This is a genomic window from Mycobacterium liflandii, from assembly GCF_022354805.1.
In the GTDB taxonomy this organism is placed as follows: domain Bacteria; phylum Actinomycetota; class Actinomycetes; order Mycobacteriales; family Mycobacteriaceae; genus Mycobacterium; species Mycobacterium marinum.
In genome coordinates this window covers 1,383,049-1,498,391 of the sequence record NZ_CP023138.1, presented here as the reverse complement: position 1 = coordinate 1,498,391, position 115,343 = coordinate 1,383,049, and the positions used below count along the sequence as shown (strand labels likewise).

The 115,343-nt window shown below is 66.0% G+C and carries 91 protein-coding genes and 19 pseudogenes (2 of these 110 only partly in view); 52 read left to right on the top strand and 58 right to left on the bottom strand.

The window, feature by feature from the left end; translation table 11 throughout:
• On the bottom strand, nt 1-413 hold the 5' portion of the coding sequence (locus CKW46_RS06780; RefSeq protein WP_231395752.1) for an S-methyl-5'-thioadenosine phosphorylase. It extends 364 nt beyond the left edge of the window; the window shows 413 of its 777 coding nt (coding positions 1-413); the start codon lies at nt 411-413; its stop codon lies off the left edge, out of view.
• Nucleotides 414-474: 61 nt separating this feature from the next.
• Between CKW46_RS06780 and CKW46_RS06775 the strand changes: the two genes are divergently transcribed.
• Together CKW46_RS06775 and CKW46_RS06770 are read left to right on the top strand one after the other, a co-directional pair.
• Nucleotides 475-1,347, top strand: coding sequence for a 1,4-dihydroxy-2-naphthoate polyprenyltransferase (locus CKW46_RS06775; RefSeq protein WP_020788675.1), 873 nt, complete (start codon nt 475-477; stop codon nt 1,345-1,347).
• Nucleotides 1,348-1,445: 98 nt separating this feature from the next.
• Nucleotides 1,446-2,453, top strand: coding sequence for a beta-ketoacyl-ACP synthase III (locus CKW46_RS06770; RefSeq protein ID WP_015354503.1), 1,008 nt, complete (start codon nt 1,446-1,448; stop codon nt 2,451-2,453).
• A gap of 7 nt (nt 2,454-2,460) precedes the next feature.
• Here the strand turns inward: CKW46_RS06770 and CKW46_RS06765 are convergent, their stop codons facing one another.
• Nucleotides 2,461-2,829 carry a DUF4229 domain-containing protein gene (locus CKW46_RS06765; protein ID WP_161964861.1) on the bottom strand — a complete coding sequence of 123 codons (369 nt, stop codon included), beginning with the start codon at nt 2,827-2,829 and terminating at the stop codon, nt 2,461-2,463.
• A gap of 46 nt (nt 2,830-2,875) precedes the next feature.
• Between CKW46_RS06765 and CKW46_RS06760 the strand changes: the two genes are divergently transcribed.
• Nucleotides 2,876-3,028 carry a hypothetical protein gene (locus tag CKW46_RS06760; RefSeq protein ID WP_011738920.1) on the top strand — a complete coding sequence of 51 codons (153 nt, stop codon included), beginning with the start codon at nt 2,876-2,878 and terminating at the stop codon, nt 3,026-3,028.
• Between the two features lie 5 nt (nt 3,029-3,033).
• Here the strand turns inward: CKW46_RS06760 and CKW46_RS06755 are convergent, their stop codons facing one another.
• The 9 genes from CKW46_RS06755 to CKW46_RS06715 form a co-directional block, all read right to left on the bottom strand.
• Nucleotides 3,034-4,350, bottom strand: coding sequence for a MinD/ParA family ATP-binding protein (locus CKW46_RS06755; protein WP_482052986.1), 1,317 nt, complete (start codon nt 4,348-4,350; stop codon nt 3,034-3,036).
• Nucleotides 4,351-4,391: 41 nt separating this feature from the next.
• Nucleotides 4,392-5,378, bottom strand: coding sequence for a c-type cytochrome biogenesis protein CcsB (ccsB, locus tag CKW46_RS06750; protein ID WP_117436559.1), 987 nt, complete (start codon nt 5,376-5,378; stop codon nt 4,392-4,394).
• Nucleotides 5,375-6,949: a cytochrome c biogenesis protein ResB gene (locus CKW46_RS06745; RefSeq protein WP_482053375.1), complete on the bottom strand. Its 1,575-nt coding sequence runs from the start codon at nt 6,947-6,949 to the stop codon at nt 5,375-5,377. Before CKW46_RS06745 ends, ccsB begins: the two co-directional genes overlap by 4 nt.
• A gap of 101 nt (nt 6,950-7,050) precedes the next feature.
• Nucleotides 7,051-7,842: a cytochrome c biogenesis CcdA family protein gene (locus tag CKW46_RS06740; RefSeq protein ID WP_015354499.1), complete on the bottom strand. Its 792-nt coding sequence runs from the start codon at nt 7,840-7,842 to the stop codon at nt 7,051-7,053.
• Nucleotides 7,839-8,450: a TlpA disulfide reductase family protein gene (locus tag CKW46_RS06735; RefSeq protein WP_015354498.1), complete on the bottom strand. Its 612-nt coding sequence runs from the start codon at nt 8,448-8,450 to the stop codon at nt 7,839-7,841. The genes CKW46_RS06740 and CKW46_RS06735 overlap by 4 nt, the downstream gene beginning before the upstream one ends.
• Nucleotides 8,451-8,452: 2 nt before the next feature.
• Nucleotides 8,453-9,061, bottom strand: a complete 609-nt coding sequence (locus tag CKW46_RS06730; protein ID WP_011738915.1) for a histidine phosphatase family protein — start codon at nt 9,059-9,061, stop codon at nt 8,453-8,455.
• The gene (gene hemL / locus CKW46_RS06725; RefSeq protein ID WP_482052985.1) at nt 9,061-10,392 is read right to left on the bottom strand and encodes a glutamate-1-semialdehyde 2,1-aminomutase; all 1,332 of its coding nucleotides are present in this window, start codon (nt 10,390-10,392) and stop codon (nt 9,061-9,063) included. Before hemL ends, CKW46_RS06730 begins: the two co-directional genes overlap by 1 nt.
• Before the next feature lie 73 nt (nt 10,393-10,465).
• A complete protein-coding gene (locus CKW46_RS06720) occupies nt 10,466-11,335 on the bottom strand; it encodes an APC family permease (protein WP_232047489.1) in 870 nt (289 codons plus the stop codon).
• Complete coding sequence (locus tag CKW46_RS06715; protein WP_238559517.1) at nt 11,332-11,802, bottom strand: APC family permease; 471 nt, start codon at nt 11,800-11,802, stop codon at nt 11,332-11,334. Before CKW46_RS06715 ends, CKW46_RS06720 begins: the two co-directional genes overlap by 4 nt.
• A 171-nt stretch (nt 11,803-11,973) precedes the next feature.
• Here CKW46_RS06715 and CKW46_RS06710 point away from each other — a divergent pair.
• From CKW46_RS06710 to CKW46_RS06700, 3 genes and pseudogenes are all read left to right on the top strand, one after another.
• Nucleotides 11,974-13,316, top strand: a pseudogene (locus tag CKW46_RS06710) (HNH endonuclease signature motif containing protein).
• Nucleotides 13,317-13,418: 102 nt separating this feature from the next.
• Nucleotides 13,419-13,556, top strand: a pseudogene (locus CKW46_RS06705) (glutaredoxin domain-containing protein); the annotation flags it as partial.
• A gap of 27 nt (nt 13,557-13,583) precedes the next feature.
• Nucleotides 13,584-13,718: a hypothetical protein gene (locus CKW46_RS06700; protein ID WP_499019366.1), complete on the top strand. Its 135-nt coding sequence runs from the start codon at nt 13,584-13,586 to the stop codon at nt 13,716-13,718.
• On the opposite strand, the gene CKW46_RS06695 is transcribed toward CKW46_RS06700, so the two are convergent.
• Nucleotides 13,715-14,062: a DUF427 domain-containing protein gene (locus CKW46_RS06695; protein WP_015354495.1), complete on the bottom strand. Its 348-nt coding sequence runs from the start codon at nt 14,060-14,062 to the stop codon at nt 13,715-13,717. The two genes, CKW46_RS06700 and CKW46_RS06695, sit on opposite strands and share 4 nt — an antisense overlap.
• A 212-nt stretch (nt 14,063-14,274) precedes the next feature.
• On the opposite strand from CKW46_RS06695, the gene CKW46_RS06690 reads away from it, so the two are divergent.
• Together CKW46_RS06690 and CKW46_RS06685 are read left to right on the top strand one after the other, a co-directional pair.
• The gene (locus tag CKW46_RS06690; RefSeq protein WP_015354494.1) at nt 14,275-15,432 is read left to right on the top strand and encodes an enolase C-terminal domain-like protein; all 1,158 of its coding nucleotides are present in this window, start codon (nt 14,275-14,277) and stop codon (nt 15,430-15,432) included.
• Nucleotides 15,433-15,447: 15 nt separating this feature from the next.
• Nucleotides 15,448-16,359, top strand: coding sequence for a ketopantoate reductase family protein (locus CKW46_RS06685; RefSeq protein ID WP_041298788.1), 912 nt, complete (start codon nt 15,448-15,450; stop codon nt 16,357-16,359).
• 6 nt (nt 16,360-16,365) lie between these two features.
• Here CKW46_RS06685 and CKW46_RS06680 read toward each other — a convergent pair.
• The 4 genes and pseudogenes from CKW46_RS06680 to CKW46_RS06665 form a co-directional block, all read right to left on the bottom strand.
• Nucleotides 16,366-17,690, bottom strand: a pseudogene (locus CKW46_RS06680) (amino acid permease).
• Nucleotides 17,691-17,860: 170 nt separating this feature from the next.
• Entirely contained in the window at nt 17,861-19,549 is a 1,689-nt protein-coding gene (locus CKW46_RS06675; RefSeq protein WP_117436566.1) for a glycine/sarcosine N-methyltransferase, read from the bottom strand.
• A gap of 271 nt (nt 19,550-19,820) precedes the next feature.
• A complete protein-coding gene (locus CKW46_RS06670; protein ID WP_482052983.1) occupies nt 19,821-22,538 on the bottom strand; it encodes a cation-transporting P-type ATPase in 2,718 nt (905 codons plus the stop codon).
• A 122-nt stretch (nt 22,539-22,660) separates the two neighbouring features.
• A complete protein-coding gene (locus CKW46_RS06665) occupies nt 22,661-23,524 on the bottom strand; it encodes a universal stress protein (RefSeq protein ID WP_482052982.1) in 864 nt (287 codons plus the stop codon).
• Nucleotides 23,525-23,748: 224 nt separating this feature from the next.
• Here CKW46_RS06665 and CKW46_RS06660 point away from each other — a divergent pair, with 224 nt between their 5' ends.
• Nucleotides 23,749-24,621, top strand: coding sequence for an alpha/beta hydrolase (locus CKW46_RS06660; protein ID WP_020727513.1), 873 nt, complete (start codon nt 23,749-23,751; stop codon nt 24,619-24,621).
• A 51-nt stretch (nt 24,622-24,672) separates the two neighbouring features.
• Nucleotides 24,673-26,835, top strand: coding sequence for an acyltransferase family protein (locus CKW46_RS06655; protein WP_482052981.1), 2,163 nt, complete (start codon nt 24,673-24,675; stop codon nt 26,833-26,835).
• A 298-nt stretch (nt 26,836-27,133) separates the two neighbouring features.
• On the opposite strand, the gene CKW46_RS06650 is transcribed toward CKW46_RS06655, so the two are convergent.
• Both CKW46_RS06650 and CKW46_RS06645 read right to left on the bottom strand, forming a co-directional pair.
• On the bottom strand, nt 27,134-27,838 hold the full coding sequence (locus CKW46_RS06650) for an Rv0518 family GDSL lipase (protein ID WP_369797338.1): 705 nt from the start codon (nt 27,836-27,838) through the stop codon (nt 27,134-27,136).
• Between the two features lie 132 nt (nt 27,839-27,970).
• Entirely contained in the window at nt 27,971-29,191 is a 1,221-nt protein-coding gene (locus tag CKW46_RS06645; protein WP_482052980.1) for an acyltransferase family protein, read from the bottom strand.
• A 321-nt stretch (nt 29,192-29,512) separates the two neighbouring features.
• On the opposite strand from CKW46_RS06645, the gene CKW46_RS06640 reads away from it, so the two are divergent.
• The 10 genes and pseudogenes from CKW46_RS06640 to CKW46_RS06595 all read left to right on the top strand — a co-directional run bounded on the left by CKW46_RS06640 (nt 29,513) and on the right by CKW46_RS06595 (nt 39,121).
• Nucleotides 29,513-29,962, top strand: coding sequence for an STAS domain-containing protein (locus CKW46_RS06640; protein ID WP_117436573.1), 450 nt, complete (start codon nt 29,513-29,515; stop codon nt 29,960-29,962).
• A gap of 896 nt (nt 29,963-30,858) precedes the next feature.
• A complete protein-coding gene (locus CKW46_RS06635) occupies nt 30,859-31,479 on the top strand; it encodes a cytochrome P450 (RefSeq protein ID WP_252872470.1) in 621 nt (206 codons plus the stop codon).
• A 340-nt stretch (nt 31,480-31,819) separates the two neighbouring features.
• Nucleotides 31,820-32,806 (top strand): annotated as a pseudogene (locus CKW46_RS06630) (MMPL family transporter); the annotation flags it as partial.
• Between the two features lie 5 nt (nt 32,807-32,811).
• Nucleotides 32,812-33,081 (top strand): glutaredoxin family protein, encoded by a 270-nt coding sequence (locus CKW46_RS06625; protein WP_036426931.1) that lies wholly within the window; start codon nt 32,812-32,814, stop codon nt 33,079-33,081.
• Between the two features lie 110 nt (nt 33,082-33,191).
• The gene (locus CKW46_RS06620) at nt 33,192-34,613 is read left to right on the top strand and encodes a glutamyl-tRNA reductase (RefSeq protein ID WP_015354482.1); all 1,422 of its coding nucleotides are present in this window, start codon (nt 33,192-33,194) and stop codon (nt 34,611-34,613) included.
• Nucleotides 34,614-34,626: 13 nt separating this feature from the next.
• Nucleotides 34,627-35,571, top strand: a complete 945-nt coding sequence (gene hemC, locus CKW46_RS06615; protein ID WP_117436576.1) for a hydroxymethylbilane synthase — start codon at nt 34,627-34,629, stop codon at nt 35,569-35,571.
• Between the two features lie 24 nt (nt 35,572-35,595).
• Nucleotides 35,596-37,269 carry a bifunctional uroporphyrinogen-III C-methyltransferase/uroporphyrinogen-III synthase gene (locus tag CKW46_RS06610; protein WP_085979865.1) on the top strand — a complete coding sequence of 558 codons (1,674 nt, stop codon included), beginning with the start codon at nt 35,596-35,598 and terminating at the stop codon, nt 37,267-37,269.
• A gap of 39 nt (nt 37,270-37,308) precedes the next feature.
• On the top strand, nt 37,309-38,292 hold the full coding sequence (hemB, locus tag CKW46_RS06605) for a porphobilinogen synthase (protein WP_015354481.1): 984 nt from the start codon (nt 37,309-37,311) through the stop codon (nt 38,290-38,292).
• An 11-nt stretch (nt 38,293-38,303) separates the two neighbouring features.
• The gene (mce1N, locus tag CKW46_RS06600) at nt 38,304-38,840 is read left to right on the top strand and encodes a transport-regulating membrane protein Mce1N (protein WP_482052979.1); all 537 of its coding nucleotides are present in this window, start codon (nt 38,304-38,306) and stop codon (nt 38,838-38,840) included.
• Nucleotides 38,837-39,121 (top strand): hypothetical protein, encoded by a 285-nt coding sequence (locus tag CKW46_RS06595; protein WP_011742149.1) that lies wholly within the window; start codon nt 38,837-38,839, stop codon nt 39,119-39,121. Before mce1N ends, CKW46_RS06595 begins: the two co-directional genes overlap by 4 nt.
• Before the next feature lie 155 nt (nt 39,122-39,276).
• Here CKW46_RS06595 and CKW46_RS06590 read toward each other — a convergent pair.
• From CKW46_RS06590 to CKW46_RS06580, 3 pseudogenes are all read right to left on the bottom strand, one after another.
• Nucleotides 39,277-39,550, bottom strand: a pseudogene (locus tag CKW46_RS06590) (IS1634 family transposase); the annotation flags it as partial.
• A gap of 3 nt (nt 39,551-39,553) precedes the next feature.
• Nucleotides 39,554-44,418, bottom strand: a pseudogene (locus CKW46_RS06585) (amino acid adenylation domain-containing protein); the annotation flags it as partial.
• 21 nt (nt 44,419-44,439) lie between these two features.
• Nucleotides 44,440-45,643, bottom strand: a pseudogene (locus tag CKW46_RS06580) (ISAs1-like element IS2404/ISMul1 family transposase).
• 380 nt (nt 45,644-46,023) lie between these two features.
• Between CKW46_RS06580 and CKW46_RS06575 the strand changes: the two are divergent.
• Complete coding sequence (locus CKW46_RS06575; RefSeq protein WP_482052978.1) at nt 46,024-46,770, top strand: hypothetical protein; 747 nt, start codon at nt 46,024-46,026, stop codon at nt 46,768-46,770.
• Here CKW46_RS06575 and CKW46_RS06570 read toward each other — a convergent pair.
• A pseudogene (locus tag CKW46_RS06570) lies at nt 46,767-47,969 on the bottom strand (ISAs1-like element IS2404/ISMul1 family transposase). The gene CKW46_RS06575 and the pseudogene CKW46_RS06570 sit on opposite strands and share 4 nt — an antisense overlap.
• 395 nt (nt 47,970-48,364) lie before the next feature.
• Entirely contained in the window at nt 48,365-48,634 is a 270-nt protein-coding gene (locus tag CKW46_RS06565) for a hypothetical protein (protein ID WP_131807385.1), read from the bottom strand.
• On the opposite strand from CKW46_RS06565, the gene CKW46_RS06560 reads away from it, so the two are divergent.
• A complete protein-coding gene (locus CKW46_RS06560; protein WP_482052977.1) occupies nt 48,633-50,321 on the top strand; it encodes a PE family protein in 1,689 nt (562 codons plus the stop codon). The genes CKW46_RS06565 and CKW46_RS06560 overlap by 2 nt on opposite strands.
• Nucleotides 50,322-50,360: 39 nt before the next feature.
• Here CKW46_RS06560 and CKW46_RS06555 read toward each other — a convergent pair whose 3' ends face one another.
• The 3 genes from CKW46_RS06555 to CKW46_RS06545 are packed head-to-tail and all read right to left on the bottom strand — an operon-like array spanning nt 50,361 to nt 54,121.
• Entirely contained in the window at nt 50,361-52,538 is a 2,178-nt protein-coding gene (locus tag CKW46_RS06555) for a xanthine dehydrogenase family protein molybdopterin-binding subunit (RefSeq protein ID WP_015354477.1), read from the bottom strand.
• Nucleotides 52,535-53,512: an FAD binding domain-containing protein gene (locus tag CKW46_RS06550; protein WP_482052976.1), complete on the bottom strand. Its 978-nt coding sequence runs from the start codon at nt 53,510-53,512 to the stop codon at nt 52,535-52,537. Before CKW46_RS06550 ends, CKW46_RS06555 begins: the two co-directional genes overlap by 4 nt.
• Before the next feature lie 3 nt (nt 53,513-53,515).
• A complete protein-coding gene (locus tag CKW46_RS06545; RefSeq protein WP_275540304.1) occupies nt 53,516-54,121 on the bottom strand; it encodes a (2Fe-2S)-binding protein in 606 nt (201 codons plus the stop codon).
• A gap of 188 nt (nt 54,122-54,309) precedes the next feature.
• Between CKW46_RS06545 and CKW46_RS06540 the strand changes: the two genes are divergently transcribed.
• From CKW46_RS06540 to CKW46_RS06530, 3 genes are read left to right on the top strand one after another with little or no spacing between them, the layout of a single operon-like run.
• A complete protein-coding gene (locus CKW46_RS06540) occupies nt 54,310-55,221 on the top strand; it encodes an HAD family hydrolase (RefSeq protein WP_012392770.1) in 912 nt (303 codons plus the stop codon).
• 44 nt (nt 55,222-55,265) lie between these two features.
• Entirely contained in the window at nt 55,266-55,766 is a 501-nt protein-coding gene (locus CKW46_RS06535; protein ID WP_015354474.1) for an FAS1-like dehydratase domain-containing protein, read from the top strand.
• A gap of 22 nt (nt 55,767-55,788) precedes the next feature.
• Nucleotides 55,789-56,700 carry a cyclopropane mycolic acid synthase family methyltransferase gene (locus tag CKW46_RS06530; protein WP_117437796.1) on the top strand — a complete coding sequence of 304 codons (912 nt, stop codon included), beginning with the start codon at nt 55,789-55,791 and terminating at the stop codon, nt 56,698-56,700.
• A 53-nt stretch (nt 56,701-56,753) separates the two neighbouring features.
• On the opposite strand, the gene CKW46_RS06525 is transcribed toward CKW46_RS06530, so the two are convergent.
• The 9 genes and pseudogenes from CKW46_RS06525 to CKW46_RS06485 all read right to left on the bottom strand — a co-directional run bounded on the left by CKW46_RS06525 (nt 56,754) and on the right by CKW46_RS06485 (nt 64,387).
• Complete coding sequence (locus tag CKW46_RS06525; protein ID WP_085981826.1) at nt 56,754-57,845, bottom strand: lysophospholipid acyltransferase family protein; 1,092 nt, start codon at nt 57,843-57,845, stop codon at nt 56,754-56,756.
• Complete coding sequence (locus tag CKW46_RS06520; RefSeq protein WP_012392766.1) at nt 57,827-58,960, bottom strand: SDR family oxidoreductase; 1,134 nt, start codon at nt 58,958-58,960, stop codon at nt 57,827-57,829. The genes CKW46_RS06525 and CKW46_RS06520 overlap by 19 nt, the downstream gene beginning before the upstream one ends.
• Before the next feature lie 78 nt (nt 58,961-59,038).
• Entirely contained in the window at nt 59,039-59,140 is a 102-nt protein-coding gene (locus CKW46_RS06515) for a 30S ribosomal protein bS22 (protein ID WP_003402602.1), read from the bottom strand.
• Between the two features lie 138 nt (nt 59,141-59,278).
• Entirely contained in the window at nt 59,279-59,536 is a 258-nt protein-coding gene (locus CKW46_RS06510; RefSeq protein ID WP_011742123.1) for a helix-turn-helix domain-containing protein, read from the bottom strand.
• A 141-nt stretch (nt 59,537-59,677) separates the two neighbouring features.
• Entirely contained in the window at nt 59,678-60,550 is an 873-nt protein-coding gene (gene proC, locus CKW46_RS06505) for a pyrroline-5-carboxylate reductase (RefSeq protein WP_482052975.1), read from the bottom strand.
• A 36-nt stretch (nt 60,551-60,586) separates the two neighbouring features.
• Nucleotides 60,587-61,432, bottom strand: coding sequence for a thioesterase family protein (locus CKW46_RS06500; protein WP_482052974.1), 846 nt, complete (start codon nt 61,430-61,432; stop codon nt 60,587-60,589).
• A 1-nt stretch (nt 61,433) separates the two neighbouring features.
• Nucleotides 61,434-62,275, bottom strand: a pseudogene (locus CKW46_RS06495) (sugar phosphate isomerase/epimerase family protein).
• A gap of 16 nt (nt 62,276-62,291) precedes the next feature.
• A complete protein-coding gene (locus CKW46_RS06490; RefSeq protein ID WP_012392762.1) occupies nt 62,292-63,356 on the bottom strand; it encodes an Rv0497 family membrane protein in 1,065 nt (354 codons plus the stop codon).
• Nucleotides 63,353-64,387, bottom strand: coding sequence for a Ppx/GppA family phosphatase (locus CKW46_RS06485; protein WP_012392761.1), 1,035 nt, complete (start codon nt 64,385-64,387; stop codon nt 63,353-63,355). Before CKW46_RS06485 ends, CKW46_RS06490 begins: the two co-directional genes overlap by 4 nt.
• Nucleotides 64,388-64,526: 139 nt before the next feature.
• On the opposite strand from CKW46_RS06485, the gene CKW46_RS06480 reads away from it, so the two are divergent.
• Complete coding sequence (locus CKW46_RS06480; protein ID WP_015354468.1) at nt 64,527-65,321, top strand: DUF3109 family protein; 795 nt, start codon at nt 64,527-64,529, stop codon at nt 65,319-65,321.
• 12 nt (nt 65,322-65,333) lie between these two features.
• Here CKW46_RS06480 and CKW46_RS06475 read toward each other — a convergent pair whose 3' ends face one another.
• The gene (locus CKW46_RS06475) at nt 65,334-66,071 is read right to left on the bottom strand and encodes a FadR/GntR family transcriptional regulator (protein WP_482052973.1); all 738 of its coding nucleotides are present in this window, start codon (nt 66,069-66,071) and stop codon (nt 65,334-65,336) included.
• An 87-nt stretch (nt 66,072-66,158) separates the two neighbouring features.
• On the opposite strand from CKW46_RS06475, the gene CKW46_RS06470 reads away from it, so the two are divergent.
• The 3 genes and pseudogenes from CKW46_RS06470 (at nt 66,159) to CKW46_RS06460 (ending at nt 69,413) form a co-directional block, all read left to right on the top strand.
• Entirely contained in the window at nt 66,159-67,130 is a 972-nt protein-coding gene (locus CKW46_RS06470) for a tocopherol cyclase family protein (RefSeq protein ID WP_482052972.1), read from the top strand.
• 32 nt (nt 67,131-67,162) lie between these two features.
• Entirely contained in the window at nt 67,163-67,504 is a 342-nt protein-coding gene (locus CKW46_RS06465) for a hypothetical protein (RefSeq protein WP_482052971.1), read from the top strand.
• Nucleotides 67,501-69,413 (top strand): annotated as a pseudogene (locus CKW46_RS06460) (GMC family oxidoreductase N-terminal domain-containing protein). Before CKW46_RS06465 ends, CKW46_RS06460 begins: the two are co-directional and overlap by 4 nt.
• On the opposite strand, the gene regX reads toward CKW46_RS06460, so the two are convergent.
• The 6 genes from regX to CKW46_RS06430 form a co-directional block, all read right to left on the bottom strand.
• Nucleotides 69,376-70,059 carry a two-component sensory transduction protein RegX gene (gene regX, locus CKW46_RS06455; protein WP_011742113.1) on the bottom strand — a complete coding sequence of 228 codons (684 nt, stop codon included), beginning with the start codon at nt 70,057-70,059 and terminating at the stop codon, nt 69,376-69,378. The pseudogene CKW46_RS06460 and the gene regX sit on opposite strands and share 38 nt — an antisense overlap.
• Before the next feature lie 102 nt (nt 70,060-70,161).
• A complete protein-coding gene (locus tag CKW46_RS06450) occupies nt 70,162-71,388 on the bottom strand; it encodes a sensor histidine kinase (RefSeq protein ID WP_012392756.1) in 1,227 nt (408 codons plus the stop codon).
• Between the two features lie 135 nt (nt 71,389-71,523).
• A complete protein-coding gene (locus tag CKW46_RS06445) occupies nt 71,524-72,279 on the bottom strand; it encodes a phosphoglyceromutase (RefSeq protein WP_117437786.1) in 756 nt (251 codons plus the stop codon).
• Between the two features lie 13 nt (nt 72,280-72,292).
• Nucleotides 72,293-72,844 (bottom strand): type III secretion system chaperone family protein, encoded by a 552-nt coding sequence (locus CKW46_RS06440; protein ID WP_482052969.1) that lies wholly within the window; start codon nt 72,842-72,844, stop codon nt 72,293-72,295.
• Nucleotides 72,841-74,232, bottom strand: a complete 1,392-nt coding sequence (gene mshA, locus CKW46_RS06435) for a D-inositol-3-phosphate glycosyltransferase (RefSeq protein WP_262491525.1) — start codon at nt 74,230-74,232, stop codon at nt 72,841-72,843. The genes CKW46_RS06440 and mshA overlap by 4 nt, the downstream gene beginning before the upstream one ends.
• A 20-nt stretch (nt 74,233-74,252) precedes the next feature.
• Nucleotides 74,253-75,554, bottom strand: coding sequence for an ROK family transcriptional regulator (locus CKW46_RS06430; protein ID WP_015354462.1), 1,302 nt, complete (start codon nt 75,552-75,554; stop codon nt 74,253-74,255).
• A 176-nt stretch (nt 75,555-75,730) separates the two neighbouring features.
• Here CKW46_RS06430 and CKW46_RS06425 point away from each other — a divergent pair, with 176 nt between their 5' ends.
• Nucleotides 75,731-76,483, top strand: coding sequence for an SDR family NAD(P)-dependent oxidoreductase (locus CKW46_RS06425; protein WP_012392751.1), 753 nt, complete (start codon nt 75,731-75,733; stop codon nt 76,481-76,483).
• Here CKW46_RS06425 and CKW46_RS06420 read toward each other — a convergent pair.
• Together CKW46_RS06420 and CKW46_RS06415 are read right to left on the bottom strand one after the other, a co-directional pair.
• Nucleotides 76,467-77,738 carry a L,D-transpeptidase gene (locus CKW46_RS06420; protein ID WP_252872681.1) on the bottom strand — a complete coding sequence of 424 codons (1,272 nt, stop codon included), beginning with the start codon at nt 77,736-77,738 and terminating at the stop codon, nt 76,467-76,469. The genes CKW46_RS06425 and CKW46_RS06420 overlap by 17 nt on opposite strands.
• Before the next feature lie 152 nt (nt 77,739-77,890).
• On the bottom strand, nt 77,891-78,991 hold the full coding sequence (locus CKW46_RS06415; protein WP_482052968.1) for a UDP-N-acetylmuramate dehydrogenase: 1,101 nt from the start codon (nt 78,989-78,991) through the stop codon (nt 77,891-77,893).
• Between the two features lie 26 nt (nt 78,992-79,017).
• Between CKW46_RS06415 and CKW46_RS06410 the strand changes: the two genes are divergently transcribed.
• The 5 genes and pseudogenes from CKW46_RS06410 (at nt 79,018) to CKW46_RS06390 (ending at nt 87,181) form a co-directional block, all read left to right on the top strand.
• Entirely contained in the window at nt 79,018-79,542 is a 525-nt protein-coding gene (locus tag CKW46_RS06410; RefSeq protein ID WP_015354459.1) for a DUF2505 domain-containing protein, read from the top strand.
• Between the two features lie 416 nt (nt 79,543-79,958).
• Nucleotides 79,959-83,044 (top strand): annotated as a pseudogene (locus tag CKW46_RS06405) (PE family protein); the annotation flags it as partial.
• Nucleotides 83,045-84,516: 1,472 nt separating this feature from the next.
• Nucleotides 84,517-85,266 (top strand): hypothetical protein, encoded by a 750-nt coding sequence (locus CKW46_RS06400; RefSeq protein WP_499018941.1) that lies wholly within the window; start codon nt 84,517-84,519, stop codon nt 85,264-85,266.
• 29 nt (nt 85,267-85,295) lie between these two features.
• On the top strand, nt 85,296-86,138 hold the full coding sequence (locus CKW46_RS06395) for a carbon-nitrogen hydrolase family protein (RefSeq protein ID WP_015354455.1): 843 nt from the start codon (nt 85,296-85,298) through the stop codon (nt 86,136-86,138).
• Nucleotides 86,135-87,181 (top strand): LmeA family phospholipid-binding protein, encoded by a 1,047-nt coding sequence (locus tag CKW46_RS06390; protein WP_012392746.1) that lies wholly within the window; start codon nt 86,135-86,137, stop codon nt 87,179-87,181. Before CKW46_RS06395 ends, CKW46_RS06390 begins: the two co-directional genes overlap by 4 nt.
• Before the next feature lie 18 nt (nt 87,182-87,199).
• Here the strand turns inward: CKW46_RS06390 and deoC are convergent, their stop codons facing one another.
• From deoC to CKW46_RS06360, 6 genes are all read right to left on the bottom strand, one after another.
• A complete protein-coding gene (gene deoC, locus CKW46_RS06385; protein ID WP_011742101.1) occupies nt 87,200-87,880 on the bottom strand; it encodes a deoxyribose-phosphate aldolase in 681 nt (226 codons plus the stop codon).
• Nucleotides 87,880-88,362 (bottom strand): DUF2599 domain-containing protein, encoded by a 483-nt coding sequence (locus CKW46_RS06380; RefSeq protein ID WP_012392745.1) that lies wholly within the window; start codon nt 88,360-88,362, stop codon nt 87,880-87,882. Before CKW46_RS06380 ends, deoC begins: the two co-directional genes overlap by 1 nt.
• 4 nt (nt 88,363-88,366) lie before the next feature.
• Nucleotides 88,367-88,654, bottom strand: coding sequence for a DUF2516 family protein (locus CKW46_RS06375; RefSeq protein WP_015354451.1), 288 nt, complete (start codon nt 88,652-88,654; stop codon nt 88,367-88,369).
• Between the two features lie 152 nt (nt 88,655-88,806).
• Nucleotides 88,807-89,412 (bottom strand): heparin-binding hemagglutinin HbhA, encoded by a 606-nt coding sequence (gene hbhA / locus CKW46_RS06370; protein ID WP_012392743.1) that lies wholly within the window; start codon nt 89,410-89,412, stop codon nt 88,807-88,809.
• 354 nt (nt 89,413-89,766) lie between these two features.
• On the bottom strand, nt 89,767-90,183 hold the full coding sequence (gene hbhR, locus CKW46_RS06365; RefSeq protein WP_012392742.1) for a transcriptional regulator HbhR: 417 nt from the start codon (nt 90,181-90,183) through the stop codon (nt 89,767-89,769).
• An 85-nt stretch (nt 90,184-90,268) separates the two neighbouring features.
• Nucleotides 90,269-91,606 (bottom strand): DUF445 domain-containing protein, encoded by a 1,338-nt coding sequence (locus CKW46_RS06360; RefSeq protein ID WP_482052966.1) that lies wholly within the window; start codon nt 91,604-91,606, stop codon nt 90,269-90,271.
• 137 nt (nt 91,607-91,743) lie between these two features.
• Here CKW46_RS06360 and CKW46_RS06355 point away from each other — a divergent pair, with 137 nt between their 5' ends.
• Nucleotides 91,744-92,448 (top strand): TetR/AcrR family transcriptional regulator, encoded by a 705-nt coding sequence (locus tag CKW46_RS06355; protein ID WP_012392740.1) that lies wholly within the window; start codon nt 91,744-91,746, stop codon nt 92,446-92,448.
• A 157-nt stretch (nt 92,449-92,605) separates the two neighbouring features.
• Nucleotides 92,606-93,469: a cyclopropane mycolic acid synthase PcaA gene (pcaA, locus tag CKW46_RS06350; protein WP_011742094.1), complete on the top strand. Its 864-nt coding sequence runs from the start codon at nt 92,606-92,608 to the stop codon at nt 93,467-93,469.
• Between the two features lie 231 nt (nt 93,470-93,700).
• Here the strand turns inward: pcaA and CKW46_RS06345 are convergent, their stop codons facing one another.
• The 4 genes from CKW46_RS06345 to CKW46_RS06330 form a co-directional block, all read right to left on the bottom strand.
• On the bottom strand, nt 93,701-94,561 hold the full coding sequence (locus CKW46_RS06345) for a cyclopropane mycolic acid synthase family methyltransferase (RefSeq protein ID WP_012392738.1): 861 nt from the start codon (nt 94,559-94,561) through the stop codon (nt 93,701-93,703).
• A 135-nt stretch (nt 94,562-94,696) separates the two neighbouring features.
• The gene (locus CKW46_RS06340) at nt 94,697-95,563 is read right to left on the bottom strand and encodes a 3-hydroxybutyryl-CoA dehydrogenase (RefSeq protein ID WP_012392737.1); all 867 of its coding nucleotides are present in this window, start codon (nt 95,561-95,563) and stop codon (nt 94,697-94,699) included.
• A 163-nt stretch (nt 95,564-95,726) separates the two neighbouring features.
• A complete protein-coding gene (gene aceA / locus CKW46_RS06335; RefSeq protein WP_015354446.1) occupies nt 95,727-97,013 on the bottom strand; it encodes an isocitrate lyase in 1,287 nt (428 codons plus the stop codon).
• A gap of 328 nt (nt 97,014-97,341) precedes the next feature.
• Nucleotides 97,342-98,136, bottom strand: a complete 795-nt coding sequence (locus CKW46_RS06330; protein WP_015354445.1) for an acyl-[acyl-carrier-protein] thioesterase — start codon at nt 98,134-98,136, stop codon at nt 97,342-97,344.
• A 174-nt stretch (nt 98,137-98,310) separates the two neighbouring features.
• Between CKW46_RS06330 and ramB the strand changes: the two genes are divergently transcribed.
• The 8 genes and pseudogenes from ramB to CKW46_RS06290 all read left to right on the top strand — a co-directional run bounded on the left by ramB (nt 98,311) and on the right by CKW46_RS06290 (nt 105,292).
• A complete protein-coding gene (ramB, locus tag CKW46_RS06325; protein ID WP_482052965.1) occupies nt 98,311-99,735 on the top strand; it encodes an acetate metabolism transcriptional regulator RamB in 1,425 nt (474 codons plus the stop codon).
• Nucleotides 99,732-100,298: a carboxymuconolactone decarboxylase family protein gene (locus tag CKW46_RS06320; RefSeq protein ID WP_012392733.1), complete on the top strand. Its 567-nt coding sequence runs from the start codon at nt 99,732-99,734 to the stop codon at nt 100,296-100,298. The genes ramB and CKW46_RS06320 overlap by 4 nt, the downstream gene beginning before the upstream one ends.
• 230 nt (nt 100,299-100,528) lie before the next feature.
• A pseudogene (locus tag CKW46_RS06315) lies at nt 100,529-101,074 on the top strand (PPE family protein); the annotation flags it as partial.
• A 143-nt stretch (nt 101,075-101,217) separates the two neighbouring features.
• A pseudogene (locus CKW46_RS06310) lies at nt 101,218-102,420 on the top strand (ISAs1 family transposase).
• A gap of 17 nt (nt 102,421-102,437) precedes the next feature.
• Nucleotides 102,438-103,892: pseudogene (locus CKW46_RS06305) on the top strand (aldehyde dehydrogenase family protein); the annotation flags it as partial.
• Nucleotides 103,892-104,392 (top strand): DUF779 domain-containing protein, encoded by a 501-nt coding sequence (locus tag CKW46_RS06300; RefSeq protein WP_012392726.1) that lies wholly within the window; start codon nt 103,892-103,894, stop codon nt 104,390-104,392. The pseudogene CKW46_RS06305 and the gene CKW46_RS06300, both read left to right, overlap by 1 nt.
• 20 nt (nt 104,393-104,412) lie before the next feature.
• A complete protein-coding gene (locus CKW46_RS06295) occupies nt 104,413-104,691 on the top strand; it encodes a putative holin (RefSeq protein WP_193376252.1) in 279 nt (92 codons plus the stop codon).
• Complete coding sequence (locus CKW46_RS06290) at nt 104,684-105,292, top strand: hypothetical protein (protein WP_012392728.1); 609 nt, start codon at nt 104,684-104,686, stop codon at nt 105,290-105,292. Before CKW46_RS06295 ends, CKW46_RS06290 begins: the two co-directional genes overlap by 8 nt.
• A gap of 57 nt (nt 105,293-105,349) precedes the next feature.
• Here the strand turns inward: CKW46_RS06290 and CKW46_RS06285 are convergent, their stop codons facing one another.
• Entirely contained in the window at nt 105,350-106,492 is a 1,143-nt protein-coding gene (locus CKW46_RS06285) for an aminotransferase class I/II-fold pyridoxal phosphate-dependent enzyme (RefSeq protein ID WP_482052964.1), read from the bottom strand.
• A gap of 488 nt (nt 106,493-106,980) precedes the next feature.
• Here CKW46_RS06285 and lpdA point away from each other — a divergent pair, with 488 nt between their 5' ends.
• Both lpdA and CKW46_RS06275 read left to right on the top strand, forming a co-directional pair.
• Nucleotides 106,981-108,375, top strand: coding sequence for a dihydrolipoyl dehydrogenase (gene lpdA, locus CKW46_RS06280; protein ID WP_117437884.1), 1,395 nt, complete (start codon nt 106,981-106,983; stop codon nt 108,373-108,375).
• Nucleotides 108,376-108,377: 2 nt separating this feature from the next.
• The gene (locus CKW46_RS06275; protein ID WP_482052963.1) at nt 108,378-108,653 is read left to right on the top strand and encodes a hypothetical protein; all 276 of its coding nucleotides are present in this window, start codon (nt 108,378-108,380) and stop codon (nt 108,651-108,653) included.
• A gap of 272 nt (nt 108,654-108,925) precedes the next feature.
• Here CKW46_RS06275 and CKW46_RS06270 read toward each other — a convergent pair whose 3' ends face one another.
• The 3 genes and pseudogenes from CKW46_RS06270 to CKW46_RS06260 form a co-directional block, all read right to left on the bottom strand.
• Nucleotides 108,926-109,174: a PPW family C-terminal domain-containing PPE protein gene (locus CKW46_RS06270; RefSeq protein ID WP_499018937.1), complete on the bottom strand. Its 249-nt coding sequence runs from the start codon at nt 109,172-109,174 to the stop codon at nt 108,926-108,928.
• 26 nt (nt 109,175-109,200) lie between these two features.
• Nucleotides 109,201-110,403: pseudogene (locus CKW46_RS06265) on the bottom strand (ISAs1-like element IS2404/ISMul1 family transposase).
• Nucleotides 110,404-110,547: 144 nt separating this feature from the next.
• Nucleotides 110,548-110,628, bottom strand: a pseudogene (locus CKW46_RS06260) (hypothetical protein); the annotation flags it as partial.
• A gap of 65 nt (nt 110,629-110,693) precedes the next feature.
• Here CKW46_RS06260 and CKW46_RS06255 point away from each other — a divergent pair.
• The 5 genes and pseudogenes from CKW46_RS06255 to CKW46_RS06235 all read left to right on the top strand — a co-directional run.
• The gene (locus CKW46_RS06255; RefSeq protein ID WP_482052961.1) at nt 110,694-112,790 is read left to right on the top strand and encodes a prolyl oligopeptidase family serine peptidase; all 2,097 of its coding nucleotides are present in this window, start codon (nt 110,694-110,696) and stop codon (nt 112,788-112,790) included.
• Between the two features lie 91 nt (nt 112,791-112,881).
• Nucleotides 112,882-113,079 (top strand): annotated as a pseudogene (locus CKW46_RS06250) (enoyl-CoA hydratase-related protein); the annotation flags it as partial.
• 148 nt (nt 113,080-113,227) lie between these two features.
• Nucleotides 113,228-114,430 (top strand): annotated as a pseudogene (locus CKW46_RS06245) (ISAs1-like element IS2404/ISMul1 family transposase).
• Nucleotides 114,431-114,451: 21 nt separating this feature from the next.
• A pseudogene (locus CKW46_RS06240) lies at nt 114,452-115,171 on the top strand (crotonase/enoyl-CoA hydratase family protein); the annotation flags it as partial.
• Nucleotides 115,172-115,237: 66 nt separating this feature from the next.
• On the top strand, nt 115,238-115,343 hold the 5' end (the start) of the coding sequence (locus CKW46_RS06235; RefSeq protein ID WP_012392723.1) for a DUF5078 domain-containing protein. It continues 344 nt past the right edge of the window; 106 of the gene's 450 nt are visible here — the first part of the coding sequence; its start codon is at nt 115,238-115,240; the stop codon falls past the right edge of the window.

Below are 115,343 nucleotides of genomic sequence, written 5' to 3'. Positions count from 1 at the left end.
AGGTCGGTGACCGCGCTGCGCAGCGTCGGGCAGTAGGGATCGGCGAAGGCGGCATGCACACCGCCGGAGTCGAAGTACGTGTCGGCCCGCCCGCGGGTTCGATCGACCAGCTGGTCAGGCACGACGACCGTGCCCGGCCCGAGCCGAGGGTTCAGGCTGCCGACGGCGCATGGGGCGAACACTCGCCGCGCACCGAGCGCTCGCAGCGCCCACATGTTGGCCCGGTACGGCACGGTGTGCGCCGAGTACTGGTGGCTTGCTCCGTGGCGGGGCAGAAACGCGACTTCGTGCTCCCCCACCGCGCCGATCGTGATCGGGGCGCTGGGCCGGCCGTACGGGGTGTCTGGATTGACGGTTCGTACATCGGACTCAAAGAAGCTATAGAAGCCGCTACCGCCGATCACTGCGAGCATCGGCTCATTGTTGTGCATGCCCCCATGCGATCGTCAGCGCGGGCCGCGGCAGGATGCCATGGTGGCCAATATTGCGCAGTGGATCTCCGGTGCGCGTCCCCGTACCCTGCCCAACGCCGTGGCCCCGGTGGTCGCCGGCACCGGCGCCGCAGCCTGGCTGCACGCCGCCGTGTGGTGGAAAGCCCTGTTGGCACTGGTTGTCGCGGTCGCATTGACCGTTGGCGTCAACTACGCCAACGACTACTCCGACGGCATTCGCGGCACCGACGACGACCGGACCGGGCCGATGCGGTTGGTCGGCTCGCGACTGGCGACCCCGCGGTCGGTGCTGATCGCGGCCATTGTGAGCCTGATGATCGGCGCGGCCGCCGGTCTGGCCCTGGCGTTGGCCAGCGCACCGTGGCTGATTGCGGTCGGCGCCGGCTGTATCGCCGGAGCCTGGCTCTACACCGGCGGTTCCAGGCCCTACGGATATTCGGGCCTCGGCGAGGTCGCGGTGTTCGTGTTTTTCGGCCTGGTAGCCGTGCTGGGCACCCAATACACGCAAGCGCTGCGGGTTGATTGGGTGGGGCTGGCGCTGGCGGTGGCCACGGGCGCGCTGTCGTCAGCGGTACTGGTCGCCAACAACCTGCGCGACATTCCCACCGATGCGCAGTCACACAAGATCACCCTGGCTATGCGGCTGGGCGACGCGCGTACCCGCGTGCTGTACCAGGCGCTGCTGGTCACCGCCGCGGTGCTGACCCTGGCGCTGACGTTGGCGACGCCGTGGTGCGCCGTGGGCCTGCTGGCGACACCGGTGGCCCTGCGTGCCGCGGCCCCGGTGCGAGCGGGCCGCGGCGGTGCCGCGCTGATCCCGGTGCTTCGCGATACCGGGCTGGCGATGATGGTGTGGGCAATCGCAATGTCGGCGGCGCTAGCGTTGGCCGCGTGACCGTGCTGCAGCGGCTTCGACTGCGCGCCGACGGCGGGCGTTTTGGGCGAGTCGCCGCCATGGGAGCACACTGTGCATAAGACCAACCGAGGACGGGTATGGCGGAGATCGCCACCACCAGTGGGATTAGCAGCGTCGGATTGCTCAGTGTGGGGGCCTACCGGCCCACGCGTGTGGTCACCAACGACGAAATTTGCGAGAACATCGACTCTTCCGATGAATGGATCTACTCCCGTACCGGAATCAAAACGCGCCGGTTCGCCGCTCCCGAGGAGTCGGCGGCTTCGATGGCCATTGAGGCGAGCCGGGAGGCGATTGCCAAAGCCGCGCTCACCGGGTCTGACATCGACGGTGTGATCGTCGCTACCAGCACGCACTTTCTGCAGACACCCGCCTGCGCCCCGATCGTCGCGGCAGCGTTGGGCTGCCAGAACGTTCCCGCATTCGACATCTCGGCGGGCTGTTCGGGCTTCGGGCATGCGCTCGGCATTGCGGCCGACATGATCCGGGGCGGCAGCGCCGCCACGATACTGGTGATCGGCACCGAGAAACTGTCCCCCACGGTGGACATGACCGACCGGAGCAACTGCTTCATCTTCGCCGACGGCGCCGCCTCGGTGCTGGTGGGTCACAGCCCGATTCAAGGGATTGGCCCCACGGTGTGGGGTAGTGACGGCGAACAGGCCGCCGCCATCCGGCAGGACATCGACTGGATCAGCCACGCCGAGAACCCGGCCGGTCCGCGCCCGTTCCTGCGCATGGAGGGCACCGCGGTTTTTCGCTGGGCAGCGTTCGAGATGGGCAAGGTCGGACAACAGGCGATGGACGCGGCCGGGGTCAAACCCGACGAGATCGACGTGTTCATCCCGCACCAGGCCAACAGCCGCATCAACGAGCTGCTGACCAAGAACCTGCAGCTGCGCCCGGATGCGGTTATCGCCAATGACATCGAGCACACCGGAAATACCTCGGCGGCTTCCATACCGTTGGCAATGGCCGAGCTACTGGCCACCGGTGCGGCCAAGCCGGGCGATCTGGCGCTGCTGATCGGCTACGGCGCCGGGTTGAGCTATGCGGCGCAAGTGGTGCGCATGCCCAACAGCTAGGGGCGAATTAGCCTGCGCCGGTTTCGGAGCCCGCGCCCTCGTCCGGCGCCGCGTCACCACGCAGTCGGGCGCGTAACTTCTCTCGCTCGGCGCGCCGGCGGGCACCGGCCGTCGCGAGCGCGGCGGTGGCGCGCCGGCGCAGCGGAGCGAACACCCAGATGCCCAACGGCATCGCGATGATCAGACCGAATAATGCCGCCACCACGAGCGGAAATTGGGCCAACCCGGCCAGTCGAGCCACCCCATAGATGGCCGCGCTGACCACCACCGCCAGCAGCAACCGCGCGACGGCGTAGACGGCTACGTCGACGACACCGCGGGTGGTCAAGGTCTGCGGACGGCCAGTGCTATTGCCGCCATCGGGTGCTTCTGACACAGCCCGAGCCTACGGCGCGGGTATATTCGCTCAAAGGAGGTGTCGAGTGCTTTACCTGCTCGTCGTCCTGGTATTGGGGACGTTGATCTACATCGGCTGGCGTGCGGCACGGTCGCAGGCGAGCCGACCGAAGACGCGCGTCATCGGGCCCGACGACGATCCGGAGTTCCTGCGAAAGTTGGGGCAAGGGGGGCAGTAGCCTGGTCAGCCGAAGCTCGGGCTGGATCGTCGCTGGTCCGGACCGAATCCCTCGGCAACCACCGCCGCCAGTTCGGCGAGGGCCTCACGGGTCTCCCGCTTCATCCGGTCCAGGACGATTTCGGCGCCCTCCTCGAGATGTGGGTCGAACGGCACCAGCCGCACGGCACGGCAACGCCGCGCGAAATGATCGATCACCTTTTGCATGTCGACCTTGCTCGAGCGGGGCCGAACGGCGTTGATCACCGCGATCGAGTTGCGCACCAACTCCTCGTAGCCGTGCGCCTCGAGCCAGTCCAACGTCGCCGAGGCGCTCCGGGCCCCATCGATGGAACCCGAGCTCACCACGATCAAGATGTCGGACTTGGCCAATATCGCCGACATCGCCGAGTGCAGCAGTCCCGTGCCGCAGTCGGTGAGCACCAAGCCGTAGAACCGTTCCAAAATGTCCAGGGTGCGGGTGTAGTCGTCGGCGCTGAACGCTTCGGATGCGGCCGGATCGGTGTCCGACGCGAGGACCTCGAACCCGTTCTTGGCCTGCGATGTGTAGCAACGCACGTCGCTATAGCGCTCGATGCCTTCGGCGTCCCGGATCAGATGGCGCACCGTGGCCGGGGTCTCCAGCGGTACCTTCTGACTCAACGTGCCGCGGTCGGGGTTGGCGTCCACCGCCACCACACGGTCACCGCGAACCGAGGCGAAGGTGGAACCCAACGTCGCGGTGATGGTGGTCTTGCCGACACCACCCTTGAGCGAAACCAGCGCAATTCGGTAGCAGCCGCGCATGGGCCGGTTGATCTGGGCAACCAGGTTGTTGTAGCGGGTGGCCCGCGGGCTCTCCCCCAGGTTGACCAACTGACCAGAGTGCACATAGACCAGCCGGCGCCAGCCTTCGGTCGGCGGAGACTTGACCGGCCGCAGCAGCATGCTGGTGGACAACTCCGGATACGGGGTTTGCGGCACCGATTCGGGACGGTATTGGGGCTCGGCGGGGGGCTCGGGCGGACCGTTGTAGTAGGCGCCGTACGCGGTCGGGTCCACCCGCGGGAGACCGGCGACCGGTCCGGTATCCGGTCCGGATTCCCACTGCGCGACGTCGGGGGCCTCTGCGCCCTCCGCGCGTGCGGCCGACCGGCGCTCGGTGCGAAATCCGGCGAAGGCCCGGGTCGGGGCGTCGCTGCCGCCCGCTACCGGCGGTTCACCCAGCTGAGGCGGCTGGTGTGGCACCGGTGGCAGCTGAATGGTCGGATGATCCTTGCCGCCTTCGCCCTGGTAGGCATTGGACGCCCCCACGCCCGCGCTCGGATGGTCTGACACGTCCACTCCCCCTTGCTTGCCGTCACGGGTCGGTTGGGCTCGAACGTCTAGCCCACGCCCGCGTAGGAATGCAGGCCGACCGTCACCAGGTTAACGAAGAACAGGTTGAAGACCATCGCTACAAATCCGGCGACATTGATCCAGGCCGCTTTGCGATCCCGCCAGCCTGCCGTCGACCTGGCGTGCAGGTAGGCCGCGTACACCACCCAGGCGACGAACGACACCGTCTCCTTGGGGTCCCAGCCCCAGTACCGGCCCCAGGCCTGTTCGGCCCAGATGGCACCGAAGATCACCCCGAACCCGAACACTGGGAAAGCGAAGATCGTGGTTCGGTAGGCGATCCGGTCCAGGGTCTGGGCGTCGGGGAGTCGTTGCACCAGGCGGCCCAGCGTGCTCTCGGCGGGTTGACTGTCCGGTGCGCCGAGTCTCGAGGTGCGCAGCAAAAACAGGATGTTGGAGATCCCGGCGACCAGGAAAACCCCGGAGCCTAGGCTGACCACCGACACGTGGATCGGCAGCCAGTAGGACTGCAGCGCGGGCATCACCGGGGCGGCATTCGTATAGAGCCAGCGCCCGGACACCGTGAGCAGGATGAGCACCGGCAGCAGCAGGAAGACCCACAGTGATCGGTATTGCGGACGGCGCAACACGACCGCGCCGGCGATCAGGCCGGACATGCAGGTCAAGTTGATGAACTCGTACATGTTGCCCCAGGGCACCCGCATGGTGGCCAGGCCGCGCAACACGATGCAGGCCAGCAACAGCCCGATGCCCAGGTAGACCACGGCCAGTCCGGCCCGCCCGACGCGCTCGTCCAACGGCCGCCGTGGGCCGTCCAGCACGATTCCGGGCGTCGTGGCGTCGCTGGCAACCGATCCGGCCAGCACCAGTTCTCGTTCGTCGACTTTGCGGCCGCGGACGTAGGCCAGTTCGAAGGCGAGCAGCAGCAGCGCGACCACCAGCGCGACCACCGCTGAGGTGAATGCCCAGTCCGAATACCTGGCCAGGTCGATGTTGATGTTCGCGGTGTTCATGTGACGTCCACCTGGGAGCTCCTTATGGCGGCCGCTGCGGCCGAATCGGGCGTGCCGGGCTCGCCGAGCCCGGCCAACAATCTCTCGGTCAGCCGCTCGAACTCGTCACCCCATCCGGAGTTATCGGTGCGCGCCAGGCCGCCCAGCTCGACGTTCACCGTACCTGGCGCGTCGTTTTCCGGCGTAAGTCGAGCCCACACCCGGCGGCGGCGAACCAGCAGCGACACCACCAGGCCGGCCATCATCGTGATGGCGAAGACCAGCACCCAGGTTTGACCGGGGTCATGGGATACCTGCAGGTTGACGAACGGCACCGCGCCGTCGAAGCGGACGATGGTGCCCGCGGCCGGACCCGCATCGATGCGGACCTGCTGGCCGACGCGCAGGTTGACTCGCTTTTCCTTCACCAGCCTGCCCTGCTCGATGAGCCGGGGATCGAGACTGAACAGCGACTGTGGCCGTCCGGTGTCCAGCCCGGTGTCGCCGCGGTAGACGTCGATGGCCACCGCGGGGGCATTCAGCACCGGGAATCGTGACGACAGCAACGTCCCATCGAGCTGTTCGGTCGGGGCAAGCAGACCCTGGATGGCGATTTCGTGCTGCCGACGCTCGGCGGCGGTGGGATAGCTGCCCGCCGGTGGATCGATGCGCGCCACCCCCGAGGAGAGCAGCGTCTGCGGGTTGTCGGGCCGCCATTGCACGGTCGACGTGCGGGTCTGTCCGTCCGGGAACGTCACCGTGAAGGTGGGGGCGTAGCCGTGGCCCTGCAGGTACACCCGGTCACCGCCGGCCCGCAGCGGGTGGTTGACCGCCAGTCGGTAGGGCCGCCAGGTGTTTGCGCTCAGGTCATTGCCGGTTTGATAGGCGATATCCGCGGCGAACGAGGTGGCTTGCCCGGAAGCCAGGTAGTGGGCCGCGAAATCGTTGACCCTGATGCAGATCGGGTGCAGCGACGTGCCGTCGACGGTATTGCCGGCGCGGAACGAGTCGAAGGCGGCCGGGGATGCCGAGCAGAAACCCGGTCCGCCGTCGGCGATCACGATCACGTTGCCCTCGTAGCCGAACAGCTTGCCGACGGCGACGGCGACCAGCAGACCCAGCAGGGAGAAGTGGAAGACCAGGTTGCCGAATTCGCGCAGGTAACCCTTTTCGGCGGACACCTCGACGGTGGTGCCGGAGCGGCGGATGGCGGTGCGCCAGCCCCGTAACCGGCCGACGATGGTGGCGGCCAGCAGCTCGGGCTCCCCCGCGACCCGGGAGCCGGCGTGTTTGGGCAGCCGCGCCAGGTTGCGCGGTGCGGCCACCGGGGTGGCTCGCAGGCTACGCGCGTGCTCAATCATCCGCGGGGTCAGACAGCCGACCAGGGAGACGAACAGCAACACGTAGATGGCGGTGAACCAGAAGCTGGAGAACACGTCGAAGGCCTGCAGCTTGTTCAACCACGGGCCGATCAGCGGATGGGCTTTGAGGTAGTCGTCGACCTTGCCGGCGTTGAGGCTGCGCTGCGGCACCAGCGCCCCGGGTATTGCGCCCAATGCGAGCAGGAACAACAGCACCAGCGCGGTGCCCATCGAGGTCAGGGACCGCCAGGTGTTGCGTGCCTTCTGGCCGAGCAGACGCAGAATCGCACCAAAACGTGCCGTTTTGGGTGATTCTGCGTCTGGTCGCGCGCTCAAATCGGCAACCTCACGTCGGACACGAAGGCGTCGCGCAGCCAGGAGACCACGTCGTTCCACACCCCGGTGACCAGCGCCAGGCCGACGACGATCAACAGCACGCCGCCGAAGATCTGGATGGCCCTGGTGTGGCGGCGCAGCCAGCCCAGGCCCGCGACCGCCCCCGCCGAACCGAACGCCAGCAGCACAAACGGAATGCCCAACCCCAGGCAGTAGGCGATCACCAGCACGATTCCGCGGGCCACGCTGGCGCCATCGGTCGCGGAAGCAACCGTGATCACCCCGGTCAGCGTCGGCCCCAGACAAGGCGTCCACCCCAGCGCGAACACCGCGCCGAGCAGCGGCGCTCCCGCCACCGTCGTCACCTGACGCGGACTGAACCGCGCCTGGCGCTGCAGCGCGGGGATCAGTCCCACGAACACCAGTCCCATGATGATGGTCAGCACGCCACCGGCGCGCTGCAGCACCAGCTGGTTGCTGATCAGGGTGGTGGTCATGCCCAACACCGCAACGGTGCCCAGCACGAAAACGGTGGTAAACCCGGCCACGAACAGCAAGGCCGAGCCGGCCACCCGCCACCGGACCCCGGCGGGCGCCTTGACCCCGACCCCGGCTGCCCGACCATCGCCGGACCCATCCACACCGACCACCGCGGCCAGATACGACAGGTAACCCGGCACCAGCGGCACCACGCACGGGGAAGCGAACGAAACCAGTCCGGCCAGCACACACAATCCGAGGGCCACCAGCAGCGGGCCCGCGGCGGCAACCTCAGCGAACCCGGTCATTGCGGTCCGGGCGGCGTCGAACCCGCCGCCGGTTCTTGGGCCAACCGTTGCACCACCGGCTGCAGATCCTCGGCCAGCAGTTCACGCAGGAAGACCGCCGCGACCCGGTGCTGGCGGTCCAGCACCAAGGTGGACGGGATGACGGTGGTAGGGTACTTGCCGCCGAAGGCGATAAGCGTGCGCATGGCCGGATCGTAGATCGACGGGAACGTCACATGACGGTCGCGGACGAAGTCCTGGGCCGCGGCCCGGCTGTTGTCGCGCACGTCGATGCCCAGGAAGGACACCCCGGCGGCCCGGGTCTCGTCATAGACCTGCTGCAGCTGGGTGATCTCGGCCCGGCACGGCCCACACCATTGGCCCCACACGTTGACCACCACGACCCGACCGGCGAAATCGTCGAGGGAGAGCGTGCGATCCGGGTCGATCAGGTCCGGCCCCGACAGCGGCCCGGGGTGGCCTCGACTGGCCGGCGGGTCGTAGAAGATGTCGGTCTTGCCGCCGGGGGAAACGAATTCGAATGTGCCGCCCTGCACCACCGCGTCCCGGCCGGAACAACCGGTCAGCAGTGCCGCCAGCACCGCCGCGGCAATCACCAGCCGGCGCATCGTCAAGCGCCTGCCGGCTCGGAGTACACCACGTCGACCAGCCGGTCACCGTCATAAACCAGGGAGGTCACCGATGCCAGCGAACAGTCTCGGCGCCTCGGGTCATGCCACAGCCGCCTACCGGTCAGATGCAACCGCAGCGTCCAGACCGGCAGCTGGTGGCTGACGCAGACCGCCTCGTGCCCGGCGGCGCGAGCGCGCACCTTGTCCACCGCGGTCGCCATCCGCTGCGCGATCTCGAGGTAGGGCTCGCCCCAGGACGGGGTGAACGGGTTGCGCAGCTGCCACCACACCCGCGGGTCACGCCAGGCGCCGTCCCCGGGGCCGACACGGCGGCCCTCGAAAAAGTTCGCCGATTCGATCAGGTCGGGATCGGTGTCGATCGCCAGTTCGTGCGCGGCGGCTATCGGCGCGGCGGTCTCCTGCGCACGCTGCAGTGGAGATGCGACAACGGCGACAACATCGCGGTCAGCCAGGTATTCGGCCACCGCGGCCGCCTGTGCCGCGCCGGTCTCGGACAGGCGGTATCCAGGCAGCCGACCGTAGAGAACCCCGGTGGGGTTGTGCACCTCGCCATGGCGCACGACGTGGACTCGAGTCTGTTCAGCCATCAGGGTCTGCTCTCCGGGGTGGCGTTGGCGGCCGCCCGCGCTGCGGTGGGCAACGCGTCAGCGATCCGCTCGAACGCGGTGTCATCAAGGGCGGCCGAGACGAACCACGCCTCGAATGCACTGCACGGCGGGTAGACGCCCGCATCCAGCAGGGCATGAAAGAACGGAGCGAAACGCCACGTCTGACTATTGCGCGCGGCGGCGAAATCGGTGACCGGCGTCTCGCTGAAGAACACGCTGAGCATGTTGCCCGCGCGCGGAATCTGATGCGCCACACCGGCATCCGTCAACGCCCCGGCCAGCAGCCGGGCCAGCCGATCGGCGTTGGCATCCAGTGCGGCATAGACACCGTCATCGGCCGCGCGCAGGGTCGCCAGTCCGGCCGCCATCGCCACCGGATTGCCCGACAAGGTGCCGGCTTGGTAAACGGGCCCCAATGGCGCCAAGCGCTCCATGACCTCGGCCCGTCCGCCGAATGCGGCCGCGGGCAGCCCGCCGCTCATCACCTTGCCGAAGGTGAACAGGTCGGCGTCGACCGGATCGATTCCATACCAACCGCTGCGGCTGACCCGGAATCCGGTCATCACCTCGTCGACGATCAGCAGCGCACCGTGTTCGGCGGTGACCGCACGCAACGCCGCGTTATAGCCGCGCCCGGGTGGGACCACCCCCATGTTGCCCGGGCTGGCCTCGGTGATCACCGCGGCGATCTGTTCCCCGTGCTGTGCGAACGTCTGCCGCACGGCCTCGAGGTCGTTGTAGGGCAACACGATGGTGTCGGCCGCCGCGGCGCCGGTGACCCCCGGCGACGACGGCAGGCCCAGGGTGGCCACGCCCGAACCCGCGTCGGCCAGCAGCGCGTCCACATGCCCGTGGTAGCAGCCGGAGAACTTGATGATCTTGGACCTGCCGGTGAACCCACGCGCCAGCCGCACGGCGCTCATGGTGGCCTCGGTACCGGAGTTGACCAGGCGCAGCCGCTCGACCGGTGCCACCCGCCCGATCATTTCGGCGGCCAGCTCGGTCTCAGTGGGCGTCGGCGCCCCGAACGACAATCCGTTGACGGCGGCCCGGGAAACCGCCTCGACCACGGCGGGGTGCGCATGACCGAGAATCATCGGGCCCCACGAGCACACCAGGTCTGCGTAGCGATTCCCATCCGCGTCGGTAAGCCAACAGCCGTGCGCTTCGGTGATGAACCGCGGGGTGCCGCCGACGGCGGTAAACGCCCGCACCGGGGAGTTCACCCCACCCGGGATAACCGCGCACGCGTCGGTAAACAGCTGCGCCGACCTGCGCACGCTGGTGACCGCCTGGTCAGTGCTGCCCATGGCAACCAGTGTCCCAGCCTCGCCGACCGGTTCAACTACAGGGTGTAAGACTTGCCGCTGCCTCGTGAGCTCGCTACCCGCGCTCGGCCGCGCCCGCCAGGTCCGGTGGCTGCCTGGTCAAGCCGCGGGTGAGCCACAGCAGATAGAGAAAGCCGATGGCGGCCCAGGACAATCCGACGATCAACGCGTCGGATGCCAGGTGGGCAAGCAGGTAGATATCGACGGCGGCGCCGATCACCGGGAGCACCAGATAGCGCCATCGGGGCAACCCGGCCCCGCGCTCCCGCACGAAGTACACCACCACCGACACGTTGACCAGCGTGAAGGCCGTGAACGCACCGAAGTTGATGAATGACGTCGACGTTGCGACGCTGAGCAGGATCGCGGCCATGCCCACCGCGCCAGTCAGCATGATGTTGAACATCGGGGTGTGAAACTTCGCGGAGACCACGCCGAACACCCGCCTGGGCAGGACGCCGTCGCGACCCATCGCATAGAGCAGGCGCGAGACCGCCGCCTGCGCGGCAAGCCCGGAGGTGAATTGGCCGATGATCAAGGCGGCCAGGAAGACCGCCGCGAACAGATTGCCGCCGATGGTCCTGGCGACACCCTCGGAAAGCGAATCGGCATCGGGAAACGAACTGCCCGGGGCCACCAGGCTGACAACGTAGGCGACGGTGACGAAGATGGCCCCGCCGATCAGCGCGATCAGCACAATGGCCCGCGGGATGGTGCGCTCGGCATCGTGGGTCTCCTCGGTCAGCGTGCTGACAGCGTCGAAACCCAGAAATGAGTAGGCGGCCACCGCCGCTCCCGCGGTGATCGCCGTAAACCCTCCGTTGCCGGTGAACGGGGTCAGTGAAAGCAGTGACCGCGAGTCACCGACCAGATACCCAATCGTCAGCGCCACGAAGAAGGCCAGGATCAGCAGTTGAAACGTCACAGGATGAAGTTCGCCCGGTCGGCGACTTTGAGCCCGATGAGGTTGAGCACGGTGGTCAGGGCGGCAAAGCCCACGATCCATGTCCAAAACGGCACGGCGGGAAACCGGTCTTGCAAATAGGAGCCGCCGATCAACCAGATCACCAACGGCAAAAATAGGTAGTCCAACAGGACCGCCCAGCCGACCATGAAGCCCACCCGGGCGTCCAGCGCCTTGCGCACGTAGGTGTAGGCCGAGCCGGCGACCGGAAAGTGCCGTGCCATCACCCCGTAGCTCTGCGCGGTGAACAGCATCGCGACGGTGGCCAGCAGGTAGGACCCGGCGCTGGCGCCCTTCGATCGTTCGGCGATCACCCCGAAGATGCCCAGCACGATGATCGGCGTCATATACGCGAGACCGAACAGCACGGCCGACCGCTGCCCCAGCGCCTTCTGCAGCTCGGAGCGAGCCCCGGTGGTCACCGCCATCCCCACGCCGCCGTGTGCGCCTCGTCGATCCGACTCACACGGCCCACCTGCACCAAGCCAGGCTAATCGCGATCTGATCCGGGCGACCGAATCTATCCACACCCGGACGTTCATCCACAACCGGCCGCTATGGCGTGGTGGCTACCAGTGCGGACGATCTAGCATTCGAATATGCGTTCGATTGCCGGTCTTCTGGACGCCCTCGATGCCGCTGTGGCGGCGATCGGCGAAGCCCACCTCGAGGGTCTGCAGCCTGTCGAGCGGCTGCGTATGCTGGCGCGGCTGGAAACCGCTCGACGCCTGCAGGCGGTGATCAGCCACGACGTGATCGCCGGCCTGTACACCGAGGATCCCGCCGCCATCGGTGGGCCGGTGACCAAGGTCGTCGCCGACTGGCTACGCATCACCCCCACGAACGCCCGTCGCCGGCTGCGTGATGCTCAACAACTGTCTGCCCGGACCACCCTGACCGGGCAGGTGCTGCCCCGGAACTGCCCGCCACCGCGCGGGCCTGGCGCGACGGTCAGCTCGATGGCCAGCACCTGCGCGTCATTGCGACCTTCGTGCGCGATCTACCGCAGGACACCGCGCCGCAAATCGTTGCGGACGCCGAGAAGCTGCTGGCCCACCAGGCCCTGCAACTGCGTCCCGACCAACTGGAAAAGGCCCCACACCGCTGCGCCCTGCTGATCAACCCGGACGGCAGGTTCTCCGATGCCGACCGGGCACGTCAGCGTGGGTTCACCTGGTGCGCCCAACGCCGCGACGGCATGAGCATCGGGAAACTGATCGCCACCCCGGAACTGCGCGCCAACCTCGACGCCTGGCTGGCGCGCTTCGCCGCTCCCGGCATGTGCAACCCCGACAACCAAACCCCCTGTGTCACTGACGAACCCACCGAAGACGCCGCCGCTACCGACGCCCGCCGCCCCGCCCAACGCCAACACGACGCCCTCAACGCGCTGGTGCGCGGCCAACTCGGTGACCCAGCCCTGGGCACTCACAACGGGCTGCCGGTGACCGTCATCGTCTCCACCACCCTGCAAGAACTCACCGCGGCCACCGGCCGCGCCGTCACCGGCGGAGGGACCCTGCTCCCCATGCGCGATGTCATCCGCATGGCCCGGCACGCCTACCACTATCTGGCCGTTTTCGACGAGCACTCCAACCGGCCCCTATATCTGGGGCGCACCCGGCGCATCGCCTCGCCCGACCAGCGCGTGGTCCTCTACGCCGCCGAGCGCGGCTGCACCCACCCCGGCTGCGACGCCCCGGGCTACTGGTGCGAAGTCCACCACCTCGCCGACTGGGCCGCCGGGGGCCCGACCGACGTCGACAACCTCACCTTCGCCTGCACACCGCACCACAGGCTTGCCGGAAAGAGCTGGCAGACAATAAAACTCCCCAACAGCCGCACCGCATGGCTCCCGCCACCCCAACTTCGTCGCGGCGCCCGCACCAACGACTACCACCATCCCGAACGCCTCTTGGACGACCGGGCGGCACCGGATTGACGGCCGCGATCACTTCTGGGATTGGCCGGCGCGGCCGTTGCCTGCGTGCAGTATGGGTATCACGCTGGCCATCAGTGGTCCATTGGATGAGGACGTGAGGTTATGAGCGAGCACGAAGTGGTGGTTTATTGGCGGCCTGGCTGTCCGTTCTGTTGGCGCCTGCGCCGCGGGCTCCGCCGGCGCGGGCTACCGACCCGAGAGATCAACATCTGGACGGATCCAGATGCGGCCGCGGCGGTTCGCTCAGTCGCAGACGGCAACGAGACGGTGCCGACCGTGGTGGTCGGCGACGTGGCGATGGTCAACCCGACGGCCGGCCAAGTCATCGACGCGGTGCGCACCCAGGCACCGGAACTCCTGGAACAACGCAACACCAGCAGGGGCTGGTTTTCCCGACGCTAACGCTTGCCGCCAAGCCAGCCGGCCACCCGAGACACCAGGCCGGTCGCCTCGCCCTCGGGTTCACCTTCGACATCCACGCCGTTCCAGAACGCGACATGATTCTTGATGCGACGGGCCAGCGGGCTAGGACGCGGATAGAACCAGGCGGCGTCGGGATTCGTACGGCCGTCGACCACGACGGTGTAGTAGTGGGCCACGCCCTTCCAGGGGCACAGCGAAGTGGTCGTGCTTTCCCGCAAGTACACGCGATGCACCGATTCGGGCGGGAAATAGTGATTGCCCTCCACCCTTGCCGTCCGGGGCGTTTCTGCCAGCACGGTTCCGTTCCACACGGCGCGGATCATTGGCCCACCTCCTCGACACTTCTGTCTGATCGATAGTCCACCCGTTCGCGTGCTGAGTGGGCGAATTGCCGCGAGTAATGCCCATGACCTTGAGATCAGCCCTGCGCAACGAGTTGGATGGTGACATGCAATTCCCCGAACGCCTCGCGCGATTCGCCCCAGGGCAAATGACAGCGCCGTGCTACTGACCCGGACTCCTTGAGCCCCTGGTGATGCGGATCGTCGCGATCCTGGAGCGGCCGGTCCGGCTACTCGGTGGACCCGCCAACGCGGTCGTCAACTTCAGCCAGCACACGGTCTCGCTCGTCGCCGTGGTCAGCGACGTGATCCGGCACGGAAAACCGTTTACGGGGGTGGCTTTCAACTCGATTGGGCGATTCGCCCAAAGCGGGATCCTGCGCGACCGAATGATCCCCCGCGTGCTCGCGGCGCCCGAAGATGCACTGCTGGACCAGCGCGGACACCTCGACCCGGCCGCTGTGCTGCGGCATGCGCTTTGCGACGAGAAGCCCGGCGGACATGGGGACCGGGCCGGCGCGGCCGCCGCCGTGGAACTGGCGTGCTGGGATCTGGCCGCCAAGCTCAATGACGAGCCCGCATACGCGACCATCGCGCGCCGCTTCGGACGGGATCCGGCCCCGCTGGTCTCGGTGTATGCCGCCGGCGGCTACTACTACCCGGGCGGCGGCCTGGACGCCCTGCGCGATGAGATGCGCCGCTATCTGGATCTGGGCTATGACGCGGTCAAGATGAAGATTGGCGGCGTGGCGCAGCGCGACGACCTGGCGCGCATCGAGGCGGTCATCGACGTCGTGGGCGCAGATCGGGTGGCGGTGGACGCGAACGGCAGGTTCGACCGGGCCGCCGCGACGCGCTGGGCCGCGAGGTTGGCCCCCTACGGACTGCGCTGGTACGAAGAACCCGGTGACCCATTGGATTTCGAGCTGAACCGTGCGGTGACCGGCTGCTACGCAGGCACCGTTGCCACCGGCGAAAACCTGTTCTCGGTACCCGACGTAACCAATCTGGTCCGCTATGGCGGCATGCGCGCGGGCCGTGACATCTTTCAGATGGACGCCGGCCTGAGCTACGGGTTGGGCGAGTACGTGCGGATGCTCGAGTTGATCGAGGCGCACGGGTTCGACCGCCGTTGCGCATACCCGCACGGCGGACACATGATCAACCTGCACATCGCCGCGGGCCTCGGATTGGGCGGATGCGAGTCCTATCCGGGGGTGTTCCAGCCCTTCGGCGGCTATTGCGATGGCTGCGTGTTGCGCGACGGGCAGATCGTGCCCACGGATGCGCCGGGGTTCGGGCTCGAACGCAAACCCGGCCTTGGCGAGCTGATCAGCGAACTGACGAGGTAGCCTCGGGAGAGTGCGTTGAAGATTGCGATAATCGGCTGCGGTGCAATGGGTTCCATCTACGCCGCCAGACTCGCCGGAGCGGACAACGACGTCGCGGTGATCGACCGTCACCAACCCAACGTCGACCAGATCACCCGAACCGGTCTGCGGGTCAGCGGCCCCGGCACTGACCAGCTGGTGTCGCTGCGAGCAGCCACCACTGCGCCCACCGAGGTGATGGACCTGGTGGTGCTTGCCGTCAAGGCCGCGGACGTGGCGGCGGGCGCACGGCAAGCGCTGTGCATGCTTGGCGCCGACACACCAGTGCTGACCATTCAAAACGGTCTCGGTTCGGCCGAGACGGTCGCCGACATCGTCGGTGAGCAGCGGGTCGCGGTTGGGATCGCAAGCGGATTCGGCGCGGCCCGGCTCGCGCCCGGGCACGTGCACCACAACGCGATGAAAGCGATGCGCTTCGGCGCCTATTCGTCGCTGCCGCACGAGACCGTCGAGCGCATTGCCCACGCCTGGACCGAGGCGGGCTTCGACGCTGCGGCCGTCACCGATATCGCTGCGATGCAGTGGGAAAAGCTGATCTGCAATGTCGCCTACAGCGCGCCATGCGCATTGACCGGGATGACCGTGGGCCAGGTGCTCGATGACGCGGAGATGGGCCCGGTCAGCCGTGCGGCGGCAACGGAAGCGTGGGCAGTGGCGCGGGCATCAGGGATCGCGGTTGCCGTCACCGACCCCGTCGCACACGCGCGCGCCTTCGGCGCCGCAATGCCCAACGCAAAACCGTCGGCGCTGCTCGACCACGAGGCGCGCCGGGCCAGCGAGATAGACGTGATCAACGGCGCGGTCGGGGTGCCGACACCGGTGAACACGACACTGACCGCGTTGGTCAAGTCGGTCGAACGGCAATGGAGTGCAGTGAATTCGGATTAGGGGTTGTCACACGTCGCTGGTTTGGCCCCGGGGCCGCATCCGGCTGTTGCGGTTGATCAGCCTGGTTATCCCGTAGATCCCGAGCACGGCAACCCAGGACAACATGCTGAGCCAGAACTGGCTGTGCGCGGCGTCGTCGAAAGCCATGCGGACCAGCACAACGAAGATGCCGACCACCGTGAGAATCGGCAGCCAGGGAAAAACCACATCCGCACCCGCAGCTTCTCCGGTGGGGTTCGGCCGCGCAAGACGATCTGGGAGAAAGCGATCAGCAGGTAGACGAAAAGCAGAACCGCACCAGAGGAATTGAGCAGGAAGATGAATACCGTGGTGGGCGCGATCCAGGCCATGATCACGCACAAAAAGCCCACCGCCGACGAGGCCAGGATGGCCACGTAGGGCACCCCCCGGCGGCTGACTTTCACCAGCGAGGCCGGCGCCTCCCGTCGCCCGGCAAGCACGAACATCATTCGCGACGCGGTGTAGAGGCCCGAGTTCAGACAGGACAGCACCGCGGTGACCACCACCGCGTTCATGATCTGGTCCGCGCCGGGAATCCCCATGCGTTGGAAGGCCGCAACATAGGGCGAGGTGCCGGGGTCGATCGTGTCCCACGGCAGAATCACGACGAGCAAAAAAACCGACCCGACGAAAAACACCGCAATGCGGGCCATCACCGTGCTCATCGCTCGCTGCACCGCATATTCCGGGTCAGGCGTTTCGGCGGCAGCGATGGTGATGATTTCGGTTCCGGTCATGGAGAAGATCGCGATCACAACGGTGGCGAAGACCGGCTCCACGCCCTTGGGAAAAAGTCCGCCGTGTGAGGTGAGGTTGCCGAAATCCATATGGTGACCCGGTAGCAAACCAAAGGCGAACGCGGCGCCGAGGGCCAGGAACACCACGATGCCGGCCACCTTGATGCCCGCAAACCAGAACTCGAACTCACCGAAGGACGACACCGAGAACAGGTTCGTCGCCGTCATCATGATCATCAGACACAACGAGAGCAGCCACAACGGCGCATGAATCCAGTACATCAGGACTTTTGCTCCGGCGACGGCCTCGAAGCCGACCACGATCACCCAGAAGTACCAGTACAGCCAGCCGACCGAGAACCCGGCCCAGCCGCCGAGGGCGTCGGCAGCAAAGTCGGCGAACGACCCGGTGGACGGATTCGCGGCGGCCATCTCGGCGAGCATCCGCATCACCAGAAGGATCAGCAGACCGCACAGCGCGTAGGTCAGGAAGGCGGCGGGACCGGTAGCGCGGATGACCACACCGGACCCGACGAAAAGGCCGGCCCCGATGACACCGCCGATCGCGATCATGTTGAGCTGACGCTGCGTTAACCCTTGCCGCAGTCCTAATCGGTTATCTATTGACGGCTGCCTTCCAGGAGGTCGGGGCGGTCCAGACCGCGCATCGACCGATTGACTCACGAAACGGGCCACCCCGGCAAATCGGTGTGCGACCGAGTTGCCGGGGTGGCTCGGGTACGTCAGTGGGGCTTGCGGAAGTGCTGGATGCCCCAGGCCAGGTGCCCCTCACGCGCGGAGTCCACCCAGTTCCGCAGGCCGACCCGCATCTTGTCCAGGTACTCGGTGGACGAATGCTCCTCGAGTTCACGACGGCGGGTCTCGAGTTCCTCGAGCACCCGCTGGTAGTGGACCCCCAGGTTGTGCACCAGGTCGATCTGATCAACCACTTCGAAACCCACTGCCAACGCGGTTTCGCGATAGAAACGCATCGAGCCGAGGTCGGCCAGGTTCAGCCGGTCATACACCGGCGCCAGCACACCGTCGGGCACCTCGTCGGCCTGCATCGGATCGGTGAAGATCAACTCGCCACCGGCTTTGAGCACCCGGAACGCCTCCTCGATCACCTTTCGGCGGTCGGCGGCATGCAAGATGGCGTCCTGCGACCAGACGACGTCGTAGCTGCCGTCGGGCTCGGGAATCGCTTCAAAGCTGCCGTGCACCACCCGGATCTTGGCGTCCAGGCCCGCATTGCGGTTGCGCTCCCGGTTCGTCTCGTTCTGCGCTTCGGAGATGTTCAGACAGGTCACCGAACTGCCGTAGTCGCTGGCGAGGTGCCGGGCGCAGCCGCCGTAGCCGGCCCCCAGGTCCAAGACCCGGGTATCGCCGTCGAACCGGGTCAACTGGCGCACCATGCGGTCCACGGTCTTTCTCGCGGCCGCCCCGATATCGCAGGTGTCCTCGTAGCAGCCGACGTGAATGTCCTCGCCGCCCCAGATCATCGAGTAGAAGGCGTTGGCGTCATCGCTGTCGTAGTAGGCCTCGGGCTCGGCCCGAGTGCCGGTCAACGCCGCATCAATATCGGGCTCGGCCAGCGCCTCACTGGCCAAGGACTTCTCCGCGACATGGATGAAGAAATCGGGTTCGGTCTCCTCGTAGGATTCCTGGAAATCCCCGTAGGTGCGCACCGTCGTAAAGCCCGCTTCGCGCATCAAGCGACGAACATAGGACTTCCGCAGCGGAAACATGTTCAGCGTGTATTCCGAGCCGTCCGGGAAATCGTACTTGAAACGAGCGAGGCCCTCATCGACATATTCCGGCTCCGCCGTCACCTGATCACCACAGTAGTAATATTTGTGCTTTGACTTGAACCCGTGATCGAGTATCTCATCATAATTTCGCTGGTCGAGGATGAGAATCCCATCATGGCGTAATGCCGCATAAAATTCGGCCAGGGCCCGACGCCGATCGTGTTCATCATGCAAGTGAGTGAACGAGTTGCCAAGACAAATGGTGGCGTCGTACTTGCCCTGGATGTCGCGGTTCAGCTCCCGCCAATCGGCCTGCACGGTTCGCAGGATGAGGCCCCGCTTGCGACCGTTCTCAAATGCCTTGGCCAGCATCGCCGCCGAACCATCAGCACTGGTCACATTGAATCCCGCCTCAGTGAGACGCACCGAGTGAAACCCGGTGCCCGTCGCGACGTCGAGAATGTTCTGCTTGTCGCGGGCGCGCAGCACGTCAACAAAGAACCGCCCCTCGGACTCGGAGCGAGCATCCCAGTCGATCAGCTCGCCCCATTTCTCCACAAAACTCATCACGTATTCAGCGCGATAAAGTCCCGTTTCACGATCGGACAACGAATCGTCGCCGTAGATTTGATCGTTTAATTGCAGTTCAGCGTTTTCTTGATGGATAGATAAACTAGTCATCTAGCCTTTCTTCTCCGCTAGCCCGCACGCAAATACCGCGACCCGATCGCGCGCGGTGTACTTGTGGCCATGGAATGCCTCGATACCCACCCACGGGCCCGGGGGCGAGTTCAATCCTGCGATGCATTCCGCTGAGCGAAAACGACGCCATCCCGACAGCACCTATGTGCCACTCCTGGGAAGCGGACCAAAAACCGCACCAGCCCATCGCTCCCGCACCGCGCCGTTGAGTCTAGTGATGTCCGTGAGCAACAGTGCACGTAGGTCAGAATTACCTGCGCTGTGCTGGGGCTATCCTGCGCACCAACTTGTCGGCGGCCACAACCAAGCTGACCACGGTGGCGACGCCGAAGATACGCAGCCATACCGGGGCGCCGATCGGCGCCGTCGCAAAGACCGCGTTCATCGCGGGAAGGTAGGTGATGGCAAGTTGGGCGATCGCTTGAGCAGCGACCCCAAAAATGATCCAGCGGTTGGACCAGAAGCCGATCCGCCAGGCCGAGCGGGTCAGCGACCGACAACTGAAGAGGTAGAACGCCTCAACGACAACAAAGAGGTTCAGCGCCGCGGTCCGGGCAGCTTCGACACTGGCGCCCTTGCCGACCTCCCATTCGAACAGCCACCAGGCTGAGGCCACGAGCAGCGTGGAGACCAGCAGAATGCGCCCCACCAGCGTGCGCGTCAACAACGGCTGGTCCGGGTCGCGCGGCGGACGGGACATGATGGCCGCCTCTTTGGGCTCGAACGCCAGCATCAGTCCGAGCGCGATCGCGGTGGTCATATTGATCCACAAGATCTGAGTCGGCAAGATCGGCAGGGCGGTGCCGAATGCGATGGCGGCAAGGATCACCAACCCTTCACCGATGTTGGTGGGCAGTGTCCAGGTGATGAACTTCGTCAGATTGACGAATACCCCGCGTCCCTCTTCGACCGCAGCTTCGATGGTGGCGAAGTCGTCATCCGTCAGCACCATGTCAGCCGCGTCCTTGGCGACTTCGGTGCCGCTTCGGCCCATCGCGACACCAACGCTGGCCTGCCGCAGCGCCGGCGCATCGTTGACGCCGTCGCCGGTCATCGCGACCACGTGCCCTCTGGCCTGTAGGGCCTGGACCAGTCTCAGCTTCTGCTCGGGCGAGACCCGGGCGAACAGGGTGGCCTGGTCCACGGCGTCGGAATAGTCTTCGGCGTCCAGCGCGGCGAGGTCAGGGCCTGTAAGAACGGCACCCGGGCCGGGTCCGCCATCGTCGAGCAACCCCACCTGCGCCGCGATCGCCGTGGCAGTGCCGGCGTGATCACCGGTGATCATCTTCACGTCGATGCCGGCGGTGTGACAGGCCGCCACCGCACGCCGCGCGGCCCCCCGGGGCGGATCGAGCATCGCGTGCAACCCGGTGAACGCCAGGTCGCCCGGCAGCGTGTCTTCGTTGAGCTCCAGGGGACTGCCGCCAACACGCACCGCGGTGGCCAGGACCCGCAAACCTCGGGCGGTGAGCATTTCGGCAGCGTCCACGACAGCGCCAGGCTCCAGCGGGCGCAATGCGCCGTCGGCACCCATCTGCGAGCTGCACAGCTCGAGCACTCGCTCCACCGCGCCCTTGGCCAGCACCACACGATCGGCACCGTCGCGATGCAACGTGGCCATGTACTGGCGCTCGGAGCTGAACGGGATGGCCGCCTCTCGTGGCATTCCGGACGCGAGTCGCCCGAGGTCGAGCCCGGCCTTTGAGGCAACGACGAGCATCGCCCCCTCAGTGGGATCGCCGACGATGTCCCAGCGCGCGTCGTCATGGGTGAGCGCGGCATCGTTGCAGCTCGCCCCGGCGATCAAGGACCAGCGCAACGCCGCATTCGCGTCCATCGACATCGGTGCGCCATCGCAATCCTGCAGGATGCCGTCGGGTGCGTAGCCGGTGCCGGTCACCTCAACGACGTCGTCGGGGGTCCAGATCACCTGAACGGTCATCTGGTTTTCGGTCAGCGTTCCGGTCTTGTCGGTACAGATCACCGTGGTGCTGCCCAGCGTCTCCACCGTCGGCAGGCGCCGGACGACGGCGCGGCGCCTGGCCATGCGGGCCACCCCAATCGCCAAGGTGATCGTCACCGCGGCCGGCAGGCCTTCGGGAATCGCACCGACCGCCAGCGCGATCGCGGCGGTAAAGGTCTCGACGGCGTCCTGCTGCCGAAGCAGCCCGACGGCGAAGGTGACCGCCGCCAGACCCAGGATGGCGATGGTCAGGACCTTGCTGAACCAGGCGAGTTTGGCGGTCAGCGGCGTCATGAGCGTTTCCGCAGCCCCGACGAGGCGATGAATTTCGCCCAGTTCAGTCTCGGTGCCGGTCGCGACCGCGATGCCCGCGCCCCGGCCCGCGGTAACCAAGGTGCCCGAATAGACCATGTTGAGTCGGTCGGCTACCGGAGTTGCCTCCGGCAGTACGGCCACGGATTTGTGGACCGCCGCCGACTCCCCGGTCAGCGCCGACTCGTTGAGGTGCAGTTCCGTTGCTCGCACCAGTCGCAGATCGGCCGGCACCTTGTCGCCGCTCTCGAGCAGCACCAAATCTCCGGGAACGAGATCTTCGGAAGCCACGGTGTGCTCGTGGCCGTCCCGAATCACCGTGGCCTGGGTGCGCACCATGGACCGCAGCCCCTCCAGCGCCGACTCGGCCTTGGACTCCTGAATGAAACCCACGATTGCGTTGAGGACGACCACCCCGAAGATCACCGAGGAGTCGATGTACTCCTGCAAGCCCGCGGTGATCGCCCCGGCAACCAGCAGCACATAGATCAGCGGGTGGTGAAACTGCCGCAGAATGCGCAGCAGCAAGCCACCACGTTTGGCCAGCGGCAGGGCGTTGGGCCCGAATCGCTGCAGTCGCTCGGCCGCCTCGCCATCGGACAATCCGCGGTGCGGATCGGTCTCCAGCAACAGCACCACTTCGTGGGCCGGCAGACCGTGATGGGCCGCGGTGGCGGTCACCGATACCGACAATCACCTCACCTCGCCAGGAAACCGACAAGTCATGGCTCCCACCCTGCCTGATCAAACCCCTGCGGGGTCAGAGTCGGAAGTCACCCACCGCGCGGACCTAGGTCCAAGCGCCCCGTCGGCGCTCAGGAGTCGGCGGGAACCTGCCACCCGCTCGGCACCACCAGGACCGGCCGATGGGAGTGGTGCACGGTGCCCATTGCGACGCTGCCAAGCAATGTCTCGCGCGCGCCGGAATGTCCCCGCGAGCCGACCACCAGCAGGGCCGCGCCGTTGTCCTGTCCGGCCGCTACGAACGCTTCGGAGACGGCTCGAGCGTGGAAACCGCGACCACGTTCGACACTCAGCTGCCGAAGCTCTCCCACGCCCGCCGCGGGCGGAGGCGCACTACCGTCGCCGACGAACACCAGCACCACCTCCCGGTCCGGGCACAGGCGTCTGGCCGCCGCCAACACCGTTTCCGAGCCGGCCGAGCCGTCCCATCCCACCACCATCGGCCCCTTCGGCAGCGCGTCGTACTCGGCTGCCAGCATCGGATTGGGCACCACGACCACCGGTCGCGGGCAGCGGTGCAGCACCATGTCGGCCACGCTGCCCAGCACCGCTTGCGTCCCGCCGAGCCCCCGGGTGCCGACGAGTACCAGGTCTGCCTGAACTTCGTCGGCTTCCTCGGCCATGCGCAGTCCTTCGGGCCCCCAAGTCCGCTTGAGCACCGGTTCGGCATCCCATCCGGCGGCGCGGGCCAGGGTCGCGCCCATCGCGACCACTCGCCGGGCCTCGAGCTCCCCCTCGCGCTCCACCATCTCGACCAACTCGTTGGTGTTGCTGGCCATGGGCCGCAGACGCCGGCGCACCTTTTCGCTGGCGAACGGCGGAACCCAGAGATAGGTGATCCATCCGCGCGCTCCTGGGAACAACAACGCACCGGCTTCTATCGCCGTGCTCGCCCCCGGCGAGCCGTCGTATCCCACAACCGCGTTCACCGGCACGGTGCACCTCCTGGATAGGTCCCGGGCAACAAGGCCCGCCATCACTGGTCACATCGCATTGCTCCACAACGGAATCTACGCGCCGCACTTTTCGGCAACTTCGCTACACAACGGCTCGCTGTGGATTAGCCGCGCTCACCGGGCACGCCGGGATGTCACGCGACAATTACGTTGCCCGGTTGTCCGGCGTGCCTCGGCCGGAAACCCGGTGTCGGCACGGCATCATGGCGCTCGTGGCTGACCTGACCCGTCGCGCGGTGCTGCGTATGGGAGCCGGCACCAGCGCAGGAGCCGCCGGGATGTGGGCGCTGAGCGCATGGCTGAATCCCCTCGAACCCAAGGCGGCCCCACCGCAGGCACCCGCTCCGTTTGAGCCCCCGGCGGCCGGGAGCAGCCTGCCGACCAGGTTGTCCGGCTCGTTCATCTCGGCTGCTCGCGGCGGCATCAAGACGAATTGGGTGATCGCCCTTCCGCCCGGCCAGACCGGCTTGCTGCGTCCGGTTATCGCCCTGCACGGCAAGGACGGCAACGCGGGCATGATGCTCGACCTCGGTGTCGAAGAAGGCCTCGCACAGCTGGTGAAGTCCGGCAAGCCGCCCTTCGCCGTGGTGGGCGTGGACGGCGGCAAGACCTCCTACTGGCACCGCAGGGCCTCCGGCGGGGACTCCGGCGCAATGGTGCTCGAGGAGCTGTTGCCGATGTTGGCCGCGATGGGGATGGACACCTCCCGGGTAGGTTTTCTGGGCTGGTCGATGGGCGGATACGGGGCGCTGCTGCTGGGGGCCCGGCTGGGCCCGGCACGGACCGCAGGGATCTGTGCGATAAGCCCGGCCCTGTTCAGCTCCTTCACCGGCAGCGCGCCGGGAGCCTTTGACAGCTACGACGATTGGATGGCGCACCGCGTGGTGGGTCTGCCGGCGCTCAACCAGATTCCACTGCGCGTGGATTGCGGCACCAGCGACCGCTTTTACTTCGCCACCCGCCAATTCGTGAACCAGCTGAAGAATCCACCGGCGGGCAGTTTCTCCCCCGGCGGGCATGACGCGGAGTACTGGCGCGAGCACCTTCCCGGTGAACTCGCCTGGATGGCGTCCTAGCCATGCGTGCGGCCCCCACGAACCGACCAAATTGATGACAAGACGACGTTGATGACAATCCGGCAGGATCGGTCCGCCAGCCAGCTCCGCGCAGCGCAGCGGCCCGGTCCGCGAATCGCGTTTCGCCCCGACATCGAGGGCCTGCGCGCGATCGCGGTGGTGGCGGTTGTCCTGTACCACGCGGGTATTCCGGGGATCTCCGGCGGCTACATCGGCGTGGACGTGTTCTTCGTCATCTCCGGTTTCCTGATCACCGGGCTGCTTTGGCGCGAAGTGACCACCACGAATACGGTCGCGCTGGGCCGCTTCTATGGTGCGCGCGCTCGCCGGCTGCTGCCGGCCGCGGCAACCGTGGGCGTCGCCACGGCGATCGTCTCAGCCATTGTGCTGCCGCCGCTACAAGCACGACGGGTCTTCGTGGACGGCATCGCCAGCGCCCTCTATGTCGGCAACTACCGGTTCGCCGTGCAAGGCACCGACTACATGGCCTCCGATCTGCCGCCATCGCCGTTCCAGCACTACTGGTCGCTCGGGGTGGAGGAACAGTTCTATCTGGTCTGGCCGGCGCTGATCATCGCAACCGCGTGGTTGCTACGACGTATCGGGAAGAACAACCGCGGCGCCACCCCGTACGCGGTGGTCCTGGTGCTGGTGGCCGCGGCATCGCTGGCAGCCGCGGCAATCTGGACCCGCACCTCGCCGCCATGGGCGTTCTTCTCGCTGCCGACCCGGGCCTGGGAGCTCGCCGTCGGTGGCCTGGTTGCCCTAACGATGCAGCAGTGGCGCCGGCTTCCGCTGGTCCCGGCGACCATCGTCGGATGGGGCGGTTTGGCGCTGCTGCTACTCACCTGCACCCAACTGGGCCCGAACACCCCGTATCCCGGCACGGCGGCGCTGCTGCCGGTACTGGGCACCGCGCTGGTGATCGGCAGTGGCTGCGTCACCGGTGCCATGGGGGTCGGGCGGGTGCTGTGCCGGCCCGTCATGCGCGCCATCGGCCGGGTGTCCTACTCGTGGTACCTCTGGCACTGGCCGGTGCTGCTGCTCCTGCCGCCGCTGCTGGGTGACCCCGCGGGCCTGCCGGCCCGGCTGGCCGCTACGACCGTCTCCGCCGGCCTGGCGGTGATCACGATGTATCTGGTCGAGAATCCAGGGCGGTTCACCGCGGCATTGCGATCGGTCCGGGCCAGCCTGACACTGGCGGCGGCGGCCACCGCGGCCGCGGCGTGCGCGTGCGCGCTGCTGCTCACCGCGATACCGGTACCGGTCGGCCATGGAACCGCGGCCCCGGAAGCCAAGATCATTGCGCTGCCCCCGGCCGCGCTACCCCAGCGAGCACTCAGCCCACAGGAGGCGGCGGTCCAGCAGGCGTTCGCCGCGGTGCGCGCGGCGGTCGCGGCCTCCGCCGGCCTGGGCGCGGTCCCGTCCAACCTGAATCCACCGCTGGCCGCCGCGCCCGGCGACAAGGCGGCGGTGTTCGTCAACGGGTGCCTGCGCTCCTGGCGCGACCTCGGTCAAAGCGAGTGCGCAACGGCCGACACCGCCTCGCCGACAACGGTGGCCCTGGTCGGCGACTCGCACGCCGCGATGTGGGACCCGGCGCTGCAATTGGTTGCCGAACAGCGCCACTGGCGCCTTGAAACGCTGGCCAAAGTGACCTGCCCGATGCAGGATCTACCAATCCTCAGCCCGTATCTGGGCCGCGAGTACACCGAGTGTGAGCAGTGGCGCGGCGAGATCATGGGGCGGCTACAGAGCGAACGGCCACGGTTCGTGGTGCTGAGCATGAGCCGGCGCTATCAACCGGACTTCAGCTTCGCCTCGTATGACCCCGCATGGATCGACACCTTGAACCGGACCGTGGCGCAGCTGCGTCGCAATGGTTCGAGCGTCCTGGTCCTGGGGCCCGTCGCGGATCCGCAGTCGTCGGTGCCCACCTGCCTTTCCGCCCATCTCGACGACGCCGGCGCATGCGCACCGTCGCGCTCCGCTGCTACCAACGCCGGCGGCGTCGCCGCCGAACAGACTGCCACCGAAGCCGGCGGGGGCCACTACGCGGACCTGACCGACCTGTTCTGCACCCCGGATCGCTGCCCCACGATCATCGGAAACACCCTGGTGTTCCGCGACGACAATCACCTGACGACCGAATACGCGCAGTTACTGGCACCCGTCATCGGCGCGCTCGCCGATCGTGCCCTGGCCGCGGGCTGACCCGGGCGATTGCCGGTCATCACGGCCAAATTCCTCGGCGAGTTTTCTGGCGAATGAACCACGCGGGGGCGCCGAACGTGCTAGGAATAAAAGAGCTTTGGAGGTTCAGATATGAGTCCGATGCTGTTGGTATTCGCCACGGTCGTCACGCCGCTCGCGGGACTCGGCCTCATGCAATTGCAAGCGCGCCTTGAACGTTGGGACTACGAACGGCACGCCGAAGACTGAGAAGTCAGCCGCATGCTCGCTAAACACCCAGCGCAACTTCGCGTTTGCGAGCTAATCAAGTTACCTGGAATTAACCGGCCAGCCGCGCGCCGATCAGCGGCGCAATCTTATCCGCCAAATATGCATGTCCGGCGTCGTTGGGGTGCACACCGTCCGCGCCGATCAGGTCGGGGCGGTCAAAGAACCAGCCTTCTGCGATCGGATCGACGAACTCGGCTTGTGCGAAGCCGGCGGCCGCGCGGACGACGTCGCGAATCTGCAACACCGGAATGGGTACGTCAGGGGTCGGCCATGGCGGTCCGATCACCAGTAGCCGCGCCGAGGGCGCGACGCGGTGCGCCAGGTCGAATGCATTGCGCGCCCGGTCGCCGAGCAGCCCTAGGTCCACCCCTTGGTCGTTGCGCGAGCCGAAGAACACGACCAGTGCATCGTCGGGTTTGACCGCACCGGCGGTCAGATCCTCGAACACACTGCCGTGGTCGCCGGGCATGCCGTAACCGGCCCTGCCCTCCGCGGCGACGTCGGCGTTGATCCGCATGCCTCGCTGGGCCAGCTCTCGCCAGGCAAGAGAAGTCCACGCATTCGGTCCCCGGCCGCCCTCATCGGTGCCGGTGGTGTAGGAATCACCGATCACCGCGATATGGCTGAGCCGATAGTCCACGGTCAGGGCGTCGTATGCGCGCGCCCGCGCCGGGTGCAGCGGGCGCAGCGGAAATCCAACGACCACACCGACGAGCAGGGTGAGACCGATCACGACCATGACCAGACGACTCACCACCACCTCCACCACAGACCGAATCATTGTGTGCCGCATGCAAATCAAATCATACGGGGAACCCGTCGCTACCTCGCAAATGACGCATCCCACGTGTCACGCCCGATGAATCACGGCCAAGCGCGCCACTGTTCAAACCGCGCGAGCCGAAAACCCTTCCAGCGCACCATCGGCCTGATTGCGCTTACCGTTCACCGGCTCGCTGGGCTCGATTCTGGCCGTCACGGCTCTGACATCGACCATCCTACGCATCCAGCGCCGGGCTGGCTCTTCGATGAAGTGGTACAGCAGTACCGAGGCCGCCACGGCGATCACAAGCAGGCCGATGACATTCCATTTCCACGGATTGTCCTGCGGCGTGAGCTCGAATTGCAGCACCGCCCAACCCCATGCCGTGTGCACCAGCTCGTGAACCATGTACAAGCAGAACGAGATCTCACCGCCGTAAACCATGACCCGAGTCGACAGCAACCTCGGCAGACTACCCACGCCGACCGCGAGGGTGACTATCAACGGCACAAACAGCACGTCGACCACCCCGCCGCTGTCCACGACTCCGCTTATCGGGTGCGCGTCAACCAGGTAGAGGATGCCCACGATGGCAGCGATCAGCAGGACCGACAGGTAGCCGGAGGCCCGCCGGGCCCGGTCGGTCAGCCGCAATCGGCGCACGGCGGCGGCGGCCAGCGCACCCGCAACGAATTGGGTGACAATTCGGGGCAACCAGCTCCAGGGCGTGTAGAACTGGCCGCTGGCCAGCAACAGGATCACCGGGGGCAACGACGCCGCGAACGCCAACCACATCAGGTTGCGCGCCCGGGTGGCATGCGTCATCCGGAAGATGACCAGAACCAGTGCGCCGAACAGCAGGTAGGCCAGCCATTCCGCGCTGATCGACCAGGCCGGCCCATCCCAGCTGGAGTCGTCGAAGAAGGGCTGAAACCACAATTGCACCATCAGCACCTGGCGTATGTAGCTGACCGCGGTGAGCTGACCGACCTCGGGCAGCGGCACATGCCCCACGTGCAGGGTCATGATCACCAACAGCGCGGCAAGGTGCATGGTGACCAGGTACACCGGCCACACCCTGGCCAGCCGCAGCCACAGAAAGTGCAGGGTCGTCCGCGTCGACCACGAATGGCCCATGCGATCGAGATAGTTCCAGGTCAGCACGAACCCACTGAGGATGAAGAACAGGTCGACGCCCTGTGCGCCGCAGTTGAGCACCGGAGCGAGGTTCTCCCGAAAATCCGGCGATGCATCGGCCAGCATGGGGCGGAAGTGAAACAGCACCACCCACACCGCGGCGACGATGCGGAGTCCCGTCAGGGCTTTGATCTCACCCTGGAGCATTGGGCTGCGCACGATGGTCTTTCCGCGCTCTCTCCATCTAGAAATCCGCTGTCTGGTTCGCCTGCTAGTGCGGCTGACCCGGGGATCCAGCCACCTCACGAGCCCCCCGACGGGCAATCGGCAGCCTAACAGCTCCGCTCGCCCGAAATGCCGCACGAAGCCTGTGCACCGGTTGGGAAGCGCGCGGCGGGTCGCCGGCCTCACATCTTTAGCAAAGAGTTAGACGCAACTGTTGGTCTCCTTAGTTTTGACGTGCAGCGTTGGGAGACAGAATTTGACCGGGTCCGAGCTACACAACGCCAAGGGGAATGGGGGCCGCTGATGGGTATCGCGATCACTGCGTCGAGCTTCGCCGATCGACAGAAAAATGGCACCTTCGAGTGCAACGGCGCGGTGGTCCGCGCGCACTGCCGCCACCTGGCCACCATCGTGACCATCCGGGGCGAGATCGATGCCGTCAATGTCGATCAGGTCACCGAGCGCATCCAGCACTTCATCCACGGGACGAACCCGGTGGTCCTCGATGTCGGCGACGTCAGTCACTTTTCTCCGGCCGGGATCTCGCTGCTGGCCGCCATCGATGAGGAGTGCCACGCCGCGGGAGCGGAATGGACCTTGGTCGCAGGCCCGGCCGTGGTTGAGCTACTGGGTGAGGACATGGCAACGATGTTTCCGGTCGCGCATTCGGTGCACGAGGCGCTGCGCAACCTGGCTGAGGCCAACAGCAGGCGCCGTCAGCTGATGTTGTCGCTGGTCCGCAAAACCGCTTAGCGCGCGAGATCCGAGCTGTTGTCGGCAGGCCCGCTGGGCAGTTATCGCGCCCGAATCGCGCCCGCCGCAGCCGGCAGACTCCCACGACCGCGAGCACCCCGCCAGGGTCGCCAGGGGTCAGGGTCAGCACCCATTTGCTGTGGGTGATAGATCACCGACGCCGTGACGGATTGACCTGCGGTAACGGGAGCGCCGGCCACCGTTGAGGTGGCCTGTCCTGATTTGGCTCACGATTGGCGGTTCGCGGTAGCTGTGGCGCCTTGAACTTTGGGAGTGGTTTAGCCGAGGCTTGCGCACTAATACGGCGCCTCGCCGGCGGATTCCGAGCCGCTGCCGATTCACGTCCTCGCTGACGAGGCGCACTAAAGTGAGCCAACTCGGGGCAACAGCTACACCGCATCGTTGCATCTGACCCTCGCGACGCCGCTAAATACCTCTCACATCAGCAGATAACGATTCTGAGTTACGGATCATGTTGTGTAGCAGAACTATTCGCAAGACCCGACACTCTCGGCCATCAGCAACATCGACCCACCGACCCGCACCGCGCAGCACGGGAAACGCGAATCCCGCTGAGCTATAAGCACTATCGCAGACCGCGCAACCTCACGCTACCCACCAACGGCAACCACCACAGCCTCCCGACGAAACCTCCCACCCGTTCCGATCAACAGCGATCTCCGAACACAAACGCATGTACGGCGCAGTCTGATGTAAGCAGATCGTCGACATCGCGGCCCGGCACGGACGGTCGGGGAAGAAACCAACGCGACCATGCTGGGTCATCCAGATTCATTGAGAATCCCTTGAGGCCAACGCTCTTTGATTGGTGTCGAAATCTCAGCAGCCTCTCGCCCTATCGGCAGTACAGCGGCCGAAGGCTTCGGGCTGGCCAAATGGAGTTCAGTGCCTTTGATCGAACGCAACGTCCGACGAGATACTTGGTTGAAAGGGTTGTCTTGGTGGTTGATCCGCCCGATATCCGTTCTTTGCCCTTGGCGCCGAGAAACCCACTGCCTTACTGGCAACAGCTGAAGGCGCTCAAGACGCTTCATGTTGGCAGTGAGGCCCTGCGTGACGCTGGTGGGTCGGTGACTCGTATCTGGTTGGGTCCCAAACGGCTCGTACCACCAATGGTCATGGTCACTTCACCCCAAGGGGCTCGCGACGTCTTGGGGCGCTCAGGTGCGTTGTCGGACCGAGGAACGCTGCCACTCTTGAAGGATCTGCGTCGCGCCATCGGCGAGAGCGTGCTGAACCTCCCGCACGACACCTGGCTTCCACGAAGGCGCACACTGCAGCCGATATTCACCAAGCAGCGCGTCGCCGGATTTGCTGGACACATGTCCGAGGCAGCCAATCACATACTCCTGGGATGGCCTGACGGCGCGGAGGTCGATCTGAACGCGGCTTCTCACGCGCTGGTTCTTCGTGTCGTGGGGCACTCGGTTTTTGGGCTGGACCTACAGGACAAGGCTGACGTGATAACCACTGGCGTGACATTGGCGGCGAAATGAGCGGCTGATCGTTCCGCACGACCTGTGCGCGCGCCGCACTGGCTACCGACCCCAGCGCGACGAAGGGCTCGGGGCGCCTACGACGCTATGTACAAGATCGCGGCCGACATGCTGGCGGCGTGCCGGGCTGATCCGAGTCGAGAAGCACCGCTGATTAGGGCCCTGATTGATGCGACTGACCCCAACACCGGAGAGTCCTTGTCTGACACAGCAGATCTGTGACGAGATGGTCTATTTCATGATCCTCGGCGAAGACACCACCTCGACGGTGCTGACCTACGCACTGTGGGCGCTAGGGCAACATTCCCAGCTACAGGATCGACTCGCCGCTGAGGCTGCTGAGCTGGCCCAAATCGATGATTCGTTCTATCTGCCGGAGTCGGCTTTCAAGAATCCGGATTTCCAACGTGGTCTGAAGATGTTCCTGTCCAAGGACGGCAAGGCGGCGCGGTTCATCATCGCGCTCGACGGCGACCCCGCGACGTCAGCGGGCATCTCGCGCGTCGCGTCGATCAAGCAGGAGGCGCGCGAGGCGATCAAGGGCACCCCGTTGCAGGGTGCGGCGATCTATTTGGGCGGCACCGCGGCGACGTTCAAGGACATCAGCGAGGGCGCGACCTTCGATTTGCTGATTGCCGGCGTGGCCGCGATCAGCTTGATCGTGATCATCATGATGCTGATCACCCGAAGCGTGGTGGCCGCCGCGATGATCGTCGGGACCGTGCTGCTTTCCATGGGGTCTTCGTTCGGCCTATCCGTGCTGGTCTGGGAGGACATTCTCGGCATTGAGCTGTACTGGATGGTGCTGGCGATGTCGGTGATCCTGCTGCTGGCGGTGGGATCGGACTACAACCTGCTGCTGATCTCCCGGCTCAAAGAGGAGATCGGCGCCGGCCTCAATACCGGGATCATTCGTGCCATGGCCGGTACCGGAGGCGTGGTGACAGCCGCCGGAATGGTGTTTGCTGTGACGATGTCGCTGTTCGTGTTCAGTGACTTGCGGATCATCGGGCAGATCGGCACCACCATCGGATTGGGCCTGCTGTTCGACACGCTGATCGTGCGCTCGTTCATGACGCCGTCCATCGCGGCGTTGCTGGGCCGTTGGTTCTGGTGGCCGCAACGAGTTCGCCCGCGCCCGGCCAGCCAAATGCTGCGGCCGTCGGGACCCCGCAGCCTGGTTCGTGCGCCCTTGCTGTCGCCGGAGAACAAGTCGCCAGAGGGCCATCGCCTTCCCGAACCTGGTGCCCCGGGCACGCCGAACAGCAGCGATGTCACCGTCGCCGGACGTGCGCCAATTCAGCCGTCAGGTGAGCTGCCACACTGATGCCCATGACAGAGCCAACACATCGCCGGCAGGTGGAGCTATTGACCCGCGATGGTTGCGCGATCTGCTTGCGAGTGCACGCGCAGTTGGCCGAGTTGGCCGGTGAGCTCGACTTTGACCTGGTCAGCACCGATGTCGACGTCGCCGCGTCGGCCGGCAACGCACAATTGCGGGCCGAGTTCGGCGACCGGCTGCCGGTGATTCTGCTGGATGGGCGCGAGCACAGCTACTGGGAAGTCGACGAACCCCGGCTGCGGGCTGACCTGGCCAGCTGAGGAGCCCATACCCGTCTAGTCGATTATTTGGTAGCCCAACTACCAAGCGTCTACCGTAGAGAGCAGTTCACTTTCTCGAGACGCAAGGGAGCGGGCCAGGTGATGCTGCCGTGAGCATCTTGCTCTTCGGGGTTTCGCACCGTAGTGCGCCGGTCTCCGTCCTGGAACAACTCAGCATCGAGGAGTCCGAGCAAGTCAAAATCGTCGACCGGGTGCTGCAGTCGCCGCTGGTCACCGAGGCCATGGTGCTGTCGACGTGCAACCGCGTCGAGGTATACGCCGTTGTCGAGGCGTTCCACGGCGGTTTGTCGGCGATTGGACAGGTGCTCTCCGATCACTCCGGTATGTCGATGGGGGAGCTGACCAAACACGCTTACGTGCGCTATAGCGAGGCGGCCGTCGAGCACCTGTTCGCGGTGGCCAGCGGACTGGATTCGGCGGTGGTCGGCGAGCAGCAGGTGCTCGGCCAGGTGCGCCGTTCGTACTCCGCCGCCGAGGCCAACCGCACCGTCGGCCGGGTGCTGCACGAGCTGGTCCAGCGCGCGCTGTCGGTGGGCAAACGGGTGCACTCGGAGACCTCGATCGACGCCGCGGGCGCCTCGGTGGTGTCGGTCGCGCTGGGCATCGCCGAACGCAAGCTGGGCGGTTTGGGCGCCAAGACCGCCGTGGTCATCGGAGCGGGGTCGATGGGGGCGCTCTCCAGCGCACATCTGACCCGGGCCGGCATCGGCAAAGTCCACGTGCTGAACCGTTCGCTGGCCCGTGCACAGCGGCTGGCCGGCAAGATCAGGCAGTCGGGCGTGCTCGCCGAAGCCCGGACACTGGACCGGCTGGCCGAAGTGCTGACCGACGCAGATGCGGTGGTCAGTTGCACCGGGGCGGTGGCTCCGGTGGTTTCCCTGGCCGACGTGCACCACGCGCTGGCCACCGCACGCCGCGACGAGACGACCCGGCCCCTGGTCATCTGTGATCTGGGGATGCCCCGCGATGTCGACCCGGCCGTGGCCAGGCTGCCCGGTGTCTGGCTGATCGACGTGGAGCGGGTGCAACGCGAACCGTCGGCCCATGCCGCTTCCGCCGACGTTGCTGCGGCCCGCCACATTGTCGCGGCCGAAGTCGCCGGCTATCTGGCGGGGCAGCGGATGGCCGAAGTCATTCCGACCGTTACGGCGCTGCGCCAGCGTGCCGCGGACGTGGTCGAGGCGGAATTGTTGCGCCTGGACAACCGGCTGCCGGGGCTGGACAGCGCCGAACGCGACGAGGTGGCCCGCACGGTGCGACGGGTGGTCGACAAGCTGCTGCATGCGCCGACGGTGCGGATCAAACAACTGGCCAGTGCCCCTGGTGGCGACAGCTATGCCGAGGCATTGCGCGAGCTGTTCCAACTGGACCAGACCGCCGTCGACGCCGTAGCGACCGCCGGCGAATTGCCCGTCTTTTCAAGCGGATTGGATGCCGGAGCCGGCCCGCAGGGCGCTGATGGCCCGTCGGCCGGCCCGACCCCGTCTGCCCCCAACCCTTCCGCCGAGTAGCTGATTGGCGCACGTGATCCGGATAGGCACCCGGGGCAGCCTGCTGGCCACCACCCAGGCTGCGACCGTTAGAGACGCTCTCATCGCCAATGGCCATGCCGCCGAGCTGGTCACCATAAGCACGCTCGGCGATCGATCCTCGGCGCCGATCGAAACTCTCGGTGTGGGGGTTTTCACCACCGCGCTGCGCGAGGCTATCGAGGACGGCCGCGTCGACGCCGCTGTGCACTCGCACAAAGATTTGCCAACCGCCCAGGACCCCAGGTTCACCATTGCGGCCATTCCGCCACGACAGGACCCCCGCGACGCAGTTGTTGCCCGCGACGGGCTGGTGCTCGGGGAATTGCCGGTCGGTTCGCTGGTGGGAACCTCGTCGCCGCGGCGGGCCGCGCAGCTTAGAGCATTGGGTCTCGGTTTGGAAATCCGCCCCCTAAGAGGCAACCTAGATACCAGGTTGAACAGGGTAAGTAATGGTGATCTTGACGCCATCGTGGTGGCTCGGGCCGGGCTGGCCCGGCTGGGCCGTCTCGACGACGTCACCGAGACGCTGGAGCCGGTACAGATGTTGCCAGCGCCTGCTCAAGGTGCGCTCGCGATCGAATGTCGAGCCGGCGATAGTCGGCTGGCAACAGTGTTGGCGGAGTTGGACGACGCCGACACGCGGGCAGCGGTCACCGCCGAGCGAGCCCTGCTCGCCGAACTGGAGGCTGGTTGCTCCGCGCCGGTGGGTGCGATCGCTGAGGTGGTCGAGTCCATCGACGAGGAGGGACGGGTTTTCGAAGAGCTGTCGCTACGCGGCTGCGTGGCGGCACTGGACGGATCCGACGTGATCCGCGCGTCCGGAATCGGCACTTCCAGTCGGGCACGGGAGCTTGGGCTCGCCGTTGCCGCGGAGCTGTTCGAGCTGGGCGCTCGAGAGCTGATGTGGGGAGAGGGCAATTCCCCGCAAGGAAGTTGAGTGAGTGACTTGGGAGCGACAATGATGACACGAGGGCGCAAGCCGAGGCCGGGCCGCATTACTTATGTGGGCTCTGGCCCAGGTGACCCGGGTCTGTTGACCACACGGGCCGCCGCGGTACTGGCGAACGCCGCCCTGGTGTTCACGGACCCCGATGTGCCTGAGTCGGTGCTGGCCCTGATCGGTAACGATCTGCCGCCCGTCTCCGGGCCGGCGCCCGCGACTGCAGTGGCCGACAATGCTGACGCTGCGACCGGCGGCCCCGCCGAGGGTGAGTCCGACCAGGCGGTTCCGGCGGTGGTCTCTAGTGGTCCGGACATCCGCCCGGCGCTGGGTGATCCCACCGAAGTTGCCAAAACGCTGACCGCCGAAGCCCGTTCGGGCGCCGACGTGGTGCGTTTGGTGGCCGGTGACCCGATGTCGGTGGACGCGGTGATCGCCGAGGTCAACGCCATTACCCGCAGCCACCTGCAGATCGAGATCCTGCCCGGTCTGGCGGCAACCAGCGCGGTCCCGACCTATGCGGGACTGCCCCTGGGCTCCGCGCACACGGTTGCCGACGTGCGTGGCGACGTGGACTGGGAGGCGCTGGCCGCCGCACCGGGTCCGCTGATCCTGCAGGCCACCGCGTCACATCTGGCTGACGCGGCCCGCACGCTGGTTGAGCACGAGCTGGCGGACACAACGCCGTGCGTGGTGACCGCGCACGGAACCACCTGCCAACAGCGCTCGGTGGAAACCACCCTGCAGGGGCTGACCGATCCGGCCATCCTGGGTGGAACCGACCCTGCCGGCCCGCTGACCGGGCCGCTGGTGGTGACCATCGGCAAGACCGTGAGCAATCGCGCCAAGCTGAACTGGTGGGAGAGCCGGGCACTGTACGGCTGGACCGTATTGGTACCCCGAACCAAAGACCAGGCCGGCGAAATGAGCGAGCGGCTGACGTCCTACGGTGCCCTGCCGGTCGAGGTGCCGACGATCGCCGTCGAACCGCCGCGCAGCCCGGCGCAGATGGAACGCGCGGTCAAAGGCCTGGTCGACGGCCGGTTCCAATGGGTCGTGTTCACCTCCACCAACGCCGTGCGCGCGGTGTGGGAGAAGTTCGGCGAGTTCGGCCTGGATGCCCGGGCGTTCTCCGGAGTGAAGATCGCCTGTGTGGGCGAGTCGACTGCCGACCGGGTTCGCGCTTTCGGGATCAGCCCGGAGCTGGTCCCGGCCGGGGAACAGTCCTCGCTGGGCCTGCTGGACGAATTCCCGCCCTACGACAGCATTTTCGATCCGGTCAACCGGGTGTTGCTGCCGCGCGCTGACATCGCCACCGAGACGCTGGCCGAGGGGCTGCGCGAGCGTGGCTGGGAGATCGAGGACGTGACGGCCTACCGCACGGTGCGGGCCGCTCCGCCGCCGGCGGCCACCCGCGAGATGATCAAGACGGGCGGTTTCGACGCGGTCTGCTTCACCTCGAGTTCTACGGTGCGCAATCTGGTCGGTATCGCCGGTAAGCCGCACGCGCGGACCATCATCGCCTGCATCGGACCCAAGACCGCCGAAACGGCCGCCGAGTTCGGGCTCCGGGTGGATGTCCAACCCGAGACTGCCGCGGTGGGTCCGCTGGTGGACGCGCTGGCCGAGCACGCCGCCCGGCTGCGCGCCGAAGGAGCCCTGCCCCCGCCTCGCAAGAAGAGTCGCCGGCGCTAGTGGTGCACACGGAGGGATGCTAGTGGCGGGCCGCCACTGATGGGCGCCTACCCGCGGCAGCGGCCGCGCCGGCTCCGCTCGACTGCGGCGATGCGCCGCTTGGTAGCGCAGACCTCCTTGGAGCCAAGGCATTTGGTGCTGCCGATGTTCGTCGCCGACGGTATCGAAGAGCCGCGCCCGATCGCGTCGATGCCGGGGGTGATGCAACACACCCGCGATTCGCTGCGCAGCGCCGCCGCGGACGCCGTTTCCGCCGGGGTGGGCGGCCTGATGTTGTTCGGGGTGCCCCGTGACACGTCGAAGGACCCCGTCGGCTCGGCCGGTACCGATCCCGACGGCATTCTCAACGCGGCCCTGCGCGACTTGGCCAAGGATCTCGGGGACGCGACGGTGCTGATGGCCGAAACCTGCCTGGACGAGTTCACCGACCACGGGCACTGCGGGGTGCTCGATGACCGGGGCCGTGTCGACAACGACGCGACCGTGGCCCGCTACGTCGAATTGGCGGTCGCGCAGGCGCAGGCCGGCGCCCATGTGGTGGGACCGAGCGGGATGATGGACGGCCAGGTGGGTGCGATCCGCGACGGGCTGGACGAGGCCGGCTACGCCGACGTGGTGATTTTGGCCTACGCGGCCAAGTTCGCCTCGGCGTTCTATGGCCCCTTCCGAGAAGCGGTGAGCTGCAGCCTGTCCGGGGATCGGCGCACCTACCAGCAGGAACCGGGCAACATGCGGGAGGCGCTGCGCGAGGTCGAGCTGGATCTGGACGAAGGTGCCGACATCGTGATGATCAAACCCGCTTTGGGGTATCTGGACGTCGTCGCCGCGGCCGCAGACATTTCCCCGGTGCCGGTGGCCGCCTATCAGGTCTCGGGGGAGTACGCGATGATTTGTGCGGCGGCGGCCAACAGCTGGATCGACCAGCGGGCCGCGGCCCTGGAGTCGCTGACCAGCATCCGGCGTGCCGGGGCCGATATCGTGCTCACCTATTGGGCCGCCGATGCAGCGAGTTGGCTGTCGTGACGGAGGCTCACATGACATCAGCGGGGGAACCCAAGACGTTGTTCTACGAATCCGGCGCCTCTTGGTATTGGCTGCTGGCCGGCCCGTTCTCGGCGCTGTCGTTGATCTTGATCGAGAAGTCCACCGGCGCCGGCATCCAGTTGATCACCCCAGTGATCTTCCTGGTCCTGGTGTCGGTATTCGTCGGCATTCAGGTGAAGGCGGCGCGAATCCACACCTCGGTGGAGCTGACCGAAGAATCCCTACGTCAGGGCACCGAGACCATCCTGGTGTCCGAAATCGTGAGGGTGTTCCCCGAACCCGAGAACTCCGTCGCATCTGGAAAGTCGCTGGCCAAGTGGCAGTCGGCGCGGGCGCTTGGTGAGTTGGTCGGGGTACCACGCGGCCGGGTCGGCATCGGCATCAAGCTCACCGGCGGACGCACCGCGCAGGCCTGGGCGCGTCGGCATCGCCATCTGCGTGCGGCGCTGACTCCATTGCTGCAGGAACGAGTCGGGCCTACCCAGGTCGACCGCGACGCTGGCGACGACGCCGAGACGGCACTGTGAACCCCCGCAACCGGGCCGTGATTGAGCTGGCTCTGGCCCTCGTCGCGGTGTGGGCCACCGCGGCGAGCTGGCTACAGACCACCTCAACGGTGGCGGTCGCTCCCGTTACCGCAGGTCAACCCGTCACGACGTCGGTGATCTATCACCCGCAGCAATTGGTGCTGACCCTGGCCCTGGCGACCCTGGCAGGGGTGCTCGCGGTCGTGGGAGTCTGCCGGTTGCGGCGGGCGCGACAATCGCCCAGTGCGCCTGCCGACAACAGCTCGGATCTCGCGCGCTAAGCGGTTTTTCGGACCAGCGACAACATCAGCTGACGGTGAATGCTGTTGGCCTGAGCCAGGTCGCGCAGCGCCTCGTGCACCGAGCTCCGAGTTGGCTCAATTGGAGGACGGGTCGGCAGCAGTGAGGGTGTGGTCGCCGGCCTTGATCTTGACCGTGCGGGTCCCCACCCGCCACGACGGACGCTGGCCGTAGCCAAGGTTTGCCGCCACCGGCGTTGGGCCTAGATCGGCATCCGCCGCTTGACGGTGGCATAGGAGATCGGCCGGACCCCGATCTCGGTGAGCACTCGTTCGGTGTCGATCATGGTGCTGGGCCCAATGATCCGCGCCATCACGAAACACGTTGTCGCTATAGATGGTTGAGTCGAACCCTAGGATCCGGTAAGACGCGCACAGGCCGTTTCGCAGATGTCTTCTTGGGTCACTTGTGTGTCAGTGGAGGAAGTTTTTGAGGTGGTTGGTGTAGGTGGGGGTGTGGTTGGGGTGGAGGAGTTGGTGGTGTGTGCAGTTGGTTGAGTGGGTTGTGGTGGGGCCGGTGAGGCGTGGTTGCCAGGCGTGGAGGAGGTATGCGGCTTTGGTGTGGGTGCTTTCGTAGGTGGGGTGGTTGGGGGGTGGGGTGTGTTCGGCGGCGATGAGCAGGGTGGGGCCGGTGTAGGTGTGGGGTTGGTGGTGTTGGTAGAGGGTGATGTTGTGGTTGGTGGTGAGGTGGTGTAGCTGGTCGTCGGGGATGGTGGTGTGGTGGTGGCCGAGCAGTGTTTGCAGGGTTTGGCGGTTGTTGCGGGGGGTGATTGTTGGGTCGGTGTTGGTGTCGAGGGTGGGTAGTGAGTCGAGCAGGATGAGTCGGGTGTCGGTGTGGCCGCGGTGGTGTAGTTCGATGGCGATTTGGTGGGCGAGGACGCCGCCGAAGGACCAGCCGAGGAGGTGGTAGGGGCCGGTGGGGTGGGTGTTTTGGATGCGGGTGGCGTAGTTGCGGGCCATGGCTTGGAGGGTGTGGGGTGGGGTTTCGTCGGCGTTGAGGGTTTGGTTGATGCCGATGAGGGGGTTGGTGAGGTGGGTGGCGAGGGTTTGGTAGGGCCAGCTGATGCCGCTGGTGGCGTGGATGCAGAACAGGGGTGTGCCGGTGCCGGTGTGCAGGGTTTGGATGGGGGGATGGTGGCGGGTTGGGCTTGGGTGTCGATTCGGTGGGCGAGGGTGGTGATGGTGGGGGTGTCGAAGATGTCGGCGACGCGCAGGTCGGTGTGCAGGGTGGTGTTGGTGGCGGCGATTAGGCGCATCGCCGACAGGGAGTCTCCACCCAGATCAAAGAAAGAGTCGGCGGCGCTGACCCGGTCCTCCACACCCAGGATTTGGGCGTAGAGGCTGGCCAGGGTTTCTTCCACCGGGCCTTGCGGCGCGACATAAGCCTGCGCGCTAGTGGTGTAGTCGGGGGCGGGCAAAGCGCGGCGGTCGAGTTTGCCGTTGACCGTCAACGGTAGTTCGTCGATCAGCATGAAGGCGGTCGGAACCATGTACGGCGGCAGCACCTGGCTCAGCGAGGCGCGGATGTCGGTGGTGTCGAGCCCGGTCCCGCTGGTGGTGGTGTAGTAGGCGACCAGGCGGGGTTGGCCGGGGGTGTCGTCGCGGGCGATGACCACCGCCTGCTCGACCCCGTCGAGGGCGGCTAGGGCGGCGGTGACTTCTCCGCATTCGATGCGGTAGCCGCGGATTTTGACTTGTTCGTCGGCGCGGCCCAGGTATTGCAGTTGCCCGTCGGGGCCTCAACAGACGAGGTCGCCGGTGCGATACATCCGCGACCCGGCCGACCCGTACGGGCAGGCGACAAACCGGGCCGCACTCGACGCGCCGCGGCGCCAATAGCCGACACCGACCCCGGCACCGGCACCGGCACCGGCACCGGCGACATACAACTCACCCACCACCCAGGGCGGGACTGGGCGCAGCCAGCTGTCGAGGACGAATACCCCGGCCCCGGGTACGGGTGCGCCGATGGGCACCACTGTGTCCGCGGGGTGTAGGGGGTCGCTGGTGGTGGCGTAGATGGTGGTTTCGGTGGGGCCGTAGGCGTTGAGCAGGGTGTGCTCGGTGGCCCAGTGGTGGGCGAGGTCGATCGGGCAGGACTCTCCCACGGTGATGACGGTGGTTGCCTCTAACCCGTGATCGGGGAGTTGGGCTAATGCTGAGGGGGTGTGGGTGAGCACACTGACGTGTTCGTCGATGAGCAGGGTGTGGAAGTCCTCGGGTGAGGTGACGATGTGTTCGGGCACGACCACGACCCGTCCGCCGCTGAGGAGGGCGCCGAGGATTTCCCAGACGGAGACGTCGAAGGCGTAGGAGTGCCATTGCGACCAGACCGCGTTGGTGGGGATGTCGAGATCGAGTTGGGTGGTCAGGGTGGTGGCGTTGTGGTGGGTGATGGCCACGCCTTTGGGGGTTCCGGTGGTGCCGGAGGTGTAGATCAGGTACGCCAGGTCGTGGGGGTTGGGTGGGGGTAGTGGGGTGGTGGGGTAGTCATCGAGGTTGGTGAGGGTGTCGAGGGTGATCACCGGAACACCACTGCCGGTGCCGGTGCTGGTGGGGAGGTGGGTGGTCAGTTCGGTGGTGGTCAGTACTGCGGTGGGGGTGGTGTCGGTGAGCATGAACGCGATACGCGTTGGGGGGTGGTGGGGGTCGATGGGTAGGTAGGCGGCCCCGGTTTTGAGGACGGCCAGGATGGCGTGGTCGCTGCGCGGTAGCAGCAGCGCAACGACCGCACCCGCTCGAGCCCCGTGGGTGGTGGTGAGGTGGTGGGCGAGTTGGGTGCTGGCCGTATCGAGGTCGTGGTAGGTCCAGGTGTGGTCTTCGAAGGTGAGGGCCGGGGCGTGGGGGTGGGTGGCGACGATGTTGGTGAAGGCAGCGGGAATCGAGATCGCCGTGGTGGTGGGAGCGGTGAGGGTGGGGTGGTTGCCCCAGGTGTGTAGTTGGGTGTGTTCGGTGTCGGTGAGTAGGTCGAGGTGGTGCAGGGGTTGGTCGGGGTGGGTGGTGAAGGTGGTGAGGGTGTGGTGCAGGCGGGTGGCCAGGGTTTCGATGGTGGTGGGGTTATAGACGTCGGTGCGGTATTCGATGGTGCCGGTCAGGGCCGGTGCTGTGTCGGGGCTGGTGGGGTGTTCGCCCACGGAGATGACCAGGTCCATGCGGGCGGTGTGGGTGGCGACCGGATACGGGCTGATCCGGGCCTGACCCAGGCGCATTTCGGCACCGTCGTTGGTGTGTTGGGTCCAGGGGTGGTTTTGGAAGGCGAGCATGACCTGGATGAGGGGGTGGTGGGTGCGGGAGCGGGTGGGTTGGAGGTGTTCGACGAGGAGTTCGAAGGGCACGTGTTGGTGTTCGAACGCGGTCAGGCTGTCCTCGCGGATGTGGGCCAGTAGGTCGGTGGGGGTGTCTGCGGGGTGGGTGTGGGTGCGTAGCACCAGGGTGTTGACGAAGAACCCGATCAGTTCATCGAGGTGGGGGTGGGTGCGTGCGGCGATCGGGACGCCGATGGCGATGTCGTTGGTGTCGGCGAGGGTGGCTAGGACCACGGTCAGGGCGGCGTGGATGACCATGAAGACCGAGACGTGGTGGGTGTGGGCCAGGGTGTGGATTGCGGTGGTTAGTTCGGGGGGCCAGCTGAATTAGTGGCTGGCGCCGCGGTAGTCGGCGATCGGGGGATAGCGGTGGTCGGTGGGCAGGGGCAGGTGTTCGGGGAGTCCGGCCAGGGTGTGCTGCCAGTAGGCCAGGTCGGTGGCCAGCAGGCTGGCCGGGTCGTGGGGGTCGCCGAGGAGTTGGTGGTGCCACAGGGTGTAGTCGGCGTAGTGCACCGGCAACGGCACCCACACCGGCGGGTGCCCGGCGGTGCGGGCGGTGTAGGCGGTGTCGAGGTCGCGGGCCAGCGGGCCCAGCGACCAGCCGTCGGCGGCGATGTGGTGGATCAGCAGTACCAGCACGTGCTGGTGGTCGGCGGTGTGCAAGATGGTGGCGCGGATCGGGATCTCGGCGGCTAGATCGAAGTGGTAGTTGGTGGCTTCGTCGATGGCGGTGTGCAGGTGTTGGGGTGTCCACCCGCGGGCATCCACGACCTGCCAGAAGACTTCGGCTTGGTTGGGGGTGAGGATGTCTTGGTAGCCGATCCCCTCGCTCGTGGTGCTGAAGCGGGTGCGCAGGGTTTCGTGGCGGGTGATCAGATCGTCGAGTGCGGCTCGGAGTGCCTCGGTGTCCAGCGGGCCGTCCAGGTGCAGGACGACCGGGATGTTGTAGACCGCCGAGGGGCCTTGAAGCTGTTCAAGAAACCACAGCCGGGACTGGGCAAACGACAACGGCACCCGTGGCGGGCGCTCACCGGCGATCAATGGCAGCTGAGCGACCGGGTCGGCCCCGACACGGTGGGCTAGCCCGGTGATGGTGGGGGCTTCGAACACATCAGCAACGCGCAGACCGGCGTGCAGGGTGGTGTTGGCGGCGGCGACCAAACGCATGGCTGAGACGGAGTCTCCACCCAGGTCAAAGAAGGAGTCGGCGGCGCTGACCCGGTCACTACCGCCGAGGATCTGGGTGTAGAGGCTGGCCAGGGTTTCTTCCACCGGGCCTTGCGGCGCCACATAAGCCTGCGCGCTAGTGGTGTAGTCGGGGGCGGGCAGGGCGCGGCGGTCGAGTTTGGCGTTGACCGTCAACGGTAGTTCGTCGATCACCACGAAGGCGGCCGGAACCATATACGCCGGCAGGACCTCACTTAACCGGTCCCGCAGCCACGCCGTATCGATCCCACCGCCACCGATGGTGGTGGTGTAGTAGGCCACCAGCTGGGGTTGGCCGGTGTCGGTGTGGGCGATCACCACCGCCTGCTCCACCCCATCGAGTGCGGTCAGGGCGGCCGTGACTTCTCCGCATTCGATGCGGTAGCCACGGATTTTGACTTGGTCATCAGCGCGGCCCAGATATTGCAGTTGCCCATCAGGGCCCCAACAGACGAGGTCGCCGGTGCGATACATCCGCGACCCGGCTGCCCCGAACGGGCAGGCGACAAACCGGGCCGCACTCAACCCGCCGCGGCGCCAATAGCCGACACCCACACCGGCACCGGCACCGGCACCGGCACCGGCGACATACAACTCACCCACCACCCCGGGTGGCACCGGACGCAGCCACCTGTCGAGGACGAACACCCCGGCCCCGGGCACGGGTGCGCCGATGGGCACCACAGTGGCGCCGGCGTGCAGCGGGGGTGCGGCGGTGAGGTAGATCGTGGCTTTGGTGGGGCCGTAGGCGTTGATCAGGGTTCGCCCCCAGGGCTCCGGCGTTGTTGATTAGCAGGCTTGTGAGCTGGGGAATTGTGGATTGAGGAGGTCTAGGCGGCGGTTGGCGGTCAAAGCGGTGATCCGGCAGGCTTCGGCGATGTTGTCGGCGCCGTTGAGGCGGTGCAGATTGATCGCGGTGTTGCGTAGCGTTGCTAGGACCTGTGCGCCGTTTCCGGTATGTGCCCTTTGACGGTCTTCGTCGAAGGTGACGTCGCGTATCCAGTGCAGGCTGTTCTCGATTCCCCAGTGTTGACGCATCCAGGTCATGATCGCGGTAGGGCGGACGTGCTCGAACGGCAGGCTGCAGATGGCATAGACCACCTCCACGCTGCGCTGGTCGGTGGCGGTGATCAAACGTTCACGAGTGATCCGGATGATTTGTTTTGCGTAGGGGAAGCCGATTCCTCGTGCAGCGGTGATGATTTGCAGGGTGCGGGTCTCGACACGGCCGTGGCCGCGGGAGTCGTCGGTAGCGGCTGCGGGCACCTCGGCCCAGGGCAGCGCGGTGATACGCGCAAGTATTTTGGCTTGGTTGGACTTGACGATCATCAGGTAGTGCGACTTCAAGGTGGCGCAGATCAACTTCGCGGTGACGACCTGGGTATGCATCGCATCCACGGTGACCAGCCACCGCAAGCTACCCGGCAGCAGCGTGAGCAGGGCACGTACGCAGGGAATTTCATTGCTTTTCTCGGCGACAGCGAGTTGACCGAGCACCAATCGGGCACGGTGGGCGAACACCGACACGAGATGCGTGGCTGTCGCTTTGGCGCGTAAAGGCACCACGCAGCATCTTGCCGTCCAACGCGATCGGCACCAATCCACTGGGGTCGCTGCTGGCCACGTGTGCAGTGAAGTAACTGCCCATCCTGGCGTTGAGGTCGGCGGGGTCTAGCCGAGACAAAACAGCGCGGAAGGTCTTCTCACTGGGCCGCCGGAACCGGACCCCTAATTAGGCCAACACATCATCGGGAGCGGTGGCCGCCCATGTGGCAAAACCAGCATAGCCGCGCATCCCCGCGGCAGTGGCCAGAACCGCGATCGCCAACAAAGCCATCAGCGAATACCTCCGACCGCGTGGGTCCCTCGGGTCTGGCACCGAGGCCAACACACCGAGAAACTCCGATCCGATGAGCTCGCTGCGCTCACCAGGACTCCAGCGGTCGAACACCTCTGGAACCGACGACACAGGCAATACTGAAACGGTAGGCACGGGCAACTCCAGACCAACGACGAACAGTAACCAACTCGATCGTTCTCCAGATAGCCCGTGCCTACACTCCGGCCCCAATAGCGCGGCACCAAAGATCATCAACCCAGCTCACAAGCCTGCTAATCAACAACGCCGGAGCCCTGTATCGATGGCCCGCACTGCCCCACAACGACGCGTTCCACGCTTATTTCAGCGGTCCGTGAATTAGCCATCGGATGTCACCGCCGAATGAATTAGGGAGCGCAATGATTCGGGGGCAAGGTTGACGATTCAACGCTTGTAGAGCACACTGTTCAGCGTCTGCGACAGGCCGCTCGGCCAACTCTAAAAAATTCCGCGGTCATCGGTCGCAACTCAATTGGGCGAAAGGGACAACATCGATGCGTGTATCGACCGACCATCGAGTAATCACCAGGTGGGCGCCAAAGTCATGCTACCGCGCGGCGGCCGACGATTTCTTGGCGGCGGCAATTAGCCTCGGTTTTCTGGACTCCATTGCCATCTGTGGCTCACTGGCTAAAGACGATGTAATACCCGGATGGAGCGACCTGAATATCGTGTGCATCGCCCGAGACGATGCGCCAAGCGGGGAGACGCTGGGGGAACTCAACCGCATCGTCAAAGACCTCACCGAGCGCACCGCCATCGGAATTGGGTTTGACCTCGTGTGGCGCACAGAATTCGACCGGTCATCAAAAATCGGCGGTCGACCACTGGCGATGACGTACGAAGTCGCTCAATGCGGAGAGTTCCATATCAACCCGGCACCGTTTGCTGCCGCCGCGCCGATGCATACCGTCGTCGAAAAACTTCGACAGGAACGCGCTGTACTGCTGCTCGCGGAGATGCATAACTGGCGGCGGGCATGCTTTGCGGACGACGAGCCCGAAACCAACAACCTCGCCGTGAAGACGCTTCTGAAGATGCTCAAGCAATGCGTCAGCCCCTACCCCGGGAGTTGCTTCACCCATGCCGCGGACCTCACCCGGCTGCCGCGAGACATCCCTGACATCGCTCGCGAAGCATTCCTGATGGCGGTGGAGACACGCGCCACGTGGGGGCAGAATCGCGACATCGACCAAGCCCGATCCGCAATCCTGAGCCAGGGCTCCGGCGTTGTTGATTAGCAGGCTTGTGAGCTGGGGAATTGTGGATTGAGGAGGTCTAGGCGGCGGTTGGCGGTCAAAGCGGTGATCCGGCAGGCTTCGGCGATGTTGTCGGCGCCGTTGAGGCGGTGCAGATTGATCGCGGTGTTGCGTAGCGTTGCTAGGACCTGTGCGCCGTTTCCGGTATGTGCCCTTTGACGGTCTTCGTCGAAGGTGACGTCGCGTATCCAGTGCAGGCTGTTCTCGATTCCCCAGTGTTGACGCATCCAGGTCATGATCGCGGTAGGGCGGGCGTGCTCGAACGGCAGGCTGCAGATGGCATAGACCACCTCCACGCTGCGCTGGTCGGTGGCGGTGATCAAGCGTTCACGAGTGATCCGGATGATTTGTTTTGCGTAGGGGAAGCCGATTCCTCGTACAGCGGTGATGATTTGCAGGGTGCGGGTCTCGACACGGCCGTGGCCGCGGGAGTCGTCGGTAGCGGCTGCGGGCACCTCGGCCCAGGGCAGCGCGGTGATACGCGCAAGTATTTTGGCTTGGTTGGACTTGACGATCATCAGGTAGTGCGACTTCAAGGTGGCGCAGATCAACTTCGCGGTGACGACCTGGGTATGCATCGCATCCACAGTGACCAGCCACCGCAAGCTACCCGGCAGCAGCGTGAGCAGGGCACGTACGCAGGGAATTTCATTGCTTTTCTCGGCGACAGCGAGTTGACCGAGCACCAATCGGGCACGGTGGGCGAACACCGACACGAGATGCGTGGCTGTCGCTTTGGCGCGTAAAGCACCACGCAGCATCTTGCCGTCCAACGCGATCGGCACCAATCCACTGGGGTCGCTGCTGGCCACGTGTGCAGTGAAGTAACTGCCCATCCTGGCGTTGAGGTCGGCGGGGTCTAGCCGAGACAAAACAGCGCGGAAGGTCTTCTCACTGGGCCGCCGGAACCGGACCCCTAATTAGGCCAACACATCATCGGGAGCGGTGGCCGCCCATGTAGCAAAAACAGCATAGCCGCGCATCCCCGCGGCAGTGGCCAGAACCGCGATCGCCAACAAAGCCATCAGCGAATACCTCCGACCGCGTGGGTCCCTCGGGTCCGGCACCGAGGCCAACACACCGAGAAACTCCGATCCGATGAGCTCACTGCGCTCACCAGGACTCCAGCGGTCGAACACCTCTGGAACCGACGACACAGGCAATACTGAAACGGTAGGCACGGGCAACTCCAGACCAACGACGAACAGTAACCAACTCGATCGTTCTCCAGATAGCCCGTGCCTACACTCCGGCCCCAATAGCGCGGCACCAAAGATCATCAACCCAGCTCACAAGCCTGCTAATCAACAACGCCGGAGCCCTGAATCCTGAGCCTGCTGTTGACCGAGATCGATGCGCTCGATCTCATCGGGTCTTTTTATTCGCCTCAGTCATCAGAAAATTGATGCCGATCTATTTCTGTCGGCGATACGAAAGTGCATGATAGAACGGCCACCCGCCAGCGAGCGACGGAGCCCATCGGACTCACATCGGTGCCGCAAAATATGCCGGACCAAAAAGCAGTTTCCCGTCGGCCGACCTCTTCCACTAAATGGCAGGTCCCGAAGTTTTTTCCTCACCGAAGTTCAGGAATCACGCTTTCACGTCTTGGCATGATCGCCTCGGACATACGGAATCGAGAAATATCAGGGAAAATGATCTGCGCATCGCGCATTTTGCGTGAGCCTCTGGCCAGAACGGCCGATCCGCCACCTACGGTCACGCGGCTGACGGAATCGGCCGAACGCCCAAAATTCGGGACCAGCACCGATAGGTTATTGCCATCTACCACTATTAACCAGCGATACAGTGCCCATCCGATATTGACGGGCCCGAAGGAAACCATGTCATATGTGATCGCGGCCCCGGAATTGCTGGCAGGCGCAGCTACGGACTTGGCGGGTCTCGGCTCGACGCTGCAGATCGCCAACCGGGCCGCCGCCGCCACGATCACCGGCGTGCCGGCCGCCGGCGCGGACGACGTCTCAGCCGCACTGGCGGCGGTGTTTTCCGGCCACGCCCTGGATTATCAAGCCCTGAGCGCCCAGATGGCCGGGGTGCACCAACGGTTCGTACAGGCGTTGACCGCCAGCGGGAGCTCCTATGCGGCCGCCGAGGCCGCCAACACCAACCCGCTACAGGGCGTCGAAGAACACCTGCTCGGCGTGCTCAACTCCCCCACCCAAGCCCTGTTGGGCCGCCCCCTGATCGGTGACGGCGCCGCCGGCGCCCCCGGACAGGACGGCGGCGACGGTGGACTGCTCTTGGGCAACGGCGGCGCCGGCGGAACCGGCTCCGCGGCGAACGCCGACGGTGGCAACGGCGGGGCGGCCGGACTCATCGGCAACGGCGGCGCCGGCGGAACCGGCTACAGCCCGACCACCGGTTCCGGCGCGGTCGGAGGCGATGGCGGGGCCGGCGGCTCCGGCGGAATCGGCGGCGTCGGTGGCAGCGGCACCATCGGCGCTCCCAGCGGTCACGGGGGTAGCTGTGGTCTCGGCGGTGGCACTGGGCTATTTGGCCAAGGCGGCGCCGGCGGCAACGGCGGGCAGGGCGGAGGGGAAAACTTCGCCTCGACCGCTGGGGCACGAGGGCCCGCCGGCACCGGCGGGCACGGCGGCTGGCTCTACGGCAACGGTGTAGCCGGCGGTATCGGCGGGGCCGGCGGGGTCGTTGGTAGCTCCGAGGGCGGCGTGGACGGCGGAGTCGGCGGCAGCGGCGGCAGCGGCGGCGCTACCGGGCTGCTCGGCAACGGCGGGGCCGGAGGAACCGGCGGACAGGGCGGCGGCGGTGGCCGAGGGTTTGACGGCTCCCTCGGTGTTGGTGGCACCGGGGGCACCGGCGCCGTCGGCGGGTCCGGAGGGTGGCTCGTGGGCGACGGCGGGACCGGCGGCGACGGCGGGCAAGGTGGCGACGGCCACCTCGGCGGCGCGTTCGCGGGCGGGGGCGGCGACGGCGGCGCGGGCGCTGTCGGCGGGACCGGCGGGTGGCTGCTGGGTGACGGCGGGGCGGGCGGCGACGGCGGCGCAGCAAGCGGATTTGCCGGTGACGGCGGACAAGGCGGCCAGGGCGCCGTTGGCGGGGCCAGCGGGTGGCTGTTGGGCAATGGCGGCGCAGGCGGCGACGGCGGCGCAGGCGGTGAAGGTGGCGACAGCTCCGGCGGGGCCGCCAGCGCTGGCGGCGACGGCGGGGCAGGCGGGGCCGGCGCGAACGGCGGCCTGCTGATCGGCCACGGCGGCGCTGGCGGCGGCGGCGGGACCGGCGGGAATGGTCACGGTCGCCCCATAGGCAGCGGTGGGGCCGGCGGCGATGGCGGCGGCGGCGGGACCGGCGGGTGGCTATACGGCAACGGCGGGCACGGCGGCACCGGTGCCACCGGTGGCAGCGGCAGGCACTCCGGCGCCAGCGGCGATGACGGCGACGGCGGTGACGCCCAGGCGATTGGCGACGGCGGGGCCGGCGGGTCCGGTGGCGCCGGCGGGGCCGGCGGCTCCGGCGGGCTGCTGTTCGGTGCGCCCGGCGCGCACGGGTAGCGCTCGGTAACCAATCGCGTGCGGGTTCGCCCGCCCGGATCAGAGCAGCTGCTCGACCCTGATTGGCAAGTCGGTGACCCGTTTTCCGGTGGCATTGAATACCGCGTTGGCGATCGCCGCGGGCACCGCAATGATCACCAACTCGCCGAGTCCCTTCACCCCGATCGGGTCGGCGATGGTATCCTGTGCGGGCAGAAAACTTGCGTCCAGCGCGGGAACGTCGGCGTTGACCGGGACCAGGTAATCCGAGATGTTCGCGTTGACGACGCGACCGTCTCGGTAATCCAACTCGGTCCCTTCCAACAGAGCCATCCCTATTCCGCCGATCATGCCTCCGATTGCCTGGCTGTGCGCGAGTTTGGGATTGATCACCCGGCCCGCGTCGTAGCAGGCATAGATGCGGCGGATCCGCACCGTGGGCAGCAATGCGTCGATGGCGACTTCGGCGAATACGGCTCCGTAGGCGTAGGTGGAGTATCGCTTGCCGGCATCATCGGGTGTCCAGGTGTGTTCGGATTCCAGGGCTGGCCAGCCACGCCTGCGCAGCAGATCCTGATACGACTCGCCCCGCGCCGGCCCGTCCGTGGCGACCGTGGAAAACATGTGGCCGTTGGTTACCATCACGTCTTCCGGGCGCAGGCCCGCCAGCGGCGATTGCGGGTCAGTCACCGCCGCACGAATGAACTTGTCGCGCAGCATATTTGCGACAGTGAACACAGCCGAGCCCACGCTTGCCGTAGTCCGCGAGGCCGAGTGCGCCGGCGCCGGCGGGAAGCGGCTGTCGCCCAGTGAGAATCGCACCCGCTGCAACGGCAGGCCGAGCGCATCCGCGGCAATCTGGGTCATCGAGGTGTAGGTCCCCGGTCCCATGTCGCTGGCGGCGCTGCACACCTCGGCAGTGCCGTCCGCCGAGATCCTTGCGATGGCCGCGCACTTACTGCGATAGGTGAAGTACGCCGCGGTCGCCATCCCGATACCGACAAAGGAATCGCCGTCGCGGTTGGCTCCGGGGATGCTGTTTCGGCGGTGCCATCCGAAGTCGGTGGAGCCCTGCTTGATGCAATCGACCAGCCGCCTGGTGGAAAAGGGCAAGCCGTTGATCTGGTCGATTCGAGGTTCGTTGCGCAAGCGCAACTCGATGGGGTCGATGCCCAGGCGGTGCGCGAGATCGTCCATGGTGGACTCGAGCGCAAACGTTCCGGTGACCGCACCGGGTCCCCGCATGAACCACGGCAGGTTGATATCGAGTGGCACCACGCGGTATGTCGAACTCATGTTGGGGACCTGGTACATCAGCTGCGGGCTGCGCACGATGCCGTCTTCATAGATGCCGTACTGCGCGGTTTCCGTGCGCCCTTCGTGGATCATCGCCATCAGGCGCCCGGAGGGGTCTGCGCCAATCGCCATGCGTTGGCGGCTGGTCGGCCGGAAACCGACCGAGCTGTACATCTGTTTTCGCGTCAGCACCAGCTTGACCGGCAGCTGCATTCGGCGCGCGGCGAACGCGGTCAGCAGTTGATGCGGCCACATGCGGCCGGCGCTACCGAACGCGCCACCAACAAATGGCGAGATCAGCCGCACCCGCTCTTCGGACATCCCGAATGCCCGGGCATAGGACCGCCGCGCTCCGTTGATGTGTTGGACCTTGTCCCAGAGTGTGAGCCGGTCGCCATCCCATTTGGCGATGGTGGCGGGCAATTCCACCGCGTTGTGGTTGTTGCGGGCGATGCTGAAATTGAGGTCGCTGATCCCCGCAGCGCGGATCATCACCTGATCGGGGGTGCCGCGAACGTAGTCGGCGATGAGTCGGCCGGGATAGCCGACTGCCTGCGGCGCATCGATATCGGTTAGCTGCGGCCACGTTGAGTAGCTGACGTCGACCAGCGATACCGCGTGCGCCGCAGCCTCATGCGTGGTGGCGACCACCACGGCGATCGGCTGTCCAAAGAAGAAGACCTGGCCGGTGCCGAAGGGCAGACGCACCCCGGTGAAATCGGTGAGCACCGCAAGCACGCCAGGCTGGCGCATGGCGGCTCCGGTGGCGATGTGGTCGACGGCACCGCGCGCCACCGTGCTGCAGACCAACGCCGCATACACCAACCCGGGAATCGGGTGGTCGGCCGCGTAGCGGGCTTTTCCGGTCACCTTCAGCGGGCCGTCCACCCGGTTGATCGGCTGGCCACTGATGCCTCCGGCGGCGGAGAAGGCGTGGGTCATGGCATTGCCGCCACGACCGTCAGCTGCTTTTCGACGACGCGCTTGAGCAGCTCTACCTTGAAGCGGTTCTCGCTCAAGGGTTTTGCCCCAATGGCCGAGAGCGCGGCGGCGCGGCGGAACAGATCCGCATCCGGTGGGCGGCCCCGAAGCGCGGCTTCGACCGCCGGCAGGCGCCACGGCACGGTGCCCACCCCGCCGGCGGCCACCCGCGCGGTGCGTATGGTGCCGGCGGCGATGTCGAGTGCCACGGCTGCGGACACCAGCGCGAACTCGTACGACTCACGGTCGCGCACCTTGAGATATCCGGACCGGTGCAGCTGGGGCCCGACCGGAATCTCGATGGCAACCAGCAGCTCACCCGGGTGCAGGTTGTGTTCCCAGTGCGGAGAGTCACCCGGATGGCGATATAACTCCGCGAGCCCAAACCTCCGATGTCCAGCGATCTGGCGAGTCAGCACAACGGCGTCTAGTGCCACCAATGCCACCGCGAGGTCGGAGGGATGGGTTGCGCAACAGTGTTGGCTGGCGCCGAAGATTGCGTGCGTTCGGTTGCGGCCCTCGATTGCCGCACAGCCGGCATCGGGACCACGTCGGTTACATGCGGCCGAGACGTCGCGGAAATACAGACACCTCGGGCGCTGCAACAGATTGCCGCCGATCGATGCCATATTGCGCAACTGCGCCGAAGCGCTGAGCTCCAAGGCTTGGCTGACCATCGGAACTTGTTGCTGGACAACGGGATGAGCCGCCAGATCCGACATTCGCACCAGGGATCCAACACGGATCACTCCGGGCTGCACGTCGATCGACTGGTAGGGCAGCGCATTGATATCCACCAACGAATCGGGACGTTCGACCGTCTCACGCATCAGGTCGACCAGAGTGGTACCGCCGGCTATGTAGCGGCCACCGGCCGCGGCTGCCCGCAACGCGGACTGCTCGTCGGAGGCCTTGCTGTAGCGAAACGGAAACACGGATTAGCCGTCTCGAGCCACCGATGCGACAGCTTTGACGATGTTCGGGTAGACACCGCAACGACAGAGATTGCCACTCATCCACTCGCGTATTTCCGCGGGTGAACCCGCGTGACCTTCGGCGATACACGCGACGCCGGACATGATCTGACCTGGGGTGCAGTACCCGCACTGCAACGCGTCCTCATCGATGAAGGCCTGCTGCAGCGGATGCAGCCGGCCGTCCGGGCCGGCCGAACCTGTTAGCCCCTCGATCGTGGTGATCTGTGCGCCGTCGTGCATGACCGCCAGAGCCAGGCAGGAGTTGATGCGGCGACCGTCAACCAGCACCGTGCACGACCCGCACGCGCCCTGATCGCAGCCCTTCTTCGTTCCCGGCAGCCCCGCTCGCTCCCGCAGCATGTCCAGCAAGCTGGTGCGGTTATCGACGGCGATCTCCCGATGCTCACCATTGATCTGAAGGCGCACCACAGCGGTGTGGCCATCGCCCTGGTGGACGCGTTCGGATCCGGGGATGGCAGTGACAGCCGCGACGGCGCCCCCCCCCACCGCAACGGAGGTACCCACGAACGTCCGGCGGTTGACTCGTAACCCGAGTCCGTCATCCACGGATTTACTCTAGAACGGGTAGATCGGTGCGCATCGCCAGATCGAAATCTCGGCCATCCGCCGCACTGTTTACCGGGCAGCGTTAGCTGTCCCCCAGGTAGCTCGGACGGTTGCCAACCGTTGCCGGATAGGGTTGAGATCGGCCGCAGCAAGTCATCGGCCGGTACCGCGATTCCGGGAGGTTTCTGATGGCTTCCTCTGACCTGGGCAGCTCGAGCGGCGGCGGTCATTTTGACCTGGAGTCGCTGGCCGAGAATGCCAGCGCCACCCGAGCGCTAGCGGATATGACGGTCCCCACCGAAGGCTCGGCCGCTGACCCGCAGCCACCGATCGATCTGACCGCCGCCGCATTCTTCGACGTGGACAACACCCTGGTGCAAGGCTCGTCCGCGGTGCACTTCGGCCGGGGCCTGGCCGCCCGCCACTACTTCACCTACCGCGACGTGCTGGGCTTCGTCTATGCCCAGGCCAAGTTCCAGCTGCTCGGCACCGAAAACAGCGAAGACGTCGCCGCCGGCCGCCGCAAAGCACTCGCCTTCATAGAAGGCCGCTCGGTCGACGAACTGCTGAACCTCGGCGAGGAGATCTATGACGAGATCATCGCGGACAAGATCTGGCCTGGCACCCGCGAGCTCGCGCAGATGCATCTTGATGCCGGCCAGCAGGTGTGGCTGATCACGGCCACGCCCTACGAGCTCGCCGCGACCATCGCCCGCCGGCTGGGGCTGACCGGTGCCCTGGGCACCGTTGCGGAGTCCGTCGACGGGGTGTTCACCGGACGGCTGGTCGGTGAGATCCTGCACGGCACCGGCAAGGCTCATGCGGTGCGCTCGCTGGCGATCCGGGAGGGTCTGAACCTCAAACGCTGCACCGCATATTCGGATAGCTACAACGACGTGCCAATGCTGTCGCTGGTGGGCACCGCAGTCGCCATCAACCCCGACGCCCGGTTACGTAGCCTGGCCCGCGAACGAGGATGGGAAATCCGGGACTTCCGCACCGCTCGTAAAGCCGCCCGGATCGGGGTGCCCTCGGCCCTTGCTCTGGGCGCGGCGGGCGGCGCGTTGGCAGCACTGGCGTCTCGACGGCAATCACGCTGATAAGCTGCGCCGCTGAGCATATATTCGAGCAGAGAGCAAAGGGCATGACAGTCCCCCCAGAAGCCGCAGGACTCATCGGCAAGCACTACCAGGCACCGGACTACTTCGTGGTCGGCCGCGAGAAGATCCGGGAATTCGCAACCGCGATCCAAGACGAGCACCCATCGCACTCCGATGAGGCCGCCGCAGCCGAGTTGCGTTACCCCGAGCTGGTCGCCCCGTTGACCTTCCTGGCAATTGCAGGGCGTCGGGTGCAGCTGGAGATCTTCAATAAATTCAATATTCCGATCAACATCGCCCGGGTCTTCCATCGGGACCAGAAGTTCCGCTTCTACCGGCCCATCGTGACCGGCGACAAGCTGTACTTCCACACCTATCTCGACTCTGTCCTGGAGTCTCACGGGACGGTGATAGCCGAAATCCGCAGCGAGGTCACCGACGACGAGGGCAAGCCGGTGGTGACGAGTGTGGTCACGATGTTGGGCGAGGCGGCCCATCACGAGGCCGAAGCGGATGCCGCTGTGGCGGCGATTGCATCCATCTAGGAGGGCCAGTAGGGTCCGGTTGATGGGGAAAAGGGGCGACCAACCTTCTCTTCCGGACCAGCTCTCGCCACCTGTCGAGGCGGTCCAATCGCACTACGACCGCTCAAACGAGTTCTTCAAGCTTTTCCTCGATCCATCGATGACCTACAGCTGTGCCTACTTCGAGCGTCCCGACATGACGCTGGAACAGGCTCAGTACGCCAAGCGCAAACTTTCACTGGACAAGCTCAACCTCGAGCCCGGCATGACGCTGCTCGACATCGGCTGTGGCTGGGGCTCGACCATGCGCCACGCGATCGAGGAGTACGACGTCAACGTCATCGGCTTGACGCTCAGTGAGAATCAACTTGTCCACGACGAGCGCAAGTTCGCTGACATGGACAGCCCTCGGCACAAAGAGGTGCGGCTGCAGGGCTGGGAACAATTCGACGAACCGGTCGACCGCATCGTGTCGCTGGGCGCCTTCGAACACTTTGCCGACGGCGCCGGTGACGCTAGCTGGGAGCGGTATGACCGCTTCTTTAAGATGTGCTACAACGTGCTGCCCGATGACGGCAGGATGCTGCTGCACACGATCATCGTGCCCGACGCCAAGGAAGCCAAGGAACTTGGTTTGACGGCGCCGATGAGCCTGATGCGCTTCATCAAGTTCATCCTGACCGAGATCTTCCCCGGCGGGCGGCTACCCCAGATTCCGCAGATCGATGAGTATTCGTCGAGGGCGGGTTTCAAGGTTGAGCGGTATCACCGGATTGAGTCGAATTACGTTCCGACACTGAACTCTTGGGCTCAGGCGCTGCAGGCCAACCAGGAAAAGGCCATTGAACTGCAGGGCCAAGAGGTCTACGACATCTATATGCACTACCTGACGGGCTGCTCGGACCTGTTCCGCGACCACTACACCGACGTTTGCCAGTTCACGATGGTCAAGTAGCTGGCCCGCCCACCAAGGTAGCGGTGCAGCGTCGGTGACGTGGCCGCGCGAGGTCAGCCGAAGAAGACGTTGCGCCGCCCGGCCAGCAACCGGTACAACGTTTGCTGGATCGTCTCACGGACCTGGTCGCTCAACTCGAAGGTGACCATCGGATCCTCGGCGTCACCGGACCCGTAGTCGGCGGTGTAGATCGGTTCGCCGAATGCGATGCGCCACTTCGACGGCAGCGGCACCAGCCCGGCCGGACCCGCCAACGGGAACAACGGGGTGACCGGGAAGTACGGCAAGCCGAACAGCCGCGCCAGCAACTTGACGTCGGTGAGCATCGGGTAGATCTCTTCGGAGCCGATGATCGAACACGGAACAATCGGCGCCTTGGTTCGCAACGCTGCCGATACGAAGCCGCCGCGGCCGAACCTCTGCAACCGGTAGCGATCAGAGAAATGCTTGCCCAGTCCCTTGTAACCCTCGGGAAAAACGGCAGTCAGTTCGCCGGAGGCCAGCAGGCGGTGCGCGTCGGTCGTGCAGGCCATCGTGTGCCCCGCTTTACGGGCGGCTTCACCGACCACCGGCAGATCGAACACCATGTCGGCGGCCAGCAACCGCAGATCCCGCTGCGCCGGATGCTCATCGTGCACCGCCACCGACAGCATCAACCCGTCGAACGGCAGCACCCCTGCGTGGTTGGCCACCAACAGTGCGGCGCCTTCGCTGGGGATGTTCTCCACGCCGCTGACTTCAACCCGGAACCAAGACTTGAAAAAGAACCTCAGCAAAGGCCGAACGATCGCATCGTTGAAGTGCGGATCGAACCCGAACTCATCAACGCTGTAGTCACCGATCAGTCGCTGACGGAGAAAACCCGCGACCGCGGCAACGCGCTGCGCAAGCTCGTTCAGCGGCGGTTCGGCAGTTGAACTCCCACCCGCGACACGCCGGTGTTCATCGATTTCGCGGACGACAGCGGCGATCTGCTCGGCCGATGCGCGGCCGCCCGGATCGGACAGCAATGAGGGATGTTGACGAGACGTGTCTGCCCGTTGATCGGCGCGACGACGCGCCGCCACACGACCCCGATTGGCGTGCAGGGGAATGACATTCGCTCTGGTATTACCCGCCACGATATCTACCTGACCCCACCCCATGGAATTGGATTTCGGCTACCCCAGCGCTGCGCTACCGCTATGGCGCGCCCCTCCCAGGAGCGTACCCGATGCGGGTCGATTATGGGAGTCAAGCCGCGGCCGCGAACGTAGTCGTCAAAGGCCTCCGCCGTCGACCACTTGGGCTGGTAGCCGAGTTCGGAACGCATCCTGGTGGTGTCCATCACGCGGCCATAACTCAAGTACGCGAACTGCTCGCGGTTGATCTCGGTATAACGATTAGCTCGTCTCAGCGAATCGAGAGCCCACACCCCAAAGCCCGGAACCGGCAGCGGAATTCGGCCGGCCCGACGGATAGCCTGGGACAGCATGATGATGCCGTCGGCACCGATGTTGTAGGTGCCGCCCTTGCCCGAAAGAGCCGCGCGTTCCAACGCGCCCAGGGCATCCTGCTCGTGCAGCAGCTGCAACCTCGCGTCGCGGCCAAACATGGTGGGCACCCCTGGCCCGGCCAGATACCGCGACAGGGTGGTGTCCATCGCCGGGCCGATCATGTTGGCCAACCGCAGGATCGTCACTGCGATATCGGGGCGACGCCGGCCCAGGCCGCGCGCATAACCCTCGATGTCGAGGCTGTCCTTGGCAAAGCCCTCGCGAAATGGACGACGGCTGCTGCTGTCCTCGGTGAATACCACCGGATCGTGCGGGCTGGACCCGTACACCTCGGAAGTCGACTTGAGCACAACCCGACGCACCGACGGCGCCTTCTGGCACGCCGCGAACAGCTGCATGGCGCCCATCACGTTGAGTTCCTTCAGCGCGGCGCTACCACCGGAGCGCGGAGCGTAGGACGCCGCCGCGGCGTGCACCACCGTGTCGACATCGCCGTTGCGAATCACCTTCGCGATGAAGGGATTACGGATGTCGGCGCGCACGAACTCGGCTCGGCCCATGCGCCGCAGCATGTCCTTGCTCGGCGCGATCGCATCCACCGCGATGACCGAACTGATCAACGGGTTTTGTGCGAGTCGCGCGGTCAAGTAGCCGCCGAGAAATCGGCAGGCGCCGGTAACCAGCACCACCTTGGGATGGTGGACGCTGTCACCGCCGCCACCGATTCCTCCGGCGCCGCCCCCTTGACCGTTCGACGAATTCATCCCGACAGCCTAGCCGCGGCTAGAGGCATAGGCGTTACAGCCTGGTGACGGCAGCCGCCAACCCGAGCCAGTCGAGGCCTACTTGCCAAGTTTTCTGCGCTGCACCCGGGTGCGGCGCAGCAGCTTGCGGTGCTTCTTCTTGGACATGCGCTTGCGCCGCTTCTTGATTACTGAACCCATGAACTCCGCTATCTGACCTGTGACCGGCTTGCTTCAACAAATGACCCGGACACCTTACCCAGCCCGCCGTACCCAACACCAAACCGGCGCCACCTAACCAACCGAAGCCAAGCCTGGCGGCGTGCGGCCGGTATTCGGCTAACCGGCGAAATACGAGGTCTGCAGCATGTCGTGGACTGCCTTGGCGTGCACCCGAAATGACCGCCCGACCCGAACCGCTGGCAACTCTCCGTTGTGCACAAGCCGGTAGACGGTCATTTTGGACACCCGCATGAGCGAAGCCACCTCGGCCACCGTGAGGAACTGGCTGCCGGCCTGCTGGCCTTCGCCTGAACCGCTATCACGTACCGACTTACCAGCAGAATCGCGCGCCGATGGCCCGTTCGTAGACGTCATCGCTAACCCAATCGTGTCAGGCACACGCAATCCCAGCGGCTTCCCCTCCGCTGGCACCCACGCGTGCATACAAAGAGGAGAATAGCGGGACTAGTGGGGTTACTGGTACTGGTGGGGGACAATCAGTTCAAATTTTTTGAATTATTCCGATGTAATTCTTAGCTGCTCAGAGCGGCTTTTGGCGGCCTGCACGGCGGCATCGACCGCCCCCCGGAACCCTTCGCGCTCGAGTTCGCGCAGCGCAGCGGCGGTGGTCCCGCCGGGTGAGGTGACCGACGCCCGCAGCTGCGCCGGCGAGGTGTCCACCCGCAAACCCAACGGCTCGGCAGCGCCGCGTCGGTCTTGATCCATCCGCTCCAGCAGCATCGCCGCCGAACCGGCCATCGTCTGGGCCGTCAGGTCGGTTGCCACCTGACGACTCAAGCCCGCCGCCACACCCGCGTCCACCAATGCCTCGACCATCAGCAGGAAATACGCCGGCCCGGACCCCGACAACGCGGTCACAGCGTCGAGTTGCTGCTCGGGAACGGTGAGCACGACGCCGACCGAATCGAACAGGGCTGAGACTTCCTCGAGCTGTTCGGGCGTGACGAAGCGGCCCTTGGCCAGCGCGGTAACCCCCGCACTCACCAGTGCGGCCGCGTTAGGCATCGCTCGAACCACCGGGGTGCCCGCGGGCAACTTGGATTCGAAATATGAGGTGGTGACCCCTGCCGCGACGGTGACGAACACCTGCTCGCCGCTGTAGCTTTCGGCCGCGGCAACCAGCGCGCTCAGGTCGCCCATCACCGAGTCGACGTCGCCGGGCTTGACCGCGACGACAACCAGCGAGGCGCTCTCCGCCGCATCCTTGGCCGACGTCACCAATACCGAATAGGTACTGGCCAGGTATTTGGCGCGCTCCGGTACCCGCTCAGCCACCACCAGATCTTTGACTTGCCGCCCGGCCCGCAACAGTCCGGACAACAATGCTTCACCGATGCTGCCGCCGCCGATGATCGCGATTCTTGGCATGCCCGACAGCATCGCAGACGGTCCGCAGTGGCGCCGCTACCGGGCGGGCACCATCGCCAGCTGGCGCGTCTGCACCACGATGCGGCCCGCCTGATCGACGACGATGTGGTCCTCGTCGAACCAGCCCTGCCCGATCTCAACGCAGGTGACGACGATCCGTAGCCACCCATCGGTGGGCAGGGCGCGCAGGATGGCGGTCAGCTGGACGGTGGGCGCCCAACCGGTGCGTCCGACGGCAAAGGTGACCGGGACCGAAAGATCGCCGCACATGAGGGCGAACAGCGCGTCCGGGGCGACGCCACGCGGCCGGGCCCACATCTGAAAGGTCGGCGCCCGTCCGCCCCACCCGCTCGCCGGGGTCTGCAGCGTCGACGCCAGGGGCCGCACATCGCAGCCCGCACCCAGGTGGGCCAGACCGGCCAGCGCATGACCGGGGCCGATCGGTGTGACATCGTCGGGCGGTTCGGGGGCCATCATTTCCAGCACCGGGTTGGCCGATAGCAGCGGTGCCGCCGGGCCGGACTCGTAATGCTCGGGTTCACCCAGCGTGACGACGGCGTGCACCGCGGTGCGCTCGCCCTGCATGAGCTCCACGTCGACCACGCTGATCCGGCGGCCACGCTTGCGGATCGATGTCACCAGTCGCATCGGCCCCGGATCGGGGGCCCACAGGAAGTTGGTCGACACCGCGACCGGTTGCAGTGCGTCACCGCCATGGGCGGCGCGCGCCGCCTTGGCGCACAGGGCCAGCATCACGCCGCCATGCACCTTGGGACCGATGGTCCAGTTCTCGTCGAGCTCACCGTCGAATATCCGGCATTGCCCGCCCGCGGGTGCTTCGACCTCGCGCAACGCCATCGCCGTCGTGAATAACGCGTTCATATCACCGCATCAGGTGGGTACGGGCAAACTGCAAGGACTCCGACAGCATCGCTTCGCGCTCCGCCGCCGAACGGGCTGAGGAGGTGGATACCTCCAAGACCACCTGCCCGGCGAAGCCCCCACCGGCCAGCATCTGGGATACCTCGGCGGTGGGCTCCGTTCCGCGGCCGGGAACCAGGTGTTCGTCGGCGGGCAGCCCGCTGCCGTCGCACAGGTGCAGATGCATCAGACCCGAGCCCATCCGCCGGGCCATGCTCAGCGCGTCGGTTCCGGCTGTCGAGGTGTGCGAAAGGTCCAGTGTGTAATGCGCGTGATCGCCGTCCAGCGGGTCATAGGACGGCGCGAAAGCCGAAATCGCCGCACCTGGGCCACCACCGCGCTTGCGCATGCGTTCTCGTGACTGGCCGGCCCCGAAGAACCGGTCCGCCCGGAACGGAAACATGTTCTCGACGGCCACCACCACGTCGCTGGACGCTTCCAGGGCCGCAACCTGGTCGCTGAATCCCTCGGCGTAGCGCCGTTGCCAGCGGAAGGGCGGATGCACAACGACGGTCTGCGCGCCCAGCTCTTCGGCAGCCCGAACGCTGCGGTCCAGCTTCAAGATCGGGTTGGCCCCCACACCCGCTGCGAAATCAGCAGACACGGGGCGTGCACGGACAGCACCGGCACGCGGTAGCGCCGGGACAGCTTTCGGACGGCATCGATATCCTGGCTGATCGACTCGCTCCAGACCATCAGCTCCACGCCGTCGTAGCCGAGCCTGGCGGCATACTCGAACGCGGCCTCGGCCCGCAAGGGGTACACCGAGGCCGTCGACAGACCGACTTTGATTGCTGGGCGCACTGTGAGTGGGGGCCGCCTAGCCCGATTGCAGCAAGGCCAACGGCCCCAGGGTGATCAACGCACCCACGGCAACCGCTATCAATGTGCTTCCGATGTCCTCCGTCTTGCGAACCACCCGAACCCCGACCACCAGACCGAGGATGACCAGCACCGAGAGCACCAGAGCGACGATGCTGTTCCATCGCCACAGCTGGTCAAACGCGATGAACAGACCCGCACCGAAGACCACGGCCAAGATCGACTGCAGCACCACCAGCGTGCCGCGCCACAGGGCCGCGAGCTTGCCCGACAACGGGCGCGCACCCTGTTCCTCGTCGGCTTCGGCCTCTTCCTCGTCGAACGTCGACGGGGACGATTCCCCGCGCCGCCGCGCCACCTCGTCGGCCAGGGACTGCCCGCCATAGAGGGCCTGATCGGAGATCCCCTCCGACGCCTGCAGAAAAGAACGCACGTAGGCGGAATCCTCGACCTCGGATTCCGCTTCGGAGTCGGAGACATCCACCGATGTATCGCCGTAGTGGCCCACCGGGTCGGGGCTCATGTCCTCAGCCCCGGGCCCTTGCCCCGCGGCATCGCTATCCCCGGTGTGGCGCAGGGGTCTGGGGTACTCACTGCGCTCAGGACCCGCTTTGGTCCGGGTGATCGGCTCCGATTTCGGCCAGCGCGGCTCGGGCTCCGACCAATACGCCGCCCTGCCGGCCTGCCCGGCCGCCGGCTCCTCGGCGGCCTGCGGGGGCTCGGTGGCTTCGGCCGGTGCCACGACCGATTCGGGCTGCACGCGCGATGCGGGTGCAGGCTCGTCGACCTCGACTCGGCCGTTGCCGGGCTTGGCTTGGCTTGTCGGCGCGACAGTCTCGGTGGTTTCGGCGGGCGCACTGGGCGCGCTTCGCTCATCGTGATGATCGTCACGGATGATCGGAATTTCACCAGTGAGCTCGGCGACCGTGATCGAGTCGGTGTCGCCGCGGCGGCGGCGGCGCCGCCGGGTCACCGCCGGGGCACCGACGTTACCATTGCGGGCCAGTAGTTCGGCCACCGAGATCTGCTTGGTGTCCTCCGTCTCGGAGTGTGGTCCAGTCATGGTTTGTTGCCTCTCGATCGGCCTGCAGCGTTCCGATCTACTACCTGACCTCTAGCATCGCGCACCGAAGTCAACACCGGCGAAGTTTCCATGAAGGCGGTCCCGTCGCCCTCACTGTCGAGTCGGCGCAAAATAACACCTTCTCGGAGCGCCCACGGGCAGATATCCAACGCTTCTATCGAGAGCGCTCGCATGCTGGCCTCCGCCACCAGAGCCCCCGCCACGATTTGCGGCGCCCGCTCGGCGCTGACTCCTTCCAGTTCTGCACGGTCAGCGGTCGTCATCCTAGAGATGAAAGATATGAGTTGTCTGAGGCCATTGGCCGTCAGGGTCCTCTTCACCCGTGGTCCGGCGGCCGACGGCGCCGCGCCGGTGAGTCGGGCCAGCGAGCGAAATGTCTTGGACGTAGCCACCGCGAGGTCCGGGATGCCCGCGTCCAACATCGTCACGCTGGCATCGGATAACTCAGCATCCAGCCAATCCCGAAGCATCGCCACCCGGCGCCGGCCGGGCGGATCGTCGGGCAGCCATTCCCGCGTCAACCGTCCCGCGCCTAGCGGGAGCGACAGCGCCACCTCGGGCTCTTCGTCCACGCCGCTGGACAACTCCAGCGAGCCGCCGCCGATGTCGAGGTTGATAATGCGCCCCGCGCTCCAGCCGAACCAGCGGCGCACCGCCAGGAAGGTCAGTCGCGACTCGTCGACACCGCTGAGAACCTGCAATTCGACATCGGTTTCGTTGCGCACCCGCGACAACACGTCATCGGAGTTCTCCGCCTCTCGGACCGCCGATGTCGCGAAGGCCATCAGCTCCGCGCAGCCCGAGCTGGCGGCGATCTTGGCGAACTCGTCGATCGTGGACACCAGCTTGTCGGCGCCACGCTTGGTGATGTTGCCCGAGCTATCGGTGGCCTCGGCCAGCCGCAAAGTCGCCTTCGTCGAACTCATCGGGGTCGGATGGCCACCACGGTGAGCATCAACCACCAGTAGGTGGACCGTGTTGCTGCCCACGTCGAGCACGCCCAATCGCACGAAATCAACCTAGTCGTGCGGCAATGCGGCCCGCCGTGCGACCCGCTGAGTTGCCCGGCAATACCGGCCGGCAAGCTCGCCGACGCGCGCGCAACCGCAGCAGCGCCGCGAAGCATGACTGTGGACTAACGTTGTAACCGTGGCAAACTCGTGCCTGAAGACGGTGCAGCCGGGACAAGAGGTCGAACTGGATTTCCCCCGCGAGTGGGTGGAATTCTACGATCCCGACAATCCCGAGCATCTGATCGCGGCCGACCTGACCTGGTTGCTGTCGCACTGGAGCTGTGTCTTCGGCACCCCGGCCTGCCAGGGCACCGTGGCCGGCCGGCCGAACGACGGATGTTGTTCACACGGCGCATTCCTGTCCGACGATGACGACCGCGCCCGGTTGGATGACGCGGTCAAGAAGCTGACCGACGACGATTGGCAATATCGGGACAAAGGCTTGGGCCGCAAGGGCTACCTAGAGCTCGATGAGCACGACGATCAGCCTCAGTACCGCACCCGCAAGCACAAGGACGCCTGCATCTTCTTGAACCGTCCCGGATTTGCCGGCGGCACCGGCTGTGCGCTGCACAGCAAAGCCCTCAAACTCGGTGTTGCTCCGTTGACCATGAAACCCGATGTGTGCTGGCAATTGCCGATCCGGCGCAGCCAGGAATGGGTGACCCGGCCAGACGGCTCCGAGATCCTCAAAACCACGCTCACCGAATATGACCGGCGCGGCTGGGGCTCCGGTGGCGCCGACCTGCACTGGTATTGCACCGGCGATCCGGCCGCCCATGTCGGAAGCAAGCAGGTGTGGGAGAGCCTGGCCGATGAGCTCACCGAATTGCTCGGCGCCAAGGCGTACGCCGAACTGGCCGCCGTGTGCAAACGCCGAAGCCAGCTGGGTCTGGTCGCCGTACATCCGGCGACGCGGGCGGCCGAGTAGCGGCGCGCGACGCTACCGCTCGGGATCCTCGCCGGCATAGGCGGCGCGATAGCACATGATCATGCGCAATGCGCTCGCGTTCAGGTATCCCTCAACCGCCGCGGCGGCCGTCTCGGGGTCACCCGCCAGCACAGCGTCGTTGATGGCCGTCAGATCGGCGATCAACGAGTCCGCGTCCTCATAGGCGCCGGTCAGCTCGTGCTCGCGGCCCCCGAAGGCCTGCTCGACCCAGCGGTACAGCAAACCCAAAGCGCGGTTGCGGGTGCCGTGGATGAGTACCCGAAAATAGGCGAGATCGGCGGCCTGGCGCGCCGGCGCAGTGTCGGCGTCGGCCACCTCCGCCAGCGCAGCGCGTAGCGCCTCAGCGTCCTCGGAGCTGTTCCGTTCGGCGGCCAGACGGCCGATCAGCGGCCCCAGGGCGGCCCGAATTTCAAGCACTTCGACCAGGAAGTCGGGACCGAGCTTGCGCACCAGCGCCTCGACCACCGCGGGATGGGTAAGGCTCTGCGGGTCACGCACGACGTTGCCGCTCCCCTGCCGGGTCTCGATCAGCCCCATCTGCTGCAACCTGGCCAAACCCTGGCGCAGCGACGTCCGGTTGACACCGAGCTGCTCGGCCAGCTCCCGCTCGGGGTGCAGCGCGGAGCCAGGTGGAAAAACGCCATCGAGGATCGCGTCGGCGATCGATGTGGCGATCTGCTCGTCGACCCGTTGACGATCCGGCGGCTGCAAAATACTTGACTGGTTCATTGGCTCAACCAATATAGTGGATGGACCGACGGCACAACCACAACCAAGAGCGTGTCGCGCCGCATGGCAACACCGGAGGTGAAGCGGGTGGACGAGGAAATGCGATCGGCGGTAGCCCCACGCTGGCAGGGCAAACCCGGACGCCTGGAAGGCTGGTATGCGACCCTGTCGGATCCCTCAACCCAGGCCGGACTATGGGTCCACTACGAAACCGTGGCACCCACCAGCGGTGACGCGCCCTACGCGCACGGATGGGCAACGTGGTTCCCGCCGGACGGCCCGCCCCGCACCGGACGTTTCGGCCCCGCGCCGGTCGGGCCGGCGACGGGAGCCGCCTGGTTCGAGGCGGCAGGCGCGCGGGCGGCTCACGAATCGCTCACCGGCCGAGCGGGTTCACTGAGTTGGGACTTGTCGTGGAAGGACGCCGCCGCGCCGCTGTGGACGTTCCCGCGGGTCGCATGGGAGCGCGAGTTGTTGCCGGGCGCCCAGGTGGTGCTCGCCCCCACCGCTGAATTCAGCGGTTCGCTGACGGTGGGCGATACCAGCCACCCGATCGGCGGCTGGCGCGGCGGGGTCGCCCACATCTACGGGCACGGCAACGCCAAACGCTGGGGGTGGATCCACGCCGACCTCGGTCACGGTGACGTGCTGGAGGTCGTCACCGCGGTGTCGCACAAGCCGGGACTGCGCCGGCTCGCACCGATGGCGTTCGTCCGCTTCCGCATCGATGGAAAAGACTGGCCCGCAAGCCCGTTGCCGTCCCTGCGGATGCGCACCACCCTCGGCATTGCACATTGGCAGCTGGAGGGCCGCATCGATGGCCGTGACGTGCTGATCCGGGTCGACCAACCGGCCGAGAGGTGCGTGAGCCTGCAATACACCGATCCCGATGGGGGGAAAGCGGTGTGCACCAACACCGAACGGGCCGACATCCACGTCGAAATCAGCCGCAACCGGGTCATCGAGCGCAGCTGGTCGGTGTTGGGAACCGGGCACGCCGAAGTCGGCCTGCGCGATACCCGCGATGCCAAGGCGCCGGCCGTCAATGAACGTCGATGAACGTCGATGAACATGAATGAAAGGACGTACCGATGAGTTTTCTGCTGGACCCACCGCTGTTGTTCGCCTGCGGAGTGCTCATCGAGCGCCACCTCGACGAAGACCGCCGCGACCTCGCCGAAGCCGCCGCCCTCGGGGTCTTCTTCGCGGGTTCGTTCGGCCTGTACAACAACGTGCCCGGGCTGGGCTTGCTGTGGCGGCCGTTCCGCGCCCGCAACGGCCGCGACTTCATGTGGAACAGCGGGGTGTTCAACGTGGATACCGACCAGGCACAGTGGCCGCTGCACGCGGCGGCCGGAGGCATCTTCGCGACGTATCCGTTCTTCATCAAGCTCGGCCGACGGCTCAGTAGCCGGCTGGCAACCCGGATATGAGCCGCACCCAGGCCGCACTGGCCTCGTTCGGCGCCGCGTTGTTGCCCGAGGAACGCGGTGGCCCGACGTCGACCGAATTCGCCGAGCGCGTCGACCGGTACCTGTCGCAGCTGCCGACCACCTCACGGCTGGCCGTGCGCGCCGGGCTGGTGTCGCTGGCGGCCGCGAGCTACCTGACCACCGGCCGATCCCTGGCCCGGCTTGAACCCGCCCAACGCGAACAGGTGTTGCGCCGAGTCGCGGCGATCAATCCCGACACCAGCGCCGCGCTGGAAGGGCTCAAAGCGGTCGCGCTGCTGGCCAACGGTGCCGACACCTACGCACCGGACTTGCTTGCCCGCGCCCAGGCACACGACGCCGCGCGTTCCGATGCGGCGCTGGACATCACCGCTTCCCCGGATAGCCCTTCGGTGGTCACCGCCGACGTGGTGATCGTCGGGTCCGGCGCCGGTGGCGCCATGACGGCCCGCACCCTGGCCCGTGCCGGCTTGCGCACCGTCGTGCTGGAGGAGGGCCGCCGCTGGACGGTGCGGGAGTTCCGCACCACCCACCCGATAGACCGCTACGCCGGCCTGTATCGCGGCGGCGGGGCCACCATCGCGCTGGGACGTCCGGCCGTAATACTGCCGATGGGCCGAGCGGTCGGCGGCACCACCGTGGTCAACTCGGGCACCTGTTTCCGGCCGCCGTTGGCCGTGCAACAACGCTGGCGCGATGAGTTCGGGCTCGATCTGGCCGATCCGGACCGACTGGCCGGCCGCCTCGACGACGTGGAACACACCTTGCAGGTCGCACCCGCGCCGCGCGACATCATGGGCCGCAACGGAAACCTGCTACTGGATGCCGCCGCATCGCTGGGCTGGCAGGCCGCACCTATCCCCCGCAATGCTCCGGGATGCGCCGGCTGTTGCCAATGTGCGATCGGTTGCCCCAGCAACGCCAAGTTCGGCGTGCATCTCAACGCACTTCCCCAGGCCTGCGCGGCCGGCGCCCGGATCATCTCCGACGCGCGGGTACAGCGGGTGCTGCATCAGGGGGGACGGGCCCGCGGCGTGCGCGCCCGCCGCCCGGACGGCACCGCGATCGACGTGCGCGCCGACATCGTCATCATCGCCGCCGGGGCCACCGAAACACCGACGCTGTTGCGACGCAGCGGCCTTGGCAGCCACCCTCGACTCGGCCGCAACCTCGCGCTGCATCCGGCCACCATGCTGGCCGGCCGCTTCGACGACGATGTCTACGCTTGGCGCGGCGTCCTGCAGAGCGCGGCGGTTCACGAGTTCCACGAGTCAGACGGCGTCCTGATCGAAGCGACCGCCACACCACCGGGGATGGGTTCGACGGTTTTTCCCGGCTACGGCACCGAGCTGCTCGACTGGCTGGATCGGGCGCCTCAGGTCGCGACTTTCGGTGCGATGGTCGCCGATCGTGGTGCCGGTTCGGTGCGGTCGGTACGCGGCGAAACCGTTGTGCACTATCAAGTGGCCCCGGACGACATCACCAAACTACGGGTGGCGGTACAGGCCATCGGCCGGCTGCTCTTTGCCGCGGGTGCGGTCGAGGTGCTCACCGGACTGCCCGGTGCCCCACGGTGACATCACCGGCAGCACTGCAGGATGCGCTGCAGCGCAGCGACCCGAGAAATCTGCACCTGGCCGCCTTCCACCCGACCGGAACCGCCGCCGCCGGCGCCGACTCGCAAATCTGCCCCGTCGACGCAACCGGCCGGCTGCGCGGGGTCGACGGAGTATGGGTCGCCGACGCGTCGATCCTGCCCAGCTGCCCGGAGGTGAACCCGCAGATATCGATCATGGCGCTGGCGCTGGCGGTCGCCGACGAGGTGGTCGCCGACCGCTCGGGCTCGATCTATATCAGCCCTCCAGCTTGTAGCCCAGGCCCCGCACTGTGACCAGATGCACCGGATTGGCCGGGTCCGCTTCGATCTTGGAGCGCAAGCGCTTAACGTGGACATCGAGCGTCTTGGTGTCGCCAACGTAGTCCGCGCCCCAGACCCGGTCGATCAGCTGGCCGCGGGTCAGCACCCGCCCACTGTTGCGCATCAGGTATTCGAGGAGATCAAATTCCTTGAGCGGCAAGGTGATCGCGTCACCGTTCACCGACACCACATGGCGCTCGACGTCCATGCGCACCGGTCCGGACTCCAGCACGCCGTCGCTGACTTCGGAATCGTCGTCGCCGCCCCGGCGCAGCACCGCCCGGATTCGGGCGATCAGTTCGCGCGCCGAATACGGCTTGGTGACATAGTCGTCGGCGCCCAACTCGAGCCCAACCACCTTGTCGATCTCGCTGTCGCGGGCGGTCACCATGATGACCGGCACGCTGGAGCGGGCACGCAACTGCTTGCACACGTCGGTGCCCGACATGCCCGGCAGCATCAAGTCGAGCAGCACGATGTCAGCACCCGAGCGATCGAACTCCGCCAGCGCGGCCGGGCCATCGGTGACCACGGTGGCTTCAAAGCCCTCCTTGCGCAGCAGAAACGCAAGCGGATCGGCCAATGACTCCTCGTCCTCAACGATCAGCACGCTAGTCATCGGCGCCACTCCTCTTCATCGCTTCGCTCTGCATCGTCGTAAGCGCGGGTCATCGGCGCCACTCCTCTTCATCGCTTCGCTCTGCATGGTCGTTAGCGCGGGTCATCGACTTAGCTCTTCCTCTCGTTGTGACCGATTGGGCCGCGCGTCGCGGGCCCGCGGCTGGTCAGGTTGATCGCTGTCGTCGGGCGCCGAACTGGCAGGGATGGACAGGGTGAACGTGGACCCCGTTCCCGGCTTGCTCCACACGCCGATGCTGCCGTTGTGGTTGGCGGCGACGTGCTTGACGATGGCTAGCCCCAGTCCGCTCCCACCAGTAGCCCGCGAACGAGCCTTGTCGCCCCGGAAGAACCGCTCGAAGACTCGCTCCTGGTCTTCCAGCGCGATCCCGATACCCCGGTCGGTGACGGCGATCTCGACGTTGTCGCCGCGCTTACGGCGGCTGATCGACACCGGTGAGCCCGGTGACGAGTAGGCGATTGCGTTGGAGACCAGATTGGCCAACGCGGTCACCAGCAGGGTCTGGTCCCCCAGCACATGCAGCCCGGAGGACGAATCGGTGCGCACCTCGATCTCGGCGTTGTCAGCGGCCACCTTGTGGCGAGAAATCGCCTCCGAGACAATGGTGTCGACGTCAACGTCGGTGACGTTGTGTAACCGCTCGGCCCCCTGCAGGCGCGATAGTTCGATCAATTCCGCGACCATGTCGCCCAGCCGATTGGCTTCGATCAGCACCTTCTCGGCGAACCGCCGAACCGTGTCGGAGTCATCGGCAGATGCCAGCAGGGCCTCGGCGAGCAGGGCCATCGCACCGACCGGGGTCTTGAGTTCGTGGCTGACGTTGGCCACGAAATCACGTCTGGTTGCCTCCATGCGGGCATAGTCAGACTGGTCGTAAGCGAAGACCACGGTGAAGCGCCGGTCTTCCTCGCTGAGCAACCGGGCTTGCCCGTGCACCGATAGCCCGGACCGGCCGCCCGGACGCTTTCCAGGTGACAGATCGAACTCAACGTCGCTGCCCCGCAACGCCTGCTGTGCGGCCTCCCACGCCTGGTCGTCGAGCTGCCGGTCGCGCACCAGGCCCAGCTCTTTGGCCCGGTCGTTGAGGTAGACGACGTCCCGATGGCTATCGACCACCGCGACACCCATCGGCATCAGCGCGACGATGCGTTGCAGCATCTGCGCGACGGTGATGCCAGTCCACTCGGTGGACGCTTGTTGGCGGCGCCGCACCAGCCGCTGTGACAGCCGGGCCCCGACCGCGACACCTGCGGCCAGCGCCAGCGCGGACAAGACCCCGGCCAGCAACAGTGCCGAGAACACAGTCACAAACAAAATCCTACAAATCTGGTGAACGCAGCCCTAGCGCTGCGCGGCCAAATCAGGACAAGTCACATCCTCGGCCGCATGTGTTCTGCTGCCGTTCACGCATTGTTTAGCGACTGGCCCTATCGGCGCCAGAAATCAGGCTTTTGCCGCGCCTTGACTCGCCACCGCGGCAGCCCCCGCGGCGGCCGCCTCCGGGTCCAGATAGGTACCCCCGGGCACCACCGGTTGCAGCCGTTCGTCCAGGTCGTAGCGCAGCGGAATGCCCGTCGGGATGTTGAGTCCGACGATGTCCTCATCGGACATCTGGTCCAGATGCTTGACCAACGCGCGCAGCGAGTTGCCGTGCGCGACGATCAACACCGTCTTGCCGGCCCGCAGGTCACCGACGATGACGTCGGTGAAGTAGGGCAGAAACCGGGCCACCACGTCAGCCAGGCATTCGGTCAGCGGCCCGCCGCCAATGTTGGCGTAGCGGGGGTCAGCGTCCTGGCTGAACTCACTGCCCTTCTCGATTAGTGGCGGTGGAGTGTCATAGCTGCGCCGCCAGGCCATGAACTGCTCTTCGCCGTAGCGGGCCTTGGTCTCGGCTTTGTCCAGCCCCTGCAGCGCCCCGTAGTGACGTTCGTTGAGCCGCCAGCTGCGCCGCACCGGAATCCACAGCCGGTCGGCGCTGTCCAGCGCCAGATGCGCAGTGGTGATCGCGCGCCGCAACAGCGAGGTGTAGAGCACATCGGGCAGCAGATCCTGTTCGGCCAGCAATTCGCCGCTTCGTACCGCCTCGGCCCGGCCCTTCTCGGTCAGGCCGACGTCGACCCAGCCGGTGAACAGGTTGCGAGCGTTCCAGTCGCTCTCGCCATGGCGAAGCAGCACCAACGTCCCGGTGTCTCCCATGCCGGCAAGTCTCTCACGTCGCCGGAGCCCGGTCCTCTCGGTCATCCTCGTCGTCGATCAGATGCGCGAACGCCTCCAGGTTCTTCAACGACTCGCCCCGGGAAATCCGCCATTCCCACTCTTTTTGAATCGAAGACCGAAAACCCAACTCCAGCAACGTGTTGAAATCCGAGTCCACCGCCTCGAGCACCTGCCCGAGCACTCGGTCGATCTCGTAGGCGTCGACGGAGGCCAAGGACATGCGCCCAACCAGGTAGATATCGCCGACGTTGTCTAGCGTGTATGCCACCCCGTAAAAGCGGCGGTTGCGTTTGAGTAAGAACCGGTAGACACCTTCATGGTTTTCGTCCGGCTTTCGACAGACGAAAGCCTCCACGCGTACCGAGTGCTCACCGATGCTCAGGATGGTGTTGGTCTTGAGCTTGCGTTCCCCCGGCAGTTCGACGATCAGGCCGGCCAGCCCGCCGTGGGCGCCCTGATGCCGGGTGTAGCTCAGCTCGTTGACCTTAAGCGTGTCCTCGATCACCGCTTGCACGGACTGGCTCTGCGGCGTGGTGGGGGTCACGCGCCGACTCCGCGCCGAGCCGTCCAGCGACGCGGTTTGCGAGCCGCCACCGGGTCGCGAACCTTGCGGCGGCGCCCGGCGGTGAAGTCGCCGATCGCGCGGCGGTAACTGGCCAGCAGCGCGTCTGTGGTGTTCTCCCAAGAGAACGTGGCCGCATGCTCGGCCGCAGCCCGACTCATCAGCGCGCCCTGCGCGCCGGCATTGCTTCGCAGCAGCCCGTCGATCGCCGCCGCCCATTGGTCGACGTCATGTCCGGAGACCAGAGTCCCGCTGACCCCGTCACGTACCGCCACCGGCAACCCGCCGACCGCGGCCGCCACCACCGGCGTTCCGCACGCCTGGGCCTCCACAGCGACCAGGCCAAACGACTCGGAATAACTCGGTATCGCGACCAGATCAACCGCGTGGAACACGCGAGCCAAATCCGTGCGGGACTGCGGCGGCAGGAATGTCACCCGCTCGGCGATGCCGAGTTCGTCGGCGAGTTGAGCCAAACCGTCCGGGGATGCCAGTCCACTGCCCGAGGGGCCCCCGGCAACGATGATCCGCACCCCGGGCAGTTTGGCCACAGCACGCAGCACAATGTCGGGCGCCTTCAGCGGCTGGATCCGCCCGACGAAGGCCACCACCTTCTCCTCGGGCCGTAGCCCCAGCGCGGTTCGCGCCTGCTGACGGTCGCCGGGGCGGAACACCTCCAGGTCGACACCGGGATGCACGACGTCGATCCGGGCCGGATCCGCATGGTGAATCGAGATCAATTGCTTGGCCTCATCGTCGGTGTTGACGATGAGCCGATCAGCTTCGTCGACCACCTGCTGCTCGCCAACGGTGCGCAGCGGCGGCTCCGGTGCATCACCGTTGGCCAGCGCCGCGTTCTTCACCGCCGCCAGCGTATGGGCGGTATGCACCAAAGGGACCGCCCAGCGGTCACGGGCCAGCCAGCCGACCTGGCCGGACAGCCAATAGTGCGAGTGCACGATGTCGTAGTGCCCGGGTTCGTGGGCGGCTTCCGCGCGCAGCACCCCGGCCGCGAACGCACACAACTGGGTGGGCAGGTCGTACTTGTCCAGACCCTCGAATGGTCCCGCCACCACATTGCGCACCAGCACACCGGGCGCCACCCGCACGACCGGCGGGTCCGCCGAAGCGGTGGCCCGGGTGAAAATCTCGACCTCGATCCCCCGCTTGGCCAGATGTAGCGCACTTTGCAGCACGTAGACGTTCATGCCCCCGGCGTCACCGGTGCCCGGCTGCGCCAGCGGCGAGGTGTGCACAGCCAGCAGGGCAACCCTGCGCACGACGGCGTCGGCGGTTAGCCGGGAGACATCATCGGGCCGCACACCATCATCTTTACAGGACTCGCCCGCGGCACCGGCCCCCGCACGCATGGGGCGCACGTCAGGCCCTCCTACGCCGAGGCTTCGGGTTCGGCCTGCCGCAGCCGGGTGTTCAGTGCCCCAGAACGACGCATCGCCCCGCGCGGATCGGCATACAGCCCGCCTAGGGACACAATGCCCGCTCCCGCTTCCTGCACCCGGTTTCCGAATGACGTGACGCGGATGTCGCGCGGGGCCAGCACCGATCGAGCGGTGAACGCCTCTTCCACCTGGCGCATCCCCTCCGGGTACTCGGTGAATGCCTGGCCACCCACCACGAGTTCATCGGGGTTGAGCACGTCGCGCAGCAACGCAACCGTCTCGCCGAGCACTCGAGCCCGCTCCGCGAGCAGCTCCCTGGCCTGTTGATTTCCCGCCCGCGCCACGCGCAGCAAGTCGGTCATCGCGGTGACCGAGCCGTTCGTACGGGCCTGCGGGGTGGCCGCGATGATGCGCAGACGGCGGGCAGCGGCCAGCACCGCCTCGTCGCTCACCGTCGACTCGAGCTGGCCGGTACCGCCGAGCAGTTCGGAGTGGGCCGGCAAACCCGCGATCGTGCCCGGGCCGCTGGCCGGACAGTGCACCCGCCCGTCGATCACCAGCGCGTAACCCACGGTTTCGCGAGCGTAGACATACAGGCTGGTCGATGACCCCCCCGCGAGGCGCCGGGTACCGAGCAGAAGTTCGGCTCCGGCCATCGCGTCGACGTGGGATGCCACCGAGACCGGAAGCCCCAAGGCGTCTGCCAGCGCGGGCCCCACCGGTGCCTGCCGCCAGCCGAGTCGTTGGTGGTCGACGTGGCCGCTGGCGTCATCCACCGTGCCACCGATCGCGACCCCCACCCACAGGGCACGACGACGATGCCAGCGCCGCAGATACCGGCCCGCACTGTCGGCCAGGGACGCCAGCGCACTGCTGGCCGAACTGCGCGGTGTCGCGGTTTCGACGGTGTCGAGGGTGCGCCCCAACAGGTCGGTGGCCACGATGCTGGTGGTACGCGCACCGATGTGCAGACCCAGCGTCACGAACGGCTCGTGGTTCACCTCGACCGGCACTCGCGGACGCCCGATGGCCCCCGAAACCGCCAAGTCGGCGCGCTCCCGCAGCAGGCCCGCATCAAGTAGCGCGATGACCTGGCGGTTCACCGTCGCGATGCTCAGCGAGGTGGTGGTGGCGATGACGTCGCGGCCAACCGGTCCGCGCAATCGCACGGCCCGAAACACGGAGGCCGCCGCGGAATCCGCGAGGTGCAATGACGGGGCCACCACCTGACGGTAGGAACGTGGCTGGCCGTTATGACCGGAATGATGGGCGGTGAGGGTAGTCGAGTGCACAGGCGTCCTTGTTCTGAGTCAACTGGCCGGGTCCCTGGCCGCACATGCTGAGCTGAGTCAGGCGCGGCAAAGTCAGCGGCAACAACAGGCGCCCGCGAAGCGACGCGGGGCGGTGCTGCTGAACATGGCACTGTGGTACACACCGCGAATTTAGCACGTTTACTAGAGTGTGCCCGATGACAACTACTGACGCTGGAAACCGAGTCGCAGTGGTCACCGGCGCCAGTTCCGGGATCGGCGAAGCAACCGCCAGAACTCTTGCCGCGCAAGGGTTTCACGTGGTCGCGGTGGCTCGTCGCGCGGACCGGATAACTGCGCTGACCGATCAGATCGGAGGCACCCCAATTGTGGCGGATGTCACTGACGGTGCGGCAGTGGCGGCCTTGGCGGACGGACTGAGCCGCGTTGACGTCCTGGTCAACAATGCCGGTGGCGCCAAAGGGCTGGAACCGGTGGCCGACGCCGATCTCGAGCATTGGCGCTGGATGTGGGAGACGAATGTGCTGGGCACGCTGCGGGTAACCCGCGCGCTGCTACCCAAGCTGATCGCCTCCGGCGACGGGCTGATCGTGACCGTCACCTCCATTGCGGCGCTGGAGATCTACGACGGCGGCGCCGGATACACCGCCGCCAAACACGCCCAGGGCGCACTACACCGCACCCTGCGGGGCGAACTCCTGGGCCTGCCGGTGCGACTCACCGAGATTGCACCCGGCGCGGTCGAAACGGAGTTCTCGTTGGTCCGGTTCGACGGCGACGAGCAACGCGCGGACGCGGTCTACTCCGGGATGACTCCGCTGGTGGCCGCCGACATCGCCGAAGTGATCGGGTTCGTGGCCTCACGCCCCCCGCACGTCAACCTGGATCAGATCATCATCCGGCCGCGTGACCAGGCCTCAGCGACCCGACGGGCTAACCACCAGGTGTAGTAGTGCTCGGTGTGGTCGGTGTACCCGACAGGCTGGGGGCAGTCGACGGGGTGGCCGGCGCCGTGATCGGGATCTGCGTACCAGGCGTACGCGCCGACGGAGCCGGCAGCGCGGACATCGACAACCAGGTGTCCCAGTCCACCGCCCAGTCCCAGATGTCGCCGTCTGAGTAGGACAGCTCGATCGTGCTGCCGGTGACCTCAACCGGGTCGCCGTATATCGCCGAGTGGAAGTACTCCTCAGCGTTGGACGTCGACAGATTGATGCAGCCGTTGGTGACATTGCTGTTGCCTTGCGCGCCCGCGCTTTGCGGGTTGGCGTGGATGAACTCACCGTTGTTGGAGATCCGCACCGCCCAGCGCTCGTGCACGTTGCTGTATCCGGCGGCCGGGTTGGACATGTAGAAGTCCGAGTACTTCTCGGTCACCACATGGACACCGTTGCGGGTGACGTTGCGCGCCAGGTCGGCCTCGCCGTAGCTGCACGGGAAGTCCATGATGACTCCCTCATCGGTGACGACCTGAATGCGGTGGGAGGGGACCTCGGCCTTCACGATCTGGCGGCGCCCGATCTGGAAGTTCAACGTCATGTCTTGGGCACCGTAGGCGCCGTCGCCGAACGGCAGCCCATAGAGCTTGGCGTCGACGCTGGCCGTGGTGCCCGCGGGGTAGTACTCGCGCGGGCGCCAGTGCACCCGGGCGCCCTTGGCCTCATCGGGCAGCCAGGCCCAACTCCCCTCCACCGGCGGGTTGGTGGTGACGTGGAGCGCACGTTCCACGGTCGCCTTATCGGTGATCGGTGCATCGAATTGAATGATGACCGGCGCCGCGATCCCGACAGTCTGCCCGTCGGCTAACTGGAAGCCCCCGTCGATCTGCTTGTCCGGCGTCACGGTGGTGAACTTGCCCCCCACCGGAATCGCCTTGCCGTCGTGGCCGACAGCCGCACCACTCCAGGTGTAGGTGGTGTCGTAGCCCAGTGGTTCGGTGACCGTATAGACGGTGCGTTCCTGGTTGTAGGCACCGGCGATGACCTTGCCGGACGGATTCTTCAGCACGACCCGCTGGAACCAGCCGTTGCCGACCTCGACACTGACCGGATCGATCGGCAGCACGTCACCAGCGGCATCGGTCGGCCGGAAGATCAGCCGCGGCGCCTCGGGCGCCTTCTGCTCGGCCTGCTTGGCAACCTTGCCCGAACAGGCGGCCAAAACATTTGGCGCCAACACACCGGCCCCAAGGGCCATCAAAGCCATGCGCCTATTGATCGGCGCCTGACTCTTGGGTGCACTGGATGTGTTCACGGGATTCCAAGATACCGGGCGCAATAGCGCGCAAACGGTCCTCAAGCGGCCCCGTACCCGTCGCAGCACGATGCTCCAGACGGGCTCCGGGCCAAAAGTAGCAGCTACAACGCGCAACCAACCAGAACGGGCTCCGGTTTCAATGTGATACCAAACACATCACGAACTCCGTCACGCACTGTCCTGGCCAATACCATAACGTCCGCTGCCGTCGCGCCACCGCGATTGGTCAAAGCCAGTGCGTGCTTGCTGGACAGTCGGCATCGGGCGTGCGGGTCGCCGGGATAACCCTTGCCGAACCCGGCCCGCTCCAGCAGCCAGCCGGCAGCCAGCTTGACGCCGTCCGGTGCCGGGTAGTGCGGCACCGACTCCCCGGTCTGGGCCGCCAGCCGTTCGTAGATCTCGGGCGCGACCACGGGATTGGTGAAAAACGACCCCACGCTCCAGGTGTCATGGTCCGCGGCGTCAAGCACCATGCCCTTTCTCGCCCGCAGCGCCAGCACCGCATCGCGGACCGCCCGCGGCTCGCCACGCTCGCCGCTATTCATGTCCAGCGCAGCCATCAGCTCGCCGTAGCGCAGAGGGGCGCTGCGGCCCGAGGCATCCAGCGCGAACTCCACCTCTAGGACCACCGCCGGCAGCGCCAGCCCGTCGGCTTGCTTGAGCACGCTGGTTCGGTAGCCGAAAGACAGGTCGGCGGCGGGCACCCAGCTCACATCGCCGGTGCTGCGGTCCAATAGCCGGACCCGGGTGATGACGTCGGACACCTCCACGCCGTAGGCGCCAACGTTTTGTACCGGCGTCGCCCCGGCCGATCCGGGAATGCCCGACAGGCATTCCAGACCGCCCAGACCGCGTTCGATCGCCGCGACCACCACTTCGTCCCACACCGCGCCGGCCTCCGCGCGCACCAGGTTTCCGTCGATGGTGACCCGGTCGTTGGCCACCCGCACCACGGTCAGATCGGCAAGGGCGTCGCCGATCACCACATTGGAGCCGCCCGCGAACACCAACACCGGCCCGCAGTCTCCGTTTCGGGCACGGTCATCGAGCTCCCGGAGCACGCCAACCACCTGATCGGTGGTGTCGCAGGTGACCAGCGTCCGCGCGACCGGCCCCACCCGCAACGTGGTCAATGGCGCCAGCGGCACCGACTCGGCGACGCGCGCACCGGCGAATAGCGAACCGACATCGCGCCGTTTCATGGCCCGTAACGGTAGCCTGGCCAGCTATGCCGCGTTCATTCGACGTGTCAGCCGACTACGAAGGCAGCGTCACCGAAGTCCTCCAGGCTTTCTACGAGGAGCAATACTGGCGGGCCCGGCTGGCAGAAACTCCAGTGGACGTCGCAACCCTGGAGTCGATGCGGGTGGACGGCAAGCCCGGACACGACGGGACCATCGAAGTGGTCACCTTGCAGACCGTCTTCAGCCACAACTTGCCGGGCCTGGTCACCCAGTTGCACCGCGGAGATCTGTGCATCCGGCGTGAGGAAACCTGGGGGCCGGTCAACGATGGAACCGCAACGGCGTCCATCGCAGGGTCGATCGTGGATGCACCGGTGAATCTATGGGGCACCGGAGTCCTCACGCCCAACCCCAAGTCGGGCGGCTCCCGACTGTCGCTGCAACTCACCGCCCAGGTACGCATCCCTTTGATCGGCGGCAAGCTGGAACGGATGATCGGCACCGAGCTGAGCCAGCTGGTGACCGTAGAGCAGAAGTTCACTACCGAGTGGATCGCGGACAACGCCTAAGTAGCCCCAACTAGGCGCGCTAACACGTGCCGCCACCGATCCCGGTTCCGATCGCCGGGAGACGCCCGCAAGCCGGCTCTCAACGCCTTCGCCGCAACATGCATCGACCGGAATTGGTCACCTCAGCCGGCGATGATGCGAGCGCCACAGTCCCTGAGCTCCGCGTAGTCCCAACTGCAGGGCGTGTCCGTCCGTCTCGATGTTGAGACGGGTTTGGTGGCTGCCGGTGGTTGTTTATGCAGTTCGGGTTGGGGTGGCTAAGACGCTGGTGGGCGGCGTGCGGGAGCGGTGCTACTCAACTTTTGACGATCTGATTTTTCTACAGATGCATCGCTGACCTGCGGATATAGCGTGTTTGGACCGGTTGGGTCCGGGTCGAACTCTGTTGGCCTTTGGGTGGATGGGCGGTGGGTGTTGTGTCGTTTGTGAGTGTGGTTCCGGAGTGGGTGGCGGCGGCGGCAACCGATGTGGCCGGGATTGGGTCGGTGGTGGGTGCGGCTAATGCGGCGGCGGCGGGGGCGACGACGTCGGTGACGGCGGCTGCCGGTGATGAGGTGTCGGTGGCGATTGCGGCGTTGTTTGGGGGGTTTGGTCGCGAGTATCAGGCGGTGTGTGGGCAGTGGGCGGAGTTTGAGCAGCGGTTCGCGCGGGCGTTGGGGGCCGGGGCGGGGGCGTATGCGGGGGCTGAGGCGGCTGCGGTGGGGACGTTGTCGCCGCTAGGGGTGATTGAGCGGGGCGTGTGGGGGGCGGTGAACGGGCCGGCGGTGGCGTTGTGGGGGCGGCCGTTGATCGGTGATGGCGCTGATGGGGCGGCCGGGACGGGGCAAGCCGGTGGGGCGGGGGGTTGTTATGGGGTAACGGGGGTAATGGGGGTTCGGGCGGGGTGGGTCAAAGCGGTGGGGCGGGTGGTTCGGCGGGGTTGATCGGGCGAGGCGGGGCCGGTGGTGCGGGCGGGCTCAGCGGCGCCTCGGGGGCCGGCGGTGCGGGCGGGGTGGGCGGCAATGGCGGCTGGTTGTGGGGTGCCGGCGGGGATGGTGGTGCTGGCGGGGTGGGTGCGCTTAGCGGTGGTGTTGGTGCTGCGGCGGGTCGAGCGTGGTTGTGGGGTGCGGGCGGGGCCGGCGGTGCCGGCGGGCAGGGCGGGCTGGTCTATGGCGGCGGCGGCGACGGTGGTGCCGGCGGGGTGGGTGCGCTTAGCGGTGGTGTTGGCGGTGCGGCGGGTCGAGCGTGGTTGTGGGGTGCGGGCGGGGCCGGCGGTGCCGGCGGGCAGGGCATGGGTCTCGATGGCGGTGCCGGTGGCGGCGGCGGGCAGGGCATGGGTCTCGATGGCGGTGCCGGTGGCGGCGACGGTGGTGCCGGCGGGGTGGGTGGTGAGGTCGGCGGTGGTGGCGCCGGCGGTACCGGCGGGGCCGGTGGTGCGGCGGGGCTGATCGGCCACGGTGGGGCCGGGGGTGGCGGTGGTGCCGGTGATGGCGGTAGCACCGGGGGTGCGGGCCAGACCGGTGGTGATGGCGGCCGTGCCGGTGATGGGGGCGTTGGGGGGCGGGGCGGCTGGCTGGCCGGTGCCGGCGGCGACGGGGGTGCTGGCGGTGTCGGGGGTGTCGGCGGTGCCGGTGGTGGCGGCGCGGACGGGCTGGTGTTGGGCAGTGACGGCGGAGATGGCGGTGATGGCGGTACCGGCGGGGCCGGGGGGACCGGCGGCGCCGGGGGTGCGGGCGGGTTGATCAGCTTCTTCGGCGGCCAGGGTGCCGGCGGGGCCGGCGGTGCCGGTGGGGCCGGTGGGCTGGCCGGTGATGGTGGTGTGGGGGCCACGGGCACGTTTGCCGGTGGTGGCAGCGGTACCGGTGGTGCCGGCGGTGATGGCGGCACCCCCGGTGTGGGTGGTGCTGGCGGCGCCGGCGGGGCCGGCTCGATCGCGGGCGCTCATGGCAGCGAAGGTGCCCGCCCACTGAGCGGTAATGGCGGTAGCGGAGGGCGCGGGGCCGATAGCACCGTGCCCGGCGGGATCGCCGGTGATGGTGGGGTCGGTGGCAACGGCGGGGTGTTCGGCAACGGCGGTACCGGTGGTGCCGGCGGTACGGGCATCGCCGGGCAGCGGGGGGTGAGCGCGGACACCCCGGGCGGCTCGGGCACCGCCGGTGAGGATGGCGGGGTCGGCGGCAATGGCGGGGCCGGTGGCCTGGGTGGTGCCCTGGCCGGCCACGGGGGCGACGGCGGAGCCGGTGGCACCGGCGGCGACGGTGGGGCCGGCGGCTCGGGTGCGGCCGGCACGGCCGGAGACCGGGCCACCATCGCCCACCTCGATGGTGGCCGCGGGGGTGACGGTGGGTCCGGTGCCGACGGTGGGGCCGGCGGGGCCGGCGGGGCCGGCGGGGCCGGCGGTAACGGTGGCGCCGGTGGTCAGGCATTGGCGGCCGGCTACACCGACGGCGTTCGCGGCGCCGGAGGATCCGGCGGCGCCGGCGGGGCCGGCAGGCTGGCCGGGGCTGGCGGTGACGGCGGTGACGCATACACGACCGGCGGCGGGGCCGGCGGGGACGGCGGCCACGGCGGTGACACCGGGACCGGTGGGGCCGGCGGGTCCGGCGGCGCCGGCTCGAGCAACGGCCTGTCCGGCCTGTCCGGGCATAGCCCGACCAGCGGCGGTGATGGCGGCGCCGGTGGCGACGGCGGTGACAGTCCCGCCACCGGCGGGCGTGGCGGGGCCGGCGGTAACGGCGGCAAGTATGGCAATGGCGGCGCCGGCGGGGCCGGTGGTGACGGGATCGCGCGGGGCGACGCGGCCGGCGGTAACGGCGGCAACGGCGGCAACGGCGGCAACGGCGGCAACGGCGGCAACGGCGGCAACGGCGGGTTCTACGGTGACGGCGGGGACGGTGGGGCCGGCGGCGCGGGCGGTTCGGGCACCAGCGGTGTGGGTTTTGAGGGTGGCCGTGGCGGGGCCGGCGGGGATGGCGGGGCCGGCGGGGCCTACGGCGACGGCGGGGACGGCGGGGCCGGCGGAGCCGGCGGCGACGGACGCAATGGGGTCGACGCCACCACCGCGGGCGCTTCCGGCACGCAGGGATTCGCCGGCGGCGGCGGTGGCGCGGGCGGCGCCGGCGGGGCCGGCGGGGCCGGCGGGGCCGGGGGCACCCAAGCCGGCGCCGGTGGGGCCGGCGGGGACGGCGGGGCCGGCGGCACCGGTGGTTTCGGCGGGTCCGGCGCGAACGGCGGGGCCGGGGATCACGGCACCGCCGCGAACCCCAACGGAGGCCGTGGCGGGGCCGGCGGGGATGGCGGGGCCGGCGGCACCGGTGGTTTCGGCGGGTCCGGTGCGAACGGCAGGGCCGGGGATCACGGCACCGCCGCGAACCCCAACGGTGGCCGTGGCGGGGACGGCGGATCCGGCGCGGCCGGTGGGGCCGGCGGCGACGGCGGTAACGGCGGGGCCGGCGGACAGGCACAAGCGGCCGGCTACGCCGACGGAACCCGCGGCGCCGGCGGCAACGGCGGGGCCGGCGGGCTCGCCGGCGACGGAGGCCGCGGCGGAGACGGTGCGGTCGGGTTCGGTGGAGCCGGCGGCGACGGCGGCCACGGCGGTAACACCGGTGCCGGTGGGGCCGGCGGCACGGGCGGTGTCGGCTCCAGCACCGGACTCACCGGCCTGGGCGGGCACAGCCCCACCAGCGGCGGGGACGGCGGAAGCGGCGGAAACGGCGGGCGGGGTGCGGTCGATATCGCCGGCGGGGCCGGCGGGACCGGAGGTAACGGCGGGGCCTACGGCAACGGCGGCGACGGCGGCGACGGCGGCGACGGCGGTGACGGTGACGGTGTCAACGGAACACGCGGGCTGACCGCGATCACCCCAGGGGGCTCGGGCACCGACGGCAGCGCCGGCAGCGCCGGCGGCGCCGGCGGGTGCGGGGGCAACGGTGGGTGCGGGGGCAACGGTGGGGCCCTGGCCGGCGACGGCGGCGACGGTGGTGACGGCGGCAACGGCGGCTACCCCGGGGTCGGCGGGGCCGGCGGTAAAGGCGGAATCGGCGAGACCATCGGACTCAGCGGCCTCGGCGGCTACAGCCCCATCAGCGGCAACGGCGGCAACGGCGGCTACCCCGGGGTCGGCGGGGCCGGCGGTAAAGGCGGAATCGGCGAGACCATCGGACTCAGCGGCCTCGGCGGCTACAGCCCCATCAGCGGCAACGGCGGCGACGGCGGCGACGGCGGCAGCGGCAGCGCTGGCACCACCGCCCACCCGGCCGGCTTTGACGGCGGTGCCGGCGGGCACGGCGGCGATGGCGGCGCCTTCGGCAACGGCGGCAACGGCGGCGACGGCGGGACCGGCGGGACCGGAACCGCAGCAACCACCGCGGGCTCCCCCGGCGCCGTTGGCGGCCACGGCGGCGCCGGCGGCAACGGCGGCGACGGCGGCTACCTCAACGGAAACGCCGGAAACGGCGGAAGCGGCGGGGCCGGCGGCACCGGCGGTGCGGGGGCTACCGGCACATCACAAGCCGCCGCAACCGGCTTAGGCGGCGGCCACGGCGGCGACGGCGGCGCCGGGGGCGATGGCGGCAACGGCGGAAAAGCGCACGCAACCGGATTCCACAACGGCACCGGCGGCCAAGGAGGCGACGGCGGCCAAGGAGGCAAAGCCGGCAACGGCGGCAACGGCGCCGACGGCCAAGCAGCCGCCATTGGACGTCCCAGGGTCTCGCCAGGCGATGGTGGTGACGGCGGCAACGGCGGCTCAGGCGGCACCGGCGGTACCGGCGGCACCGGCGGCGACGCCACCACCAAAGCTGCTGGAGGTCTGGACGGAGCCAGAGGCAACGGCGGCAACGGCGTCAACGGCAGCAACGGCGGCAAGGGCGGCAACGCCGGCAACGGCACCGTGGTCACCGGCTTGGGGGCAGCGGCGGCAACGGCGGCGATGGAGGGCACGGCAACGGGTCAAATATCGCTGGAGGCAACGGCGGCAGCGGCGGAAACGGCGTGGTCAGAGGCAACGGCGGCAGCGGCGGCAGCGGCGGCAACGCCGGCAACGGGGGCAACGGCGTTAACGGCCTCTTCACGAACCGCGACGGCGGCAGCGGCGGCAACGGCGGCAAGGGCGGCAACGGTGTGATCGCCGGCGCTGGGGGTGACGGGGGCACCGGCGGCGCAGGTGGCGGTTTCCAAGCCACCGGCGGCAGCGGCGGCGACGGCAGCGCTGGCGGCTCTGGTACCACCGGAGGCACCGGGGGTCGCGGCGGCGCCGGCGGCGCAGCTGACGGTTTCCGAGCCACTGGCGGCGCCGGCGGCACCGGCGGCGGCGGCGGTAACGGCACCTCCACTGGTGGCGTTGGGGGTAACGGCGGCAAAGGCGGGGGCGCCACCGATCTCGAAAGCGTTGCCGGCAGCGGGGGCAACGGCGGTAACGGCGGATACGGCGCCACGGGAGGCAATGCTGGTCGCGGCGGAGACGGCGGTTCCAGCACCGGCTTCGGCGGTGGTGGCGGTATGGGGGGCACCGGCGGCCTTGGCAACGCCGGATACGGCGGATACGGCGGCGACGGCGGTAAGGGCGGCGACGGCGGTGACACTGGCGGTGGCGTCGGCCGCAGCGGAGGCACCGGCGGCAAGGGCGGCGCCAGCACCTTGAACGGCCAACAGGTTGCGGGCGGCAGCGGCGGCTCCAGTAAGGCGCCAGTAGGCAATAGAGGCAGCTCCGGCGGCACGGGCGGCCACCCTGGCGGCCTCTGACCCGCTTCCGGGGTCCTAAGCTGGCTGCTATGCGAATCGCGCTGGCACAGATTCTCAGTGGCACTGACCCAACAGCAAATCTTGAGCTGGTGCGTGACTATGCCGAGCGGGCGGCGGATGCCGGCGCCAGGCTGGTGGTGTTCCCCGAAGCGACCATGTGCCGGTTCGGCGTCCCGTTGGGACCCGTCGCACAGCCCCTGGACGGCCCCTGGGCCAACGGGGTGCGCCGGATCGCCGCCCAGACCGGAATAACGGTGGTGGCGGGGATGTTTACCCCCGCCGATGCCGGACGGGTATCAAACACACTGTTCGCAGCGGGTCCGGGCGCACCGAATCAGCCAGATGACCACTACCACAAGATCCACCTCTACGACGCCTTCGGCTTTGCCGAGTCGCGTACCGTCGCGCCGGGACACGAGCCGGTAGTGATCACGGTCGACGACGTCCAGGTCGGTTTGACAGTTTGCTACGACATCCGCTTTCCGGCCCTCTACACCGAGCTGGCTCGGCGCGGCGCCGAACTGATCGTGGTCAGCGCCTCCTGGGGCTCAGGCCCTGGCAAACTTGACCAGTGGACGCTACTGGCCCGCGCCAGGGCCCTGGATTCGGCCAGTTATGTGGCCGCGGCGGGTCAGGCCGACCCGGGAGACACCGCGTCGGATCCGGGCGGAGGTTCCGGTGCACCGCGAGGGGTGGGCGGCAGCCTGGTCGCCTCCCCGCTGGGTGAAGTGGTGGCGTCAGCGGGGTCGGACCCGCAACTCGTTGTCGCCGACATCGACCTCGCCAAGGTAGGTGCGGCACGCGACAACATAGGAATGCTGCGCAACCAATCGCGCTTCACTCAGACTGATAAGGCACAATCGCGTAGGTGACGAACCCGCAAGGCCCACCCAACGAGGGCCCGTCGACTTGGTCGCGTCCCAGCAATCAAGGCCCCCTTGGCCGGCCCCCGTCCCCGGTTGACCCGTCTGGTGGGCCGTTCCGTTCGGGCGAGCCCGCCAACCCCCAGCAAGAGCCGCCGACAATGGCCGGCATCGGCCCGCAGCAGACGGAGCCCATCGCCGCCAGCAACGCCGATTCGCGGCGGCCGGAATCCACTTCTCCGCCCGCCTCGAGCGCCAGTAAGACGACGTCGGTTGCCACGCCAGAGGAAGAGCCGCTGGCGGGAACGCGCAAACGACGCTCACGCCGGGACCCACTATCCATCTTTTTGATTCTGATCATCGTGTTCTCGCTGGTCCTCGCCGGCGTGATCGCCAGCGAGCTCTACGCTCGCCATGTCGCCAACGGCAAGGTTGCCGCCGCGGTGGCATGTGAGGTCAAAGACAAGGCCACCGCGTCGTTCGGCGTGGCGCCCCTGTTGTTGTGGCAGTTGGCAACCCGCCACTTCACCAACATCACGGTCGAGACGGCGGGCAACCAGGTGCGTGACGCCAAGGGCATGAAGCTTCGAATCAGCATTCAAGATGTCCATCTCAAGAGCACGCCGAACTCCGCGGGCACACTTGGAGCACTGGATGCCACCATTTCCTGGACATCGGATGGCATCAAGGAATCGGTGCAGAACGCGATCCCGATCCTCGGCGAGTTCGTCACCAACAGCGTGGTGACACACCCCGCCGACGGCACCATCGAACTCAAGGGCATGCTCAACGACATCATCGCCAGGCCAGTGGTGTCCGGCAAGGGGTTGGAGCTGCAGATCGTGAGCTTCAATACGCTGGGCTTCTCACTGCCGAAGGAAGCGGTGCAGTCGACACTGAACGACTTCACCGCAGACTTGACCAGGAACTATCCGCTGGGGATCCACGCGGACAGCGTTCAAGTCACCACGACCGGTGTGGTCAGCCACTTCTCCACCCGCAACGCCACCATCCCGACCGGTAGCCAGAATCCCTGTTTCGCCAACCTCTGAGCGCGGTGTAACCGCAGATCAGTTCTGGCCGAGCCCCTCGAGGACCGCTCGGGTGCCGGACAGGCCCAGCCTGGTTGCACCGGCACTGAGCATCGCGACCGCGTCGGTGGCGGTCCGGATGCCGCCGCTGGCCTTGACCCCGAGTCGTCCGCCGACGGCGCTGGCCATCACTTCGACGGCGCGCGTCGAGGCGCCGCCTGCGGGATGAAAGCCGGTAGACGTCTTGACGAAGTCCGCTCCGGCGTCCTCGGCGACCCGGCACACGCCGATCAGCGTGGACTCGTCGGCCAGACCCAATAGCGCCGCCGACTCAACGATCACCTTCAGCACCGCCCCGGAGGTCGCGCAACGCACCGCCTCGATGTCGGACCGCACCGCATCGAGGTGCCCGGCCAGCGCGGCACCGACATCGATGACCATGTCGACCTCAACGGCACCGCAGGCAACGGCAAGCGCCGCCTCATGCGCCTTGATCGCCGAGGCATGCTTGCCCGACGGGAAACCCGCCACCGTGGCTACCCGGACGCCGCCGGCCGAGACCGCGGCGGGCACCATCGACGGCGAAACGCAGACCGCGTAAACGCCGAGGTCGGCGGCTTCTGCCACCAGGGCCACCACATCGGCGGCAGTAGCCTCGGGCTTGAGCAGGGTGTGATCCACCAACGCCGCCACCTGGTCTCGGGTTGGTTGACCCGGCATCAAGACTGACCCCCGTCTGCAGACGACACAACCGCCCGTGAAAGTTCGGCCTCTTCAGGGCCGCCCGGATTGCAGCCTGAGGCAATCATCTCGGCGTCATCGACCACCGGGCGCCACGGCTCGAGATTCCAGCTGCTCTTGCCGGGTGCTGCGACCTCGGCGAAATCCCAGTGACAGACGAACTGTGCCCGCATGCCAGGGGTGTCGGCCTCCGGAGCCAACGCCAGTACCTCCGCCCACGCCTCCTCCGCGGCCGCGGCGGTCATGCCGAACTGGCTGGCGGCCGCGCGCCCGGCCGACGTCGGGAACACGCGCAGGCCCCGCAATGACCCCCACTGCGCCCATTCGGTGTGGTCCACGAACGGCGGCGAATGAACTGGCTGCGCGGCGCTGGCATCTCCGGCACCCGCATCGGCCGCAGCATCAGGCGCGCTCAGCATGGCGATAAGCACCGCGACTGGCGCGGCCAACAGGACTTTCATCCGGCTAGCGGGATTTGCCCTGAATCTCGAGCAGCTTGGGCCGCACGTCGACCAGATAGACCCCGGCCGCACACGCGGCTATCGCCATCCCGAGCACGCCGAAGACGAAGCCCAGGATGGAGGTCAGTGCCACAGCCGCGCCGAGAATCACCAACCACACCGGCTTGGTCAGCTTGTCAGCGGCGGTATAGGCATCAGGCCGCTGCATCGCTGCATGCACAAACGCGTACACGGCCGTTACCAGGACGGCGATCTGCAGGACCAACAGGACGGTACCTACGAGTTGGCTCACCCCTAAAGACTATGCGGGCATTGGCCAAAACGTCGACTCCGAGCCGCCTTACCGGCGACTCGCGGGCCAAAAACGCCGACTCCGAGCCGCCCGACTGGGCGACTCGGAGTCGAATCGTGAATGTTATCGGTCCGAGCCGAGCTCGGCCCGGATCACTTCTGGGTGACCTTCTTGGCCGGAGCCTTCTTGGCCGGAGCCTTCTTGGCAGGCGCCTTCTTGGCGGCCGGAGCCTTCTTGGCGGGAGCCTTCTTGGCGGGAGCCTCGAGTTCTTCCTTCTTCGGCAGCTCGATGCCGACCAGTTTGGCGGCGCGCTCACCGACGGCGCGGGTCTGCGTCGCGACGGTGCCCAGCGCCTCCTGGGTCAGCTCCACAGCCTGGTCCACGTAACCCTCGGCGCGAGCCGACGCGTCCTCGAAGGCCGGCTGGCTACGCAACCGCTCCAGGGCGGCCTCGCCGCGCTGAACCAAGTCGTTGTACCGGCCGGTGGCGGCCTCCAGGTAACCCTCGGCAGCCTTGCGGAGCTCGTCGGAGGTGAAACGCTCACGCAGTTCGGTGAACTGCTCCGGCAGGTCCTCCTGCAGCTTGGTCAGGCGAGCGCGGCTCTCCTCGACCCGGCTACGGGTGTCGGTGCGGGTCTCTTCGGCGCGGTCACGCAGGTTGGCGATCAGGTCGTTGACGGTGGCCAGAGCCAGGTCGGCGGCACCGAGTGCGGCAAGCAGCGGCGCCCGCAGGTCCTCGATGTTCGTGTTTTCAGCCATGTTGTTTCCTTTCATGGATTGTTTGTCGTTATTGGCGCTATCGAGACTTGAAATGGAAGTTGGGGCAAGCGTCGGCTCCTCTGGGGGAATAGTCAAGACCCACGGATTGCCGTAGCGCGCGGATTGCGGGGAACCTCCTGAGTCGTCGGATCGGTGGACGGTCCAGTTTCCAGTTGCCAATACAGGCCTGATTTTTCGCTGGTCAGAACCCGTTCCCGCGGTTCGCGATTACCGGTCACACAAACCCGCAGACGCGTACTCGACGGCGCATTCGCAACGTCTATCCCTATTGAGTTACCCGACGGCCGGCGCTCTAGACGTCGCCAATCTCACATCTGGCGGCCGACCACTTAATCAATCGTCAATTTCAGATGGGCTCGAACACTCCTCACGGACGGCTTCGTTCTGCTGGGTAAACGACGCATAGATATCCAACAGAATTTGCTTTTGACGCTCGGTGATGGCCGTGTCGGTGATGATGACGTCACGCACCTGGCTGGTCTCGCTCGGTTCGAGAATCCCGGCACGCACATAAAGGACCTCGGCGGATACCCGCAGCGCCTTCGCAATCTGGGCCAAGACATCAGCGGACGGCTTGCGCAGCCCACGCTCGACTTGGCTCAGGTAAGGATTGCTGACACCGGAGCGCTCCGCAAGCTGCCGCATCGAGACGTGCGCATTCTCGCGTTGCGTCCTGATGAAGCTGCCAATATCGGAGGCCTTAGAGGACACCGCGGACACCTTGGCGCCCAGCTTTTCCTCCCCCGGCATCGGTGCACTCCCTCGCTAGTGGTAGTCGTTTACGCACCCAAGGGTACGGAGAGGTGCTTGCTTTTGCAAGCGCTTGTTAGCACCCTCATAACAGCAAGTGCGCGATAGCGAAGATCACCAAACCGGCCAGCGCCCCCACAACCGTGCCGTTGATCCGAATAAACTGCAGGTCACGGCCGACGTGTAGTTCGATGCGCCGACTGGCTTCCTCGGCGTCCCAACGCTCGATCGTCTCGGTGATGATTGCCGTGATCTCGACCCCATACTGCGAGACCAAGTGCTGCGCCGCCCGCACCATCCAGTCGTCCACCTTGTCGCGCAGCTCGCCGTCGTCGCGCAGTGATTCGCCGATTCGGACCACCGTTTCGGCGATCCGGCTGCGCAAGACGCTGGACGGGTCGTCAACGCCCTCGAGCACCAGCCGCTTGGTGGTTTTCCATGCGGTCGCCGCGGCATTGGCGACCTCGTCGCGGGCCATCAACTGGTCTTTGATGGTGTCGGCGCGCGCAATGGTGCTCGGATCGTGCTGGAGATCGTCAGCGAACTCGAACAGGAAGCGGGTCGCCGAACGGCGCAGTTCGTGATCGGGGTTGCGCCGAACTTTGTCGGTGAAATCCATCAACTCGCGGTGGATGCGGTCGCCAACCATGTGGTCGACGAATCGCGGCGACCACGTTGGCGAGTCGCGCTCGACCACCCGCTGAATGATCACCCCCGCGTTCAGTGACCACTGAAAGGCACGGTCGGCCAGCAGCTGGATCAGGGCTTCCTGCCGGTTCTCGGCCAGGACGGTCTGCAGCACCCGCCCCACCGGCGGACCCCACTGCGGCTCGGCGATACGACGCACGATCATCCGGTCGATCACGTGCTGGACGTCATCGTCGCGCAGTAGCTCCACCAGCACCCGCAGCACCGTGGCGGCCTCGGCCGCCACCCGTTGGGCATGCCCGGAATCCGCGAGCCATTTCCCCAGCCGGCTGGGGACCTGCGCATCGCGCAACTTGGTTTCCACCACCGGGGCCGACAGGAAGTTCTCCCGGACGAACGTGCCCAGCCCCTCGCCCAGCTGGTCTTTCTTGCGTTTGATGATTGCGGTGTGCGGGATCGGGATCCCCAGTGGATGCTTGAACAGCGCCGTCACGGCGAACCAGTCGGCCAGCGCACCGACCATGCCGGCCTCCGCGGCGGCACCGAGGTAACCGACCCACAGCGGCGCCCCACCTTGAGCCTGCACCCACCGACATGCCAGGAACACGATGGTGGCGCCGACGAGGAACCCCAGCGCCACCAGTTTCATCCGACGCAGGCCCACCCGCCGGGCCGCATCTGCCTGCGGATCGGCGCCGGCGAACGACTCAGCAAAAGACATCCGGTGTATCGATGCCGGCGGCGAACTCGAAGGCTCGGCTCTGTGTGCCACCACACCATCATCCGCTATAACTGCCACGGGTTAGTGTGACTGCACTGTTGTGGGGCCTCGCGCACGCACCGCCGATGCGCCATATGTAACTGCACAAGCCGTAGTATCAAGGGCGTCTAGTAAGTGGAAACCAGCAGAAAGTGGTAGAGCGTATCCCGGCTATGACGGGGAAAACAGATGGTCGCAAGCGGCGCTGGCACCAACACAAGGTGGAGCGGCGCAACGAGCTTGTCGACGGCACGATCGTCGCGATCCGCCGACACGGCCGCTTCCTGAGCATGGATGAGATCGCGGCCGAGATCGGGGTCTCCAAGACGGTCCTCTACCGCTACTTCGTCGACAAGAACGATCTGACGACCGCGGTGATGATGCGCTTTGCGCAAACCACCTTGATCCCCAACATGGCGGCAGCGCTGTCCTCCAACCTGGACGGCTTCGACCTGGCTCGCGAGATCATCCGGGTCTATGTCGAAACCGTCGCCGCCGAACCGGAACCGTATCGGTTCGTGATGGCCAACAGCTCGGCCAGCAAGAGCAAAGTCATCGCCGACTCAGAGCGCATCATCGCCCGCATGCTCGCGGTGATGCTGCGCCGGCGCATGGCCGAGGCCGGGATGGACACCGGCGGCGTGGAACCGTGGGCATACCTGATCGTCGGCGGTGTGCAGCTGGCTACCCACTCCTGGATGTCGGACCCGCGGATGACCAGCGACGAACTCATCGACTACCTGACAATGCTGAGCTGGAGCGCACTGTGCGGCATCGTGGAGGCCGGCGGCTCTCTGGAGAAGTTCCGTGACCAGCCGCACCCGTCGCCGATCGTGCCCCCACGGGTGGACGACTAGGCAACTGCCTAGCCTCCTACCAGGCACCCGCGATATCCGCCGGATACCGGCGTGGGTTCTGTACCGCTGTAAAGCAGCTACCATTCATGGGGGCAACCGGGGGGGCACGCCAGCGTGCGCTGAGCTAAGCCCTGTGGAACAGAAAGGCTCCATCACTATGTCCGTCCAGCTCACGCCGCATTTTGGCAATGTGCAAGCCCATTACGATTTGTCTGACGATTTCTTCCGGCTATTTCTCGACCCGAGCCAGACCTATAGCTGCGCATATTTCGAGCGTGACGACATGACCCTCGAGCAGGCGCAGATCGCCAAGATCGATCTGGCGCTGGGCAAACTGAACCTCGAGCCCGGGATGACTTTGCTGGACATCGGCTGCGGCTGGGGCGCCACGATGCGGCGTGCCATTGAGAAGTACGACGTCAATGTTGTCGGCCTGACGTTGTCGGAGAACCAGGCCGCCCACGTTCAGCAGATGTTCGACCAGATCGACACCTCCCGCAGCCGTCGGGTGCTGCTGGAAGGGTGGGAGAAGTTCGACGAGCCCGTCGACCGCATCGTCTCGATCGGCGCCTTCGAACACTTCGGCCGCCTGCGCTACGCGCACTTTTTCAAGATGGCCTACCAAGCGCTGCCGGCCGACGGAATCATGTTGCTGCACACCATCGCCCGCCCCACCTTCAAGGAGGCCCGGGCGAAGGGGCTGACGCTGACCCACGAAATCGTGCACTTCTCACAATTCATCCTCGCCGAGATCTTCCCCGGCGGCTGGCTGCCAACAATCCCGACGGTCGAAGAGCACGCGACCGCGGCGGGCTTCAAGGTGACTCGGGTGCAGTCGCTGCAACTGCACTACGCACGGACGCTGGAAATCTGGGCCGCCGCGCTGGAAGCCAAGAAGGAAGAGGCCATCGCCATCCAGTCGCAGAAGGTCTACGACCGCTACATGAAGTACCTCACGGGTTGCGCGAAGCTGTTCCGCCAGGGCTACACCGACATCGATCAGTTCACTTTGGAGAAGTAGCCACACCGGCTAGCCGCCCGGTCGCGTTCCGCGGGACGCGATCGGCGGCTTGGCGTTGGCGTTGTCGGGAACGGGCCGTGCGCCGGCCGCATGAGCGCTTGCGAGTGTCTTGGTGTATCGCGCCGCGGCCCCGCCGCCCCAGCTTGACCCGTCTGACACCCCCCAATTGACGCAGAAACGCCCGACGGAATCATCCGCCGGGCGTACCGCGTACTTCCAGGTCTGGGTGACCTACTTGACCAAGGTGAACTGCCCCACGTTGCTGATGCCCTTGCGGAAGAAGTTCTCGCATCCCGTCAGGTAGTGCATGTACTTGTCGTAGATCTCCTGGGACTGCATGGCGATGGCCTCTTCCTTCCTGGCCTCCAGATTCGCCGCCCAGATGTTGAGCGTCCGCGCGTAATGCTGCTGCAGCAATTGCGCTCTTTCAACGGAAAATCCGGCCGCCTGCGCAAAATTGAAAATATCTTCCTGCGCCGGCAACTGTCCGCCGGGAAATATCTCTTGGCCGATGAATCGCATGAATCGGACGTCACTCATCGTCACCTTGACGCCCATCTCATGAAACTGTTTCTGCGTATAGGTGAGAATCGTGTGCAGCAGCATCCGGCCGTCGTCGGGGAGAATGTCGTACGAGCGCTCGAAGAAGGCCGCGTAGCGCTCCATCTTGAACGCTTCGAAAGCGCCGATGGTGACGATGCGGTCGACCTTGTCCTCAAATTCTTCCCATCCCTGCAGCCGCACCTCGACGGTGCGCTCGGTGGGAATCTTGGCCATCTTGGCCTTGCTGTACTCGAATTGATTGCGACTCAGCGTGATACCGATGACGTTGACGTCATACTTCTCTACCGCCCGCTGCAGCGCGCCGCCCCAGCCGCAGCCGATGTCGAGCAAAGTCATCCCGGGCTCGAGGTTCAGCTTGCCCAGCGCCAAGTCAAACTTCGCGTTGGACGCCTCCTCCAGCGTCATGTCGTCCCGCTCGAAGTACGCACAGGTGTACGCCATCGTCGGGTCTAGAAATAGCGCGAAGAACTCATCCGAAACGTCGTAGATTGATTGCGATTCTTCGTAAAACGGCCTCAGCTCGGTCATTCCGGAAAACTACCTCTCATCTGTCGATCCGGGGCAAATACTACCCGATGTTCAAAACGCCTGTCACACGACTGCAACGACGCCACCTCAGGGCTGTGACCTTCATGTGAGCCGCATGTGAGGCAGCTGAAAATTTCAGTAGGTATAAAAGCCTTGGCCCGACTTCTTACCCAACTGACCCGCCTCTACCATGCGTAACAACAGTGGCGGCGGACCATAATGCGGTTCCTTGAATTCCTCAAACATCTTGTCGGCAATCAACTTCAGGGTATCCAAGCCGACAAGATCGGAAAGCCGCAGCGGGCCCATTGGATGAGACAGCCCGGCAACAACCGCTTTGTCGACGTCTTCGACGGTAGCGAATCCGGCCTCCACCATGCGGATCGCCGACAGCAGATACGGCACCAGGAGTGCGTTCACCACAAAGCCGGAGCGATCCGAACAGCGCACCACCTGTTTCCCGAGCACCGCGCTAGCAAACTCCTCGGTGCGAGCCACGGCGGCTTCGTCGGTGACCAGCGTGCTGACCAACTCGACCAGCGGAAGCACCGGTACCGGATTAAAGAAGTGCAGCCCCAGCACTCGCCGCGGATTCTTGGTGGCCGCGGCAACCTTCATGATCGGGATGCTCGACGTGTTCGACGCCAGCACCGCGTCAGGATCGGTGACCACGCGGTCGAGGTCGGCAAAGACCTTCGTCTTGACGGCCTCGTCCTCGATGATAGCCTCGATCACCAGCTGCCGGTCGGCCAGGTCATTCAGGTCGGTGGTGAACGTCAGCCGGCTCAGGGCGCGGTCACGCTCACGCTCGGTGACCTTGCCTGAGCTGACGCCACGCTCCAGCGACTTGACGATGCGGTTGCGGCCCGCGGTGATCAACGCCTCGGTGGTCTCGAACACCGTGACTTCGACGCCGGCACGCACCGAGACCTCCGCAATGCCGGATCCCATCTGTCCGGCACCGACAACCCCTACTCGCTGGATTGCTGCATCGCTGCCCATCTATTTTCTCTCCCGCGAATCGATTTTGTGACGCATTACAATAGGCCCCGCCCAGGTTGGCTGGGCGGGGCCTACGCTGTCAACTTCCCTGGCGAGCAGACACAAACTCACATCAACTGCGCTGCAGAAGTGCGAGTCTGCGTCTGCTCGGCAATCAGTCAGCTCAGTGGAACTGGCCCTCTTCGGTCGAACCGGCAAGCGCGGTGGTCGACGAGGTCGGGTCCACCGTGGTGGCGATGCGGTCGAAGTAACCGGCACCCACCTCACGCTGGTGCTTGGTTGCGGTGTAGCCGCGCTCCTCGGCGGCGAACTCCCGCTCCTGCAGCTCGACGTAGGCCGACATCTGGTTGCGGGCGTAGCCGTAGGCCAGATCGAACATCGAGTAGTTCAGGGCGTGGAAGCCGGCCAGGGTGATGAACTGGAACTTGAAGCCCATCGCACCCAGCTCCTTCTGGAACTTGGCGATGGTCTCGTCGTCGAGGTGCTTCTTCCAGTTGAAGGACGGCGAGCAGTTGTAGGCGAGCATCTGGTCGGGGAACTCCGCCTTGACGCCCTCGGCGAACTGCTTGGCCAGCTTCAGGTCCGGGGTGCCGGTCTCCATCCAGATCAGGTCGGAGAAGGGCGCGTAGGCTTTGGCGCGGGCGATGCAGGACTCCAGACCGTTCTTGATCCGGTAGAAGCCTTCCTTGGTGCGCTCGCCGGTGATGAACGGGCGGTCCCGCTCGTCAACGTCGGAGGTGATCAGGGTGGCCGCTTCGGCGTCAGTCCGGGCGATGACCACGGTCGGGACATCGGCAACGTCGGCTGCCAAACGGGCCGAGGTCAGGGTCCGGATGTGCTGCTGGGTGGGGATCAGCACCTTGCCGCCCAGGTGGCCACACTTCTTCTCCGAGGCCAGCTGGTCCTCCCAGTGCGAACCGGCGACACCGGCGGCGATCATGGCCTTCTGCAGCTCGTAGACGTTGAGCGCACCACCGAAGCCGGCCTCACCGTCGGCGACGATCGGCACCAGCCAGTTGTCGACCGAGCGGTCGTTCTCGACCTTGGCGATCTCGTCAGCGCGCAGCAGCGCGTTGTTGATACGACGGACGACCTGCGGCACCGAGTTGGCGGGGTACAGGCTCTGGTCCGGGTAGGTGTGGCCGGAAAGGTTGGCGTCACCGGCGACCTGCCAACCCGACAGGTAGATGGCCTTCAGGCCGGCACGCACCTGCTGGACGGCCATGTTGCCGGTCAGCGCGCCCAGCGCGTTGACGAAGTCCATGTCGTGCAGCTGCTCCCAGAGCACCTCGGAGCCGCGACGGGCCAGGGTGTGCTCCTCGACGACGTGGCCCTGCAGGGCGACGACGTCTTGCGGGGTGTAGGTGCGGGTGATGCCCTTCCACCGGGGGTTGTGGTCCCAGTCGTGCTGGATCTGCTCAGCGCTCTTCGGGGTGCCAACGACAGACATTGGACGGCTCCTTTTACGGTCACTACATTGCTTTTTACGGTCACTACATTGCTGAATTTCTGAGACCACCACCGCCGGGCGGCGGCCTAGAGAGCTTCTAGAAGACATCTAGAAAGTTCTCCGTGGGCTCAACTTCACTCGTGTGCTAACACGACCATGACATAGCCCATTCCCCCTGGTCCACCCATTTCACTTGCAAATTTCGGCTACGACTTCCGGCCATTTTGCAAAGCTTGCGAAGTCGGGTGATTACTGAACCGTTACAGAAGCTACCCGCCAGTAACTAAAATTCGCAGGTCAAAGGGGATTTACCCGTACGCTTGTCCGGTTAAAGCGAGAAGAGTCCGGCGACGGCTTTCGTCTCGTCGCCAACCGCATATGTGAGAGTTGTAACAGTGCGGTCGGTCAGGCCCGGGCCGAACTTATCGGTGGAGCCGGCCGGGTGAACGTGCGAAATGATCTCGAGCTTGTCGCCCAGCGCGACCGGCGCCTCGTGCTCGATGGTGACTCGCAGCGGCGCCTGCAGCAACTCGCTGTGGCAGGCCAGGTAGTCCTCGATCACGCTCCAGTACACGGAGTTGTTCATGTGATCGAACAGGTCGATGTCGGTGACCCGGACCGGGAACTCGTGTATCTCGGTTGCATCGTCGCGGCTACCGGGCTTGAGGTAGCCCTTCCAGCGAAGCCGCTCCACGGCGGTGGTCTTGTGCAGACTCGCCAGGAAGTCGTCGGCAATGCGCGCCGGCATCTCGGTTTCCTTATTAACGTGGATCCAGAACGCCTCCGACTCGATCAGCCCGCCTTTGCGGCCATCGATGCGAACACGCATCTCACACCACCGGTTGGAGGTTCCCGAACACCAACGCCGACACCGCAGCATGTCCTGGAATTCGATGGGGCGGATCAGGTCGACCATGGTGCGCCGAACGATCCAGAGTGGATGGGTTTCCTCGAAACCCATCTCCCGCAGCTGGTCTTGACCGATGTCCTGGATGTGCCGGCATGCCGCGTCCAACCGCAACCTTCCGGTGCGGTTGATATCGCCGACGCGCAGCGGCCACTCACGATCGAACACCGAGGGGTGACCGTCCGGCACCGGCATCATTTCTTTGTCCAGGCTCACGGCTTAACTCCCCGTTTCCTCCTAGCGTGAACCCCAGCTAATCCCTGGGAGTCTCGTTGCGAATCATGCCAACGACGCACCGGAAACACCAATCGACTACCTGTCCCCGTCGGCGTGCCAACTCTGCTAACCAGGCCTTCACATGACCCGACCTGTCTCACTAGGCTCGCTTGCGTGTCCAAGACGTTCGTCGGCTCGCGGGTCCGCCAGCTCCGTAACGAGCGGGGCTTCAGCCAGGCCGCGCTCGCCCAGCTACTGGAAATCTCGCCGAGCTACCTCAACCAGATCGAGCACGACGTTCGCCCACTGACGGTCGCGGTGCTGCTGCGCATTACTGAGGTATTCGGAGTCGACGCCACCTTCTTCTCCTCGCAAGACGACACTCGGCTGGTCGCCGAGCTACGCGAGGTGACGATGGACCGGGATCTGGACATCAGCGTCGACCCGACCGAAGTCGCCGAAATGGTCAGCGCGCATCCCAGCCTGGCCCGCGCGATGGTCAACCTGCACCGCCGCTACCGAATCACCACCGCACAGCTGGCCGCCGCTACCGAGGAGCGCTACTCCGACGGCAGCGGTACCGGGTCGATCACCATGCCCCACGAAGAGGTGCGCGACTACTTCTACCAACGCCAGAACTATCTGCACGAGCTCGACGCCGCGGCCGAGGATCTGACAATCCAGATGCGGTTGCACCATGGCGATCTGCGCAGCGAGCTGACGCGCCGCCTCACCGAGGTGCACGGCGTGCGAATCACGAGACGGATCGATCTGGGCGACACGGTGCTGCATCGCTTCGACCCCGCGACCAAGACGCTGGAAATCAGCAATCACCTCGCCTCGGGCCAGCAGGTGTTCAAGATGGCCGCCGAGCTCGCCTATCTCGAGTTCGGCGATCTGATCGACGCCATGGTGACCGACGGCAAGTTCACCAGTGATGAGTCACGCACGCTGGCGCGCCTCGGACTGGCCAACTACTTCGCCGCGGCCGCGGTACTGCCCTACCGCCAGTTTCATGACGTCGCCGAGAATTTCCGCTACGACGTCGAGCGGCTGTCGGCGTTCTACTCGGTGAGCTATGAAACCATCGCGCACCGGCTCTCGACGCTGCAGCGACCGTCGATGCGCGGCGTCCCGTTTTCGTTCATCCGGGTCGACCGTGCCGGCAACATGTCAAAACGGCAGTCCGCCACGGGTTTTCACTTCTCTTCCAGCGGCGGAACCTGCCCGCTGTGGAACGTCTATGAGACCTTCGCCAACCCGGGCAAAATCCTGGTGCAGATCGCGCAGATGCCCGATGGCCGTAACTACATGTGGGTGGCCCGGACCGTCGAGCGTCGCGCAGCCCGGTATGGTCAGCCGGGTAAAACGTTCGCGATCGGGTTGGGTTGCGAACTTCGCAACGCGCACCGGCTCGTCTACTCGGAAGGACTCGATTTGTCCGGCGATCCGAATATCGCGGCCACGCCGATCGGCGCCGGTTGCAGAGTCTGCGAACGCGACAACTGTCCCCAACGGGCATTCCCCGCCCTCGGGCGCGCACTCGATCTCGACGAGCATCGCAGCACCGTGTCCCCCTACCTGGTGAAGCAGCCATGACGGGGGACCAGGTCGCGCGCATCCCGTCGGGCGGCATCCGCCAGCTCGGGCCCGTCAACTGGGCGCTGGCCAAGCTGGCCGCCCGTTCGGTCCGGGCGCCGGAAATGCACTTGTTCACCGCGCTGGGCTACCGGCAGTACCTGTTCTGGACTTGGGCGATCTACTCGGGGCGTCTGCTGCACGGACGGCTACCGAGGATCGATACCGAGTTGGTGATCCTGCGGGTAGCGCACCTGCGGTCCTGCGAGTACGAGCTGCAGCATCACCGCCGGATGGCGCGCGCCGCCGGGCTGGACGCCCAGGCGCAGGCCACGATCTTCGCGTGGCCTGACGCTCCGCAGGGAGACGGCCCCCGAAGGGTCCTCAGCTCCCGACAACAGGCGCTGCTCACTGCCACCGACGAACTGATCAAGAACCGATCGGTCACACCCGCCACCTGGGAGCAGCTCGAGATTCATCTCAACCGCCGCCGGTTGATCGAGTTCTGCCTGCTGGCAACCCAATACGATGCGTTGGCGGCGACAATCACCGCGCTTGGCGTACCGCTGGACAACCCCCGCTAGGCCGTCGCGCACAGCAGCAGCAGGCGCCACAAGATGGGACCCGCGTGCCCACGCGACTCGGTTACCGGTCTCATCTACGCCCTGGTAAATTTCAGCACCCCACGACAATTCTGACGCTGCGGCGCGAGGGAGACCCGTTCTCGCACTACGCCGTTGCCTGGTAGGCGTCGCTTGATCTTGCGTTGGTCGTGGAGATGTTCAGTGGCGGATCAAATTTCGGGAGGAATACTGTGACAGCATCCGTCTGGATGGCTTCGCCGCCGGAGGTACATTCGGCGTTGCTCAGCGCGGGACCGGGCCCCGGGCCCCTGCACGAGGCCGCGACGGCATGGACGGCACTTTGCGCCGAACACACCTCGGCGGCAGAAGAACTCACCACCTTGCTGGGCGGGGTACAGGCCGCAGCATGGCAGGGGACCAGCGCGCAGAGCTATGTCGACGCGCACGCGCCGTACTTGGCGTGGCTGACCACCACCAGCGCCGACTACGCGGCGACGGCGGCCGAGCACGAGGTGGCGGCCGGGGCCTACACCAGTGCGCTGGCTGCGATGCCGACACTGGCGGAGCTGACCGCCAACCACACCACCCACACGGCGCTGGTCGCGACCAATTTCTTTGGGCTCAACACCATCCCCATCACGCTCAACGAAGCCGACTACGCGCGGATGTGGGTCCAAGCGGCCACCACCATGAGTGCCTATCAAGTCGTCTCGGGCACGACGCTGGCCTCGATGCCCCACACCACACCAGCCCCGCCCATACTCAACACCCAGATCCAGGGCTCCGGCGTTGTTGATTAGCAGGCTTGTGAGCTGGGTTGATGATCTTTGGTGCCGCGCTATTGGGGCCGGAGTGTAGGCACGGGCTATCTGGAGAACGATCGAGTTGGTTACTGTTCGTCGTTGGTCTGGAGTTGCCCGTGCCTACCGTTTCAGTATTGCCTGTGTCGTCGGTTCCAGAGGTGTTCGACCGCTGGAGTCCTGGTGAGCGCAGCGAGCTCATCGGATCGGAGTTTCTCGATGTGTTGGTCTCGGTGCCAGACCCGAGGGACCCACGCGGTCGGAGGTATTCGCTGATGGCTTTGTTGGCGATCGCGGTTCTGGCCACTGCCGCGGGGATGCGCGGCTATGCTGGTTTTGCTACATGGGCGGCCACCGCTCCCGATGATGTGTTGGCCTAATTAGGGGTCCGGTTCCGGCGGCCCAGTGAGAAGACCTTCCGCGCTGTTTTGTCTCGGCTAGACCCCGCCGACCTCAACGCCAGGATGGGCAGTTACTTCACTGCACACGTGGCCAGCAGCGACCCCAGTGGATTGGTGCCGATCGCGTTGGACGGCAAGATGCTGCGTGGTGCTTTACGCGCCAAAGCGACAGCCACGCATCTCGTGTCGGTGTTCACCCACCGTGCCCGATTGGTGCTCAGTCAACTCGCTGTCGCCGAGAAAAGCAATGAAATTCCCTGCGTACGTGCCCTGCTCACGCTGCTGCTGGGTAGCTTGCGGTGGCTGGTCACCGTGGATGCGATGCATACCCAGGTCGTCACCGCGAAGTTGATCTGCGCCACCTTGAAGTCGCACTACCTGATGATCGTCAAGTCCAACCAAGCCAAAATACTTGCGCGTATCACCGCGCTGCCCTGGGCCGAGGTGCCCACAGCCGCTACCGACGACTCCCGCGGCCACGGCCGTGTCGAGACCCGCACCCTGCAAATCATCACCGCTGCACGAGGAATCGGCTTCCCCTACGCAAAACAAATCATCCGGATCACTCGTGAACGCTTGATCACCGCCACCGACCAGCGCAGCGTGGAGGTGGTCTATGCCATCTGCAGCCTGCCGTTCGAGCACGCCCGCCCTACCGCGATCATGACCTGGATGCGTCAACACTGGGGAATCGAGAACAGCCTGCACTGGATACGCGACGTCACCTTCGACGAAGACCATCAAAGGGCACATACCGGAAACGGCGCACAGGTCCTAGCAACGCTACGCAACACCACGATCAATCTGCACCGCCTCAACGGCGCCGACAACATCACCGAAGCCTGCCGGATCACCGCTTTGACCGCCAACCGCCGCCTAGACCTCCTCAATCCACAATTCCCCAGCTCACAAGCCTGCTAATCAACAACGCCGGAGCCCTGGGGGGTGAGTGGGTTGCCCCGGCGCGGGGCCGTTACTTCGAAGACCTGACCCCGGTGACCGGCCAGCCATTTTGCGAGATACCGCGCTCTGATGAGGCCGATGTCGAGATGGCGCTCGACGCCGCACATGCGGCGGCCCCGGCCTGGGGCAAGATGGCCCCGGCCGAGCGAGGCGCGATCCTGAACAAGATCGCCGACCGGATCGATGAAAACAGGGCCGCGCTGGCGGTGGCCGAAGTCTGGGACAACGGCAAACCGGTCCGAGAGGCAATAGCCGCTGACATCCCGCTGGCGGCGGATCACTTCCGCTACTTCGCAGCGGCGATCCGGGCCCAGGAAGGTTCGCTGCCGCAGATCGATCAGGACACGGTCGCCTACCACTTTCACGAGCCGCTCGGGGTGGTGGGGCAGATCATTCCGTGGAACTTCCCGATCCTGATGGGTGCTTGGAAGCTGGCGCCGGCGCTGGCGGCCGGTAACGCGGTGGTGCTCAAACCCGCGGAGCAGACGCCCGCGTCGGTGCTGTACCTGATGTCGCTGATCGGCGACCTATTGCCGCCCGGGGTGGTCAACGTCGTCAATGGTTTCGGCGCCGAAGCGGGCAAGCCGCTGGCGTCCAGCAACCGAATTGCCAAGGTCGCGTTCACCGGAGAGACCACCACCGGGCGCCTGATCATGCAGTACGCCTCACAAAACCTGATCCCGGTAACCCTGGAACTCGGCGGCAAGAGCCCCAACATCTTCTTTTCTGATGTGATGGCCAAGCCCGACGACTTCCAGGACAAGGCGCTGGAGGGTTTCACGATGTTCGCCCTCAACCAGGGCGAGGTGTGTACCTGTCCGTCGCGCAGCCTGATCCAGGCCGACATCTACGACGAGTTCCTGGAGCTGGCGGCGATCCGGACCAAGGCGGTTCGGCAGGGCGATCCCTTGAACATCGAGACGATGCTGGGGTCACAGGCCTCCAACGACCAGCTGGAAAAGGTGTTGTCCTACATCGAAATCGGCAAGGAAGAGGGCGCCAAGGTCATTACCGGCGGCGAGCGCGCCGAACTCGGCGGTGACCTGTCCGGCGGCTTTTACATGCAGCCGACGATCTTCAGCGGCACCAACAAGATGCGGATCTTCCAGGAGGAGATATTCGGTCCGGTGGTGGCGGTCACGCCGTTCACCGACTACGACGACGCGATGGGTATCGCCAACGACACCCTCTACGGGTTGGGGGCGGGGGTGTGGAGCCGCGACGGCAACACGGCCTACCGGGCCGGCCGGGACATCCAGGCGGGCCGGGTGTGGGTCAACTGCTATCACGTCTACCCGGCGCACTCGGCGTTCGGTGGCTACAAGCAGTCCGGCATTGGCCGGGAAGGCCATCAGATGATGCTGGGCCACTATCAGCAGACCAAGAACCTGTTGGTGTCCTACTCGGATAAGGCTTTGGGGTTGTTCTGATGCCGGAGCCGTCGGCACCGTCGGGGGTGGTGATCACCGCGGGCGCCGCTGAATTGCTCGCCCGATTGCAGGACCGGCACGGTCCGGTGATGTTCCATCAGTCGGGCGGCTGCTGCGACGGGTCCTCGCCGATGTGTTACCCGCGCGGCGACTTCCTCGTCGGTGATCGCGACGTATTGCTCGGGACGCTTGATATCGGCAAGCAGACCGGGGCAGAAGGCGTCGCGGTGTGGATCTCCGGTCCGCAATATCAGGCGTGGAAGCACACCCAACTGGTCATCGATGTGGTGCCGGGCCGTGGCGGCGGGTTCAGCCTGGAAGCGCCGGAGGGTATGCGGTTCCTCAGCCGCGGCCGAGTCTTCACCGGCGAGGAGCAGGCGCTGCTGGAAGAGACGCCGGTGATAACCGGTGCCGCCTATGAGCGTGGTGAGCGTCCGGCGGTGCCAGGTGAGGTGGTGGCCGACAACGCGCCGGGTGCGTGCCCGGCCAGTCGGCCCTAGCCGCAGTAAGGTCGTAAGGCGTGATACCCCTTCCACGTGCGTGGCTGCTGACAAGCGCCATGCTGGTCGGTGGCGCGGTCGGGCAATTGGTCGGGGTGGGATCCAGCATTCTGGTTCACACCCGGGTCCGGCCGGACCTCGTTATTGCGCTGGTGGTTGGGATTCCCAGTGTGATTGGCATGTTGGTGATCTTGTTCTCGGGGCGCCGCTGGGTGACGGTGTTGGGCGCGTTCATCCTCGCGTTGGCTCCGGGTTGGTTGGGTGTGCTCGTTGCGATTCAGGTGGCCTCTCATGGCTAAAGACGATCTCGATTCGAACCCGGGAACCGAGCCGTTCGTGCCGGAGTTCGATACCGGTGAACGCTCGGTGCCGTTCGTGCCGGATTTCGATACGGACTCCAAGCCGTTTGCCGGTTTGGCCGCGGTGGTGACGGAGTCGAAGAAGTCATCGGTCGAGCTGGTGGACCTGTCCGAGGTGTCGGCGCCGCTGACAACTCTGGATGGGGATTCTCTGGATGGGGATTCGCCGGCCGAGGGCACCGCTACCCCGGCGCCATCGGTTACCGTGCCGAGTCGGTACGTCTACCTGAAGTGGTGGAAGTTCGTGCTGGTCGTGCTGGGCGTGTGGTTCGGCGCGGCCCAGGTCGGGCTCAGCCTGTTCTACTGGTGGTTTCACACCATCGACAAGACGCTGCCAGTCTTCGTGGTGCTGGTCTACCTGGTGCTGTGCGCGGTGGCCAGCTTGCTGCTGTCAATGGTTCAGGGCAGGCCGCTGATCACGGCGTTGTCGCTCGCGTTGATGTCGGCACCGTTTGCCTCGGTCGCGGCCGCGGCGCCGCTGTATGGCTCCTACTTCTGCGAGCATGCGAGCCGCTGCCTGGCCGGCGTCATTCCCTATTAGGCCACGGGCTGCTGAAGCGCCGCGCCTGCGCCTTCCGGAATATCGGGGGCTTATCGGTCATGGTCTGTTTATCGTTTCCCGGACCAGCCCGGCGGTCGCAACCAAATCGGACACCGAATGGTTCACATTGATGAAGAACCGAAGGCGGGTCGCATCCTTGGATACCGCGGGATACGTGATCGGAAATACTCGTATGCCATTGCGCATGAGTTCGTCATAAAATGCATAGACGCGGTTGAAATCGGCGATCACGGGAACAATGGGGGTGGTCTGGTTGGGCGTGTCCTGTCCTAATGCGCGCAGAAAAGATTCGCTTTTCATCTGTAGCTCCGAAACTAATTCCGGTCGATCTCTGAGTAGCTCTACCGCGCGCAGTGCGGCCGCGGCGAGCGGGCCGGGTAGCCCGGTGCTAAACACGAATCCAGGGCAATTGTATTTTAGGTACATAATTAAGTCGGCCGACCCGGCGATGTATCCTCCGCAGCTGCCGAAAGTCTTGCTCAGCGTGCCTATCTGAATATCGACTACTTGGGGTGGCAGCCCGAAGTGTTCGGTGATGCCGCGGCCGGTCTTTCCGACCGTGCCGATGGCGTGTGCCTCGTCAACGAACAGCAGAAACCCGTACTTCTCCTTCAGCTCCGCGATCTCGGCGAGCGGTGGCAGGTCGCCGTCCATGCTGTAAAGGCCCTCGATGCACACCGCCACTCGTCCGGGATGGTCCTTGTGCTGCTCGAGTAGGGATGCGAGGGCGCCGACATCGTTGTGCGGGAAGTGCAGCGACCTGGCCCGTGCCAGCTTCACGCCGACGGCGATGCTGTTGTGGACCCAGTGGTCGCAGATGATCACGTCTTCCTCGGAGAGCAGGAAGCCGAGGGTGGAGACGTTCGTGTTGTATCCGCTGACGAAGGCGAGCGCTTTCTCCTGTCCCAGCAATTCGGCCAGGGCATTTTCCAGGGCGCTGTGAATGTCGAACTCGCCGGCGACAAGTCGGGAAGCGCCCGCGGAGCAGCCGTATCTTTGCACCGCCGCGGTAGCGCCCTCTTTAACGCGGGGATCCGCACTCAGTCCTAAATAGTCATAGCAGGCAAAGTTGAGGACCGGTCCGTTGCTTCCCTCATATTTTGCGATGTTGCCGTGTGACAGGCTTTGAAAATACGGGTATTCGTCGGTAATGTCCTCGATGCGCTCCAGCAGCTCCATGAGCTCGTAGTAGCTTCGCGATTTCCATGTTGACACTGGCATTCTGATTCCTTGGGTCGCTCGGCCTGGGGTGGAGGCTGCGGAATATTTCTGGATCGAGGCGCAGTTCATCGACGGCGGTTGCCGAATCCTGGAAACCAGCAGGCGGCCCGACGCGTGTATGTTAGCGAGACTAAAATTTTCGGTGCGGGTAATGGCGTGGTTGAGCTTAAGTGGAATTGTCCACATCGATATACGTTTCCGCAAGATCCGACCTTGTGAATGTGCAAATTAGAATTAGTTTCGATTATTAGAAATCATTCGCTTCGCGGGATCTAACTTCACTCCGGACGCGCGCAATGCCGGGCAGCTGATTGGGTGATGGGGCCGGTGTCACCGGCCCGCACCCGCCTCACCCGATGCCGCTGCGGTACGGGCGTGCCGACCGGGCCGCGGTGTTGACCCGGTAGGTCGGTCCAACGCCGTACCCGGCCGTTAGGGTGGGTGCCGTGACCCACTATGACGTCGTCGTCCTCGGAGCCGGTCCAGGCGGATACGTGGCGGCCATCCGTGCCGCACAACTTGGCCTGAACACCGCAATCGTCGAACCGAAGTACTGGGGCGGAGTCTGCCTCAACGTTGGCTGCATCCCGTCCAAGGCGCTGCTGCGCAACGCCGAACTTGCGCACATCTTCACCAAGGACGCCAAGGCTTTTGGCATCAGCGGCGAGTCCACCTTCGATTATGGTGTGGCGTTCGACCGCAGCCGGAAAGTGGCCGAGGGCCGCGTGGCCGGTGTGCACTTCCTGATGAAGAAGAACAAGATCACCGAGATCCACGGCTACGGGAAATTCACCGACGCCAACACGCTCTCGGTGGATCTCAATGACGGCGGTACCGAGAAGGTGACGTTCGACAACGCCATCATCGCCACCGGCAGTAGTACCCGGCTGGTGCCCGGCACCTCGCTGTCGACCAACGTGGTGACCTACGAAGAACAGATCCTGACCCGCGAATTGCCCAAGTCGATCATCATCGCCGGAGCCGGTGCCATTGGCATGGAGTTCGGCTACGTGCTGAAGAACTACGGCGTTGACGTCACCATCGTGGAGTTCCTGCCGCGCGCACTGCCCAACGAGGACGCCGAGGTGTCCAAGGAGATCGAGAGACAATTCAAGAAGCTGGGCGTCAAGATCCGGACCGGAACCAAGGTCGAGTCCATCTCCGACGATGGCTCTGCGGTCACGGTGGTCGTGAGCAAGGACGGTAAGTCCGAGGAACTCAAGGCCGACAAGGTATTGCAGGCCATTGGGTTCGCCCCGAATGTCGAGGGCTACGGGCTGGACAAGGCCGGTGTCGCGTTGACCGACCGCAAGGCCATCGGTATCGGCGAGTACATGCAGACCAGCGTCGGGCACATCTATGCGATCGGTGATGTCACCGGGCAGCTGATGCTGGCGCACGTGGCTGAGGCCATGGGGGTCGTGGCGGCCGAGACCATCGCCGGCGCTGAGACCCTGTCCCTGGGCGACTACCGCATGCTGCCGCGCGCCACGTTCTGCCAGCCGCAGGTAGCCAGCTTCGGGCTCACCGAACAGCAGGCGCGTGATGAGGGCTACGACGTCAAGGTTGCCAAGTTCCCATTCACGGCCAACGGAAAAGCCCATGGCCTGGGCGACCCCAGTGGCTTCGTCAAACTGGTGGCCGACGGCAAGCACGGCGAGCTGTTGGGTGGGCACCTGGTCGGACACGACGTGTCGGAGCTGTTGCCGGAGCTGACCTTGGCGCAGAAGTGGGACCTCACGGCAACAGAGTTGGCGCGCAACGTGCACACTCACCCGACGATGTCCGAGGCGCTACAGGAGTGCTTCCACGGCTTGGCCGGGCACATGATCAACTTCTGAGCATGATTCGCACCGAAGCGGTGTTGGGCGGGGCCGGCGGTGTGATCGCCGGCTACCTCCTGTGGCTGGTGGCCATATCGATCGGTGATGATCTCACGACGGTAGGTCAGTGGAGCCTGGTCATATTGCTGCTGTCGGGTCTGCTCGCGGTTGTTGCGGCGCTGGTGGGTTTGCTGATGCGCTGGCGTAACAGGTACGGCTGGTCGGCATTCGTGTTCGGCCTGCCCGTGCTGCCGGTGGTGCTGACCCTGGCCGTGCTGGCCGACATCTACTTCTGAGACTTTCAGCTGTTGGTGCTGGTCAGAAGTGGGTTGCCGAGCCGATTTGGCGATCCACGTGGACAGGATTTCGCGGTGGGTTGCGGTGTGCGCGGATTGAGCCATGCCACCGCGGCGCCGCTGCGGCCTTCGTGCCGCCCCAGAGGCCGCTGATCACCGTCCAGGTAGACCAGCCCGGAGTCCCGCGAGCCGATCCGCACCCACTGGACCGGTAGCTATCCTCGCCGCGATGGGGTTGAACTACCGGTCCGGGGCGTCGGAATCCAGATTATTTATGTGGGTAATGCCCTACCGCTGGTCGCTTCGGTCAAGCCGTGTTCCCAGGCGGCCGGCAACATCGGCACTCGTGAACCATGGCCGGACTCGCCATTGCCCAGAATCGTCAGCCCCGCGGGCGATTGAACGGGTCGATCGACAACGGTACCGGCAAAGCCCATTGCATTTTGCTCGGAAGCCACTTCCGGAACCTTGCCGATGGTCGGGGCAGGCATTGTAGTTGACGCCAGCCCGGCGTCGGGCATGCCACCCAGGGCTCCGGCGTTGTTGATTAGCAGGCTTGTGAGCTGGGGAATTGTGGATTGAGGAGGTCTAGGCGGCGGTTGGCGGTCAAAGCGGTGATCCGGCAGGCTTCGGCGATGTTGTCGGCGCCGTTGAGGCGGTGCAGATTGATCGCGGTGTTGCGTAGCGTTGCTAGGACCTGTGCGCCGTTTCCGGTATGTGCCCTTTGACGGTCTTCGTCGAAGGTGACGTCGCGTATCCAGTGCAGGCTGTTCTCGATTCCCCAGTGTTGACGCATCCAGGTCATGATCGCGGTAGGGCGGGCGTGCTCGAACGGCAGGCTGCAGATGGCATAGACCACCTCCACGCTGCGCTGGTCGGTGGCGGTGATCAAGCGTTCACGAATGATCCGGATGATTTGTTTTGCGTAGGGGAAGCCGATTCCTCGTGCAGCGGTGATGATTTGCAGGGTGCGGGTCTCGACACGGCCGTGGCCGCGGGAGTCGTCGGTAGCGGCTGCGGGCACCTCGGCCCAGGGCAGCGCGGTGATACGCGCAAGTATTTTGGCTTGGTTGGACTTGACGATCATCAGGTAGTGCGACTTCAAGGTGGCGCAGATCAACTTCGCGGTGACGACCTGGGTATGCATCGCATCCACGGTGACCAGCCACCGCAAGCTACCCGGCAGCAGCGTGAGCAGGGCACGTACGCAGGGAATTTCATTGCTTTTCTCGGCGACAGCGAGTTGACCGAGCACCAATCGGGCACGGTGGGCGAACACCGACACGAGATGCGTGGCTGTCGCTTTGGCGCGTAAAGCACCACGCAGCATCTTGCCGTCCAACGCGATCGGCACCAATCCACTGGGGCCGCTGCTGGCCACGTGTGCAGTGAAGTAACTGCCCATCCTGGCGTTGAGGTCGGCGGGGTCTAGCCGAGACAAAACAGCGCGGAAGGTCTTCTCACTGGGCCGCCGGAACCGGACCCCTAATTAGGCCAACACATCATCGGGAGCGGTGGCCGCCCATGTGGCAAAACCAGCATAGCCGCGCATCCCCGCGGCAGTGGCCAGAACCGCGATCGCCAACAAAGCCATCAGCGAATACCTCCGACCGCGTGGGTCCCTCGGGTCTAGCACCGAGACCAACACACCGAGAAACTCCGATCCGATGAGCTCGCTACGCTCACCAGGACTCCAGCGGTCGAACACCTCTGGAACCGACGACACAGGCAATACTGAAACGGTAGGCACGGGCAACTCCAGACCAACGACGAACAGTAACCAACTCGATCGTTCTCCAGAGAGCCCGTGCCAACACTCCGGCCCCAATAGCGCGGCACCAAAGATCATCAACCCAGCTCACAAGCCTGCTAATCAACAACGCCGGAGCCCTGACTCACCCCCGATGAAATTTCCGTACCGGGACTCAAACGACATCAGCGCCCCGGCCGAACCCGGACGTGCAAACACGGTCATCTGATCGGCTCCTCGTTAGTTCATGTAATACAGCTCACACTACCGCCGGGGCCACAATGGCTTCCATGGCTCCCAAGGCTCCTGAGGCTCCCCAAGCTCCCGACGCGGCAGACACCACAACCGATCCGTATCTGTGGCTCGAAGACGTCACCGGCGAAGAGGCACTGGATTGGGTTCGCGCACGCAACGAACCGACCAAGGCGCAGTTCTGCGGCGGTGAGTCCGCGGACGAATTCGAGCGGATGCGCACCGAGGCACTCGAGGTGCTCGACACCGACGCCCGGATCCCATACGTGCGTCGGCGCGGGGACTACCTCTACGACTTCTGGCGCGACGCGAACAACCCCCGCGGGCTGTGGCGGCGAACCACGCTGGAGAGCTACCGCACCGACGCACCGGAGTGGGACGTGCTCATCGACGTGGACGAACTAGGGCGCACGGACAACAAGAAATGGGTGTGGGCCGGCGCCGACGTGATCGAACCCGAGTTCACCCGCGCACTGATCAGCCTGTCCCCCGGTGGTTCGGATGCCGTCATCGTGCGCGAATTCGACATGGTGACGCGCGAATTCGTCGCCGACGGATTCGAGCTGCCCGAGGCCAAGTCGCAAGTCGGCTGGGACGATCCGGACACCATCCTGGTGGGTACCGACTTCGGCCCCGACTCGATGACCGAGTCCGGATACCCACGCATCGTGAAGCGGTGGCGGCGAGGCACACCACTGAGCGACGCGGAAATGATTTTCCAGGGCGCACACACCGATGTCAGCGCGGGCGGTTCCACCGATCGCACACCCGGTTTTGAACGCACTTTCGTATCGCGGTCCCTGGACTTCTGGAACAGACAGCGCTACGAATTGCGGGGGACAGAACTGATCCCCCTCGACGTGCCCACCGATGCCAGCAGCATGTCGGTTCACCGCGAGTGGCTGCTGATCGAGCTACGCACCGACTGGTCCCCCAAAGCCGGCGCGGACGACGCCGCTAAGACCTACCGCGCCGGCTCGCTGCTTGCCGCGAACTACGATGATTTCCTCAGCGGCACAAGCGATTTGCACGTCGTTGTCGAGCCCGACGAACACACCTGCCTGTACCACTACGCCTGGGTTCGGGACCGACTGTTGATGGTTTCACTCGCCGATGTGGCCAGCCAAGTCGAAATCGTCACGCCGGGAAGTTGGCGCCGCGAACCCATCGCCGGCATCCCCGCATCGACCAACACCGTGATCGTCGCCGCCGACGACACCGGCGACGAGTTCTTCCTGGACTCCAGCGGCTTCGATGCACCGTCGCGGCTGCTGCGCGGCACCGCCGGTTCCGCGACGACGCAGCTGGAGCAGATCAAGTCCGCACCCACCTTCTTCGACGCCCAAAACATCTCGGTATCACAGCATTTCGCGACATCCGAAGACGGAACGTCGATCCCGTACTTCCTGGTGCGCCCCACCGGCTCCGATGGACCCGGCCCGACTTTGCTCTACGGCTACGGGGGCTTCGAGACATCCAATACCCCGGGCTACAGCGGCGTGATGGGCCGGCTATGGCTGGCCCGCGGCGGCACCTACGTCCTGGCCAATATCCGCGGCGGCGGTGAATACGGGCCCGGCTGGCATACCCAGGCGATGCGGGAGGGCCGGCACAAGGTGGCCGAAGACTTCGTAGCCGTAGCCGACGACCTCGTGCGGCGCGGCATCACCACGGTCGACCAGCTCGGCGCGCAGGGCGGCAGCAACGGCGGACTGCTGATGGGCATCATGGTGACCAAGTACCCGGAGAAGTTTGGCGCGCTGGTCTGCAACGTGCCGCTACTGGACATGAAGCGCTACCACTTGCTGTTGGCGGGCGCCTCGTGGGTCGTCGAATACGGCGACCCCGACAACCCCGACGACTGGGCGTTCATCTCCGAATACTCTCCCTACCAAAACATCTCAGCGGACCGGACCTATCCCCCGATCCTGATCACCACATCCACCCGAGACGACCGGGTGCATCCCGGCCACGCCCGCAAAATGACCGCCGCGCTGCAGGTCAGCGGGCACCGGGTCTGGTACTACGAGAACATCGAGGGCGGGCACGGGGGTGCGGCCGACAACGAGCAACTCGCGTTCAAATCGGCGCTGAGCTACTCGTTCCTGTGGCGAATGCTGGGCAGCCGGAAATAGTTTCCCGCTTGGCCACTGCGCCGGCACGGCGCCAGTTGACACGGCATGTCGATGCTTGACACTGGCGCCCTGCAGCGGCTTCGCTTCGGCTATGCCAACTCCTGAGTTCCAGACGCTGCTGTACTCGACAGCGGGCCCGGTGGCGACCATCACGCTCAATCGCCCGGAGCACCTCAACACGATCGTTCCGCCCATGCCCGATGAGATCGAGGCAGCCGTGGGACTGGCCGAACGGGACCAGGGCATCAAAGTCATCGTGTTACGCGGTGCCGGCCGCGCCTTCTCGGGGGTTACCAGGGCTCCGGCGTTGTTGATTAGCAGGCTTGTGAGCTGGGTTGATGATCTTTGGTGCCGCGCTATTGGGGCCGGAGTGTAGGCACGGGCTATCTGGAGAACGATCGAGTTGGTTACTGTTCGTCGTTGGTCTGGAGTTGCCCGTGCCTACCGTTTCAGTATTGCTTGTGTCGTCGGTTCCAGAGGTGTTCGACCGCTGGAGTCCTGGTGAGCGCAGTGAGCTCATCGGATCGGAGTTTCTCGGTGTGTTGGCCTCGGTGCCAGACCCGAGGGACCCACGCGGTCGGAGGTATTCGCTGATGGCTTTGTTGGCGATCGCGGTTCTGGCCACTGCCGCGGGGATGCGCGGCTATGCTGGTTTTGCCACATGGGCGGCCACCGCTCCCGATGATGTGTTGGCCTAATTAGGGGTCCGGTTCCGGCGGCCCAGTGAGAAGACCTTCCGCGCTGTTTTGTCTCGGCTAGACCCCGCCGACCTCAACGCCAGGATGGGCAGTTACTTCACTGCACACGTGGCCAGCAGCGACCCCAGTGGATTGGTGCCGATCGCGTTGGACGGCAAGATGCTGCGTGGTGCTTTACGCGCCAAAGCGACAGCCACGCATCTCGTGTCGGTGTTCGCCCACCGTGCCCGATTGGTGCTCGGTCAACTCGCTGTCGCCGAGAAAAGCAATGAAATTCCCTGCGTACGTGCCCTGCTCACGCTGCTGCCGGGTAGCTTGCGGTGGCTGGTCACCGTGGATGCGATGCATACCCAGGTCGTCACCGCGAAGTTGATCTGCGCCACCTTGAAGTCGCACTACCTGATGATCGTCAAGTCCAACCAAGCCAAAATACTTGCGCGTATCACCGCGCTGCCCTGGGCCGAGGTGCCCGCAGCCGCTACCGACGACTCCCGCGGCCACGGCCGTGTCGAGACCCGCACCCTGCAAATCATCACCGCTGCACGAGGAATCGGCTTCCCCTACGCAAAACAAATCATCCGGATCATTCGTGAACGCTTGATCACCGCCACCGACCAGCGCAGCGTGGAGGTGGTCTATGCCATCTGCAGCCTGCCGTTCGAGCACGCCCGCCCTACCGCGATCATGACCTGGATGCGTCAACACTGGGGAATCGAGAACAGCCTGCACTGGATACGCGACGTCACCTTCGACGAAGACCGTCAAAGGGCACATACCGGAAACGGCGCACAGGTCCTAGCAACGCTACGCAACACCGCGATCAATCTGCACCGCCTCAACGGCGCCGACAACATCGCCGAAGCCTGCCGGATCACCGCTTTGACCGCCAACCGCCGCCTAGACCTCCTCAATCCACAATTCCCCAGCTCACAAGCCTGCTAATCAACAACGCCGGAGCCCTGGGGGGGTTACGACTTTGGCGGGGGTTTCCAGCATTGGGGCGAAACCATGATGACCGACGGGCAATGGGATCCGGGCAAAGACTTCGCCATGGTCACCGCCCGCGAGACCGCCCCGACACAGAAGTTCATGGCCATCTGGCGGGCGTCGAAACCGGTGATCGCGCAGATCCACGGCTGGTGTGTCGGGGGAGCCAGCGACTACGCGTTGTGCGCCGACATCGTCATTGCCAGCGATGACGCCGTGATCGGAACCCCGTACAGCCGAATGTGGGGCGCGTACCTGTCCGGGATGTGGCTCTACCGGTTGAGCTTTGCCAAGGCCAAATGGCATTCCTTGACCGGTCGGCCGCTGTCCGGCGTCCAGGCCGCGCAGATCGAGCTGATCAACGAGGCGGTGCCGTTCGAACGGCTCGAAGCCCGGGTCGCCGAGGTTGCCGCCGAGCTGGCGCAGATTCCGTTGTCCCAGCTACAGGCGCAGAAACTGATCGTCAATCAGGCCTACGAAAATATGGGGCTGGCATCCACCCAGACCCTGGGCGGCATTCTCGACGGCCTGATGCGCAATACGCCGGACGCGTTGGACTTCATCAAAACCGCCGAAAACCAGGGAGTGCGGGCCGCGGTCGAGCGTCGAGATGGACCGTTCGGTGATTACAGCCAGGCCCCACCGGAGCTGCGGCCCAACCCCAATCACGTGATAGTCCCTGATCGCGACCGATAGTGAGATGGACTACGAATGTGACCTTGGCCCCTACGCCCCAGCACTGGAAGTGCTAACGTTGCAACTATGTCTCGGCTGAGTTCTAGCCTGCGAGCAGGCGCCGTTTTCCTCGCTATCGGGATCGCCGCGGCGGTGTTTCCGAAGACCGCCGCAGCCGACTCAACAGACGACT

Coding starts and splice junctions, on each gene's coding strand:
- CKW46_RS06770 (WP_015354503.1), top strand. CDS start 1,446: ATGGCGGAGATCGCCACCACCAGTGGGATTAGCAGCGTCGGATTGCTC.
- ccsB (WP_117436559.1), bottom strand. CDS start 5,378: ATGAACACCGCGAACATCAACATCGACCTGGCCAGGTATTCGGACTGG.
- CKW46_RS06745 (WP_482053375.1), bottom strand. CDS start 6,949: ATGGGCACCGCGCTGGTGCTGTTGTTCCTGCTCGCATTGGGCGCAATA.
- CKW46_RS06740 (WP_015354499.1), bottom strand. CDS start 7,842: ATGACCGGGTTCGCTGAGGTTGCCGCCGCGGGCCCGCTGCTGGTGGCC.
- CKW46_RS06735 (WP_015354498.1), bottom strand. CDS start 8,450: ATGCGCCGGCTGGTGATTGCCGCGGCGGTGCTGGCGGCACTGCTGACC.
- CKW46_RS06730 (WP_011738915.1), bottom strand. CDS start 9,061: ATGGCTGAACAGACTCGAGTCCACGTCGTGCGCCATGGCGAGGTGCAC.
- hemL (WP_482052985.1), bottom strand. CDS start 10,392: ATGGGCAGCACTGACCAGGCGGTCACCAGCGTGCGCAGGTCGGCGCAG.
- CKW46_RS06715 (WP_238559517.1), bottom strand. CDS start 11,802: ATGGCGGTGACCACCGGGGCTCGCTCCGAGCTGCAGAAGGCGCTGGGG.
- CKW46_RS06695 (WP_015354495.1), bottom strand. CDS start 14,062: ATGATCCGCGCCGTGTGGAACGGAACCGTGCTGGCAGAAACGCCCCGG.
- CKW46_RS06690 (WP_015354494.1), top strand. CDS start 14,275: ATGCGGATCGTCGCGATCCTGGAGCGGCCGGTCCGGCTACTCGGTGGA.
- CKW46_RS06675 (WP_117436566.1), bottom strand. CDS start 19,549: ATGACTAGTTTATCTATCCATCAAGAAAACGCTGAACTGCAATTAAAC.
- CKW46_RS06660 (WP_020727513.1), top strand. CDS start 23,749: ATGGCGCTCGTGGCTGACCTGACCCGTCGCGCGGTGCTGCGTATGGGA.
- CKW46_RS06655 (WP_482052981.1), top strand. CDS start 24,673: ATGACAATCCGGCAGGATCGGTCCGCCAGCCAGCTCCGCGCAGCGCAG.
- CKW46_RS06645 (WP_482052980.1), bottom strand. CDS start 29,191: ATGCTCCAGGGTGAGATCAAAGCCCTGACGGGACTCCGCATCGTCGCC.
- CKW46_RS06640 (WP_117436573.1), top strand. CDS start 29,513: ATGGGTATCGCGATCACTGCGTCGAGCTTCGCCGATCGACAGAAAAAT.
- CKW46_RS06635 (WP_252872470.1), top strand. CDS start 30,859: ATGGAGTTCAGTGCCTTTGATCGAACGCAACGTCCGACGAGATACTTG.
- CKW46_RS06625 (WP_036426931.1), top strand. CDS start 32,812: ATGACAGAGCCAACACATCGCCGGCAGGTGGAGCTATTGACCCGCGAT.
- CKW46_RS06610 (WP_085979865.1), top strand. CDS start 35,596: ATGACACGAGGGCGCAAGCCGAGGCCGGGCCGCATTACTTATGTGGGC.
- hemB (WP_015354481.1), top strand. CDS start 37,309: ATGGGCGCCTACCCGCGGCAGCGGCCGCGCCGGCTCCGCTCGACTGCG.
- mce1N (WP_482052979.1), top strand. CDS start 38,304: ATGACATCAGCGGGGGAACCCAAGACGTTGTTCTACGAATCCGGCGCC.
- CKW46_RS06575 (WP_482052978.1), top strand. CDS start 46,024: ATGCGTGTATCGACCGACCATCGAGTAATCACCAGGTGGGCGCCAAAG.
- CKW46_RS06560 (WP_482052977.1), top strand. CDS start 48,633: ATGTCATATGTGATCGCGGCCCCGGAATTGCTGGCAGGCGCAGCTACG.
- CKW46_RS06565 (WP_131807385.1), bottom strand. CDS start 48,634: ATGGTTTCCTTCGGGCCCGTCAATATCGGATGGGCACTGTATCGCTGG.
- CKW46_RS06555 (WP_015354477.1), bottom strand. CDS start 52,538: ATGACCCACGCCTTCTCCGCCGCCGGAGGCATCAGTGGCCAGCCGATC.
- CKW46_RS06540 (WP_012392770.1), top strand. CDS start 54,310: ATGGCTTCCTCTGACCTGGGCAGCTCGAGCGGCGGCGGTCATTTTGAC.
- CKW46_RS06535 (WP_015354474.1), top strand. CDS start 55,266: ATGACAGTCCCCCCAGAAGCCGCAGGACTCATCGGCAAGCACTACCAG.
- CKW46_RS06530 (WP_117437796.1), top strand. CDS start 55,789: ATGGGGAAAAGGGGCGACCAACCTTCTCTTCCGGACCAGCTCTCGCCA.
- CKW46_RS06525 (WP_085981826.1), bottom strand. CDS start 57,845: ATGGGGTGGGGTCAGGTAGATATCGTGGCGGGTAATACCAGAGCGAAT.
- CKW46_RS06520 (WP_012392766.1), bottom strand. CDS start 58,960: ATGAATTCGTCGAACGGTCAAGGGGGCGGCGCCGGAGGAATCGGTGGC.
- CKW46_RS06515 (WP_003402602.1), bottom strand. CDS start 59,140: ATGGGTTCAGTAATCAAGAAGCGGCGCAAGCGCATGTCCAAGAAGAAG.
- CKW46_RS06510 (WP_011742123.1), bottom strand. CDS start 59,536: ATGACGTCTACGAACGGGCCATCGGCGCGCGATTCTGCTGGTAAGTCG.
- proC (WP_482052975.1), bottom strand. CDS start 60,550: ATGCCAAGAATCGCGATCATCGGCGGCGGCAGCATCGGTGAAGCATTG.
- CKW46_RS06500 (WP_482052974.1), bottom strand. CDS start 61,432: ATGAACGCGTTATTCACGACGGCGATGGCGTTGCGCGAGGTCGAAGCA.
- CKW46_RS06490 (WP_012392762.1), bottom strand. CDS start 63,356: ATGACTGGACCACACTCCGAGACGGAGGACACCAAGCAGATCTCGGTG.
- CKW46_RS06475 (WP_482052973.1), bottom strand. CDS start 66,071: ATGAACCAGTCAAGTATTTTGCAGCCGCCGGATCGTCAACGGGTCGAC.
- CKW46_RS06465 (WP_482052971.1), top strand. CDS start 67,163: ATGAGTTTTCTGCTGGACCCACCGCTGTTGTTCGCCTGCGGAGTGCTC.
- regX (WP_011742113.1), bottom strand. CDS start 70,059: ATGACTAGCGTGCTGATCGTTGAGGACGAGGAGTCATTGGCCGATCCG.
- CKW46_RS06445 (WP_117437786.1), bottom strand. CDS start 72,279: ATGGGAGACACCGGGACGTTGGTGCTGCTTCGCCATGGCGAGAGCGAC.
- mshA (WP_262491525.1), bottom strand. CDS start 74,232: ATGCGTGCGGGGGCCGGTGCCGCGGGCGAGTCCTGTAAAGATGATGGT.
- CKW46_RS06425 (WP_012392751.1), top strand. CDS start 75,731: ATGACAACTACTGACGCTGGAAACCGAGTCGCAGTGGTCACCGGCGCC.
- CKW46_RS06420 (WP_252872681.1), bottom strand. CDS start 77,738: ATGGCTTTGATGGCCCTTGGGGCCGGTGTGTTGGCGCCAAATGTTTTG.
- CKW46_RS06415 (WP_482052968.1), bottom strand. CDS start 78,991: ATGAAACGGCGCGATGTCGGTTCGCTATTCGCCGGTGCGCGCGTCGCC.
- CKW46_RS06410 (WP_015354459.1), top strand. CDS start 79,018: ATGCCGCGTTCATTCGACGTGTCAGCCGACTACGAAGGCAGCGTCACC.
- CKW46_RS06395 (WP_015354455.1), top strand. CDS start 85,296: ATGCGAATCGCGCTGGCACAGATTCTCAGTGGCACTGACCCAACAGCA.
- deoC (WP_011742101.1), bottom strand. CDS start 87,880: ATGCCGGGTCAACCAACCCGAGACCAGGTGGCGGCGTTGGTGGATCAC.
- CKW46_RS06380 (WP_012392745.1), bottom strand. CDS start 88,362: ATGAAAGTCCTGTTGGCCGCGCCAGTCGCGGTGCTTATCGCCATGCTG.
- hbhA (WP_012392743.1), bottom strand. CDS start 89,412: ATGGCTGAAAACACGAACATCGAGGACCTGCGGGCGCCGCTGCTTGCC.
- hbhR (WP_012392742.1), bottom strand. CDS start 90,183: ATGCCGGGGGAGGAAAAGCTGGGCGCCAAGGTGTCCGCGGTGTCCTCT.
- pcaA (WP_011742094.1), top strand. CDS start 92,606: ATGTCCGTCCAGCTCACGCCGCATTTTGGCAATGTGCAAGCCCATTAC.
- CKW46_RS06345 (WP_012392738.1), bottom strand. CDS start 94,561: ATGACCGAGCTGAGGCCGTTTTACGAAGAATCGCAATCAATCTACGAC.
- CKW46_RS06340 (WP_012392737.1), bottom strand. CDS start 95,563: ATGGGCAGCGATGCAGCAATCCAGCGAGTAGGGGTTGTCGGTGCCGGA.
- aceA (WP_015354446.1), bottom strand. CDS start 97,013: ATGTCTGTCGTTGGCACCCCGAAGAGCGCTGAGCAGATCCAGCACGAC.
- CKW46_RS06320 (WP_012392733.1), top strand. CDS start 99,732: ATGACGGGGGACCAGGTCGCGCGCATCCCGTCGGGCGGCATCCGCCAG.
- CKW46_RS06300 (WP_012392726.1), top strand. CDS start 103,892: ATGCCGGAGCCGTCGGCACCGTCGGGGGTGGTGATCACCGCGGGCGCC.
- CKW46_RS06290 (WP_012392728.1), top strand. CDS start 104,684: ATGGCTAAAGACGATCTCGATTCGAACCCGGGAACCGAGCCGTTCGTG.
- CKW46_RS06285 (WP_482052964.1), bottom strand. CDS start 106,492: ATGGAGCTGCTGGAGCGCATCGAGGACATTACCGACGAATACCCGTAT.
- CKW46_RS06275 (WP_482052963.1), top strand. CDS start 108,378: ATGATTCGCACCGAAGCGGTGTTGGGCGGGGCCGGCGGTGTGATCGCC.
- CKW46_RS06270 (WP_499018937.1), bottom strand. CDS start 109,174: ATGCCCGACGCCGGGCTGGCGTCAACTACAATGCCTGCCCCGACCATC.
- CKW46_RS06255 (WP_482052961.1), top strand. CDS start 110,694: ATGGCTCCCAAGGCTCCTGAGGCTCCCCAAGCTCCCGACGCGGCAGAC.